Here is an 89,820-nt window from a genome sequence, read left to right on the forward strand (position 1 = left end):
TCAGCCCATCGGAGTGTGGGTTGGCCCACGGCACCCGGCTGGCCAACCCTGCGTCCTGTGGGTCAGCCCACCCGACAGCGGGTCGACCACCGGACTCTGACTGGCCAACCCCGCGTCCGGTGGGTCAGCCCATCGGAGTGTGGGTTGGCCCACGGCACCCGGCTGGCCAACCCTGCGTCCTGTGGGTCAGCCCACCCGACAGCGGGTCGACCACCGGACGCTGACTGGCCAACCCCCGCGTCCGGTGGGTCAGCCCATCGGAGTGTGGGTTGGCCCACGGCACCCGGCTGGCCAACCCTGCGTCCTGTGGGTCAGCCCATCGGACGGGGCTGGGCAGGTGGGGTGGCGGCGGGGCACAGAGCGGTCGGGGTGGAGGGGAGGATGTCGAGTGGGCGGGAATCCAGGCGCCCCCTGCGGAGGGGTCAGGCTTCCGCTGGAGGACGAAAGGCGCCGATCAGCTTCCGGTACGCCGACGGGTTGCTGAGCAGATCGGTGTTGTCGGCGAACTGGTCGATGGCGCCGAACATCCCGAGCGCCCGCACCCGTGGGTCGGTGACGGTGGCCTGGCAGGCGTCGACGAAGCGTTCGGCGCCGAGCACCATCGCCGGGCGGTCGAAGAACTGGCGTGGCGACGGATCGACCTCGGGCGTGATCCCCAACGCGTTGTGGCGCCGCGCGACCAGCCCGTACGCCGTGGTCAGCGCGCGCTCCCGATCGGCGTGGTCGCCGGCCGCGACCACCTCGGCCAGCACTCGGTCCAATCCGTCCGCGTGCCCGAGCCGGCCGAACGCCGTACCCAGCCATTTCGTGTACGGCGCGTAGGCGCGCGACTGGAGCAGCGCAAGGCGCATCAGGTCCCGGACCAACCGGGTCGCGACGACGCGGGAGCCCAGCTCGTCGCCGACCTCGTGCGCACGCTGGACGAACGGCTCCTCCTGCGCGATCCGCGACCACTGACACATGAGCAACCAGCGCCACAGCTCGTCCGGATACCACTGCAGTGCGGCCCGGACCGGCTCGAGCCGACCGTCGTCGGCGTACACCGAACCTGCGACCACTCCCTGCAACTGCTGCTGTGGCGTGACCATCCAATCTTCGAGGCTGACGCCCTTGCTGGCATCGAAGCCGAGGTGATCGACCAGCCAGCCGGACAGCGTCGTGACCGTGATGTGGTGCGTCGGCTCCTGCGCATCCCACCCGAACCGCACCGCGTGACCGTCGTACTCGTCCGGCAGGTTGGCCTCGATCGCCTCCCGCACCGGCTTCACGTCGTCGACGAACACCTGCAACCGCGGACCCCAGCCATGGTCCATCGACCGCTCGGTGTCATACCCGAGTACGTCGGACCCCCACCCGAGCAACCCGGCCGCGTGCGGAACCTCAACCACCGGCCTGATCACCTCGGCATAGAACCCACGACTGACCTCGAGCGCCGACCGAAATCCCGTCACCACCCCATCATCGGGCGGATCGAGGTTCATTCTGAGTTATCGCCCATGTCGGTGTCGAAGTTCCGGCTGGTGCTCCGACGTTGCGGGAAAGGTGTGACCTCGGCTACGGAAGGTGTGCGAGATGGGAACCACGGTTACTGCTGATCTGTTCATCTCTGCGGACGGTTGGGCCCGCGGAGCGGAGTCGCCGGGGTACTTCGGGTATCTCGGGCCGGATCTGCAGCAATGGATCGACGAGGAGTCTGCGGCCCCGCAGCACGTGCTGATGGGGCGCCGGACCTACGAGGCGCTGGCCGGGTTGCCGGAGGAGGTGAAGGACGCCGGATACGAGCGGATGGCGAACCTGCCGAAGACGGTGTTCTCGCGGACGCTGAAGTCGGTCGAGTGGCCGAACAGCACGATCGAGTCCGACGATCTGGTCAAGTCGGTGCTCGCGCTCAAGGAAAGCAGCGACGTACCGCTGCGCACGATGGGCAGCATGTCGGTGGTGAAGCAGCTGGTCAACGCGGGCGTGCTGGACAACCTTCGGCTGATGGTGTTCCCGCTGTTCTGCGGCCCGACCGGACGCGAGTGGGCGTACGACGGGCTGAACGAATCCGAGCTGACCCTCACCAGTCAGCGCGTCCTCGACAACCGCATCCTCCTGGTCGAGTACACGCCGACAGGCAACCCGATTCCCCGCTGAGGTGGCCGCCTCTATTCCCTGCGGCACGCTATAGTCCAAGCAACCAAACGGTTGCAATCGGAGGTTGTCGTGGGTTTTCCCGATCGGATCGAGCGGGTGCTGGAGCTTGCCCACCCGCCGGAGAAGGTGTGGACCGCGCTGACCACAGCCGAGGGCCTGGGCACGTGGTTCGGGAACGAGGCGACGATCGATCTCCGGCCCGGTGGTGTGGCGCGGCTGACCTGGACCAGCGGTGACACCGCCGAGCTGACCTTGGAACGCGTCGAGGAGCCGACGGTCTTCGCCTTCACCTGGCACATCTACGGACTGCCCGCGGACGACCTGCGCCGGACGTACGTCGAGTTCTCCCTCGAGCCGACCGGCACCGGCACCCGGCTCACCGTGGTCGAGTCCGGCTTCGCCCAACTGCCGCAGGAGGCACACGACAAGGCGTTCGGCGGCAACAGCACCGGCTGGACCCACGAACTCGGCGAACTGGTCGACTACCTCGATGCCGCCTGAGTCCGGTACGCCGTCAGCACCCGACGTCGAGGCGGTCGCGGAGCAGGTGTTCGTCGCCCTGGCCGACCCGAGCCGGCGCAACATCCTGGCCGCCCTCGCCGCCGGCGGTCCGGCGACCGCCACCGACCTGGCGAATCGCCTGCCGATCACCCGGCAGGCGATCGCCAAACACCTCACCCTGCTGTCCGAAGCCGGCCTTGTCACCGCCGAACACGGCGAGCGTCGCCGTGTTCGCTACCGGCTCCAGTCCGCGCCGATGCAGGTGGCGCAGCAGTTCCTCGCCGCACTGGCCCGGGACTGGGACACCAACCTCGATGCCCTACGCAACCACCTCGACAGCTGACCTCAAGCGGATGACCTGACTCGCGTAGTCACCGGTCAAGGTCAGCGACAAACCGTGGCTCATCAGCAGGGCACCCGACACCGCCGTCTCACCGACCTGGTACGTCGCTGAAGCATCCAGGCCCTGCAGGCGAAGTGGCCGCGGCGCACTGTCGTACTGCTGTGCCTCCTGATACACGAGTACGACGGCCTCCCCGCGATCAGCCGTCACGTACTGGACCGCCGACGCCGATCGACCAGGCTCACCCAGCCGGTACTGCGATCCGTGCTGCACGACGTCCCGGATGTCCTTGTACTCCGCGATCAGCGACTTCGCCGACGCGAGGTCGTCGGCCGACCATTCGGTCAGATCTCCACCAATTCCGAGTACGCCGGCCATCGCGACGTGGAAGCGGTAGGTCAGCGGGACCTGACGCTTGTTGATGAACGTCGGCAGGTCCGTCACCCAGCACGACATCGTGCGGGCCGGATAGACCTGGCTGAACCCGTGCTGGATGGAGCGGCGGTCCAGCGCGTCGGTGTTGTCCGAGGTCCAGAACTGGTCGGTGCGAGCCATCATCCCGAGGTCGACCCGGCCACCGCCGCCCGAGCACGCCTCGATCGCGACTCCGGGATGTTTCGCCCGGAGCGCGTCGATGATCGCGTACACCGCCGTCACGTGGTCGAACCAGATCCGCGCCTGCCGGCCGGGTTCGGCCGGCCAGCCGGTGTCGGTGAAAGGGCGGTTCATGTCCCACTTCACGAACTGGAGATCGTTCGAGCTCAGCAGGTCGTCCAGCACACCGAGAACCCAGTCGGCGACGTCCGGCCGGGCCAGGTTGAGGACCAACTGGTTGCGCATCAGCGCGGGTTCGCGCCCGTCGAAGTGGTAGACCCAGTCCGGGTGGGCGCGGTAGAGGTCGGAGTCCGGATTCACCATCTCGGGTTCGACCCACAGGCCGAAGCCCATGCCGAGCGCGTGGACCTTGGAGATCAGCGGTTGCAGCCCGTTCGGAAAACGGTCCGGGTTCACCGACCAGTCTCCCAGCCCGGTCCGGTCGTCGACCCGTTGGCCGAACCAGCCGTCGTCCAGCACGAACAGCTCGCAGCCGAGGTCGGCCGCCTGCGTGGCGAGCTCGACCTGGCTCGCCTCGTCCACGTCGAACTCGGTCGCCTCCCACGAGTTGAACAGCACCGGACGGACCTCAGTTGCCCGTGGCAACACGTGCCTCAGTGCGAACGAGTGCCACGCGCGGCTCGTCGTACCAAATCCGCCCGTGCTGAACAGACCCGAGGTCACCGGCGTCTGCAGCTGCTCTCCTGGCTCCAGCCGGCGCGGCCCGAAGTCCTCGTGGCCCCAGCCGAACAGCACCTGCACCGGCTCATCGAGTTCGCGCTGGGCCAGCAGTCGCCACGACCCGCTCCAGTGCAGAGCCGCGCTGTAAACCTCGCCGAGCTCCTCGGTCGCTGATCCGTCGTCGATCGCGAACCACGGGTTGACGTGGTGGCTCGTGATCCCCCGTCGACTCTCCAGCACGAACCGCCCCTCGGCCAGGTCGGTCCGGCCGAGGCGGGTCTCCGCCGCCCACCGCCCGGTCAGATGCGACATCCGGTACTTCGCCTGTTCCGGCATCACCCAAGCGGCCGAGTCGAGGCGATGCACATCGACCGCATCACCCGACTCGTTCCGCAGCGTCACCCACCGGTCGATCACGTCGCAGTCGTCGTACACCCGGTAATGGAGGCTGATCCTGACCTCGCGGGCATCGAACAGCAGCTCGAGCTCACGGCCGCCGTGGACGACATGCCCCGCGAACGACCACTCGGTACTGCGGACGTCCCCGAAGCCGAGCGACAACGCGGCCCGTCCGAACTGCAGGCGTCCGTCGAGCGGGTACTCCTCATGACCGTTGGCCGGCGACCGGAAGCTCGTCCACTCCCCGGCCAACCGGGCCGCCGTACTCGTCGCCAGGTACGCCGCGTCGGCCCGCGTGATCCGGTCACCCCAGTGCGTGTGAATCGGGATGTCGTCGTCGCCGAGGTAGGCCGAGTACGACGTACCGGGCGTGGTGAGCAGCAGGACCCGGTTCTCGAAGAAGACAGTCACTTGACCGCCCCCGCGGTGAGACCGGCGACGAACTGCTTCTGCAGGGCGACGAAGAACAGCAGCACCGGCAACGATGCAAGGAACGAGAAGGCGTACAGGGTGCCGAAATTCGTCGAGTACTCCCCCACCGATCGGTAGACGCCGACGGTGACCGTGGTGCCGGACTCCGGGCCGAGGACGATCAGCGGGGTGAGGAAGTCGTTCCAGACCCAGACGCCGAGGAAGATCATCACGCTCGCCGCGGCCGGGCGCAGGGTCGGGAAGACCACCTGCCAGAACAGGCGGAACCGGCTCGCGCCGTCGATGCTCGCGGCCTCCTCCATCTCGACCGGAACTGTGCCGATGAAGCCGGAGAAGACGAACACGCCGAACGGCAGGTAGTAGGCGACGTTCGCACAGACCACCCCGACGACGGAGTTCATCAGGCCGGCCGCGCCGAGCACCTGCGTCACCGGCTGCAGGATCACGGCGGGCGGGATCATCAGCCCGGCCAGCAGCATCAACAGCGCGGGCCGCGTCCAGCGGGCCGTGGACCGGACCAGGTAGTGCGCCAGCATTGCCGAGAGCAACGTCAACGCCAGGACCGAGAGCACAGTGATCTGGACGCTGTTGAGCAACGCCGACCAGTACAGCCCGTCCTCGCGGCCGAGTACGGCGCCCAGGTTCGCTCCGGTCGGCGGCGTCGGCAGGCCGAGTGGCGAGGACTGGATCTCACTCGGCGGCTTCAGCATGCCCATCACCACGACGTACACCGGGAAGAAGAACAGCGCGGCCAGGGCGACCGCGGCGATCGGGCGTGCGGTCCCGAAGCGGTTCCTCACAGCTGCACCTCCCGCCGTTGCAGCAGGCGCAGGACGACGCCGCTGAGGACGACGATGATGCAGAGCATGATGGTGGCCTCCGCCGCGGCGTAGCCGATCCGGTCGCCGCGGACTCCCTTCTCGATCACGTCGAAGGCGATCGAGGCGGTGGTGTTGCGCCCCGGCCCGCCGTTGGTGAGCACGAGGATGTGCTCGTACACCTTGAAGCCGCTGATCAGCAGCATCACCGTGTTGATCGTCACCGCCGGCGCGATCATCGGCCAGGTGACCGAGCCGAACCGGCGCCACCAGCCCGCGCCGTCCACGATCGCCGCCTCGTACAACTCTTTCGGTACGCCGTTCAGCCCGGCCAGGTAGACGACGACGCAGAAGCCGAGCATCTGCCAGCACAGGATCCCGCTGATCGAGTACAGCGCGATCGACGGGTCGGACAGCCAGCCCGGCGCGGACTCGACGCCCGCGTCGGCCAGCACCTTGTTCAGTACGCCGTCCGGCCGGAGCACGCTCTGCCAGATGACGCTGACCACGATGCCGCTGAGAATCACCGGCGTGAAGAAGACCGACCGCAGCAGCCGGTACAGCAACGACTCGCGATCCAGTAGCAGCGCGATGCCGAGACCGAGCACGTTCGGTACGACGACCACGATCGCGGTCACCACGAATGTGTTCTTCAGCACCAGCCAGAACTGGTCGTCCTCGAGCAGCCGGCGGAACTGGTCCAGCCCGACCCAACTGGTCTGCGGGTCGAACCGGTTCCGGTCGGTGAACCCTTGGGCGACGGTCCATCCGATCGGAACCAGCACGAGCAACCCGTAGAGGAACAACCCGGGGAGAGCGAACCCGGAGAACTCCCGCGCCCGGCGCAGCACGGACGGCAACTCCCGGCGCTTCGGTGGCCTGCTTGGCCGCAGCATCGACTACCTTTCCTCGTCGGCTGCCGCACTACTTGAGTGCGGCGTATTCCTTGTCCAGCTTCCCGACGGCGGCCTGGGCGTCGGACTTCCCGTTCAGCAGTTCGACCGCGATCTGCTGCACCGGCACGGTCAGGTCGGCGGGCAGGCCGTTGTCACCCTGCTCGATCGACAGCGCCGGGGTGACGGTGCCGTCCTTGACGGCTTGGTTGTACAAGGCAAGCGTCGCCTTGAACAGCGGACCCATGTCGGCCGGCGGCTGGTAGCCCGCGACGGTGTTGAAGGTTCCGTCCGCCCGGGTGAAGGCGTCCGAGGTCTCCTTGTCCTTGGTCCACTCGAGCGCGAACTTCTTCGCCAGGTCGACGTTGTCCGCCTTCGCGCTGACGCTCAGCCCACCGCCGGTGAGGTTCGGCACGACCGCCTTGCCGTCGTCGGACGGCCAGGGGAACACGCCCACGTCGAACGTCGGCTTGTCGTTGTCGGCCGAGGTGGCGAACCACGAGCCCATCGGGTACATCGCGGCCGAGCCGGCCCGGAACGCCTTCTCGTGGTCGGCGTACGAACGGCTGGTGCCCTGCTTGTCCAGGTAGCCGAGCTTGGCCAGCTGGGCGACCTTGTCGGTGGCCTTCACGAACAGCGGGTCGGCGAAGGTCTTCGAGCCGTCCCGGATCTGCTTCGAGAAGTCCGGGTCGGACAGGTAGACGTCGGTGCCGACCGTGCCGACCCAGGTGTACATGCTGGCGAACGTGTCCTGGCCGCCACCGCCGACGGCGATCGGCGTGATGCCCGCGGCCTTGAGCTTCGCGCACGCGGCCAGGAAGTCGGTCCAGGTCTTCGGCGGGGCGGTGATGCCGGCCTTCGTGAAGTCGGCCTTGTTGTAGTAGAGCAGGGACTGCGGCTGGGCATTGGTCGGCAGCTGGTAGATCTTGCCGTTGATCGCGCCGGACTCCGGGCTGGCGAAGTCCTTCAGCTCGTCCTTGCCGAACTCAGCCAGCTGACCGCCCTCGGCGAAGCCCTGCGGGTTCACCGCGATCATGATGTCCGGCAGCTGCCCCGAGCTGGCCAGTTGCTTGGCGTACGTCGTCCGGTCGACGTTCGGGGTGACCAGCTTCTTGATCTTCACCCCCGGCACCTTCTGCGACACCCGGGCGATCGCCGAGTCCCACAGCGAGGCCGGCAGGTTCGGTGTCTCGAAGGTCAGCATGGTCAGTTCGACCGTTCCGCTCGCGTCACTCGTCGACGCCTTGCCGCCGCTGGTACAGCCGGCGAGCGCTACCGTCAGAAGCGTCGCCGCCGCGACCGCGCGTGTCCACCGTGCTGAGCCTGTCCCACGTGATGGCATCGGGTTCCTCTCGATCTGGCCCGCGCGGTCGCCCCGGCGACCCACCCGGCAGTAATATGCAACTCAGTTAGCAATATTGGCGCGAGCATAAGGACGATTCATCGGATGAGTCAAGACAGAGCCGCCGGCGGCCGGATGGGCGATTCGTCGCTGTTGCGCAGACTGAACCTCGCGGCAGCCCTCGGCGCCTTCCTCGAGTCGGAATCGCTGACGCTGCGTGAACTGCGCGCTATCGTCGGCGTCTCCCGGCCGACCGCCGAGGACCTGCTCGCCGAACTGCTCACTGAGGGCCGGGTCGAGGAGACGACCCCACCCCGGAAGCCGTCGTCCGCCCGGGGCGCCGGTCGTCCCGCCCGGTACTTCCGCTTCCGCGCCGAATCCGGGTACGTCGCCGGACTCGACATCGGGGCCCACAAGGCGATGGCCGTGGTCAGCGACCTCCGTGGCAACACGCTCGCGACCCATCGGGTCGAGCTCGACCCGGAGCTGCCCGGTCCGGACCGGGTACAGGCTGCCGTCGATGTGGCTCGCACGAGCTGGGCCCAGGCGCGGCTCGGCGCGGACGACATCACCGGCATCGCCTGCGGCGTGACCGGCCTGCTCAGCGCGGCCGAGGGCGTGCACGACGTCCGCGAGGGACCGGTCGGCTCAGGGCTGGCGCCGTACTCGCTGCCGGGATTCACCGAGCTCGACGTGACAGGTGAACTGTCGGAAGGGCTCGGACGGCCCGTGACCGTGGCCAACGACGTGAAGCTGGCCGCGCTCGCCGAGCACTGGAAGGGTGCCGCACGCGAGCACCGGGACATCGTCTACATGTTCGCCGGACACCGTGCGGGCGCCGGCGTACTGATCGACGGGCAGGTGCACCAGGGCCGGCACGGCGCCGCGGGTGAGATCGGCGCCCTGCCGATGCTCGGGTGGGAGGCAGCGGTCGATCGGCTCCACGCGCGGGGTGCCGCGCTGGCCGCCGAGCAGGGTGCCGGGCCGGGGCGTGAGGGCGAGTTGGTGATCGCCTCGGCCGCCCGCCAGGACCCGGAGAGCCTCGCGGTGCTGATCGAGTTCGCCGAAGTGCTGGCGCGCGGCGCGGCCGTGCTCGCGCTGGCCGTCGACCCCGAGGTGGTCGTGCTCGGCGGCGGTATGTCGCGCGGTGGCGCGATCATCGCCGAGCCGTTCCGCCGGGAGTTGGCGAAGCTGACGCTGGTGCCGATCGAGGTGCTCAGCTCGACGATGGGCGCCGACTCGGTCGCGCTCGGAGCGGCCCGGATGGCGCTGGACACCGTGCTCGCCGAGCTGCTCGCGGTGCCCGGCAGCTGAGCCTGGGGGCTTGACCACGGGTGGGAACCGTTGGAAAGATCGGATCTCTCAATAGGCAATCTTGTTGTCATTATTTCTCCCGCCCACCTGGAAGTGAGAGAACCCCGATGGCCCTCCGACTTGCCCGCCGCCGGCGGCGGCTCAGCGCGCTCGCCCTCGCGCTGGCCCTGCTCGCCGCACTGCTCAGCACCGCACCCGCCCGGGCGGAGGTGGAGAACCCGCGCCAGCAGTGGATGCGTGACTCCACCGCCGGGCTCTTCCTGCACTGGGGCATGTTCACCGCACCCCGCCACACCGATTGCGCCGCCTGGGAGCGTGACGTCACCGCCGGTGGCTGGAACGCCGACTACTGGGTCGACGAGGCGCAGAAACTGCACGCGTCGTACATCGTGCTCGCCACCTTCCACAGCCGCCTCGGCTACGCCCGGCCGTGGCCGTCCGCGATCCCTGGTAGTTGCTCCACGCAACGAGACTTCCTGGGCGAACTGGTCGCGGCCGGCAAGGCCAAGGGCGTGCACGTGCTGCTCTACATGACCGACGACCCGCAGTGGCACAACGAGGTGCCCGGGGTCGAGACCCTCGATTCGGCGGCCTACTCGGCGTACAAGGGTCAGCAGGTCGACCTGACCACACGGGACGGGTTCGGCATGTACAGCTACGACCTGTTCCACGAGGTGATGGACAACTATCCGGACCTGTCCGGCTTCTGGATCGACAACGACAACGCCTACTGGGAACAGCACGGCCTGTACGAGCAGATCCGCCAGCAGCGTCCCTCGTGGTTGCTCAGCAACAACAACGAGGACACGCCGATCATGGACACGGTCAGCAACGAGCAGAAGACCGGCATGACACCGGCCTACGACTACCCGCAGGCCACCTTTACGCCGATGCCGCGGCTGACCGAGGCGGACTACAAGCTGCCCACCTCCGGCCAGTGGTGGTACGACGGCAGCGACAGCAAGGTCGACTACGGACTCAGCGTCGGACGGTACGTCGCCAACTCTGGATCCTCGATCAAGTCGCTGATGGCGGAGACCGCGATGGTGAACGGCAAGTTCCCGCCGCAGCAGGTCGCTTTCAACAACTTCATGGCAGAGTGGCTGCCGCCGGTCTGGTCCTCCCTGACCAAGACCAACGGCGGCGGCTACATGTACGGCGGCATGCAGCCCGGGTTCTGGAACGACGGGGCGCACGGCGTCATCACGCTCGCGGACAACGCCCGGACGCAGTACGTGCACGTGCTGACCAAGCCGAAGTCACAGGACCTGGTGAGACTGCGGGACAACGGCTACCGGGTCACCGAGGTGACGGACGTCCGGACCGGGAAGACGTTCCGGTTCAATCAGTCCGCCGGCTACCTCACCATCCTCGGGGTGACCGACTGGGACACCTACGACACGGTGTTCAAGGTGACCACGGCCGGGCAGGCCGGCCTGTATCCGCAGTCGATCCTGACCGCGACGGCCACCGCCGCCACCGCTGACCACCCGGCCTCGAACCTTGTCGACGCCAGCTACCCGGACTACTGGGACGCCAACGGGCAGTTCCCGGTCGCGACGACCCTCGACCTGGGCCGGCCGCGGCCGGCGACGTACCTGGCGGTCAACCAGACGGAGTGGTCGCCGACGCACGCACGGGAGTCGTTCGGGCGACCGGAGGACTCGGCGCGGATCAAGGACTACAAAGTGTCGGTCAGCATCGACGGCGAGCACTGGAAGACGGTGCGGACCAGCGCGATGCCGAGCCGGCGTGGGGTGCAGTTCATTGACATCGGCAACCAGCTCACCCGCTACCTCAAGCTCGAGGTGCTCAACACCTGGTCAGGCCCACAGTCGCCGCCGTTCTACCGGCAGCTGAAGATCGACGAGATCAAGGTCGGCTACGCCTACCCACAGGCTCTGGCGAACCCCCTGCCGCTGGAGGCGGAGTTCCATCGCAGCGGTGCATCCCGGATCGACATCTGCACAGCCTGCTCGGGCTCTGCGCAGGTGGTTGGACTGGACCGCGGCAGCGTCACCTACCGGGACGTCCAGGCTCCTGCGGACGGGACCTACCGCCTGCAGCTCGACGGTACGACGTCGGCCGCCGGCACGTTCGCGATCCGCGTCAACGGTGCGGCTCCGATCACGGCTCACCTGGATGCCGGCAACCGGGAGGTCCCCGGCAGTACGGCGGTCGCCGTACCGCTGAAGGCTGGTCCCAACACGATCCAGGTGTCGGGCACTGCCGGACTCGACCGGATCAGCGTCGGTCCGATGCCACCGTCGTCGTACGTGCCGAAGACGACCATGACGGTGAAGCCTTCCGGCGTCGTGTGGGTTGGTCCGGGTCAGCAGTCGGTCGAGGTGTCGGCCGATCTGCGACTGGACGAGGACTCGGTCGACAACGTGCGAATGGCTCCGGCCGTGCCGTCCGGCTGGACGGTGTCGGGCGATCCGGTCACCTCGGCCGGATTGCGGCTGGGTCAGACGATCAGCGGCTCATGGACGATCACCAGCCCGGCGTCGGGCCAGACCGGTCCCGTGCAGATCCCGGTCGAGGTGTCGTTCGAGACGGTCGGTCTTCCGCACAAGGTGAGCAAGACCGTCCCGATCCAGGTGCGCCCGGCCGACCGGGTGTTCATGCGTGAGGCCGAGAGCTCGCTGAACCAGATCGGCAGTGCCGGTGTGACCAGCTGCTCCGGATGCTCGGGCAGCCAGAAGGTCCGCAACCTCGGCGGCTCGGACGACGCGCACGTGGTCGTTCCGGACGTCACAGTGGCACAGGCCGGCCAGTACCAGCTCTACCTGGACTACACGGTCAACGGGACCAAGTCGTACTTCGTCTCCGTCAACGGCGGCGCCCCGACCGAGGCGTCGGTCACGGGCATCGGCAACTCCACCGTCCAGACGGTCGCCGTACCGGTCGAACTCAAGGAGGGCACGAACACCGTCCGCATCTTCAACGAGGAGGATTCCGCCCCGGACCTCGACCGCATCTCCATCGGCTGAGGCTGAAGCCGACGCTCCGCAAGCCGGCCGGGACCACGCGTCCCGGCCGGCTTCGGCGGTTCAGGCGGTTCAGGCGGTGAGGCTGGACAGGTCGGCGAGGGTGGCTCGCATGATCTCGGTGATGTCGGCGTCCTGAGGGTCCGCGACCCAGCGCTCGAACGCCACCCGGAAGACCGCCACTCCGGTCTCCGCCGCGAGCGAGGCGATCTCCGGGGCGACGCCTCGCTTGCGCAGCGCCTCGGTGAAGGCCGCGGCGAGCGACGCCATCTTGATGAACTCGCGCTCGCGCAACTCCGGCGTCGCCGTGATGACGGCCTGACGGCGGCGCGAGTGCTCGCGACGGTCGACGAAGAACTCGCCCGAGGCGAGCACCCCGGCCGCGACCGCGTCCATCGGGCCGGCCGACTCAGGCGCCGCCAGCACCGCCTCGACCATCCGCCGCTCGAGCTCCTCCGAGCCGGCGAACAGCACCTCGCGCTTGTCGGCGAAGTGCCGGAAGAACGTCCGCGCGGTCACCCCGGCCCGGTCCGCGATCTCGGCGACAGTCGTGCGCTCGTAGCCGCGCTCGGCGTACAGCGCCATCGCCGCTTCTCGCAGCCGTCCCGCCGCATCCGGTTCCCACCGCGCCATGGCTCAGATCCTAGCCGATGTCATCGAGTGACATCACCGGTGTAGGCTGGGTGATGTCACTGACTGACATCACCGAAGGGAACCCCCATGCACGTGTTCATCACCGGAGCCTCCGGTCACCTCGGCTCCGCAGTCGTCCCGGAACTCCTCCAGCACGGCCACTCGGTCGCCGGCCTGGCTCGCTCGGACACCTCCGCCGCCCGGCTCACCGAGTGGGGTGCCGACGTGGTCCGCGGCGACCTCGACGACCTCGACGGTCTGCGCGCCGCGGCCCGAGCCGCCGACGGCGTCATCCACCTCGCGTTCCCGCACGACGCGATGCAAGCAGGCGACCTGGCCGGCGCGGCCGAGACCGATCTGGCCGCCGTCCGAACGATCGGCGATGCGCTCGCCGGCACGGACAAGCCGCTCGTCGGTACGTCGGGAACCGGCCTGCTGGGTCACGCCGGCCTCGGTCGCACCGGGACCGAGGACGACACCCTGCCGGGCGGCTACCGCGTCGACGCGGAGAACTTCGTCATCGACCTGGCCGGCAAGGGCATCCGGTCCTCGGTCGTCCGGCTGCCGATCGTGCACGGCCCGCTCGACCACACCGGCTTCGTGCCCGGGCTGATCACCTTCGCCCGCCGGAACGGATTCGCGGCGTACGTCGGCGACGGGACGAACCGCTGGCCGTCGGTGCACACGCTCGACGCGGCCCGGCTGTACCGGCTCGCGCTCGAGTCGGCGCCTGCTGGCACCCGGCTGCACGCGGTCGCGGAGGAGGGCGTCGAGTTGCGCCGGATCGCCGAGGCGATCGGACGCGGTATCGACGTACCGGCCAGCTCAGTCACGCCGGAGCAGGCGGCCGAGTACATCGGCTACCTGGCGGCGTTCGCTGCCCTCGACCACCCGGCGTCGGCGGTCCGGACGAGTGAGCTGCTCGACTGGCAGCCCACTCACCCGGACCTGTTGGACGACCTGGCCGAAGGCTTCTACTTCAAGGAGGGCTAAACCTTCGGGATGGGGGCGATCGTCTTGGTGCGGGATCCTTCGTAGGCGGCCAGGAGGATTCCCAGGACGGCGATGCCCTCCTCCTCGGTGTGCAGCGGACGAGTCTTGCCGAGCAACGAGTCGGCGAAATGCCCGATCTCGGCGACGAACGTGTCGACCGATTCCAGCTCGAACGTCTCGGTCTCGCCGGACCGGAGCTGGTAGGACAACGACGTACCGTCGCTGTGCAGGGAGCCGAGCTCCCCGACGGCGGAGAACCGTTCGGTGGAGGCTGCCGGCTGGTAGGCCCAGCTGGTCACCATCTGACCGACGACCCCGTTGTCGAACCTGATCAGGACCTGCGCGGAGTCCTCGCCCTCCATGAACTTCAGCCGGTGGGTGGACAGCATCGCCGTCGCCTCGATCGGCAGCCCGCCGGCCAGGTGCAGCATCAGATAGGTGGGGTGGTACCCGGTGTCGATGAGCTCGCCACCCCCACTGGTCTTGCTGCTGGCGCGCCAGCCCATGCTGCTCGGGTCGAAGTTGTTGTAGAAGCTGTCGGTGGTCCGTACCTCGTAGACGGTGCCGATCGTGCCGGCTTCGAGCAGTTCCTTGGCCTTCGCGACCGTGGGCATGAACAGCTGGTTGTGCGCGCACATCAGCGTCACACCGCTCTTCGTGACCGCCTTGCGGACGTCCGCGGCCTCGTCCGCCGACAGGCACAGCGGCTTCTCGCAGAGCACGTGCTTGCCCGCCTCGGCCGCCGCGACGATCGCGTCGCGGTGCAGATGGTGCGGCAGGCAGATGTCGACCGCGTCGAGGTCCTCGTTCGCGAGCATCTCGCGGTAGTCCGTGTATGGCGTGGCGCCCAGCTCCTCGCCCCGCGCGGCGGCGGTGGCCTCCACGGCGTCGGCGACAGCGGTGATGCCGATCTTGGCGGAGTGTTCCTGGTAGCCGCGGATGTGTGCCGACGCGATACCGCCGGCCCCGATGAGCCCAACCTTGATCATCGGCAGTCCCTTCACTTGTAGGCGATCGATCGTCCGGTCTCCGCGGCTTCGTTCGCGGCCACCACCAGCCGGGTCAGCTCGACCGCCCGGCTGATGTTGTCGTCGGCGCGGGTCCCCTCGGTGATGTGGCCGACCCACTGCCCGAACGCGTCCTGGCTGTGCTCGGGCAGCGGCAACTGCTCGTCGCCGACCTTCAGCACGTTCCCGTCGTCGGTGTAGGTCAGCGTGCCCTCGGTCCCGAAGAGCTCGATCGTGAACGGGTTCCGGCTGGCGAACCCGGCCTCGATCACGCCGATCGTCTGATCGGCGTACCCGGCGGTGACGACGGCGTTGTCCTCGAGGCCGCGGCCGGCGACCGACCGGTACGTCGCGCTGATCGTCTCCGGCGTGGAGCCGAGGAACAGCTGGGTCAGGTACACGGGGTGGCAGCCGAGGTCGGTCAGCGCGCCACCGATCGCGGTCTTCGGCTCGAAGAACCGCTGCGGCAGCCAGCCCTCCTGCCCGTCCCGCGGCAGGGCGCCGTCGTGGGACAGGCGGACCCGGCCGTAGTTCAGCTGCCCGAGCCGGCCGCTGTCGATCACCTCGCGGATCGCCTGGGTGTAGCCGTGATACAGCCGCGGCAGCGAGACGATGAGCTTGACGCCGTTCGCGTCGGCGGCGGCGATGATCTCCTCCGCCTCGGCCACGGTCGGCGCGAGCAGCTTCTCGGTGAAGATGTGTTTGCCGGCGTTGGCCGCCTTCACCATCACGTCGCGATGGACGTTGGTTGGCGTCGTGATCGTGACGCCGTCGATGTCCTCCCGTGCCAGTAGAGCATCCAGGTCGTCGGTGTACGCGACGCCGAACTCGTCCGCACCCGCCTGTCCGAGTCCTGGGTCGTCGTCCCAGACCGCGACCAGTTCAGTCCCCGGATGCTGCTGGGTCTGCCGGGCGTAGTCCTTCGCGTGAACGTGCCAGAATCCCAGGACCGCGATGTTGAGCGGTTTCGACACCTTGTCCTCCTCGCGCAAGTCATTGACGGTCTCCCGCAGTACTTTGCCAAGACAAACGGGTGCTCGCGCGGGTTGTCGGCGGTTCGTCTCACGGACCGGTCAGTAGTTCACGACCGGCGCGCCATCGATCTTCATCGCTGTCACATTCCGGTCGGGTGTCCGGTCCTGATGGACAAGGAGCAACACCGAATCAAGGGGAGACTCACCATGCCCGAGCAGAACCCGGTCGTCGTGCTGGTGCACGGCGCCTTCGCCGAGTCCGCCAGCTGGAACGGCGTCGTCGAGCAGTTGCAGGCCCAGTCCATCGACGCCGTCGCCGTCGCCAACCCGCTGCGCAGTGTCGAGGGTGACGCGGCGTACGTCCGCGACGTGATCGCCGGCCTCGGCCGGCCAGTAGTGCTGGTCGCCCACTCGTACGGCGGCTTCGTGATGACCGAGGCGGCGGCGAACAACGACGCGGTGAAGAGCCTGGTCTACGTCTGCGCGTTCGCTCCGGACACCGGCGAGAACGCCTTCGACCTCTCGCTGAAGTTCCCGGGCAGCACGCTCGGTGACGCGCTGAACGCCTACCCGGTCAGCACCGGCGGCAACGAGCTCGCCATCCGCGCGGATGTCTTCCACCAGCAGTTCTGCGCCGACGTACCGGCCGAGACCGCCGCACTCATGGCCGCGACCCAGCGCCCGGTCACCCAGGCGGCGCTCACCACCGGCCTGCCGACCGACGCCCCGGCCTGGAAGACGATCCCGTCGTGGTTCGTCTTCAGCGACCAGGACCGCAACATCCCGGTCGCCCTGCACCGCTTCTTGGCCGACCGCGCCGGCGCCAAGAACGTCCGCGAGATCGCCGGGGCCTCCCACGCCCTCAGCGTCTCCGAACCGGACGCCGTCACGGCCACCATCCTGGAGGCCCTCAACGCTTGAGCACCAGGGTCGCTGGCGGGTTGTTCCACCGATGACGGGGAGTTGTCATGGCAGCGAGCAAACAACCCGCCACCGGCCTAGTGGACTTCGAGGCGGATGCGTTTGTTGGCTTTGCCTCGGGACTCGGTGCCGGTGACTTTGACGGAGCCGACCTCGGCGGTGGTGAGGACGTGGGTGCCGCCGTCGGCCTGCTTGTCCAGGCCGGTGATGTCGATGACGCGGAGAGGGTCGATCTCGCGCGGGATCAGGTGCGCGGCGATCCGGATCAGGGCCGGGTCGGCGTCGGCGACCTCACGGCCGACGAAGTCGACGACGATCTCGCGGGCCGCCGCGATCTCCTCGTTGATCCGGGCCTCGATCCGGCGGCCGAACTCGGCCGACATCGAGTCGAAGGCGAAGTCCAGCCGGCCCTTGCCCGGATCCATGTTGCCGCCGGTTACCGCGACGTGGTGGTCCGCCCAGATCACACCGCAGAGAATGTGCAGCGCGGTGTGCGTCCGCATGGTCAGGTGGCGCCGCTCCCAGTCGAGCTCGCCGTGCACCTCGTCGTCGGGACCGGGCAACTGCTCGCCGTCCAGCCAGTGCCAGAGCAGTGGTCCCTCCCGTTTGACCCGGGTGACCGGCGCCGAGCCGTCGGCCCAGCGCAGCGTGCCCACGTCGTACGGCTGACCGCCGCCTCCCGGGAAGAACGCCGTACGCCGCAAGGCCACCCGGCGCTGCTCCGCGTCGACCTCGACGATCGGAGAGTCGAACTCGGCCAGGTACGCGTCGACGGCGTACAACTCGGTGTCGGCCAGGGCCGGCGGGGCGTTGTCCGGCACCTTCTGTCCGGGAACTGCCATCGGTCAGCCGCCTACGGGTGGTTGGGGATTCGTGCAGAGGAACGGGGGCCGGTTCGGGCCGGAGTGGTAGTGGTACTCCTTGCCGCCAGACTCCAGTACGACGCGGCTGCCGTTCACCAGCGCCTGCGTGTAGTGCATGCCGGGCTCGGGGCAACCGAGACTGCCGTCGCGCCACATCACCTCGGCGGAGCTGACCACAGTGACCTGCGCAGCGTCGACGCCCAGCCGCTTCACCAGATCGGCCTTCGCCTGCTCGGCCGGTCCCGACGGCGGCGGCGAATCGCTCTCGGACACGCCGCTGCTGGACGGGGTCATCGACGGCTCCTCTCCCGCGTCAGATTCGTTGCCGCACGCAACCAGCAGGAAGAGCGCGGCCAGCACAGTGAACACTCGCATCACGATCACCTCCTACCCTAGACGCTCCGCGGGCGGCCGCCGTTGCAGCCTCAGAAGAACTCGTCCAGCAGGATGTAGAAAGCCAGCTTGTCCTGGTCAGGCCCGGTCAGCTCGTAGCCGGCCAGGAACGCGGCGAACGGCTCCTCGGTCAGCTCCCGCTGGAGGATCGCCAGATCGAGCCATCGATCCGCGACGCCCAGCCTGCCGACGTCGATCACCCCGGTCAGCCCGCCGGTCCGCGGATCGACCAGGACGTTGTCCAGGGTCAGATCGCCGTGACACACGACCAGGTCCTCGCTCGCCGGCCGGGTCCGCTCCAGCTCGGCCAGCAGTTGCTCACCGGTCCAGCCGGCGTACGAATCCTCGAGGTTGTCCAGATCCACCAAGCCCCCGGCAACTCGCGAGCGAGCCTCCGCCATGGTCGTGTCCAGGTCGCGACGGAACGGGCAGTCCTCGATCGGCAGGCTGTGTAGGGCGCGGCGAGCTCCACGAACGTCGCCACGACGGCGGGCCACTGCTCGCCAGACCAGTCGGAGGAGGCCGGTACGCCGGGCACCACTGAAGTCGTCAGCACGCCGTCGCGATGATCGACGATCCGCGGCACCTCGATCCCCTGCCGCGCCAGCCACTCCAGCCGCTCTGCCTCCGCGCCGACAGCCGGGTCTCGCTTCACGAAGTGGTTGCCGACGCGCCGGACCTCAGCGCCCGAGAGCCCTGTCATCCACGCAGCCTACCGAGCATCAGTCCTCGACGAACTCCAGCAGATCGCCAGGCTGGCACTCCAGCACGCGGCACATGGATTCGAGGGTGCTGAAGCGGACCGCCTTGGCGCGGCCGTTCTTCAGTACGGCGATGTTCGCCGGTGTCAGACCGACCTTCTCGGCGAACTCCCCCACGCTCATCTTGCGCTTCGCGAGCACGACGTCGATGCGCACCACGATGGGCATCAGATGACCGCTTCCATATCGGACCGCAGGGTCGTGGCGCGCCTGAGCAGGGCCCGCATCACCACCATCAGCAGCACCAGGACGGCTCCGCTCAGCACCATGCCGAACAGAAGGATCGGCAAGGCTGGGTCGTCGGCCAGGAAGCCGAGGTAGACGAACCCGGCGAACAGCAGAACCCAGGCGGCGCTCAGCGCCCACAGGATCGCGTCCACCCAGGCGAACGCCGCCTCGGTGAAGATCCGGTCGGCCTTCACCATCGTCAGCAGGCGCCACGTGCACACGATCACGACCTGCACGCAGAGCAGTCCCAGGATCGCCCAGATCGTCAGCGGCCAGCGCAGGTACGCCAGGTCGGGGTCTTCCTTCGCCATGTACGCGAACTGTCCCGGCATACTCAGCGCCTGCGCGACCACGAGGCCGGCGAACAGCATGACGAGCAGGATCCGGAGGGGTACGACGACCCGGTCGACCAGATTCATGCATCGACTCTCGGTGGCTACCTATCGATTGTCAATAGACCTCATGACGGAAGCCGAAGCTGCTCGGCGATTACCACTGAGTTGTTCAGATGGTGTTTGCCGTCTGGCAGCCGACCGACGGCAGGATCATCCACGCTCGGGCGGACACCGTCGCCCTGCGGGAGAGGTCCCGGCCCGCAGTGCCGCCGAGCGACTCTGTGCGGTTCGAGAACACAGGATCTCCGGCTGTCGCCCGCGTTGGTCCGCCACTAAATGCTTGAGGAGCATTCATGTCAGTCGATCGCCGTTCCGTTCTCCGTGGTGCCGCTGCCGGCGCCGCGGGCGTCGGCTTCGCCACCGTCGGCTCGGTGCCGTCGCTCGCCGAGGCCACCCCGGTCTCGCACTCGCACCACGGTCCCGGCCCGTTCCCGACGCACCGTCCGTTCCCGCCACTGCTGGACGACCCGAACGGCCTGCTGGCCCTGCCGGCCGGCTTCAGGTACAAGGTCGTCACCCACGCCGGCGAGACCAAGCTGAAGAGCGGCCAGCCGACCCCGTCGCTGCACGACGGCACCGCCGTGGTCGACAACGACCACAACGGCTACACGCTGATCCAGAACCACGAGATCGGTGGCAACGACCCGCTGGGTGTGCCGCAGATCCCGGGCACCGTGTACGACTCGGCTGTCGGCTCGGCCGGCGGCTGCACCGTCATCTCCGTCGACAAGGACGGTCGCAACAAGGGCGAGTGGGTCGGCATCTCCGGCACCCTCACCAACTGCGCCGGCGGGCCGACCCCGTGGGGCACGTGGATGACGTGTGAGGAGACCGAGAGCAAGGCCAACGGCACCAGCCGGCTCAAGGACCACGGGTACGTCTTCGAGGTCTGGGCCGACGGCAAGACCGCGCACCCGGTGCCGCTGAAGGCGCTCGGCCGCTACGCCCACGAGGCGCTGGCGATCGACGAGGAGCGGACCCACATCTACCTGTCCGAGGACGCCAGCGGCCCGAACGGCCTGTTCTACCGCTGGTCCGCGCCGCGGGGCTACAAGCTCAGCTCGCGCAGCTACAAGGACCTGGCCGACAAGGACTTCGGCACGCTCGAGGCGATGGCGATCCTCGGTGACGACGGCAAGCCGATCCCGGACGTCGCCTACCTGACCTCGGCGCAGTTGCTCCGGCCGTTCCGGGTCGCGTGGGTGCCGGTGGCCGACCGCGACGGACTGACCGTCTCGGTGCGCAACCAGTTCACCGAGGGCCAGGTCACCCGCGGCAAGAAGTTCGAGGGCGTCTACGGCACCCGTGACGGCGTGTACGTCGTCAACTCGTTCGCCGAGGGCGGCACCGCCGACCTGCCGGCCGACGGGGTCCCGCACGACGGCATGGTCTGGTTCTACAACTACGACGCCAAGACCATCCAGCTGGTCACGTACTTCCCGGAGAGCGCCGCCGCGAACAAGGGCGCCGAGGCGAAGTACGAGGACTACAACTTCGACGGTCCGGACAACGTCACCGTCACCCCGTGGGGCTCGCTGATCCTCGCCGAGGACGGCACCGCGAGCAGCCACGTGCTCAGCGCGACCCCGGGCGGCCCGACGTACGCGATCGCCCGGAACATGCTGAACGACTCCGAGTTCACCGGTCCGACGTTCTCCGCCGACGGCAAGGTGCTCTTCGTCAACATCCAGACCCCGGGCATCACGCTGGCCATCACCGGCCCGTGGCGCGACTACCTGGGCTGACACCGGGCGCCGTAGCCGGCCCCCCAGGGGTCGGCTACGGCGTCACCCAGCCGGTGAGGATCGTCGGCCCGGAGGCCGGCGTACAGATCAGGCGGTAGGGCTCGGCCGGGATCGGCCAGAGCACGAAGAACCCGAGGTCGTCGATCTCGGCCGAGGCCACCTCACCGCTGTGGCCGCGGGCACTGACCGTGCCGGACTCGGGCGGGTCCAACTGGCCGAGTACCCCGGTCGGCGTCAGCTCGATCTCGATCGTCCAGCCCTCGGAGGCGAACGTCAGCGCGCGCAAGGTGGCGCTCTCCGACCGGACCGGCGCTGCGTCCGCGCTCTCCCAGGCCGAGTCGTAGGTCAACGCGGCGAGCTCTGCGTCGATGGTCCGCCAGACGAACGCCGCCTTGCCCGCGTCGACGAACGTCCGTGGCATCTCCCGCTCGGTCTGCAGAGCGTCGCGCAACGCGTCGAGGAGCTCGTCGTCGTTCCAGCCGGTCTCCGTCATGCTTCCCACCTCCTCACTTATCCCTCAGTGTTCGTCCTCAGTGCTCGTTTCAGTGCTCGTTTTAGTGCTCGTCCACCAGTGTCGCCAGTGCCGGTGCCCGCCGCAGCCGGTCCAGGCAGCGAGCCCGGTTCGGGCCGATGCTGCCCATCGGCATGTGCAGCTTGCGGCTGATCTCGTCGTACGGCGCCGGCGGGTCCTGCGTGATCATTGCCAACAGCAACTGACAGCGCTGGGACAGCTGGCCGAAGGCGGCCCGGACGATCCGCCGTCGTTCGTGCCGCAGCACCTCCTCCTCCGCCACCGCGTGATCCACGGCGTGCTCTCCCACATCCCGCGAGTCCACCGGGTCGACAGGATCGACCCGGCTCGACACCCGCAGCAGGCGCAGGCACTCGCGTTGCGCGGTCGTTGCGATCCAGCCCGGCAGTGCGGCCGGTTCGCGAAGCCCGGGCAGATGCTCGATCAGCCGCAGCCACACGCCCTGACCCACGTCGTCGGTGTCTCCCGGCTGAAGCCGGTACCGGCGGCAGATGGACCAGATCAGTGGGGCGTACCGCTCCACCAGCTCGTCCCAGGCTCCCTCGTCCCCCTCCCCGGCTCGCACGACCAGGCTGACGACGGTCGGATCATCCCGCATTCCCCCGCTCCTTCCGCCCGCCGTCATTGATACGGAGTCCGCGGGCCGCGCGTTGATACATGGTGTGAGTCACGCTCCCAGCGCGACGAACGACCGGCCCGCCGCACGGGCGACCGGGTCGTCGCCGACCTTGGCACGGGCGAGCGCGAACGCAGCCGCCAGCGGCCGACCGGCTTGCAGGTGGTCGTGGAGCGCTGTCATCAGTGGCACGGTGGCCGGGTCGTTCACCGGTACGACGCTGGCCAGGATGCCGGCCGCACCGAGCGGCACGAGGCTGCTGCTGAGTCCGAGCAACTCGTCGGCGCCGACCGGTTTCGCGAGGCCCGACTCACAACTCGACAACACCAAGCGGTACGGCGCCCGCCGCAGCCGCTCGAAGTCGTAGACGGTCAGCGGACCGTCGTCCAGGCGCAGCGAAGAGAACAAGGGACTGTCGGACCTGAACGTGCCATGCGCCGCGATGTGGCCGATCCACGCACCGTCGAGTTCCTTCAGCACTCTGTCGGCAGTGGCGTCGCCGTCCGCGAGGACAGTCGCACCCGGGTAGCGCTCGGCAAGGCGCGCGACCTCGGCACGACCGGCCGGCAGTCCCGGGCCCAGCACCAGGACGACTCGTCGATCCGACGGCGGCTGCAACCGCCGCGCCCGCAACCAGGTCGCCGCCGACGGTACGACGTTCACCGCGCGACGATCCAGCGACGGCACCAACCCCCAGGGCAACGCCTGCAAACGCGCGGGCGGCACGATCACCACGGGCCGATCCCCGAGAACGTCCTGCACCGGGCCGAGGATCGCGCTGCCGAGCCGGGCACCCAGCACGTCCAGCGAAGGACCGGACTTGGATCGTCCATGGGCCAGCCAGCGCAGCCGGAACCGCGACCGCTCCACCTCGATCTCGGCCGCTGCCATCGGCCCGACCGTGAGCCGGTTGATCCGGCCGTCGCGAACCACCACGGCATGCAGGACTCCGTCGATCTCGATCAACTCGACCAGCACTGTGTCACCGAGTTCGTCGAGCAACTCGTCGAGCTGAAGCCCCGAGGTCTCTGGGTGCGAGCGATGCCCGTGCGCCCGGAGCGTGTGTTCTCGCACCGCCTTCTCGAGCCGGCGCCGTTCACGATCGAGGGCCGGGTCGGTCCCGTCCCCCTCGCGCTTCGCGTCCAGCCGTCGTACGACGTCGCGCAGCGCGGCGAGATCGTGGACGAGTTGCTGGTCGTCCGGTGGACGCACGGGAGGGATCGTGAGCGCGGTGGCACGCCAGCGTTCGCCCCACTTCAGCAGGCTCCGGGCATTGTCGCGTCGCAACGCATCACGGAGCGCCAGTCCGGCCAGCTCCGCGCCATGACCGGTCGCGCGTGCTCGCAGTTCGGTCGCACCCATCATCAGGCGATGCTCGTCCAGCGCGTCGAGGCCACGGGCGCAGGCGGTCAGCATTCCGCGGACGTCTCCCCTGGCCTCGGACCTCAACGCCTTGCCGAGCCAGGCAGCGCCGCGGGCGAGTGGTGGAGTGTCCCGGGTCCGCCGCCCAGCCAGCTCCAACTGGCGCTCGGCTGTCCGCGTTCGTCCGTCGGCCAAGGCAAGCCGGCCGGCGAGCAGGTGCGCGGCCGACGCTTCTGTCGCGCCGAGAGTGTCGAGACGCCTGGCGGTCTCTGTCACCTGCCGCAGCAGCCGTGGACCACTCTCGCCGGATTGGTAGCGGGCGTCGAGCTGCACCATCGACGCGCGGACCGACCACCACGGACGACGTTGTGCCGAGAACAGCCGGCGCGCGCTCTCTGCGCGAGAACGAGCCGTCTCGAGCTCACCGGCCGCCAGCGCTGCGGTCGCCGCCGCGAACAGCACCTCGGCTCGCTTCGTGGCCTGCCCGCCGACGGTCTCCATCCGGACGATCGCTTGGTCCGCCTCTGCGAGCGCTTCGGTCGGCAGACCCGCGGCGAGCAGGACAGCACACCGGTCGATCGCGAGCTCGGGCCAGACCACGCCGACCTCCGCGAACCCGCGCCCGGCCTCGTCGAGGTACTGCAGCGCCGCCGGCAGATCGCCGCGCGAGAACGCGACCAGGCCACGGTTCTGGCGGGTCTCGGCGTACTCGAACTCCTGGCCGCTCGCGGCGTACAGCCGGCCGGCCTGTTCGAAATCGGTGTCGGCCTGACGGGTGACGCCCATCTCGAGCTGGATGAACCCGCGGTAGTTGCGGCAACGCGCCTCCCAGACGCGGTCGCCGGACCGCCGCAGCCGGCTGATCGCGATCCGCAGATCGTCCAGCGCCTCGCGATGTCTGCCCAGGATCAGCAGTACGTCGGCACGCCGCAGGAGAACGCGGCCCGAGAGCGCGCCGCGGCTGAGGCTCACCGCGCGGTCCAGGTGGGTGAGTCCCTCGCGGCTGCGGCCGGCGCGCCCGAGGGTCGCGCCGAGGGTGGCGAGGACATCGGCTTCGCGCTCGGGCCGGCCCGCGGTCTGGGTGAGTCGCAGCGCGATCCGGAGCTCGCGGATCGCTGTCTCCACATCGCCGAGCTGGCGCAGGCCGATCCCGATCGCCTGGTGCGCGCAGGATGCAGCGTCCGGATCCAGGTCGCCGGTGAGCAACGATCGAGCCGCCGCGATGGCGTCGTGCGGGCGCGAGAGAGCCAGCGGCAGCAGATCATTCGGTGCAACCGCCGTTCCGACACTCCCCCCGGCCGTCTGCACGGTGAAATGATATCGGTCCGTTCGACGATTTCGTCGAATCCCGGGGTTAACGATTCAAGGGGGATCGCCCACCGAATGGCGCAAAAAGCAGGAAATCAAACGACCGACCAACGGGACCCGAAGTACATCGCCCAGATCAAACTCATCCTGGAGGCATTCGGACGCGACGTCGGTGTCCATCCGCCGGAGTGGGAAAAGGAAGGCGCCGAGTATCTGTACCGCGTCGGCACAGTGCTGGTCCGCGACAAGGATCTGCCCCGCGTGGTCGAACTCTTCCAGGGCGGCACGACAGGAGAGGGCGGCATCGGCGGGGTCACCCGGCTGCTGCTGCCGGACAAGGTTCCGCCGAACGCACCGGAAGGACCGAACGCCACGCAACGCTTCCTGGCTCTTGCCGACCAACGGCTCGGCCGCGGGGTCGTCACGCCGGAGCACTTGTTCTACGTGACTCCCAGCGTCAGCCCGTGTCCGGCGACCGAACCCGAGGAGGTCGCGCAGGGCATTCCGCCGGACCCGGTACTGCCGACTCCGTTCCTGCCCGCCGGCGCCGCCGACGGACGCGGAGTGAAGGTGGTCGTGCTCGATGTCGGTTGGTCCGACGCACCCGCGGCGTACTGGCTGAACGGCGTGACCGGCGATCCGGAGGACGCGTTCTTTCCCTCCGGCCGGATCCGGCCGTACGCCGGTCACGGCACCTTCATCGCCGGTGTCCTGCGGGCGGTGGCGCGAAATGTCGAGGTGGTGGTCAAGAGCTATTTCACCAGTGTCGGCGCGATGTGGGAGTTCGATCTCGCCCAGGCCCTTGACGAAGTACTCGATCTGGCCCCGGACATCATCAGTCTGTCGGCCGGAACCAGGACGCGTTTCGACCTTCCGGCGCTCGGACTCGACGTGTTCGTCCAGACCCGGCTGAATCGGGTCAACGGTCTGGTCCTGGTGGCCGCGGCCGGGAACGAGAACAGCCGGGACTATTTCTGGCCGGCCGCGTTCCCGGAGACCGTGTCGGTCGGAGCGCTCGCCGACAACGGGCGCGACCGCGCGTCGTTCAGCAACTTCGGTGGCTGGGTGGATGTCTACGCGCCGGGCGAGAACCTGGTGAACGCGTTCCTGACCGGGAGTTACGAGTGCACCGAACCACCCAACACCGGCCAGATCCGGAACTTCACCGGCATGGCGCGCTGGAGTGGTACGTCGTTCTCGACACCGCTGGTCGCCGCGCTCATCGCCGGTCGCATGTCGCTGACCGGGGAGAGTGCGCGCCAGTCCGCGGATGCGCTGCTCGCCTTCGCACTGACCCAGCCGTCACCGGGGGTCGGGCCTGTTCTCACCACCGGCGACGCTTTGGCGTCACTGGGCCAGTGAGCGTGTGAGTGTGTCGACGCGGCGCGGCCCCCATCCGGTCAAACCACCGGATTCCTCCCGCACCGCGTCGACGCTCCCCCCTCTATGCCCCCCGCTTGCTCTCCCCCCAGAGCATCTCGAAGGGCGCCCCACTACGCGGAGTCGCCGTCGGCGCGGGTTGATACACCGATTTCGAGAGAGATCTCAGACGGCAGTCTCCAACGCGTCGAGCAGAGTCTGCGGCCGCGGGTCAGGCACCGTGCGGACCTGGTTCATCAGGTAGGAGAACGTGATGCGCCGAGACGGCCAGGCGCCGTGGGTGGAGCCGCCGGCACCGACGTGGCCGAAGGCATCGATCGGCCGGCCGAGGCGACTGCCCGGGACGTGGAGTTCGAAGCCGGCGCCGTACACCATCTCGCTCCCCCAGGTCGGCTCGGTGCCGCGGCGGATCTCCCGGCGAGCAAGCTCGACGGTGGCCGGGGTCAGAATGCGCTGACCGTCGACCTCACCGACGAGGGATGCGTAGAAACGTGCCATGCCGCGAGCAGTGGCGAAGCCTCCGACGGCGGCAAGCCCGGCACTGCGGTACTCCGTGCTGTTCCAGATCTTCTCGGCGCCGGGCACCCAGAGCGGATTGCGGTTCAACTGCAGCAGCCGGTCGGTGTGTGGCTCGTCGGTGAGTACGCCGTCGGGCGCGACCATCGTGGTCGTGCGCCAGTGCAGGTCCTCGGGCAGACCGATCCACACCTCCAGCCCCAGCGGTACGGCGTACTCCTCGGCGAAGAACTGCCGAACGGTCCGGCCGTCGACCCGTCGCACCAACTCGTCGACGAGCCAGCCCCAGGTGATCGCGTGGTACATGAACGCGGCCCGTGAATCCGTCGACGGAGCCTGCGCCGCGAGGTGCCCAGCCATCACGTCGTGGTCCAGGAGATCGGCGTACCCGGCCTCGACCCAGGGCAGCCGGGCCTGGTGGGAGAGTACGTCGGACACCGTCGTCCCGGTCTTCCCGGCGGCACCGAACTCGGGCCAGTAGCGGCTGAGTCGATCGTCCAGCGACACCTGTCCCCGCTGCACCATCAGCAGGACGCACGCCGACGCGAGCCCCTTGGTGCCGGAGAACATCAGCTGGATCGCGTCCCGATCCCACCGACGCCCGGTGTCCGGGTCCGCCGTACCGCCCCACAGGTCGACCACCGGTCGACCGTCCTGGTACGCCGCGAAGGCCGCACCCAGCTCGCCTCGCGCGACGAAGTTCCGCGCGAACGCATCCGCCACCTTCTCGAATCCTGTTGCCGTCCAGCCATCAATCATGGATAGATAGTACCGATCGGTCTTATCTCTCGCCACTCCGACATGACACCGATCGGTATCCTGTTCTCCGGAGGTGGTGCTCGATGCCGGTGAAGGCCGGAGAGCGGCTGGACCCCGAGGCGACCAGGGCGCGGATCCTGAAGGCTGCCTCGGAGGTGTTCATGCAGCGCGGTATCCACGCGACCGGGATCAACGAGGTCGCCGAGGCGGCCGGCGCGTCCAAACTGACCATCTACAAGAACTTCGGCTCCAAGGACGGTCTCGTCGAGGCGGTTCTGACCGACCGCACCCAGCGGGTCCGCGCATGGCACGAGCAGGCGGTCGAACAGGCCGCGACCGGCCGGGAGCGGATCCTCGCCATCTTCGATCTGGTCGCGAGCTGGTACGCCGAGGCCGGCTTCCGCGGCTGCGCGATGATGAACGCAGCCACCGAGGATCGCGGCCATGACGGCGCACCCCGGCGACTCGCGCAGGACCACCTCGCCTTCTACCGCGGCCTCTTCCAGCGGCTGCTCACCGAGGCTGGCGTGCGCGACCCGGAAACCACAGCTCGCCAATTGGTCATCGTCCTGGAGGGCGCGACGATCATCAGTGCGGTCGATCGCGATCCGGGCCTGGGCGCCGAGGCGCGCGTCATCGTGGAGACACTGCTCGACGCTGCCTGAGGAACACCAGGCAGACGGCGACGCAGGCCGCGGCGGACACCGCGGCCAGGTAGAACGCGACCGGGAATCCCAGTCGTTCCGCAACCAGTCCACCGAGCGGTCCGGCCACCATCACGCCGAGGTCCCAGAACGATGTCATCACGCCCATCGACACACCCGGCCGCAGCCCGCGCACCCGGTCCAGCGTCATCGACACGCACGCCGGATAGATCAGCGCCATCCCACATCCGGCCAACGCGGTGAACAGGAGCGCACCAACCGCTTCGCCGACCAGCGCGAGCCCCACCAAGGCCACGACCTCGATCGTCACGGTGACGGCCGCCACCGCGCGCCCGCCGTACCGATCGACCGCCGGGCTGCCGGCGAACCGGACCACCAGGAACGCCGCCGCGAACACCGCGAGCGCAACACCGTCACCGCCGATTCCGTCCGCGCGCAGGCGCAGGACCAGCAACGCCGCGACTGTGCCATAGCAGTACGCCGCCAGTCCGACGGTTGCTCCGGGCAACGGGACACCGATCGGGACCAGGTCACGGAACCGCCGGATGTGAACCAGCGGCTCGATCCGGCCGGGATCCGAGCGCGTTGTCAGCACCAGCAGAGCCGACGCGGCCGCGAGACCGACGACGAGCCACCACACACGATCCCCGACCAGCGACGCGATCACAGGTCCGGCGGCCAACCCGCCCCACATCGACAGGCCGAACCACCCGGCCGCGCGCCCGCGTTGCGCCATTCGCATCCCCGACAGGACCCACGGCAGTGCGGCGGAGAACAGAGCCGCTTCCCCGGCGCCCATCACCAGTCGCGCGATCATCAGGACCACGAGACTCGGCGCCAGCAGTTGCCCAAGTCCGCCGAGCGCCGTCAGCACTCCCCCGGCCAGGACGACCGGGCGCGACCACCCGGCATCGGCCAGCCACCCCGCGACCGGGCGGCCGCACGCCGTGGCCAGGAACGCGATCCCGACCGCGGTCCCACTCGCCAGCACACCGCCGCCGAACTTCTCCGGCACGTACGCCGGCAAGGCCTGCAACGTGGCGCCGAACGCGAGATACCCGCTCAGCACCGCCACCCACAACCGCCGCACCGGAACACCCATGCGCCAGATAATACCGCTCGTTCTTATCTCCGCGCCTGGGGCCGTCCCGGCGGACTTGGTGCACCGGATCCGTACGCCGGGCGCCGTCTCGCACGGACCTGGTGCACAAAGTCTCCGGGTAGCCGGGGTCGCCGCGGGCGGCGGCGCTGGCGGGCGGGAGCTGGGGCGCCGCTGGCGGGCGGGAGGCGCGGGCGCGGCTGGCGGGGGTTAGATGGTTAGGACGAGGCGGGCTGTGGTTTGGCCTGTCGACTGGCGGGTCCAGGCGGCGGCGACTTCGTCGAGGGGGACGCTCTCGTAGGCGACGGCGATCTCTCCGACTGCCGCGTGCTGGAGCACGGCGGTGAGCGCGTCCCGGCGCTGCTCCGAGGTCAGGGAATTGTTGGTGTAGCCAAGGACACTTACCGACCGGCTCCGCAGCACTGCGGACGAGAACGTTGCCTCGTCACCCGACGCACCACCGAGATTCACCAACCGCCCACCAGCGGCCAGCACCCGCGACGCCGCGGTCGCCGCAACGCCGAAGATCGGATCGACCACGACATCAACCGAGCCACCAGTTGCATCGGAGAACGCTCGCGTGAGTTCTCCGGCGTCACCGGTCAGCGACACGACCTCGTCCACACCTGCCGCAAGCGCCCGCTGCCTGGCCTCCTCCGACCGGCATTCCGCCACGATCCGACTGGCGCCGAGGACGCGCGCCGTACCGATCGCGGCCTGCCCGACGGCTCCGCCGCCGCCAAGAACGAGAACGCTCTCCCCCGGCTGCAACTGAGCACGCCACGTCAGCACCATCCACGCAGCGACCGCCGACAGACCGAGCGCCGCGACCTGAGCATCCGCCACCGGTGCATCGAGCACGATCAGATCGGCATCCGGTACGGCGCACCGCTCGGCGAAACTGCCGTCACCCGGAGACATCCCAGCCGACGTCGGGAAGAACACTCTGGTCCCGGGAGCCAGGACCTCCGATTGCTCGACCACACCGACCCCCTGCACGCCCGGGACGTACGGCAACGGCTGCTGACCGAAGTACGACGTACCTGAGGCGCACAGCAGATCCAGCGGTACGACGGGGGCCGCGGTCACGCGGACGATGGACTGGCCTGCGGACGGCACGGGGTCCGGGTGTTCGGCATGCGCCGGCGATTCGCCGTGGGCGCGCAGGACGGCTGCTCGCACGCGTGTCTCCTCAGAAGTCAGGTGGCGATGTCCGGGTACGGCAGGGTGAGGTGCTCCATCGCCTTACCGTAGGCCTTCTGGTACTCGAGCGGTCCATGGTCCCGCTCGAACATCGCGATGAACAGGGTGAGCGTGAGGAAAGGATGCGCCCCCAGCTCGAACAGCGCCACATGGTTGTGCTCGCGCAACGCCGTCCGCTCCTCGTCGGTGAACTGCTGCCAGGTCGACTTCTCGCCGGTCGTGCAGTTGAGGATGCGGTTCGCCACCTCCGCTTCCCACCAGCTCACCGTCCCGGCCGCGTCCTCGCGATACCGCTCGACCAACTCAGGATCCCGGTCGACGGTGAACAGGAACTTGTCCAGCAAGTATTTGCTCATGCCGGTACTCCGTTCGGATACCAGGTGAAGTACGCCTCCATCGTGTGGAACAGGTCGAGTGAGTCGACGTGATCCGCCTTCGCGCCGGCCCCGGCCACGCCCATCATCAGCATGAAGTCCATGAATCCGTGCGTCGCGTTGCCCGGCAGGTGCAGGCTGTCCAGCGTCACCTCGGCCAGGCAGCCCTCGATGTCGCCGCTCGCGATCCACTCGACCGCCTTCTGGTCGAACTCCGGATCGGGGCCGTGGGCACCGAACTGCCGCGGCCCGCCGAGCTCGAGGGACAGATGACCGGTGCCGATGATCGCCACCCGCTTGTCGTCCGGCCAGGACTCGACCAGCTGCCGGATCGTCCGGCCCAGCTCGACGAACCGCTGCGGCCGCGGCAGCGGCGGCGCGAAGATGTTGGTGTAGATCGGCACGATCGGGAGGTCGGCCTCCGGGCGGAGCGTGATGATCGGGCAGGTGATGCTGTGGTCGATCCGCAGTTCGTTGCTGAAGGCAAGATCGAAGCCGGCGTCCAGCCCGTTGCGCAGGATGTGCGCGGACAGCCGCTCCTCCCCCGGCAGCGTCATCCGCGGCAGCCCGAACTCGCGTTCCTCGTTGTACCAGTTCGCATCGAAGTACGGCGCCTTGCCGACCAGGAACTGCGGCATGTTGTCCAGCCACAGCTGATGGAAGTGGTCGCTGCCGACCATCACCAGGATGTCCGGCCGGGCCTTGGTCAGGGTCTCCCGGAACGCCTCGATCTTGGCGACCCACTCGTCGGCGAACGGCGGCCGGTCGGCACCGGTCGAGGTGCTGGCCCGGTAGTAGAACGGATGGTGCGTCGAGGCGATGACCGCGGCGACGGTGGCCATGAAGAGCTCCTCTGCTTCCGGGAACTGTCAGTCGTTGGGGTCGACGTAGACGGCGTTGCGGTCCACGGTGAGATAGGCGTCCATGCCGATCGGCCGGCGACGTTCCTCGGCGAGTTGCCCGAGCAGGCCGGCAGCCCTTGCCAGCAAGGCGAAACCGCGCAACAGCTCGACCGGCAGGCCGAGATCAGCGAGGGCGGCACCGCAGACACCGGCGCCGTTCAGCGGCAGCCGACGGCCGAGGACCTGCTCGTGCACCCGACCGATGGCTTCGAAGAGTCGTAGGTGTGGCCCGCGGAGGCCTTCGTCCTCGGCAATGCCGATCAGCACCGGCGTTCGCGGGTCCCGCACCTTGTGCACCGGATGCCCGAGGCCGGGAACGTACTTGCCCGCCGCCCGCGTCGCCGTGACCACCTCCAGCGCCAACGCGTCCCACCCGGCGTCGTCGGTCGGCACCTCACGTCCATCCAGCGCCTCGTGCAGGTATATCCCGCAGTCCTCGGTCACCCCGAGGAAGCGCGAGCCACCGCCGAGCAGCCCGGCTGCGAGCGCGCCTTGGAGCGAGTCCGGCGCGGAGAGGTACGTCAGCCGGGCCGCGATCGCGGTCGGGGTGAAGCCATGGTCGGCGAGAGCCACCAGGACTGCCTCGAACACCCGCGTTTCCGACGGCGTCGGACGGCGCAGCGCGACCAGCCAGAAGGCCAGCTCGCCGAAGCCGACCTTGCCCATCAGGTCGGCCGTGAGGTCCTGCCCGAGCAGGCGGATCTCGTCGGCCGTCGACGTACCCAGGGAAGTTGGGAAGCTCATTCCTTCAGCCACCTCCGCAGCTCGGCTCCGTGTTCGTCCAGCGACGGCGGCGGCAGCCGATACTCCGCCGGGGTCTCCGAGAACGTGATCGGATTGCGCACGGACGGGATCGAGTCGATCGTCACCACCGGGTCCAGCCCGATGTCCTCGGCGAACGCCACACCACCGTCGATCGTGTTGATCGGCCCGCACGGCACGCCGGCGGCGATGATGTCGCCGAACCATTCCATCCGGGTCCGGGTCCGCAGCCGCTCCACCAGCAGCGGCCGCAGTTCCTCCCGGTTCGCGGTCCGCTTCTCGTTGCGGTCGAAGCGCGGATCGTCGGCCAGCTCCGGTACGCCGAGCACCTCGGTCAGGCGGCGGAACTGGTTGTTGTTCCCGGCCGTGATGATCAGCTCGCCGTCGGAACAGGGCAGCGGCTCGTACGGGAACAGGCTCGGGTGGCTGTTCCCCATCCGCAGCGGTACGACGCCGCCCGCGACGTACGCGCTCGACTGGTTGACCAGCCCCGACAGCGCCGAGGACAGCAGGTTGACCTCGACGTGCTGGCCGCGCCCGGTCTCGTGCCGCGCGTTCAGCGCGGACAGGACGCCGATCGTCGCGTGCATCCCCGCCATCACATCGAACACCGAGATCCCGGCCCGGAACGGTTCGCCGTCCGGATCGCCGGTCAGGCTCATCAGCCCGGAGATGGCCTGCACGATCAGGTCGTACCCCGGCAAGGCGGCTCCTCGAGGCCCGCTCCCGAATCCGCTGATCGACGCATAGACCAGCCGCGGATTGACCGCTGCGACCGACTCGTAGTCCAGTCCGAAGCGCGCCAGCCCACCCGGCTTGAAGTTCTCGATCAGTACGTCGGCCCGCCGCGCGAGCTCCTGGGCGACCGCCACATCGCCGGGGTCCTTCAGGTCGAGCGCGATCGACCGCTTGTTCCGGTTGACGGCCAGGTAGTACGTCGAGATCCCGTCGCGGACCGGCGGTTGCCAGGACCGGGTGTCGTCACCGCCCGGCGCCTCGACCTTGACCACCTCGGCACCGAGGTCGGCCAGCAGCATGGTCGCGTACGGGCCGGCCAGGATGCGAGAGAAATCGGCCACCAGGACCCCGGACAACGGACCTTTCCCAGCGGGCACGACGCAACCTCCCCGATCATTGCGGACACTTGTCCGCATTGAGCTCGTCGCCCCAGTCTCAGCGCGCCCGACCGGCACTGTCAAGGACCGGACGGCGAGCCCTTGACACCGCCGACAGGCACTTCGATAGTGACCATATCGCCGTGATGACCGGCATACGGACGTCTGTCCGACCGTTTTCTGGAGGGGATCATGACCACTGCCGAGACGCCGGTCGCGGGCCGGCCGCTGCTGCTGCGCGGCGGGACCGTACTGACCATGGACGACAACCACACGGTGCTGACCACGGGCGACGTGCTGGTCGTCGACGACCGCATCGCCGCCGTCGGAGGGTCGGTCGAGGACGTACCCGAGAGCACGCAGGTGATCGACGCCACCGGTGGCATCGTGATGCCCGGGATGATCGACACGCATCGGCACATGTGGCAGACCGCGATGCGCGCGTACGGCGCCGACTGGACGCTGACGCAGTACTTCGTCTGGTACTACCTCGAGCACGGCAAGACGTTCCGGCCCGAGGACATCCACGCCGGCAACCTCACGTCGGCCTGGGAGTCGCTCGAGGCCGGTGTCACCACGACCGTCGACTGGTCGCACGGGTTGCAGTCCGTCGATCACGCCGAGGCCGCCGCGGACGCTCTGCGGGCGGTCCCCGGCCGCTTCGTGCTTGCCTACGGCAACATCCAGGCGGGGCCGTGGCAGTGGTCCGCGGACCCGGCCGTCCGGGCTTTCCTGGAGCGGATCAGGGATGACGACGAGCTGGGGCTGCAGCTCGCGTTCGACGTCACCGGCGACCCGGCCTTCCCCGAGCGGGCGGCGTTCGAGGTGGCTCGCGACCTCGGCGTCGGCGTCACCACGCACGCGGGTGTCTGGGGCGCGACGAACGACGACGGCATCCGGCTGATGTACGAGAACGGCTTCATGACGCCGCAGAACATCTACGTGCACAGCGCGACCCTGACCGAGGACTCGTACCAGCGGATGGCCGCGACGGGCGGTTCGGTCTCGGTCTCGACCGAGTCCGAGCAGAGCGCCGGCCAGGGGTACCCACCCACCTGGCAGGTCCGCAAGTACGGCATCCCCGTCTCACTGTCGATGGACACCAGCGTCTGGTGGAGCGGCGACCTGTTCAGCGCGATGCGTACGACGCTCGGCGCCGACCGGGCTCGTGAGCACCTCGAAGCCCACATGAAGGGCGACACGGTGACGCACAGCCATCTGCGCGCCGAGCACGTGGTCGACTGGGCCACCCGCGGCGGCGCGAAGGCCCTCGGCCGCGACGACCTCGGCAGTCTCGAGCCCGGCAAGAAGGCGGACGTCGTACTGATCAAGAACGACGCGTCTCCGGTGTCGTTCCCGATGGTGCATCCGTACGGCCAGGTCGCGTTCCAGGCGCAGCGCGGCGACGTCCACACGGTCATCGTCGACGGCAAGGTGGTGAAGTACGCGAACCACTTGGTCGGCGTCGACCTGGCCGCCGTACGACGGGAAGTGGAATCGACCGTGGACTTCCTCCGGTCGGCGCTCGGCGAGGACGCCTGGGCGGCGGGGATGAACCCGGACCTGCCGAAGGACGAGGTGCTGGACAACCCGTACCAGTACACCGAGTACAAGTCGGAGTCCACCCGCGAGGCCCGCGGCACCATCTTCGGCGACCCCGGCTCCGGCGAGTAACAGCAGCCGGGTCGTAGGCTCTCGTCCGCAACGGTACGTCGTACGACCGGGAGGCAGGAACTGATGGCAGGACGCGGCGCGGGTCCGGACTTCGTCGAGTCGCTGGCTCGCGGGCTGGACGTGCTCGCCTGCTTCGACGCGAACCACCGCACCATGTCGCTCAGCGAGGTGGCGACCGCGGCCGGGCTGGCCCGCCCGACCGCGCGCCGGCTGCTGCTCACGCTGGAGGAGCTGGGCTTCGTCCGCTCGGTCGAGGGCTCCTTCCAGCTGACGCCGAAGGTGCTGACGCTCGGCATGGCGTACGTCGGGGCGCTCGGACTGTGGGACATCGCACGACCGCATCTCGAGGAACTGGTGGCGCGGACCGGTGAGTCGTCGTCGATGGCGCAGCTCGACGGCTCCGACATCGTCTACGTCGCCCGGGTGTCAGTGCCGAAGATCATCGCCTTGCGGGTCGACATCGGCACCAGGTTCCCGGCGGCCCAGACCTCACAGGGCAAGGTTCTGCTCGCCGCGCTCTCCCCCGACGAGCTCGCCGAGACCCTCGCGCTGCCGAGCCGCGCCGGGCTTCCGGCGTACATCGGGCGCACTGCGGATCAGCTGCGCGACGAGCTGACCGAGATCCGCGCGCGTGGGTGGGCGCTGGCGGATGAGGAACTGGCGCCCGGGGTCCGTTCGGTGGCGGCGCCGGTCCGCGACGGAACGGGCACCGTCCGCGCCGCGATGAACGTGACCGTGCACGCGGCGGAAACCACAGCGGAGAAGCTTCTTCGAGACCATCTCCCGCTGCTCCTCCGCACCGCCGGCGACGTCAGCGCCGAGTGGGCGCTGTGGCAGTCGCGGCCCCACCACGAAGTACCGCAGTCGACGAGTCAGTCTTCGGCCTAGGCCAGCGTGATCGAGTCACCCGAGACAGTGATCTGCCGGGCGGCGAGCGGCTGCGTGGCCGGGTCGTGGACCACCGAGCCGTCCTTGATCGAGAACTTGCTGCCGTGGCAGTCGCAGTTGATGGTGCCGTCGGCAACACTCGCTACCTGACAGCCCTGGTGAGTGCACACCGACGTGAACGCCTTGAACGTGCCGGCTGTCGGCTGGGTGACGACCACCTTGCTGTCCCCGAAGATGACTCCGCCACCCACCGGGATCTGGCTGGTCTTCGCGAGTGCGGCGCCGGCCTGCGGCGTACTCGCCGGCGGGCTGTCGGACTCGCCGTACGTGCTGCATCCGGTGACGGCGGCGAATGCGGCCGCGGCCAGGACGGTACGGCGACTTGGATCGTCCACGGGCAGGTCCCTTCAGCGAATGATGCCGAACGTGGTGAAGAACCACAGCGACGAGGTCAGCCACAGCCCGACCAGGCCGGCGAAGACGGCCCCGCCCACCGCCGGCAGCAGCCAGCGGGGCGTATCGGTCCGGGTCAGGGTCAGCATCTTGGCGACGAACGCGCCGTAGAAGAAGCAGCCGAGCAGCGAGTGGATCAGCACGCGTGGCTGGTCGTACTGGAATCCCAACGCGTACAGGCAATGTGCGACCACAGGAAGCGTGGCCGCGACGGCCGCGCGGCCCGACCACCGATGCAACGGTCCGATCCAGCTCCGGCCCGCGAGCGGTCCGAGATGCCCGAACAGCGCCAGGGCGGAGACGAGTTGCACCAAGGCGAGGACGAACGCGAGCGATGCCAGCCACGCCTTGACCGACTGCGTGCTGGAGAACCCGGCCAGGTTCACGGCGACGCCGGTCGGCTCGTGCAGCCGCGCGTACAGACCGAGGACGACGGCGACCGCCGCGCCGATCGACAGCGGGATCGCGACCCTGCTCGTCGCGCCGATCGTTGCGGTCGACATGGCCCTCCTCAGAACGTCTCGTCGCCGGTGACCGACGTCGCCGTCACCGCGGTTCCGCCGACGGTCGACGTACCGGTGGACGGATCGAGCGGCGGGGCGGGAGCGGGCGTGCCGTCGTTGTCGATGCCGACCTGGCTGCCGTCGGCGAGCACGATCCAGCCGATGGTGTTGCCGGAGGTCTTCGCCCGGTACAGGCCGGCCGGTGGGTCGGCCTTGGAGATCGTGAAGCGCAGCGTGCGGCCGTGCACCGTGACCGTGCCGGTGACTTGGCCGCTGCCCACGCTTCCGGCCAAACGGTCACCGGCTCGGGAGCGCAGGGCGAGGGCGTCGCCGGTTCGTGTGCCGGTCAGCCATGCCTCTACGCGACGGCCGTCGCAGACGTACGCCGCGGCCCGGCCGCCCTTCACCGCGATGGCGAGGGTCGCTTCGCGGTTCGCCGTATGACCGGCGTACACGACGGCGACCTGTTGGGACGGAGTGGGGGCCGCCTGCTTCGTGGCGGTCGGCTGTGGACTGGCCGGTGGCGAGCTGGCGGCCGGCCGGCCGGTGTTGGGCGGGGTGACCGGCGCGCTCGTCACGGCGGCCTCGGACGACGCTGGGCCGGTGGACGTGGTCTGCGTGCTGTTCACGACAAGCAGCGCGACAAGCCCGACGGCCGCGGCCGCGAGCGTCACCAGTGGACTGCGTTGCCCCATCTCTCCCCCACCCCGGAGGCAGTATGTGTCGAGAATCGCCGCCGGGACGGGCCAGGTCAACGGCTGGGCGCCTCGCTCACACGGAGATCAGGGTCCCTCAGTCGGTGACCCAGTCCATGTGGTCGATCCAGCGATCAAGCAGTGCCCTGTCGCCGTCCAGTTCCAGGCTGGGTGCCGCATCCAGCCGGCGGCGCCTGCTGAGCACGAGAAGCAGGTCCGCGGCCGGGCCACGCAGCGTGACGTCGGCCTCGGCATGGGTGTGCTCCAACACCACCCGGTCCGCCTCCCGGCGGGCCAACCACTCCCCGGGCGCGTCAGTGGCATGGAAATGCAGGCTCTGGCCATCGCCACGCATCCCCGCGGCGAAGTCCGGCCGGTTCTCCCAATAGCCACGCGACGTCATCGTGTCCAACCAATCCTCCAACGCCGCCACCGCAGACTCCGGCGCCAACTCATACCGCCGGCCGAGCGCCGCCGCCGCATCCGCACGATGCACACACGCCTCCCCGAACAACCGCCGCGACCAAAACGCCACCCCCGAGGCGGCACCGGACGGATCCCACACCGCCGCGTCACCGTCCACCGACGCGACCGCCCGCTGCGCCGCGGCCGCACCCTCGACCATCCAGGTGCCCCACCGGCCCGAATCGGCCGGCGCCGGAACATAAGCCGCGAACGCCCTACTCGGCTCGGCCAACTGCTCACCCACCAGCATCGCCACCATCCGATGCGTCGCACCCACATGATCGACCAGATCCGCCAACGTCCACTTCGGACACGTCGGCACCGGAATCGCCGCATCCCGGCCGTCCACCCACTCCGCGAACGTAGCCGTCTGCTCGACAACCGACGTCAAATACGCCGACGCGTCCATCGCTGCCCTCCAAGCGCTCCGTCGTTACCTGCTGCCGTCGCCCAGCCAAGCCGCCCGCCCTTTCAAAGCGCTTTCAGGCCCAGAGCTTTCAGGCTGAAGCATTCAGGCTCAGAAGACGACGCTCCAGCCGGAGCGCTGTGCCTGGGCCGCGGTGTACGCGACGCCGTGGACCTTGAGGCCGGCACTGTTCAGCAAGGTGATCTCACCACCCTTGTTGCCCAGCTGGACAGTGGACGGGAGGTGGACGAGGAGCGAGGCACCGGGTGCCAGCACACCCGCCGGAACCGGGCCGACGTGGAGTGCGCGATCGACGAGATGCCAGCCGGTCAGGTCGACGGCGTCCGGCGATGCGTTCAGCAGGGTGACCGTCTCGGCTTCAGGCGCAGGGCCGACCGGGTTGATCAACGCAGCGACGATCTGGACCGCCTCGGCGCCGAACTCCGCCACCGGCGCGTCGACGAGAGTGTGACCGGTCTTGTCGTCGGTGTGCCACGACTGGCTCTGGAACGCCAGGAAGATGCCGACCCAGCGTTGCTGGTCCGGAAGCCCGATGATGATCGCGCCGTCTTGCCAGACCCCGTCGTCCTTGCGGAAGGCACCGACGTTGCCCTGGTTCATGTGGATGTCATGTACGCCGTTTCCCGGCCGGAAGCCGAAGACCTTGTCCGGTACGCCGTCCTCCGGACCCCAGCGCTCGCCGAACGCGTACACGACCGCGGCCGGCTCGCGGATCGCCCGCTGCACCTGATCGTCCAGCAGGTCGGCCAGATCGTTGCCCGGCCCCTCGACCTCGGCCGGCAGCGGTCGCAGCAGGGTGCGATCGAACAACGTCTGCCGTACGTAGTCCAGGTTCACCCCGGCCGCACCCGTGTCGAGCCGATGCCAGCCCCGGGTCAGTCCGGTCAACTGTGCGGTGACCGGATGCCGGAAGTCCTCGTCGACCCGGTAGAGCAACTCCGACGGGAACTCCTTCGACTTCACATTCACCGCGATCCGGTAGTCCACCCTGGCGTCGTCCACCAGCCGGATCTGGTAGTGCGGCGTGTCCGAATCACCTTCCCGGCGTACGCCGACCGCCCGGCCGACCAGTACGCCGTACGTCTTCAACGGCATGGCTACCCCCTCCATCACAGCCCCCACTACCTAGGAGCCCACGAGTCCGCGGGTAATACAACGGGCCGCGCCCTGTCGGTGGTGGCGGGTAGGAAGGGGGGATGAGATACGGACTGATTCTTCCGGGTGGGTCAGCGGTCGAGCAGCTTGAGCAGGCAGTCGCCGCGGAGGCGGCCGGCTGGGACGGGGTGTTCGTCTGGGAGGCGGCGTACGGAGTCGATGCGTGGGGGCTGCTGACAGCGATGGCGGCCAGGACGAGCCGGATCCGGCTCGGCACGATGCTGACGCCGCTGCCGTGGCGACGGCCGTGGAAGGTCGCGAGCCAGGTCGCCACGCTGGACCAGGTGTCATCGGGCCGCGCGACCCTGGCGGTCGGGGTCGGCGCCGTCGAGACCGACCTGCCACGAACCGGCGAGGAGCTGGACCTGCGGACCCGGGCGGCCATGATGGACGAGGGCATCGACCTGATCCGCGAACTCTGGGCCGGGCGATCCACCTATCACGGTGAGCACTACGACTACGAGTGCGCCCGCGACGACCTCGCGCAGGTCGGACGGCCGGTGCAGGAGCGGATCCCGATTTGGGTCGTCGGCGTCTGGCCGAGACCCAAGTCGATGCGCCGCGTCCTGCGCTGCGACGGCGTACTGCCGCAGTTCCAGTCAGGCCAGGACTCGGCAGACGGACTGCGGCAAGTCCGCTCCTGGCTCACCGCCCAAGGCGGCTCACCAGACCTGGACGTCATCGCCGAAGGCGAAACCCCGGCCGACAACCCGGCCGAGGCGTCCGCCCTGGTCAAGCCCTGGGCCGACGCAGGAGCCACCTGGTGGCTGGAAACCCGCTGGGAGATGCCCCACCACTCCCCCGAGCGCATGCACCAGGTCCACACCCGAATCACCGCCGGCCCGCCGACCGAACGCTGAGCCCGCCGTACGCCGGGGTGCGGAGCAGGTCAGCGGAAGTCGCGGGAGGGGGTTTTGGCGGCCAGGGGGAGGCGTTGGAGGTGGTCGGCGGAGAGGTTGGTGACTTCGCCGGCTCGTTCTACGCGGCCTCGGATGATGAGGGCTCCGGCGGTGCGGGCGACGGTGGCGTGGCGGTGCCAGCAGCCGACGGTGATGACGATGTTGGCCATGCCGGTCTCGTCCTCGAGGTTCATGAAGGTGACACCGGAGGCGGTCGCCGGGCGCTGGCGATGGGTGACCACGCCGGCGACCCGGACCCGGGCGCCGTTCGGGACTTCACGGAGCTGGGCCGCGGACAGGATGCCCTCGGCACGGAGACGCTCCCGGACGCGCTGCATCGGGTGACTGGTGGTGGTGATCGAGGTGGACCACAGATCCGCCATGTCGGCCTCGATGTCGCTCATCCCGGGCAGGGTCGGCGGGGGTCCGGCGGCGGTGATCCCGGCGAGCTGGCCCGGCCGCTCCTCGGCGGCACGACCGGCCTCCCACAACGCCTGCCGGCGATCGAGGCCGAAGCAGTCGAACGCCCCGGCCGTGGCGAGCGCCTCGACCTGCGCGGCGGTGATCCCGGTCCGCCGGACGAGGTCGGCCATCTCCGTGAAAGGCCCACCGCGCTCGCGTTCCTCGACGATCAGCTTCGCGCCCTTGTCGCCGATCGTGCGCACCTCGGACAATCCGAGCCGGACCGAGAACACGCCGTCGCGGCGGTGCCCGGTGGTGTCGGACGGCGCCGTCGGATCGAACGGGCCGACCAGCGGCTGCGGATCCTTCAGACAGGCGTCCGATCCCGTCGGGCCGGTGAGCTCCTGACCGTCGACCAGTTGCTCGAGCCCGGCGTCGACCCCCGACAGGTGCAGGTGCGGACGGCGTACCTCGACGCCGTGGCGGCGGGCGTCGGCGACCAGGGACTGGGGTGAGTAGAAACCCATCGGCTGGGCCCGCAGCAGAGCGGCCAGGAACGCGGCCGGGTAGTGCAGCCGCAGCCACGTGCTGGAGTAGACCAGCAGGGCGAAGCTGATCGAGTGGGACTCGGCGAACCCGAAGTTCGCGAAGGCCTCGATCTTGTCGTAGATCTCGTCGGCCAGGTCACCGGTGATCCCGTTGCGCGCCATCCCGGCGTACAGCTTGTCCTTCAGCGACGAGATCTTCTCGATGCCGCGCTTGGACCCCATCGCCCGGCGCAGCAGGTCGGCCTCGTCGCCGTCGATCTCGCCGACCGCCATCGCCATCTGCATCAACTGCTCCTGGAACAGCGGCACGCCCATGGTCCGCTCCAGCACCGGCCGCAGCTTCGGGTGCAGGTAGGTGATCGGCTCCTCACCGGTCCGGCGGCGGATGTACGGATGGACCGCGCCACCCTGGATCGGGCCGGGCCGGATCAGCGCGATCTCGGTGACCAGGTCGTAGAACCGGCGCGGCTTCAGCCGCGGCAGCGTCGCCATCTGCGCCCGCGACTCGACCTGGAACACGCCCACCGAGTCCGCGCGGCACAGCTGGTCGTAGACGCCCGCCTCCTCCTTGGGGATCGTGTGCAGCAGCCACGACTCACCGATGTGCTCGCGGACCAGCTCCATGCAGTACTGCAACGCGGCCAGCATCCCCAGCCCGAGCAGGTCGAACTTCACCAGCCCCATCCACGCGCAGTCGTCCTTGTCCCACTGCAGGACCGTGCGGTTCTCCATCCGGGCGTGCTCGATCGGCACCACCTCCCCCACCGGCCGCTCGGTCAGCACCATCCCGCCGGAGTGGATGCCCAGGTGCCGCGGGAACTTCAGCAGCTCGGTCGCCATCGCCACCACCTTCGGCGGGATGTCGTGCTCGGTCGAGGTGATCTCCGGGCTCCAGCCGTCCACCTGCTTCGACCAGGCGTCCTGCTGACCGACCGAGTACCCCAGTGCCTTGGCCATGTCCCGGACGGCGGACTTCGGCCGGTACGAGATCACGTTCGCCACCTGGGCGGCGTTGCGGCGCCCGTACTTGCGGTAGACGTGCTGGATCACCTCCTCGCGGCGGTCGGAGTCGAAATCGACGTCGATGTCCGGCTCCTCGGTCCGGGTGGTGGCCAGGAAGCGCTCGAACGGCAGGTCGTAGAGGATGCTGTCCACCGCGGTGATCCCGAGCGCATAGCAGACCGCCGAGTTCGCCGCCGAGCCACGGCCCTGGCAGAGGATGCCGTTGTCGTGCGCGTACCGGACGATGTCCTCGACGATCAGGAAGTACCCCGGGAACTCCTTCTCCTCGATGACCGCCAGCTCACGCTCCAGCCGCTCGTAGGCGTCCGGCCGCTGCCCGCGGGTCCCGTACCGCTTGGCGGCGCCGTCGAAGGTGAGGTGCCGCAACCACGACATCGGCGTCTCCCCCTCCGGTACGTCGCGCAGCGGCAGCTTGGGTTTCGCCCGGGCCAGGTCGAAGGCGAGCTGGTCGGCCAGTGTCACCGATCGCGCCACGGCCCCGTCGTACCGGCGGAACCGGAACGCCATCTCCTCCCCCGAGCGCAGGAACGCCATCCCGCTCGGCGGCAGCCAGCCGTCCATCGTGTCCAGGTCCCGCCGGGCCCGGACCGCGGCCAGCGCGGCGGCCAGCTTGTGCTGCGCCGGGGTGGCGTAGTGAACGTTGTTCGTGGCAACTACCGGGAGGCCGCGGTCGGCCGCAAGCCCGGCCAGGATCCGGTTCCGGGTCGTGTCGGCCGGAAGGTGGTGGTCGATCAACTCGACCACCACCCGGTCCTTGCCGAACAAACCGGTCAGCCGGTCCAGCTCACGCCCCGCGGCGGCCGGGCCGTCGGCGTGCCCGCCGAGCTCCAGCGCCTGCCGGACCAGCCCCTTGCGGCAGCCGGTCAGGATCAGCCAGTGGTCACGCCCCTCCGCGGCCAGCCTCTCCAGGTCGTAGACCGGCTTGCCCTTCTCACCGCCGGCCAGTTGTGCCTCGGTGATCTCGCCGGCCAGCTTGTGATAGCCCTCCTGTCCCTCCGCCAGCACCAGCAGGTGACTGCCCTCGGGATCGGCCACGCCGTTCTGCGGGCCGGTCAGGCCGAGCGACAGCTCCGCTCCGAACACGGTCGGCATGGTGTACGCCGCTGCCGCCTCGGCGAACCGGGCCGCGCCGTAGAACCCGTCGTGATCGGTCAGCGCCAGCGCGTGCAGCCCCTGCCGGACCGCGGCCTCGACCAGGTCCTCCGGCTGGGAAGCACCGTCCAGGAAGGAGAAGTTGGAATGCGCGTGAAGCTCCGCGTAAGGCACCGCGTGCTCCGGGCGACGGACGGTGTCAGGCACATACGGACCGCGGTGCTGCGACCACGCCGGGCTGTCGCCGCCGTCGCCCGTCACCGGCCGCCCGCCGTGGCTGCCCGGCCGGGACCGGTCCGACAGCTTCCGCTCCAGCTCCGACCACTTGATCGGCGGATTGTTGTAGCCCATCACACACACCTCCTGTCAGGATCAAGACTAGAACATATGTTCGAAGAGGCGGTAATCTGAAAACATGCTTGGTCGGTTCACGGTTCGCCCGGCCGACGACGGATCGAACGGATTCGGCGTCTGGGACGGTGCGGTCAACGGGTGGCGTGCGATGGGTATCGACAGCGAGACGGAGGCCCACCGGATAGCCAGCGATCTCGACGTCCAGTACGACGCTCACGGCCCACGTCCGGCGGACGCCGTACGGCGGGTGGACCCGGCCCAACCGGTCCAGCGCGCCGAGTGGCAGGACGGCGAGCTCGACGTCTGGATCCGCGACAACGGCGAGTGGCTCGGCCGGGTCTGCGACAAGGACGGCCACATCACCTGGATCCCCGGCACCGACCTCCGCCCGTTGTAGGCAGTCGGGTTGGATGGTCGGCATGAGCACTCAGACCGACGCGGAGGTGGCGATCCGGGCCGCCGAGGCCGGCGCCGCGGTCGTCCGCGCCAAGTACGGCGTACCGCTGGCCAGGTACGACAAGTCGCCCACCGACTTCGCCACCGAGGCGGATCTCGAGGCGGAGCGGGCGATCCTCGACGTCCTGCGCACCGCGCGGCCCGGCGACGCGGTGATCGGCGAGGAGTACGGCGCCGACGGTCGGGCGGCCCGGACCTGGTTGGTGGATCCGCTCTGTGGCACCCTCAACTTCGCCGCCGAGACACCGCTGTTCTCGGTGAACGTCGCCCTCCAGGGACCGGGTGTCGCCGCCGTCGCGCAGCCGCTCACCGGTGAGGTGTTCTGGACCGACGGGACGACCGCCGCGGTGCGCCGCGACGGTGCCGACTCGCCGGCCACACCGTCGGCGACCTCGCTCCTGGTCGACGTCGATGTCGACGATCCGCCCGGGAGCGACCTCCTCGGCGCCCGGATCCTGACCGACCCGACCCTCCTGGCGACCTTCGGGCTTCGGGTGTCGTCGACCACCCTCGCGCTCGCCTGGGTGGCTGTGGGTCGCCGGGCCGGCTACATCACCAACGGCTCGCTGGTCGACAGCGTGCACTTCACCGCCGGCATCCAGCTGTGCCAGGCGGCCGGCTGCGTCGTCACCGACTTCCGCGGGCAACCGGTGCACACCGGCCCAGGCCTGGTCGTCGCAGCGGACACCGCAACCCACGATCGTTTGCTGGAGGTCGTTTCCCGCTGCTTGAGGTAGCCGATCGGTGTGTCAGCAGGCCGGCTCGCGCGAACCGCTGGCCAGGGCGGCGAAGGCGAGAGCGAGCGGACGCCATGCGGCGTACATCTCGGTCTCGGCCGCGCGGATCTCGGCCAGCCCGCGCTCCATCTCCGGACGAGCGGTGCCGGCCCTGCACTGCGCCTCGTACCACCCCTTGACGATCCCGTACGACGCCTCCGGGTGCCACTGAACGCCCCACGCCGATCGACCGATCCGGAACGCCAGCAAGTCGCCGTCATCGCTTCCGGCCAGTTCGATCGCGCCGGGTGGCGGCACGGCCACGGTGTCCGCGTTCCACGCCACCGCGGGCGGTCGGGCCGGCCCTGGATCGAGCCCTGGATCGAGCCCTGGGTCGAGCCCTGGATCGAGCACTGGACCGAGCACTGGATCCATGGCGGCTTCGGGGGTCCAGACCGGCCGGAGCACGCGGGAGTTCTGGCCGTGCGGCCGGGAGATCACCTTGCCGCCCAAGGCGTCGGCGAGCAACTGGTGCCCGAGGCAGATGCCGAGCGTCGGCACCTCCTGTCGCACCGCGTCGGCGAGGAGCCTCTTGATCGGAGTCAGCCACGGCACCCGATCCGCGTCGTGGACGCCGGGCAGACCACCAAGCACGATCAATCCGGAGATCCCGTCCGCGTTCTTCGGCACGGGATCACCGCCGTACGCGCGGCAGACCCGAAACGGTGACAACCAGTCGGTGAGATGGCCCGGCGGGCAGAGTTCGTCCGGCTGCACGACGAGTAGATTCACGGCCGCCAGACTACGTCGCCGTTCGGTTGACATGTGGTGGCTGGATGCCAGACTCCGAGCATGACCCGCTACGGGCAGCAGTTCGGGCCGGACTTCACGTTTCTCGGGGTGCCGGCTTGTGATCTGGACGACCCGGCGTCGTACGCGGATGCGCAGGTGGTGATTCTCGGTGCACCGTTCGACGGAGGTACGTCGCATCGGCCGGGTGCCCGGTTCGGGCCGATGGCGATCCGGATGCGGGACTACCTGGGCCACGACGGATCGCGGCCGAGTCTCGCGTTGCGCACCGACGGTCTGGTCGAGCTGAACGTCGTCGACGCCGGTGACGTCGAGATGTACTCCGGCGACATCGAGGTCGCGCTGCCCGCGCTCGAGGCGGCGGTCGAGAAGGTGACCCGCTCGGGTGCGATCCCGGTCGTCCTCGGCGGCGACCACTCGATCGCGTTCCCGGACGCCAAGGGTGTCGCGAACGTGCTTGGCCACGGCCGGGTGTCGATGCTGCACTTCGACGCGCACGCCGACACCGGCGACATCGAGTTCGGTTCGCTGTGGGGTCACGGCCAGCCGATGCGCCGGCTGATCGAGTCCGGTGCGTTGCGCGGGGATCGCTTCCTGCAGATCGGGTTGCGCGGGTACTGGCCGCCGCCGGACACGCTGGACTGGATGGCCGAGCAGCGGATGCGCTCCTACGAGATGACCGAGATCGTGCATCGTGGCCTGGACGAGTGCCTGACAGAGGCGTTCGTGATCGCCACCGACGAGTGCGACGGCGTCTTCCTGTCCGTCGACATCGACGTCTGCGACCCCGGCCACGCGCCGGGAACCGGGACCCCCGAGCCCGGCGGCCTGACCGCTCGTCAGTTGCTCGACGCGGTACGCCGGATCTGCCTCGAACTGCCCGTGGCCGGGATGGACGTGGTCGAGGTGAGTCCGCCGTACGATCACGCCGACATCACCGCGGCGCTGGCGAATCGCGTGGTGCTCGAGGCGGTGTCGGCGATCGCTCGCAAGCGCCAGGACGAACGCGACGGCACGCGGTGGGATCCCGCCCACCCGCTGTTGCGTGACCGGCCCGAGCCCGGCTGACCTGTTCCGTCGGCGAATTCCGGGTGCCACACTCCGAATTGGGGGTGGGGAGACCTCCCTCGAGGGGAGGGCATCATGGCGATGACGGTGCGGCAACTGTTCCGCCGCAAGCCGGTGCCGGAGATGGCGCAGGAGAGCGGCACCGACACCGGGAAGAGCGAACTCGCCCGGACGATCGGCTTGTTTCAGCTCTCCATGTTCGGCATCGGTGCCACCATCGGCACCGGCATCTTCTTCGTCCTGGCCCAGGCGGTGCCGGTCGCCGGACCGGCGGTGATCTGGTCGTTCGTGATCGCCGGTGTGGTCGCCGGACTGACCGCGATCTGTTACGCCGAGCTCGCCAGCGCCGTCCCGGTGTCGGGATCGTCGTACTCGTACGCCTACGCGACGCTCGGTGAGCTGCCGGCGATCGGGGTCGCCGCCTGCCTGCTGCTGGAGTACGGCGTGTCCGCGGCCGCCGTGGCCGTCGGCTGGTCGCAGTACCTGAACGAACTGTTCGACAACCTCTTCGGCTTCACCATCCCGGACAGCCTGTCGCAGGCGCCGGAGCAGGGCGGTGTGTTCAACCTGCCCGCGGTGATCCTGGTAGGGCTCTGCACCCTGCTGCTGATCCGCGGCGCGAGCGAGTCGGCCACGACGAACGCCGTCATGGTGTGTATCAAGATCGGTGTCCTGGTGCTGTTCATCGTGCTCGGGCTGCAGGGCTGGGACGCGAACAACCTGTCGGACTTCGCCCCCTTCGGGATCAGTGGGATCACCTCCGCGGCCGGCATCATCTTCTTCTCCTACATCGGTCTGGACGCCGTCTCGACCGCGGGCGAGGAAGTGAAGAACCCACGGCGGACGATGCCCCTGGCGATCCTGATCGCGCTCGTCACGGTCACCACGCTCTACATCCTGGTCACCCTGGTCGCGGTCGCCGCGCAGCCGTCCGGCGAATTCGAGAACCAGGAAGCCGGTCTGTCGGCGATCCTGGAGAACGTGACCGGACAGACCTGGCCCGCCACCGTACTCGCGGCCGGCGCGGTGATCTCGATCTTCAGCGTCACGTTGATCGTGATCTACGGCCAGACCCGGATCCTGTTCGCGATGTCCCGCGACGGGATGATCCCGGAGCTGTTCCACAAGGTGAACCCACGCACCCACACGCCGGTGCCGAACACCATCATCGTGGCGGTGCTGATCGCCTTGCTGGCCGGGCTGATCCCGATCAACTTCCTGGCCGAGATGACCAGCATCGGCACCCTGGTCGCGTTCCTGGTCGTGTCGATCGGGGTGATGGTGCTGCGGCGGACTCATCCCGAGCTGCCGCGCGGATTCAAGGTGCCGGGCTATCCGGTCACACCGATCCTGTCGATCCTCGGCTGTCTGTGGATCATCAAGGACCTGCGTGCGGTCACCATCTGGGTGTTCCTGATCTGGCTCGCGGTAGCACTGGCGTGGTACTTCATCTACGGCTTCAAGCACTCGCATCTCGGCAGGCACGAGCACGTCGGGTTGATCCGCGACGACGACGGGCCGACGCCATGACGATGATCGTCGGCTACGCCTCCGACGAGCGTGGGAAGGCGGCGCTCCACCTCGCGGCGATGCTGGCCCGGTCCACGCACGACGACCTGATCGTCTGCACCGTCGTACCGGCTCCGTGGACGCCGGGGATGGCGCGAGTGGACGCGGAGTACCAGAACTACCTCACGCAGACCGCGGACCAGGCGCTCGAGCGGGCCCGGAACTACCTGCCGGATGACGTGCCGGCGACGTACGTCCGGTACAGCGCTCGGTCAGCGCCGGCGGGTCTGCTCGAGGTGGCCGCGCAGAACGACGCCCGTCTGATCGTGCTCGGGTCGTCGTCGGCCGGCGCGTTCGGCCACATCTCGCTCGGCAGCGTTACGGACCGGCTGCTGCACAGCTCGCATGTCTCGATCGCCCTGGCCACCCGGGGATTCCGCTGCCCGGGGGATGCCAGCGTCCAGCGGGTGACCGCGGCCTTCGGCGGCACTGAGAGCGCGGAGGAGCTGGTCCTCGCTGCGGCAGCGATCAGCGCCGACGCGGGTGCTTCGCTGCGGATCGCCACGTTCGCGGTGTGGTCCCGTCCGGCCTACACCACCCGGCTCGGCACCGATTCCGAGGACCTGGTGATGGACGAGTGGCGGGCAGAGGTGGAGAAGACCGTCACCGCCACGCTGACCAAGGTGAAACATCTGCCGCACGGGCCGCGAGCGGTCGAGACGGTGATCGGCTCCGGTGCGAACTGGGCCGAGGCGATCGACGACGTCGGCTGGGAGCCCGGCGACATCCTCGTGGTCGGGTCGAGCGAGCTCGGGCCGGTCGCGCGGGTGTTCCTCGGCTCGCGGGCGACCAAGATCCTGCGGCACTCCCCCGTCCCGGTCATCGTCGTACCGCGCAGCCGGGCCGAGGAGCTGGCCGGACGCGCCGCTGAGAACTGACCATGCACCAGGCCGACCGGAGCGACCTGCTCTCGCTCTTCCCGGCCGGCAGCGGCCTGGCCGGCGACGGCATGCTGGTCGTCGGTGGCTGCCGTGCGGACGACCTGGCCGCCGCGTTCGGTACGCCGGTCCTGGTCGTCGCCGAGGACGCCCTCCGCTCCCGCGCCCGCGAGTACCGCGAAGAGCTGTCCGCCCGCTGGCCGGACTCCCGCGTGGTCTTCGCCTCCAAAGCCTTCCCCTGTACGGCGGTCCAGCGGGTCATGGTCGAGGAAGGGCTCGGCCTGGACGTCGCCGGCGGTGGCGAGATCCTCACTGCACTGAAAGCCGGTGCCGATCCCGGTCTGATCGTCCTGCACGGCAACGCCAAGAGCGACGAGGAGATCGCGCTGGCGGTCGAACACGGCATCGGTCTGGTCGTGGTCGACAACGCCGACGACGTCGACCGGCTGGAAGCGACCGGCCGCACCCAGGACGTGTTGGTACGCATCATCCCCGGTGTCACCGCCGATACCCACAGCCATGTGCTGACCGGCCACGAGGGCTCGAAGTTCGGCCTCGCCCCACCCGACGCGGCTCGGCTGATCCAGCGCATCGAACACAGCCCACGGCTGCGGATGCGCGGTCTGCACGCCCACGTCGGCTCGCAGATCCTCGATGTCGAGCCGTTCGCGGAGTCGGTGGAGCCGCTCGCGCGACTCGGCGAGTTCGAGGTGTACGACCTGGGCGGCGGCCTCGGCTCCCGCTACACCTGGTCCGACGAGCCGCCCACTGTGGCGGCGTACCTCGATGCTCTGATCGGCGCGGCGAAGCAGCACCTGCCCGCATCCGCGCACCTCATCATCGAACCTGGACGCAGCATGGCCTGTACGGCGGCGACCACGATCTACCGGGTCACCACGGTCAAGCGCGGTGCGATCACCTTCGTCGCGGTGGACGGCGGGATGGGCGACAACCTGGAGGTCGCGTTGTTCGAGCAGCGGTTCGAGGCCGGCATCGTCGGACGGTTCGAGGGTCCCGGGCTGGAGACCGTGACCGTGGTCGGGCGGCACTGCGAGAGCGGCGACGTCCTGGTCGACGGCGTCCCGCTGGCGGAGCCGGCTGTGGGCGACCTGCTCGCCGTCCCGGCGACGGGGGCGTACTGCTACACGATGGCGAACAACTACAACGGCAATCGCCGGATCCCGGTGGTCTTCGCAACCGGCGGCCGAGCCCGGCTCGTCGTACGACGAGAGTCCTGGGACGACCTGATGGCCCGGGACGTGGACTGATGGCGACCCATCCGCTCGAACCGCTGGACGAGGACGAGTTCCGGCAGACCGCTGCGATCCTGCGCAGGGACCGGGAACTCGGCGGGTCCTGGCGGTTCGCGGCGATCGAGCTGCTGGAGCCGGCCAAGTCGGCGGTCCGCGCTTGGCGTCCCGGCGACCCGGTAGCGCGGACCGCGTTCGCCGTCCTGTGGAACCGGGCCGACAACCAGACCTGGGAAGGCGTCGTCGATCTGACCGGCGATCGGGTGGTGTCGTGGATCCACGTCCCCGGCGTCACCCCCAACTTCGCCGGCGACGAGTACCACGAGGTCGACGAGGCGATGCGAGCCCATCCGGACGTGATCGCGGCCCTGGCCGAGCGCGACATCACCGACCTGTCGCTGGTGATGATCGAGGTCTGGACGTACGGCAAGGCGCTGATGCCGGAGAAGTACCGCGACCGGCGGCTCGGCTGGTGCGACATCTGGTACCGCGAGACGCCCGACGGCAACCCGTACGCCCACCCGGTGTCGGGCCTCAAGGTCGTCGTCGACATGAACACGCTGGAGTTGCTCGAACTCGAGAACGACCACGACCACGGGCAGCCCGAGGTCGACGCGGAGTACGCGCCCGGACCGTGGACCGGCGTACTCCGCACCGACCTCAAGCCGCTGCACGTCACCCAGCCCGAGGGCGTCTCGTTCACCGTCGACGGCACCGAGCTGAAGTGGCAGAACTGGACCATGCGGCTGGGCTTCAACCACCGCGAGGGCCTGGTGATCCACCAGCTCACGTACGACGATCACGGCACCACTCGGGACATCGCCTACCGGATGTCGTTCGCCGAGATGGTGGTCCCGTACCGGGACGCGTCCTTCGACCATTACCGGCGTACGGCGTTCGACATCGGCGAGTGGGGTCTCGGTTTCATGACCACCTCGCTCGAACTCGGCTGCGACTGCCTCGGCGAGATCGTCTACCTGGACGCCGTACTGCACGACACCCACGGTGAGCCGGTCACGATCAAGAACGCGATCTGCCTGCACGAGGAGGACAACGCCATCTTGTGGAAGCACGTCGACCACACGACCGGTGCCGAGGTACGGCGGATGCGCCGGATGGTCGTGTCGTGTCACGCGACCGTGGCGAACTACGAGTACCTGATCTACTGGCGCTTCTATCAGGACGGCAGCATCGAGTGCGAGGTCCGGGCGACCGGGCTGATGGTCACCACGCCGTTCGCCGCGGACGGTACGCCGCCGGCCACCGGCACGGTCGTCGACCAGCAGACGTACGCGCCGTTCCACCAGCACTTCCTGGTCGCGCGGCTCGACCTCGACGTGGACGGCGACGCGAACACCGTGCAGGAGGTCGACTCCCACGCCCTACCGATGTCGGAGGACAACCCCTACGGGCTGGCCGTCGTCACCGAGGCGACCCCGATCCGGTCCGAGTCCGAGGCCGCCCGCGACTTCGACTGGGCGGCCCAGCGCACCTGGAAGGTGGTCAACCCGAACCGCGTGAACGCCGTCGGCACCAATCCGGCGTACAAACTGATCCCGAGCGCGTCGATCCCGGCACTGATGGACCCCGGTACGCCGCAGTACCTGAGGGCACCGGTGATCGGGCACACGCTGTGGGTGACCCGGCAGCACGACGAGGAACGCTGGCCGTGCGGCGACTACCCGACTCAGTCGGCGGTCGACGGCGGGATGACCCGCTGGATCGCGGACGACGAAGCGCTGGAGAACACCGACGTCGTGCTCTGGTACGTGTTCGGCATCCACCACGTCACCCGGGTCGAGGACTGGCCGGTGATGCCGGTGGACACGATCGCCTTCTGGCTGAAGCCCTTCGGCTTCTTCGACCGCAACCCGGCGCTCGACGTCGCCCCCAGCAGCAAGCACCACCACGAGGGCTAGCGGCGCCCGCCGTTCCCGTTCCCGTTGCCGTTGCCGTTGCCGTTGCCGTTGCCGTTCCCGTTCCCGTTGCTGTCCGGACCCCCGTTCTGACCCGCCGGCTGGGGGGCGCCTAGCATCTTGCGCGGTGGCGCCGTGAAGTGGCGCAGCGGCATGCCCTTCAAGGCGCCTTCCATCGCGGTCTGCCACAGCGGCCCGGCGGTGCCGGAGCCGGTCGGGTCGGAGATGTCCCGGCCGTCGAGGGTGTGGCCGTACATCAGGTTCGTGTACGGCAGGTTCGCGTCCGCCACAACCGCGGCGCCGGCCAGGTTCGGCGCGTAACCGGCGTACCAGACGGCGAGGTTGTCCTGGATCGTGCCGGTCTTGCCGGCCAGGTCCCAGTTGCCGAAGTTCAGCCGGCCGCCGGTGCCGCCAGGCTCCATCACCGCACTGAGCACCCGGTTGACGCCGTCGGCGACCTGCGGGGAGAGCGCCTGGTTGCAGTCGATCTGCGGCGTGTCGATGTACTTGCCGGCCTTGTCCCGCACGGAGACGACGACCAGCGGCTTGCAGTACTTGCCGCGGGCCGCGAACGTCGCGTAGGCGTTCGACAGCATCAGCGGGGTCACATAGCCGACGCCGAGCGTCATCGAGATGACCTGGTCGAGCGGATGCAGCGTCTGTCCGTTGTACATCCCGAGCTTGGTCGCGACCCGGGCGATCGGGCACAGCCCGACCCGCTGCGACAACTGCAGGAAGTAGGTGTTGGTCGAGAACCGCGCCGCGTCGACCATCGTGAGGTTGCCGCCGCGGGTCGAGTTCTGCGGGGTGTAGTCCGGGTCCCGGGTCCAGCCCGAGCAGGTGCGGAACCGCTTCCCGCTCAGGTTGATCTGCTGCGGGGAGTTGATCCGGTAGTTCAGCGGCACGCCTTTCTGGATCGCCGCCGCGATCGTGAACGCCTTCATCGTCGAGCCGTTCTGGAACCCGCCGAACCCGCCGGCATAGGACTTCTCGACGTTGTAGTTGTAGTTCGTGTGGTTACGGCCGTTGCCGTACGGCTTGCTCTGCACCATCGCCTTCACCAGGCCGCTGCCCGGCTGGACGATCGTGATCGCCGCGATCGCGGTGTCGGTCGACTTGCTGTGCGCGCTGATCGACTTCTGCGCGGCCCGCTGGATCCGCGGGTCGATCGAGGTCCGGATCAGCAGCCCGCCGGTCTTCAGGTAGTGGTCGCGGTCCTTGACCGTCACGCCGAGTGCGGGGTTGTCCAGCAGCTTGGAGACGACGTACTCGCAGTAGAAGGGGTAGCGGGAGCTGGCGCAGCCGTTCGGAACCGGCAGGACCCGCTTCAGGTTGATCACCGGGGTCTTGAGTGCCTCGTTGGTCTGGCGCAGCGAGATCACCTTGAGCTCGAGCATCCGCTTCAGCACGACGTCGCGCCGCGCTCTCGCGCGCGCCAGGTCATTGGTCGGGTCGTAGCCGGTCGGGTTCTTCACCAGGCCGGCCAGCATCGCGGCCTGGGACAGGGTCAGCTTGTCGGCCGTGGTCCGGAAGTAATGCTGTGCCGCGGCCTGGACGCCGTACGCGCCGTCGCCGAAGTTCACCAGGTTCAGGTACCGCTCCAGGATCTCGTCCTTGGACAGCTGGCTCTCGATCGCGATCGCGTACCGAAGCTCGGTCAGCTTGCGCTGGTAGGTGACCGCGGTGGCCCGCTGGCGTTCCTCGGCGGTCTTGGCCTTCTCGACCAGGCTGAGCTTCACGTACTGCTGGGTGATGCTCGACCCGCCCTGCTGGACCTCGCCCTCGGTCTGGTTGCGGACCATCGCCCGGATCGTGCCCTTCGCGTCCAGGGCCCCGTGGTCGTAGAACCGCGAGTCCTCGATCGCGACGATCGCCCGGCGCATGATCGGGCTGATCCGGCTCAGCGGCACCGGGACGCGGTTCTGCTCGTACAGCGTCGCGATCAGGCTGCCGTCCGAGGCGAGGATCCGGCTCCGCACCGCCACCGGATCGACCACGAGCTCCCGCGGCAGATCCTGCACCGACTTGGCCACCTGCTCGCTGCCCTGTCCGGCGAATCCGGCGAAGGGGATCGCCAGTCCGGCCGCCAGTGCACCGGACAGTACGCTCACGCCGATGAAAGTGATCAACGAGTGAGCCTTACTGCGACCGCCCCTCTCGGTCCGCATACCTCCAGGTTAGGTGAGTGGTCCAACTCCCGGTAGACCGGAGATGATTGCCTCGATCAACCGTGGGCGCAGTTCGTTCGCTGTGATCACCGCATCGACCGATCCGACCTCGACCGCGCGCTGGATGTTGTGCACACGATCGAATCCGACCGCGACCTCTCCCAGCTTCTCCGCGCGTACGGCGGTGCGCACCTCAGCCAACTCGGTCGCAAGCGCGGCCCGCTCCGCTCCGGTCGCCTCGCCGACCCGCTCGGCCAGCGACGCGACCCGCTCGTCGGCCGCCGTCCGGGCGTCGACCTCACCGGCGAAAACGACAGCGGCCGCCGGCGCTCCGCCGATCACCGACGCGAACGAGCCGTCCACGGCCAGCACGGTCATCGACGGGTTGAGCGCCTTGGAGAAGACCACGAACGCTCCACCGTGGTAGCGCGACACCACGCAGAACACGATCGGGCCCTGGAAATTCACGATCGCGCGGCCGATCTCGGCGCCGTACTCGAGCTGGAGGTTGCGCATCGAGTCCGGCGAGCCGTCGAAGCCGGACAGGTTCGCCAGCACCACCAGCGGCCGGTTGCCGCTGGCCGCGTTGATCGCCCGGGCCGTCTTCTTCGACGAGAGCGGGAACAGCGTGCCGGCGGTGTAGGTGTCCGGGCCGTCGGTGGGAGGGAACCCGCGCCGCGGCACCGACTTGGACTCGATGCCGACCAGGCAGACCGGGTAGCCGCCCAGGCGCGCGTCCTGCACGACCGCGGTGTCGGCGTCGGCCATCCCGGCCCAGCGCTCCAGCACCGGGTGGTCCTGGTCCGTGACGGATCGCATCAGCGTGCGGATGTCGAAGGCCTTCTTGCGGTCCGGGTTCGTCGCGGCGGAGAAGATCTCGCCCACGGTCCGGAACTCGCTGCCGGGCGCGTTGTGCGGGTACGTCGTGACATCGCGATCCAGCGGATCCGACGTCTCGGCCCGGCGCGGCCCCATCTCCCCCGGGACGACGTACGAGTGGTCGTAGTGCGCCATCAGCACATCGCGGGCGCCCTTGAGGTCAGGAGCCCAGTACTGCGCCTGGCCGTTCGGTCCCATCACCCGGTCGTAACCGCCGATGCCGAAGTTGTCCTCGGCCGAGACGCCACCGGCGAAGTCCAGCGTTTGCTTGCCGGTCAGCACCATCGCGCTGTCCGGCGTCATCACCAGGATGCCCTTGGTGTGCATCAGCATCGTGGCCTCGGCGTTCCAGTACGGCTGCGCGCCGACGTTGATGCCGGCCACGACGACGTTGATCTCGCCGCCGTCCTGGGTGAACTCGACGATCCGCTTCAGCGCCTTGGCGACCCAGTCCATGTTCTCGGTGCCGGAGTCCATCGAGATCCGGGCACCGGCCGACAGCGAATACCACTCGACCGGCACGCGCATCCGCTCGGCCAGGTCGAGGGCTGCGATGATCCGCGAGCACTCCCCCTCGGCGACCGCGCCGAGGGCCTTGGTCGGATCGCCGCTGAGCGCGACCCGGGTGATGCCCTCGGGGTGCCGGGTGGTCGGCGTACTGACGATGCCGAGGATGACGCCGGCCTTGTTCAGGCCGCGCGGGCGGTCCACCGGGACCAGGGCACCGCTGTCGTCGAGGTCGTACTCGACGAAGGAGCCACCTGCACCGGCGACCATGCCGCTGACCTCGTACGGGTAGATCGTGTTGCGCCGGCGCGACCGCTGCACCTTCTGGGCGTAGTCGTCCAGCGGCATCAACCGTCCGGTCGGCGGCTGCTCGACCGAGGTGACGACACCCGCCCCAGGCTGGTAGTAGAACCGCGCCGCCACCAGGTTGACGCTGCCGTCCGGCGCCGCGACCCGACCCTGGACCAGGACCTCCTCGATCCCGGCGCCCGCGGTCATCGGCGCGATGTTGCGCTGCAGTGCGGTGACTTCGTCGACCTGAGCCTCGACCACCGGCCAGATGTGCACCCAGACGTGGTTCATGTCGAGCTTGGCGCCGGCCGCGCCGCGGTCGGTGCGGGCCCGGCGGATCGCCTCCAGGCAGTTCGCGATCGCCCGCTCCGCGTGCGGCAGCGAGGTCACCTGCCCGTCCTCGTCCCGGACCACGACGAACTGGCGAACCTGCGCCAGCGCGACCAGCCGCTGGTCGGCTTCGTTCTCCCGCGACACACAGTGGTACAGCAATACGTCGTCCGGCCCGTCCAACCGGGTGATCCGGAAGTCCCGTAGCCGCCACAGGTTCAGCCGCCGGCCGACCATCGGGTGGACGCCACGGACGTTGTCGTCCTCGGCCACCGAACCTCCGGCCGGGCGGTAGGTGAAGTACGACACCGGCCGCCCCTGGCCCGGCGCGATCGCGACCGAGAACCGGCGTACCCGCTGGGCGACCGGCTGGTCGGCGACCATCCGGCGGTACAGGTCGGACGCCTCCTGCTGGGAGGCCGGCAGGTCCGGGCCGTACAGGTAGAGCTCGACCACGGCCTCGTGCCGGGGCGGGCGCGCGTCGATCTGCGCGGTCAGCACAAGGGACAGGCCGCTGTCCGGGTCGGCCAGCTCGGCCACCGTGCCCACCGAGGTGACCAGATGACTCGGCCGGTCGTCGATCGTGTAGTCGGCGGTCGCGAACGGCCGGCCGTCGACGGCGAACTCGCGCAGGTCGTGCAGCTCGTACTCGCGGTAGTGCCGACGGATCAGCACCTCGAGCATCGGCTCGCGCTCACCCCAGCCGCGCTCCAGCCGCTGCGCCAGGAAACGGACGATCGGCTCGGGGATGGTGGCCAGCGCGTCGACCCGCTCCTTGCGGTCCGCTGCCTCCGGATCCGCCGCCAGCGCGGCGACCTCGTCGCCGACACCCTCCAGCACAGACGCCCGCTCCGCGTCCACCTGCGGCTGGTCGAACCACCGGAACCGCACGCTCCGGGCCAGGTCGCCGATCACCGGGAACCGCAGCTGGGTCGCCAGCACCAGGCGGTCGAGCAGGTCGTGTGCGGACTCGTCGACCGGCGACACCGGCCGCGGCTCGGCGATCCAGCGCTGCAGCAGCGACGACACCAGTAGCACGTCCGGAGTGGAGCGCTGCTGGGCCAGGAAGATCCGGAAGACGGCCTCCTCGAGCTCGGTACTGCGCTCCAGGTCGGTCACGCCGTACTGGCCGAGCACGCGGGTCAGCCGGGCGCGGAACTCGGCCGGCAGACCGCCGCGGTCCGGATCCAGGCTCTGCAGGTAGGTGTGGAAGTGCTCGCGTGGGCTGTGCACCCGGTTCTCGGTGCTGATCTCCTCGCCGGCCGGCCGGTTGCGGCTCAGCTCGACGAAGTCCGCGAACACGCGCAGCAGGTCAATCTCGGCGACGACCGGAGGATCCGCCAGCTCGGACCGCGCGGACAGGTAGTCGGCCAGCATGCCGCCCTCGTCCGACGGGTCGATGTCGAACCCGAGCAGCATGCTGCGCAGGTCGTCCTGACCCCGCTCGACCCGCTCGGCCGCGGACCTCTCCCCGGACCCGTTCGGCAGATCCAGCTGTACGCCGTTGTCCGTGGGAGCAGCCGCCTCGGCACCGGACTCGTCCGCGACCGGCTCCAACCGCAGCAGGGGCGCACCGGTCTCGACCTGGCTGCCGGTGGCGACGAGCAGTTCCTTCACGGTCGCCTTGAACGGCGCATAAAGCACCGTCTCCATCTTCATGCTCTCCAGCACGAGCACCGGCGCACCGGCCTCGATCTCGGCCCCGGTCTGCACCGGCGTCGCGACCACGAGAGCCGGCGCGGGAGAACGCAGTACGCCGCCTTCGTCGCGGCTGACCCGGTGGGTCACACCGTCCACCTCGATCAGGTGGACCGGACCGTGCGTCGCGGTGACGAGGCGGAACCGCTGCCCGCCGACCACCAGCCGACTGGTGTAGTCGTCGAGACGCTCCAGCTCGGCGTCGACCACCTTGAGATGATCGTTGCCGGTCCCGACACCGACCCGGAACCGGTCCGGCCCGATCCGCGCCACCGTCACCCGGTAGCTCGCCCCGCGCAGCTTCAGGTCGATCGCCCGACCCACCTCGTGCTGAATCTGCGGACGGCCGCCGTGCGCGGTCTCCAGCAGCCGCACCCGCTCGACCTGCTCGGAGTCCTCGTACCCCTCGATCGCGGCCGCGACCAGAGCGACGCCCGAGTGCCGGTGCGAGACCAGCCGGCCCTCACCGCGGACCCGGTCGATCCAGCCGGTGTCGGCGCTGCCGTCGATCACCTCGGGCTGGTCCAGCAGTTCGAGGATGAAGCTCTTGTTGGTGGCGCCGCCCTCGATCAGCACCGTGGTCGCCCCGACCGCCCGGCGCAGCCGCGCCAGTGCCTCCTCGCGGGTCCGCCCGTAGCCGATGATCTTCGCGATCATCGAGTCGAAGTCGGCCGGAATGCTGTCACCGGCGCTCACTCCGGTGTCGACGCGGATGCCGGGTCCGGACGGCAGGTCGAGTACGGCGATCCGTCCCGGCGACGGTGCGAAGTCGCGGTCCGGGTCCTCGGCGTTCAGGCGTGCCTCGACCGCGTGCCCGCTCTCGACCGGCTTCGTGCCCTCCAGCAGGCCGCCGTTCGCGACGTGCAACTGGGCCTTCACCAGGTCGAACCCGGTGGTCAGCTCGGTGATCGGGTGCTCCACCTGGAGCCGGGTGTTCACCTCGAGGAACGCGAAGCTCTTCTCGCCGGGGTGATACAGGAACTCGACCGTCGCCGCACCGCGGTAGCCGACCGCGAGCGCGAGCCGCTCGGCGGAGGCCTTCAGGTCCTCGACCTGGCCGGCCGACAGCAGCGGTGAGGCGGACTCCTCGATCACCTTCTGGTTCCGGCGCTGCACCGAGCAGTCCCGGACGCCGAGCGCCCACGCCGTCCCCTGGCCGTCAGCGATGACCTGCACCTCGACGTGGCGGGCGCCGGTGACCAGGCGCTCCAGGAACACCACGCCGCTGCCGAAGGCCCGCGCGGCCTCGTCGCTGGTCCGCGCGTACGCATCGGTGAGTTCCTCCGCCGACCGGACCACCCGGATGCCGCGGCCACCACCGCCGGCCGTTGCCTTGAGCATCAATGGGTACCCGATCGTCTCGGCCGCCTGCAGCGCGGCCTCCAGCGACTCGACCGGGCCGCGGCTCCACGGCGCGACCGGTACGCCGACCTCCTCGGCGATCAGCTTGGACCCGATCTTGTCGCCGAGCTTGCGCATCGCCTCGGCCGACGGCCCGATGAAGGTCACGCCGATCCGCTCGCACAGCTCCGCGAAGGCGGGGTCCTCGGCCACGAATCCCCAGCCGACCCAGGCCGCGTCGGCCTTCGTCTCGCGCAGCGCACGCTCGAGCACGGCGAGGTCCAGGTACGGGCGCGCGGACGCCGGCCCGAGCGGGTAGGTGATGTCGGCCTCGCGGACGAAGGTCGCGGTCCGCTCACCGTCGGTGAACAAGGCGACAGTCTCGATCGGGTCACCGCCCTCGGCGTTGACCTCGCGAACCGCGTTGATCAGCCGCATGGCGGCTTCACCCCGGTTCACCACTGCGATACGCTTGAACATCGACCGCCTCCGTGTCTCACCCTGTTGTCGCAGTTGGGATCGCCAACCGCTGGCACAGGTTTTCAGCCTTGCCTACCTACCGTCGAGTCGGCCCCCCATCCAAGCGTGTTTTCGCCATCTTCGGCGTGACCCCGCGCGTGCGGAAGACTGCGGGCCAAGGGTGGAGTCTCTGGAGGGGAGGCACTGTGTCGGGTGTGGATGAGTGGGTCGCGCGACTGCGGAGCGAGGTTGCCGGACCGGTCCTGGTTCCTGGTGACGAGGGGTTCGCGGAGGAGGTCGCCGGGTTCAACACGGCGGTCACGCACAGTCCGGACGTCGCGGTCGGGATCACGTCGGAGGCGGACGCCGCAGCCGTCGTACGGGCAGCGGCGGACAGCGGTCTACCGGTGCGGGTCCTCGCGACCGGGCACGGATCGCCCGCGGTCACCGATGGCGTCCTGGTCACCACGTCCCGGTTGACGGGCGTGACTGTCGATCCGGACCAGAAGGTCGCCCACATCGCCGCGGGTTCCCGGTGGGCGGAAGTCATCGCCGCGGCCGGACAGCACGGGCTCGCGCCGATCATCGGCGCCTCCGACGCGGTCGGGTGCATCGGCTACACCCTCGGCGGCGGACTCGGTCCGCTGGCCCGGACCTTCGGCGTCTCGTCGGACTGGGCGCGCGGCTTCCGCGTCGTCACCGGCACCGGCGAGGTGGTGACGGCGAACGCGACCGAGAATCCCGACCTGTTCTGGGCGCTGCGCGGCGGCAAGGGCGGCCTCGGCCTGGTCACCGCGATGGACTTCGCGCTGGTCGAGCTGACCACGCTGTACGGCGGTTCGGTGTTCTTCGACGCCCCGGACATCGCCAGGGTGTTCATGACGTGGGCGAGTTGGACCAAGACGCTGCCCGAGACTGCGAACTCCTCGGTCGTGATCCTGCGGCTGCCGCCGCTGGAGTTCATCCCCGAGCCGCTGCGGGGCAAGACCGTCCTCAACGTCCGCTTCGCCTTCGTCGGCGACCAAGCCACAGGCGAGCGCCTCTTCCGACCGATCCGCGACGCCGGTACAGCGATCGTCGACTCCGTCGGCGAGATGCCGGCCACCGACATCGCGCTCATTCACAACGATCCCAAGGGCCCGACGGCCGCGTGGGACCAAGGTGTGTTGCTCCGCGACATCGACGCCGGTTTCGCCTCCGCGTTCCTCGAGGTCGTCGGGCCGGATCAGCAGGTCCCACTCGTCGCGGTGGAGATCCGGCATCTCGGCGGCGCGACGCACCGCGACGTACCGGAAGGCAGTGCGGTGGGTGGACGTGGTGGCCCGTACAGCCTGGTGATGATCGGTGTCCCCGATCCGGGCTTGTTCGAGACGGTGCTGCCCGCCGCGGCGGGTGGCGTGCTGGATCGGCTGTCTGCCTGGGTCTCCCCCGAGACCACCGTCAACTTCGCGGCCGGCTTCTCGCTGCCGGGCTCGTACGAGGCGGCGTGGCCGTCGGACACCTTCGCCCGGCTGGCCGACGTACGCGCGTCGTACGACCCGCAGAAGCTGTTCCCGTACGGGCCTGCCTAGTCGCGCCAGGAGTGCTGAGGTTCGTAGCCGAGCAGGCGGCGGGCCTTGTCGATGGACAGCAGGGTGTCGTTCGGGCCGAACGGGTGCTTGACGGGGACGCCGGGGAACACCTCGGCGAGGAGCTCCTCGTTCGGCCGGGACATCACCGTGTCGGCGTTCGCGACGATGAACACGTCGGTGCCGGTGATGTCGTAGTCGAGCGCGCGGCGGACGGCCTGCGCGCCGTCGCGGGCGTCGATGTAGCCCCAGAGGTTCCACTTGCGCGCCTGCGCGTCGGCGTCGAACGACGGGAAGCGTGCATAGTCCTCGGGGTACATCACGTTCGAGAACCGCAGGCCGATCAGCTTCAGGTCCGGATGCCACCGGCACAGTTGCCGGGCCAGCTCCTCCTCGAGCGTCTTCACCAGCGAGTACGTGCTGTTCGGCCGCGGCGGGTAGTCCTCGTCGACCGGCACGTACGGCGGGAACTCGTCGAACGGCAGGCCGAGCACGGTCTCGCTGGACGCCCAGACGATGTTGCGGACCCCTGCCCGCAAGGCGGCCGAGAACACGTTGTAGGTGGCCGTCATGTTGTTGTGGAAGGTCGCCGCGTTCGGCCGCAGTCCGGGCGCCGGCACGGCGGCCAGGTGAACGACGGCGTCGACACCGTCGTGGCGGTCGTCGATTCCGGCGATCGCCTCGTAGGTCTGGCCGAAATCGGTCAGGTCGACCCGCGACGCCACGACACCGGTCCGTGCCGGCGGTGCCTGGTCCAGAGCAACCACGTCCCAGCCGTTGTCCAGCAGGTGATCGACCACCGCCCGGCCGAGTTTCCCGCTGCTTCCGGTGACCGCTACCCGTGCCATCCGCACTCCTTCGAGTCGCTCGCTGATCGATCAACCGATGATGGCACGCGTCTCACGACACAGGACCGTTGGCCAGGAAGTGGACACTCAGCCTAGGCTCGAAGGCGTGAAGCTTGCTGGGCGGATGAATCGACTGGGTACCGAATCGGCGTTCGAGGTGCTGGCCAAGGCGAAGGCGCTGGAGGCACGCGGACGCGAGATCGTGCACCTCGAGATCGGCGAACCGGACTTCGACACCCCGGAGCACGTCGTCGCCGCCGCGCAGCAGGCGCTGGACAAGGGCCACACGCACTACGTGCCGGCGCCGGGTATCCCCGAACTGCGGACCGCGGTCGCGGACTTCCTCGAGCGCACCGGCCGGCTGACCACGACGCCGGACAAGGTGCTCGTCACGCCGGGCGCCAAGCCCATCATGTTCTTCACGATCATGGCGCTGTGCGAGGAGGGCGACGAGGTCCTCTACCCGGACCCGGGCTTCCCGATGTACGCCTCGATCGCGGCGTTCGCCGGCGCGACGCCTGTGCCGGTGCCGCTGCGCGAGGAGAACGGGTTCGTCATCGACCCCCAGGAGCTCGCGTCGCTGGTCACCGACCGGACCAAGCTGCTGATCCTCAACTCCCCGCACAACCCGTGCGGCAGCGCCTCGACCCCCGAACAGTTGGAGGCGATCGCCGAGATCGCGATCGCCAACGACCTCGTCGTACTCAGCGACGAGGTCTACTGGGCGCTGTGCTACGACGGGGACCACCACAGCGTGCTGGACGTCGACGGCATGGCCGAGCGGACCATCCTGCTCGACGGCTGGTCGAAGACGTTCGCGATGACCGGCTGGCGGCTCGGGTTCGGTGTGTTCCCGGAGCCACTGGTCGAGCCGGTGACGCGGCTGCTGATCAACTCGGTGTCCTGTACGTCGGCCTTCAGCCAGTACGCCGCGATCGCGGCATTGGAAGGACCGTGGGACGACGTCGAACGCATGCTCGAGGCCTTCCGGGAACGCCGCGAGGTGATCGTCTCCGGGCTGAACGCCGTACCGGGTGTGTCGTGCGTCGAACCGGGCGGAGCGTTCTACGCATTCCCGAACATCAGTGAGCTCGGGCTGTCCGCGGCGACGCTGGCCGATCGGCTGCTCGACGAGGCCGGCGTCGCCTGCCTGCCGGGCACATCCTTCGGGGCGTACGGCGAGGACCACCTGCGGTTCTCGTACGCGAACTCGGTCGAGAACATCCGGCGCGCCCTCGACGCGTTCGAGGCACTGGTCACGAGCTGACGAACGCCTGCTGGACCTTCGTCGCGGCGGTGACGATGTCGGACAGCTCCGCCTCGTCGGCCATCAACAGACTCTGACGGATCCACACGACCGTGTCCGCGGCCTCCTCCGCGACCGGGCACGGCTGCAGGTCGGAGTACGCCTGGAGTGCTTTCTCTCGGGACAGCGAGCGGTAGCCGGAATCCAGCGGGACACCTTCGGCCGCCATCGCTGCGAGGAAATCGTCCTTGCCGTGCCCACCGAACGCGGCCGGGGCGTAGCGGACCAAGCCGAGGTGGTGGCTGCTGGCAGTAGTGCCCGGCGGCTCCGGCAGAACCTCCAGACCATCAACGCCGGCCAGCTCCCGGCGGAGGAACTCCACCGCGCGATGCCTCGTCTTGACCTGGTCGTCCAGTACGCCGAGTTGCGGCAGCAGCACGGCGGCCTGGAACTCGGTCATCCGCAGGTTCCACCCGACATCCGGATGCTCGTACCACCCGCCCTCGAGACTCCGGCCGACGTTGTGCAGCGCCCAGACCTTCCGGTGCACGGCCTCGTCGTCGGTCACGATCAGCCCGCCCTCGCCGGCCGTCATCGCCTTGCTGGACTGGAAGCTGAAGCACGCCGCATCACCCAGCGTCCCGACCGGCCGATCGCGCCAGGTCGCACCATGGGCCTGCGCCGCGTCCTCGACGATCGGTACGCCGTACTCCGTCAAGGCATCGACGTCCGCGGGGGCACCGGCGAGATGCACCGGCATGATCGCCTTCGTCCGCGGACTGATCAGCCGCCCGACCGCGGCCGGGTCGAGATGGAGTGTCTCCGGCGTGACGTCGGCCAGTACCGGTCGCGCACCGGCCAGCACCACCGCGGTCGCACTCGCGACGAACGTGTACGCGGGCACGATCACCTCGTCGTCCCGGCCGACCCCGAGGGCGCGCAGCGCGACGAAGAGCGCGACCGTCCCGTTCACGACCGAGACGCCGTACCGCGCTCCGATCGACTGAGCGAAGGCGGTGGTGAACTCGGCCACCTTCTGACCGGAGGTCGCGCCCCAGTCGCCGCTGTCGAGCACCTCGAGCAGGAGTTCGCGCTGCTCCGCGGTCGCGGGCGGCGGCCAACTCGGCCAGCCCGCGGTCCGGACCGGCGTACCGCCGTCAAGCGCCAAAGTCGTTGCCACTGTCATCGACATCCCTCCAGGAGCCGAGTCATCGTGCCGAACAGCAACAGATCGCGATCGGCCTGATCGATCGGCGCGAGTTGCACCCGGCCCACGCCGACCCGCAGATCCAGGAACAGCGCATCGGACCCGAAGACCATTCGGTCCGCGCCCACGGCATCGACCAGCCAGGCCACATGCCGCGCCGTGGTCCGGGATCCGCAGAGCTCCAACGTCACATTCGGGTACGTCGACGCCACCTCTGCCGCCGCAGGGAACCCGGCCGGGAGCAGGCCGGCGTGACCCATCAACAGTTTCACGGCTGGATGTCGTGCGGCAACGGTCGCAAAGTGTGCCGGACCGCACCACGGCGAACCGAACATGCCATGCGCGAGCACCACGCAGCCGCGCTCGGCCGCCAAGTGGAAGGCGGGTTCGTACGCCGGACCGTCGAGCGCGTGCTCATGCGTGTCCGGGTGCAGCTTCAGCCCGATCACTCCTGGCGCGTCGAGCAGATCGGCCGTCCGTCGCGCCGCCTCGGGGTCGTGCGGGTCGTAGACGGCGTACCCCAGAAAGCGGCCTGGAAAGCGTGCGATCTCCTCAAGCAGCAGGGCGTTCCCGGCGCGAGAGTCCGGGCCGATCGCGAGCAGGTGCGAGACACACATCGTCGCGACGCCGCAGGCGTCCATCACCCGCACCAGGCTCTCGGTCGAACTGTCCGGGATCGCGAAGGCGAACCACGCCCCGAGATGACCGTGGGCGTCGATAATGCCCGTCATCCGACCAGCTCCAGGATGTTGCCGCTAGCAATCAGATCGATCTCGTCCGCCGGCAGCTCCAGGTGGTCGAGCTGGAACCGCGGCCCCGCGTCGTCCGTCAGTGGCGCACCAGTCCCGAACAGCACTCGGTGGGCGCCGTACCGGCGTACGACCCATTCGACCGCGAGGTGACCGCACAACGTCGCCGTATCCACCCGCACCTCGGGATGCGCGTCCATCAGATCGGCGAGCTCGCGCAACGCGCGGTAGCCGGTGTTGATCAACACGATCCGTAGCGACGGCACCTCGGTCGCGAGCCGGTGGATCTCCCCCGGACCCACCGACTCCAGCGCCAGCAATACCGAGACAGCGCTCTCGGCCAACTCCCGCGCCACCGCGATCCCGTGCGGCGCGGTCAGCAGGAACCGATGCTCGGCCGGACACATCCGCACCACCCGGGCACCCGCCGGCACGCCGGTTCCCAACGGCCCGGGTACGACGACCGGCACCCGGATCAGCCGTGGATCCGCCGGCAACTCGGCCACCACGGTCGGGTCGTAGTACAAGTCCTGCGAATGCACCACACACGCCGCGTCGATCGCCAACCGGTCGAGCTCGGCCAGCAGACCCGGCGCGTCCGAACTCGGTACGTCGCCCGTCGGCACCGGACCGACGATGCGATTGACGTCGACCACTCTCATCCGGTCAGCGCTGTCTGGAGAGCAGATCGTTGGACTGCTTGGCCGCCGCGTCCAGGGCCTCTTGCGGTGTCTTCTTGCCGGTCAGCACGGCCTGGATCTCGACCGACAGCAACGTCATCACCTGGCGGGCGGCCGGGTTGACCTCACCTGAGTAGGCGTACTGCAGGGCTTCCTCGAACTTCTTCGCCTGCTCGTCGGCGGCCGGCACCGGCGCGTCGGTGCGTGGGGACAGGAAGTTGGACACGGTCGCCAGGCTGATCTCCTGCTTCGGCTGGGTCATGAAGCCGAGGAACTTCTCCGCCGCGTCGACGTCCTTCGATCCCGCGTTCACCGCGAGCCCGCCGGGCAGCCCGAACCCGACCCGCTTCTTGTTCTCCAGCGGTACGCCGACCACGACGTTCGCGGCGCCCCAGCTCGAGGCCACGGTCTTGGCGTCGATCAGGGTGTTGGTGAAGCCCATCGCCACCTGCTGCTTGCCGAGCGCCTGGTCGGCCACCACGTTCGCGTTCGACAGGGCGCTCTTCGGGATCCCGCCGTCGTCGTACAGGCCCTTCAGGAACGTCAGCGCCTCGACGCCGGGTGCCTGGTTGAATGCCACCGATTTGCCGTCGTCGGCGAACACCTTCCCGCCGGCCTGCCACAGCAGCGGGTAGAAGCTGAGGTTCAGCGACGCCTCCGGCGAGGCGGAGTAGTCCAGCGTGGCGACGCCGGCCTGCTTGAACTTCGGCACGGCCGCCTTGATCTCGTCCCACGTCTCCGGCGGCTTGGTGATGCCGGCCTTCGCGAGCAGTTTCTTGTTGTAGACCGTCGTGGTGACCGTGTGGTAGATCGGCACCGCGTACAGCTTGCCGTCGACCTTCAGCGCGTCCAGGGCGCCGGGCAGGAACTTGTCCTTGTCCGCGTCCAGCACCTTGTCGACGGGTTCGAGCGAGCCGGACGTGACGAACTGCGGGATCTGGTCCGGCCCGAGCAGCAGGACGTCGGGTCCCTTGCCGCCGGAGAACGCCGTCGCCAGCTTCTGGTCCCGGTTCGCCCAGGGCTGCTGCTCGATCCGCAGGTCGATGCCGGCGTTCGCCGCCTCGAAGTCCTTCTCGATCTGCGTCCAGTACGTCGTTGCCGCCTTCTCGTCGGCGATCACGGGGTACATCCAGACCGTCACGACCGCTTGGTCCGATGACCCGCCGGAACCGCTGGAACCACCGCACGCACTCAATCCGGCCACCACCGCTACTGCGGCCGCGGACCCCACGACCCGGCTGACTCCGACCTTCATCAGGACCTCCCAGACGTACACACGGCTGTGACCGTCTTTACGGTCATGACCGAAAATAGTGCCTGAGTGACGGGGCACGTCAAGGGGTCGGGCCAACTAGTCCGTCTTGTTCTTGAGCTCGGCGGCCTGGCGGCGGACGTCGGCCTGGGTGGCCCGTTCGTGCTCGAGCCAGTCGGGGTTCTCCGACTTGATGGCCTCGATCTCGTCCGTGGTCAGCGCCTCGGTGACGCCGGCGCGGGCGAGGCCGCTGATCGAGACGCCGAGCTTGGCCGCGACGACGGGCCGGGGGTGCGGACCGGTCCGGCGCAGCTCGCGGAGCCACTCGGGCGGGTCGGTCTGGAGCGCGTTCAGCTCGTCGCGGGAGACCGCGCCCTCCTGGAACTCCGCGGGGGTCGCCTGGAGGTACACCCCGAGCTTCTTGGCCGCTGTGGCCGGCTTCATCGTCTGGGGTGTCTTACGCGCCGTCATGCCGCAAGAGTAGCGACCTTGCCCGTCCTGTCGTGACGCCCGGTAACCTGGCCAGCGTGACCGGCCCTCGACCCACCTTCCGGCTGGGCTACGTGCCCGGCGTGACACCTGCCAAGTGGGTGCGGATGTGGGCGGAGCGCCTTCCCCGGATCCCGTTGGAGCTGATCCAGGTCACCGCCGCCGACGCGCCGGCCCTGGTACGTCGCGGCGAGGCGGACGCCGTACTCCTCCGGCTCCCGATCGACCGTGACGGCCTGCATGCCATCCCCTTGTACGTCGAGCAGACGGTCGTCGTGGTTCCGAAGGACCACCTGGTGACAGCGGCCGACGAGGTGACCACCGGCGACGTGGCCGACGAACTCATGCTCCACCCGCGGGACGACGTCTTCGACTGGGAACGCCCGCCCGGACGGGTGATCGACGAACGTCCCGCGACCACCGCGGATGCGATCGCACTCGTTGCCATGGGCACCGGGCTGCTCGTCGTACCGCAGTCACTGGCCCGGCTGCACCACCGCAAGGACCTCACCTACCGGCCACTCCTGGACGCGCCGGAATCGCAGGTCGCGTTGAGCTGGCCCGAGGACGAGACGTCAGAACTCGTGGAGCAGTTCATCGGGATTGTGCGCGGCCGGACGGTCAACAGCAGCCGCGGCGCCCAGCCCGCCACGAAAGCCCCGGCCAAGAAGGCCGCCGCCAAGAAAGCGCCGGCCACCAGGGGAGCGGGTAAGAAACCGGGCAGACCTCGCCGCCGCTAGCGCGCAGCCGTGGCCCTAGGTTGAGTCTTCAACTATCATCGAGAGGGTCCCGACGAGAGAGGTTGTTCGATGGCGATCTTCCGCTTGAACCATGCGGTGCTGTACGTGCGGAACGTGGCCGAGAGTGTCGCCTTCTACCGCGACGTGCTCGGCTTCGGCTACACCGAGGGCGGCGACGCCTACCAGGGCGCGGCCTTCCTCCGGGCGCCCGGCTCGACCAACGACCACGACCTCGGCCTGTTCGAACTCGGCCCGCAGGCCGGCCCGTCCGGTGCCGGGCAGACGACCGTCGGGCTCTACCACCTCGCCTGGGAGGTGGACACCCTCGGCGACCTCCAGGACCTGTCCGCCACGCTGGCCGAGGCCGGCGCCCTGGTCGGTTCGTCCGACCACGGCACCACCAAGTCCCTGTACGGCAAGGACCCGAACGGGCTGGAGTTCGAGATCGTCTGGATCATCCCGGCCGACCTGCTCACCGACGAGGACCGGGCGAAGGCCGGAGTACGCCGCCTGGACCTCGCCGCCGAGGTGGACAAGTACGGCCGCGACGCCCGCAGCGGCGTCGGCATCTCCCGCATCCTCGCCTGACTATCACCCAGCGAGGTGCTCGGCGATCCGCAGGGAGTTGGCCAGCACGGTGAGCACCGGGTTCACTCCCCCGTTCGTCACATGCACCGAGGCGTCGGCGATCCGGACGTTGTCGTGGCCCCAGACCCGGCCGTACGGATCGGTGACCGACCGTGCCGGGTCGTCGCCCATCCGGCACGTGCCCGCCTGATGCTGCCCGCTGCTCGCCTGCCGCGTCGTACCCACCGCGCCGACAGCCGTCCGGACCGCGCCCGCTTCCTCCAGCCACTCGCGGGCCTTCGCGCTCATGAAGGCCTGCGACCGGACGTCCTCCGGGTGGATGGAGCCGCTGATCGTCACGACCGGATTGCCCAAGCGGTCGCGGACCCGCTGATCGACCCGCACCCGGGATTCCGCCGACGTGACCTCCTGGATCGGCCCGACAACTCGCAGCATGCGTCGCGCCTCCCGCCGCATCGCCTGCTTCCCCTCCGCACCGGCCCGCGGGATCAACCCGGCGCCGGTCAGATAGTCGTACGTCGCGGCCGGCGTCGGAACGAACTCGTTCGCCAGCATCCCGCCACCCACGATCCCGTCGTTCCCGTGCCGGAAGTCGCAGGTCGCGATCGAGACACCTGGGCCGATCAGATCGGCCAGCTCGTCGTCGAACAGCCCGACCGCACCGGCGTACACATGAGCCTGCAGGTGCCGGCCGACCTGGTCCTGGTTGTTGCCGAGGCCATCGGGTTCGCGGTCGTGGGCGCTGTTGAGCAGGAGCCGCGGTGTCTCGGTCGCACCGGCGGCGATCACGACCTCTTCACACTCCACGGTCCGGCGCCAGTGACCGTCCTCGGCGACCAGGGCGACACCGGTCACGCGGCCGGAGGCATCGGTGACCAGCCGCTCCGACGTCGTCTCGGTGACCAACGTGCACCGTCCGGTCGCGAGTGCGGCCGGCAACGCCGTGTTGTGGGTCCCGGACTTTGCTTCGACCGGGCAGGCGAACCCGACGCACTGCCCACACCGCACACAGCCCGCCCGTCCTTGGTAGTCGACCGAGTTGATCAGCAGCGGTACGTCGAGGGTTCCCCAGCCCAGCCGCTCCGCGGCCGCCGCGAGCCGTGTCGCCGGACCGGTGCGTGGCATGGGCGGCATCGGGAGCTCCCGCGGCTCGTGCCACGGGTCCACACCGCCACCGCTCACCCCGAACCTCTGCTCGGCCAACGTGTAGTACGGCGCCAGGTCGTCGTACGTGATCGGCCAGTCCGACAGGGCACTCCCTGACGGAACTCCGTAGGTGCTCGCCATCGCGAAGTCGCGAGGCACGAACCGCCAGGCCTGGGCGCCGTACACCCGGGTGCCGCCACCGACCGTGAAGGCGTTGTTGCCCCATCCACCGTCCGGCGGCAGCACCTGCCGCGGTACGCCGTCGACGACCGCGACCCGAGGGCGTCCGAACGGATCCGGGTCGGTCAGCGCGGGCAGCCCGGCCACCGAGCGCGGGTTCCGCAGGTGGTCGCGGGACAACGACGCGGTCGTCGGGTAGCGACCGGTCTCCACGACCAGCACCGACCGCCCGGACTCGGCCAGCACCTGAGCGGACGCACCACCACCCGCGCCGGAGCCGACCACGATGCAGTCGTAGCGATCCACCAACTCCGACCGCGGCGTGATGCGCAGGTCGGTCTCCACCGGCTCCCACGCCCCGGCCTTGTCCGCCTGCCAGCCGACCATGGTCCACGCCGACGGCCGGACCTGCCCATCTCCCGCGTAGAAGCCCTGCGCGATCATCCGCACCAACCAAGCGCCGTCCGGATCAGCCAGCACCACGTCGAGGTCCGGCTCATCCCCCGCGACGTCCAGCGCTCGCTCGACCCGCTCGAGCCAGTCCGGCCGGTCCTCGGTCACCAATCGCTCGATGAACCCCACCGCTCCGGCCTCGGCCGCCGACGGGAAGTCGTCCGCCGGGATCGCGATCTCCGCCAACCGCCCGAGCACCATCCGCTGCCGTTCCGACAACCCCACAGTCCGATCCCTTCGCCGAAGGACGAGCATCAGCCCCAACTCAATCACGCCGTCGCCGTTTGTACTTGCCGGTCCATTTTTCGCGAGCAACGCTGTGGTCATGGCACTTGACGACTACTACCTGCTCGGCCGGTCCGGACTGCGCGTCAGCCGGCTGGCACTGGGCACCATGAACTTCGGCACCGGCGGACTCCACGCGCCGTACGGGAAGACCGAGGACGACGCGCGATCGATCTTCCGCCGGTACGTCGATGCCGGGGGCAACTTCATCGACACGGCGGACTTCTACACCGCCGGTGAGAGCGAAACGATCCTCGGCAAGCTGATCGACGAAGCCGGACTCCGCGAGCGGATGGTGCTCACCACCAAGTTCACCAACAGCGTCGACCCCGGCGATCCGAATGCCGGCGGCAACGGCCGCAAGCACATGATCCGCGCGGTCGAGGAGTCACTGCGCCGGCTGCGCACCGACTACCTCGACCTGTTCCTGCTGCACACCTGGGACCGCATCACCCCGGTCGAGGAGGTCCTGCGCACCTTCGACGACCTCACCCAAGCCGGCAAGATCCGGTACGCCGGCCTGTCCGACGTACCAGCCTGGTACGCCGCTCGCGCCCAGACACTCGCGGACGCGCAGTCGTCGGTGCCGATGGTCAGCCTGCAACTGCCGTATTCGCTGGTCGAGCGGACGATCGAGACCGAGCACGTTCCGCTCGGCCGGACGCTGGGCCTCGGGATCACGGCGTGGAGTCCGCTCGGCAGCGGATTCCTCACCGGCAAGTACCGCCGCGACGACGCGCAGGGTGTGACCGGCGACGGACGGCTCACCGGCGACGCCGCTCCGGTGCGGACGTGGACCGACCGGCACTGGGACCTGCTCGACACGGTCAGATCTGTGGCGGACAAGCTCGGTGTGACGATGGCCCAGGTCGCCGTCAACTGGGTCGCCACGCAGCCCGGCATCGCCTCGGCGATCGTCGGCGCCAGCACCCCGGAGCAACTCGGCTCCTCGCTGGTGGCCCTCGACTTCGAGATCCCCGCGGAGTTGCGATCCACGCTCGACGAGGCGAGCGCCGTACCGCCGGAGTCGGTGTACCGGATGTTCACGCCGGAGTACCAAGGCTGGCTGGTCAACGCCGGAGCCAAGGTCGCCGACAAGCCGGCCGGCTACCAGCCGCCGGTGCTCAACTGGCGGTGATGTCTCCGCGGAGGTAGTCCAGGCAGAGGTCCAGCGCGTACTCCAGGTGCTTGGCCGAGCCGGACGACATGAGGATGACGACCCCGCCCTGGACCGACGCGATCAGGGCCGCGGAAGCGCGGGCGGGGTCCACCTCGGCCCGGATCTTGCCGTCGGCCTTCATCTCCTCGATCCCGGCCTGGACCCGGCGCTGCCACTGTGCGAGCAGCTTGCCGGTCACCGCCTGCGCGGCCGGGGTGTGCCGTCCGATCTCCGTGATGAGCACGCCGAGCGGACAGTTCACACCCTGGCGCCGGTACTTCTCCACGACGACGTCACGCCACTCCCGCCACGCTTCCCACGTGGTCAGCCGCCCGAGCTGCGGCTCCTGGTCCTCGATCACCCGGTCGGCCTCGCGCTCAGCGACCGCCAGCAGCAACTGCTCCTTGCCTTCGGGGAAGTAGTGGAACAGCTGGCTCTTGCCCGTCCCGCTCCGCCGCCCGATGTCGTCGAGCGTCACCGCCCCGACGCCACGGTCACGGATCTCCGCGGCCGCCGCGTCCACGATCCGATCCCGCGTCGCCGCACCCTTCGCCGTCAGCACACCGTCGACTGTACCCGCCGGTCCAGTCAGGTCGTCACCGGATGCGGACGGTACGGCGCTTCCACCAGCACCCGCTCCTCCGCGGTGAGCGTGAAGTCGACAGCAGCCACCGCGTCGTCGACATGCTGGGTGCGGGTGGCACCGACAACGGGAGCGGTGACGCCGCGGGCGCCGAGGAGCCAGGACAGAGCGACCTGAGCCGGGGGCACACCACGATCCGCGGCGACCGCGTGGACGGCCTTCACCACCGCTTGGTCGCTCTCGCCGTACAAGTCGTCGGCGACCGGGTCGCTCCCGGATCGCGTCGTACCTCCTCCGGTCCGGGCCAGCAGACCGCGGGCGAGCGGGCTGTACGGAATCACGCCGACGCCCTGGTCGACGCAGAGCGGGATCATCTCGCGCTCTTCCTCCCGGTAGACCAGGTTGTAGTGGTTCTGCATCGAGACGAACGGGACCTGTGTCAACTGCTGGGCCACCCGCTGCGCCTTCGCGAACTGCCAGGCGAACATGCTCGACGCCCCGAGATAGCGGGCCTTCCCGGCCCGGACGACATCCGCGAGCGCGTCCATCGTCTCCTCGATCGGCGTCTCGTCGTCCCATCGGTGGATCTGGTACAGGTCGACGTACTCGGTGCCGAGCCTGCGCAGCGACGCGTCGATCGCGTCCAGGATGTGCTTTCGGGACAGGCCGCGGTCGTTCGGTCCGGGGCCAGTCGGGTAGTACACCTTGGTCGCGAGTACGTAGTCCTCGCGACGGCCGAAGAACTTCCGCAGCAAACGGCCGGTCAGCTCCTCGCCGGTGCCCTTCGAGTACGCGTCGGCGGTGTCGAAGAACGTGACCCCGGCATCCACTGCCCGCCGTACGATCGGCTCCGCGGCCTCCTCGCCCAGGTGCCACTCCCGGGCGCCACCGGTGCCGAAACTCATCATCCCGAGGCAGATCCGCGAGACCCGCAGACCGGTCCCGCCCAACCGGACGGACTCCATCAACTGCGGCCGCCATTCAGCTCGGCCAAGGCACCGAAGACGCGCTTCGGCCGCCAGCGACCGTCGTCGTCGGTCGCGACGAGCCCGTACGACGAGAGGTCGAGATCGTGGGCGGGGTCGCCGGGCCGGTGTGGCAGTTCGAACCCGGCGAAGCTGAACCAGAACGCGGCCGCGAGCTCGATCCGGTCGAACTCCTCGACGAGCTCCAGCAGGTACTCCACTTGTTCCTCCTCATCGCGCTCGTAGTGTCCATTGATCACCGGCGGGTCGACGCTCCGGTCGACGATCATCCAGCCCGAGCCGCCCCGCGCGGCCGCGCCGCGGTAGGCGCAGCAGCCGAACTCCGTGACGGCGACCGGCTTGCCCCACTTCTGGCGGGCCAGCAACTCGTCGTGGAACGTCGCCGCGTTCTGCTGGTCGCGGTACGCGTCGATGCTGACGATGTCGAACAGCTCCCAGTTCACGTCCTCCCACATCCCGGCGGCGTAGGTGATCCGGCCGCCGAACTCGGCGCGGGCCGCGGCGACCAGCCGCTGCTGTACGTCGCCCCACCGCGCGAGGCCCTCGTACAGCTGCGCGAGCTTGTCCTGATCGGTCCAGGTCGCCGGATCGGCCATCGTCGACAACCGCTCCCCCGACGTCTCGCCGGGCACGAATCCCTTGCAGAACACGGAAAGCTCGCAGCCCAGCACCAGGACGACGTCGCCCCGGCCGCTCGTCCGCAACGCCTCGGCGCGCGTCGCGCAGCCGGACAGGAAGTCGATGAACTCGTCCGGCTCGAGATCCATCGGGACCGGCGAGAACCACAGGTCCAGGCCGGCGTCGAGGGCCGCCTCCCCCGCGATGGTGAGCCGGTCCGGATCGTTGCCCGAGACCCGGACGGCGGGAGCGTGCAGGTCGTCGGCGATGGTCCGCAGTTCGTCGCGGACCGTGCCGGCGTCGAACCGCCGGCGCGTCGAACGGCCGTCGTACTGCAGGCCGGTGTCGTAGTTCACCCCGAGAGGACGCATGGGCACTACGGTAGCAACCAATCTCATACTCGGTACATCTTTTTATCGAGTACGAGTTCACCTACCCTGACGACGTGGACCAGCACCCAGCGCCCGGGCGCCGCGAGCGCAAGAAGGCCGAGCTCCGGACCCGGATCTCCGACGTCGCGACGGCGCTCTTCCTGGAGCGCGGCTTCGACGCGGTGTCGGTGTCGGAGATCGCCGAGGCCGCCGACGTCGCCCGGCCGACCGTGTTCGCCCACTTCGCCCGGAAGGAGGACCTGCTCTTCGACCGCTACCCGGAGGCCGAGGCCCTGGTGGTTGCCGCCGTCACCGATCGCTCCTCCGGCACCTCCGCGGTCGCTGCGTTGTCCGATCTGATGATCAGGCTGGCCGACGAAGGGCATCCGCTGTCCACGATCCGCGGTCGATTCGCGGCGTTCTGGCGGCTGGTCGACTCCTCACGTGCGCTGCAGTCACGCGCTCGCGAGCTGCTCGACCACCTCGAACAGGCGATCGCCGCTGCGATGGAGGCCACCGGCGTACCCGATGCTCGCCTCACCGCCGCCCTGGCGGTCGCTGCGTATCGGACCGTCCACCTGGAATCGATCCGCCGGATTCTGGCCGGTGACGACGAGGCTGAGGTCGCCGCTGATCACCGGGCGCGGATCGGCTCCGCTCTCGTGCGGGTCGAGGACGCTGTTACTTCAGGTGGCGGGCGATAGTCCGGGCGCAGTCCAGCGCCTCCATGTGACTCGAGTCGACCTCGACGTCGTAGCTGACGCCCTGATGGACGAGGGTGGCCTGCAGAGCCGCCATCCCGACCGCCCGGTCGCCGCGGGCCAGTTCGCGCCCGGCAGCTACCTCGGGGTCGCAGTGGACTCCGACCCAGAGGATCTCGACCTCGCCGGCCGCGTCCCGCCAGCGCTGCTGCGATGCGGCTCCGCCGAGGAACACGTCGTCGATGACGACGTTCGCACCGGCCCGGCACATCGCGACGATCCCAGCCGTCCAGGCCGCTTCCAGCCGCCTGAACTCGAGGCCGACCACGACCTCGCCGTTCGGGCCGATGTGGATCCCGTCGTCCGACGCCTGCATCGCGGCCGGCATCGCCTCGACGAAGCTGTCCGCCCCGAACGTCAGCCAGCGCTCGTCCAGGATCGCCTGCAGGCACCGGATCATCCCGGACTTCCCCGAACTGGACCCACCGTTGACCACCATCAGCCGACCCGTCACGCCGGCAACGATAGCGATTCCAGGGGCTTGCGACTGGTCCGGGCCCAGCTCCGTCCGGCCAGCAGCAGGAAGGGTACGGCGAGGAGCTGGATCACCGCGCTGATCAGGTAGGCCGTGCCATAGCCCCAGACATCGGCGGACCGGCCGAGCGTGGGCTGGATGACCGCCCCGCCGCCGGAGGCGAGCAGGTTGTCCGACGACAACACCGTCGCTCGCTGGGCCGACGGGATCTGGCTGTTGAGCAGCGCCTGCCGGACCGGCCCGATCGCCGCGAACATGACGGCCCACAGGCTCAGTAGCACGAGCGCCATCCAGAAGCCCGAGACCAGGCCGATCAGCACCAGCGTCAGCACGGTGACACCGGTCGCCACGAGCATGAGCGTGGTACGACGGCGGAACAGGCGACCCAGGTACGCCGCGGAGGCGCCGCCCACGATCTGCGCACCGGCGACGAGTCCGGCCGACAGCCCGGCGACCGCATACGAATCGGGGTTGCCGTACAGCTCGAGGAGATACGGCTGCGCGGCGTAGAAGCCGTAGACGCCGACGCCGGCCCCGAACAGACCCGCGAGCATCAGCCAGCGGACCGGCGGATTGAGCAGCCCGTGGGTCAGCGATGCCCGGAGGATGCCGCGCATCTCACCGGCCACCGACACCCGCGGCTTCGGCGTGAAGCCGACGTCGCGCATCGACCGCCACGCCACGACGAACGTGACCGCGAGCAGGACCGCGCGGACGACGTACGGGACACCGAGGTTCGTCCATTGGGCCAGCAACCCGCCGGAGATCGAGCCGACCAGCATGGCGACGCCGTTCGCGATCTGGCCCTTCGCGAACGCGGCGTCCAGCTCACCGTCGTACCCAGTGGCGTGCAGGCCGTCGACCAGCCAAGCCTCAGTCGCACCGCTGAAGAACGTGAACCCCAGCCCCAGCAGCGCTGAGGCGCCCGCCCAGGCGACGAACGGCGCGTGCTGCTGCCAAAGCACCAGGTAGAGCAGCGTGGACCCGAACAGGGTCGCCGCACCGAGCAGGTACGACGCCCGCCGGCCGACCGTGTCGGCGACGACACCGGTGGGGATCTCGAACAGCATCATGCCGACCGTGAAGAACGCGTTCGCGGCGAAGGTCTCGCCGATGCTCAGGCCGGCGTCGAGCAGGAACAACGTGTTGATGCCCCAGATCATCGACGATGCCCCGGTCGCCACCGCGCTGAGCGTGACGTACGTACGCAGGATCCGCTCCGGACTCATCAGGTCCCTCCTTCTCGGTCACCTGGTACGTCGGAGTGGTCCGCCGGTTCTCGACGTCGGTCCGCGGAATGGTCACCCCGGGGCGGTAGGGTTCCGGCCCGTGAATGCTTCTGGTGCGCCCCACGGCTCTGCGCGGGACACTGTGCGGCTGGCGGTGATCGTCGCGGCACTCGGAGTGGTGTTCGGCGACATCGGCACCAGCCCGATCTACACGTTGCAGACCGTGTTCAACCCCGAGGACCCGCATCCCGTCCCGGTCAGCACCGACAACATCTACGGCGTCGTTTCGCTGATCTTCTGGTCGGTGATGATCATCGTCACGCTCACCTACATCGTGCTGGCGATGCGGATCGACAACGACGGCGAGGGCGGCATCATGGCCCTCATCACGCTGCTCCGCCGCTGGGGCAGCAGCCAGCGCGGCGGCCGGGCGGCGTTCGTGCTCGCCGCACTGGGCATTTTCGGTGCTTCGCTGTTCTTCGGCGACAGCATGATCACACCGGCGATCTCGGTGCTGTCCGCGGTCGAGGGACTCAAGACCGTCGAGGCGTCGATGGCCGACTACGTCGTACCGATCACCGCGGTGATCATCGTCGTACTGTTCCTGGTCCAGCGGCGTGGCACCGCGGCGGTCGGCAAGGTGTTCGGTCCGGTGATGATCGTCTGGTTCGTGGTGATCGGTGCCTGCGGCATCAGTGGGATCGTCCAGCATCCCGGCATCCTCCGGGCGTTGTCACCGACGTACGCGGTCGGCTTCCTGACCGGCCACTTCCATTTCGCGTTCTTCGCCCTCGCCGCCGTCGTCCTGTCCGTCACCGGCGCCGAGGCGCTGTACGCCGACATGGGTCACTTCGGGCGCCGGGCGATCACCCGTGGCTGGCTGGGCATGGTCCTGCCGGCCTGCACGCTGAGCTATCTGGGTCAGGGTGCGCTGATCCTCGAGGACCAATCCAACCTCAGCAGTCCGTTCTTCCTGCTCGTCCCGGACTGGGCCCGGCTGCCGCTGGTACTCCTGACCACAGCCGCGACCGTGATCGCCGCGCAGGCGGTCATCACAGGGGCCTACTCGGTCGCGTCCCAGGCGGCGCAGCTCGGCTATCTCCCGCGGCTGCGGATCGCGCACACCTCGGAAACCACGATCGGCCAGATCTACGTGCCGTGGATCAACTGGCTGCTGCTGGTCTCGGTGCTGACCCTGATCTTCGCGTTCCGCAGTTCGGCGGCACTCGCCTACGCCTACGGCATGGCGGTCACGGGCACGATCACGATCACCACGTTGCTGTTCTTCTACGTCGCGCACATCCGGTGGAGCACCCCGCGCTGGATCATAGTCACCGGCGCCGTCCTCCTGCTGTCGGTGGACCTGCTGTTCGTCGCCGCGAACCTGACCAAGATCCTGCACGGTGCCTGGCTGCCGCTGCTGATCGCGCTCACCGCGTTCACGATCATGACCACGTGGCAACGCGGCCGCGCGATCGTCACCGCCGAACGCGAACGGCTCGAGGGCCCGCTGGACCAGTTCATCGAGAAGCTCCGCTCCGGCGGGCTGGTGGCTCAGGAGGTTCCGGGTACGGCGATCTTCCTCAACCGCGGCAGCACGACGGCACCACTGGCCTTGCGGGCGAACGTCGAGCACAACCAGGTCCGGCACGAGCATGTCGTGATCGTCTCGATCGAGACCGAGCCGGTGCCGCGCGTCGCCGACGACCAACGGGTGACCGCCGACGACCTCGGGTACGGCGACGACGGGATCACCCACGTCACCGCGCGGTTCGGGTACATGGAGACGCCGGACGTGCCCGCGGCGCTGGCTCTGCTCGACCCGGAGGCGACCGAGGGCCGGATCGACCTGGAGCGGGCCTCCTACTTCCTGTCCAAGATCGAGCTGCGCAAGGGGCCGGCGGCGACGATGGCGACCTGGCGGAAGCACCTGTTCATCGCCACGTCACACATCACCGCGGATGCCGCCGAGTACTTCAACCTGCCCCGCGACCGGACGGTCATCATCGGGTCGCACGTCGAGGTCTGACGACTACAACCAGGGCGGCGGTGGTGGCGCCGGCTTGCCGTCGGGCGTGAGCACGTCCTCATAGGGACGGCCGGTCAGGTACGCCGCGCGCTGGTGCAGCGGACCGTGCACCTGCGGGTCGGTCTCGCTGTTCGCGAGGTCCTCGGCGCAGAGTTCCTCGAGGAAGTCGGACGGCAGGTCGGCGAACGTGACGCCGGCGTCAAGGTCGACGGCGTGGATCATCACCTCCACGCTGCGCATCCACGGCACCTGGGTTGCCGGGATCGGGCTCCCCTGCGCGCTCAGCACCTGGGCCTGCCATTGCCCCTCGGTCAGCTCGGACATGGCCTCGGCCAGGGTCTGCGCGGTCTGCTGGAACCGCTGCAGCAGCTCACCAGCGGGACGCTGCGACCCGGCTTCGATGTCGGCGTTGCGCTGCTCCCGCGACGTGTACATCCGCCGCTCCTGACCGGTCCGCGCCCAGTGCACCAGGTTGCCGAGCGCCTCGGCGTTATTGGACAAGTGCGCGGCGACATGCTTCCGCGTCCATCCTGGCAGAGACGACGGGGCGTCGAGATCCGCGTCCGCGAGCGCCGTGGCGCAGAGCGCCGTACCTTGGGCAACCCAACCGTGGCTGGTGGCGAGTGTGCGCGTCATGCTCGAAACCTAGCGGACCGCGGTGAACCCTCGGTCGGCTGCGTACGGCGCGCGTTCTTGCAGGGGGTCGGTGATCTGGTGAGACTGAGCGCGCCGGACATATGCGCACAGTGAGGAGGACCGCGGATGGTGACGACGATCGGGGTTGTCGGTCCGTCGGATCTGGTCACGTCCACCGGCCGTGTCCTCGCCTCCCAGCGCGGCATCGAGGTCGTGCCGCTGCGCTACCGCCGCGAGACCGACACCCCGAAGGTGATGGCCGAGGCGCCACCCACGGTCGACGCCTGGCTGTTCACCGGTGTCGTCCCGTACCAGATCGCCGCGGCGAACGATCTCCTCGACCGCCCGGCCGTCCATGTCGAGTACACCGGCGCGACCCTGATGCGCGCGCTGGTCCAGCTCCTCCGCGAGGGCCGCGACATCACCTCGATGAGCATCGACATCCTGGACGAGGCGCAGGTGCACGAGACGCTCGACGAGGTCGGGCTGCCGACCCGCGGCATCCGCGTCCTCCCGTACCGCCCCGGCCTCAGCTCCGACGACGTCCTCGCCTTCCATCGCGAGGCCCGCGCTACCGTCGCCATCACCTGCATCCGGTCGGCGTACGAGAAACTCCGGACCGAGCAGACGACGCTCCGCCTGGCGCCTTCGGTCCACTCGGTCCGCGCGGCGGTCAACGGTCTGCTCCTGGTCCACGACGCTCTGCGCAGTGACGACGCGCAGATCGCGCTCGGCCTGGTCGAGATCGCGGCCGAGGGCGAGAGCGCCCTGCGACGCGAGGCCGGCTCTCTCGGCGGAAGCGTCATCCGGTACGACGACAAGCGGTTCCTGGTCGTGGCCACGCGGGGACCGCTGGAGCAGGCGACCGCGGCGTTCACCGAGCTCGGCATGCTGAACAGGCTCAAGGAGCAGTTCGGACCGGTGCGCATCGGGTTCGGCATCGGCGGCTCGGGCACCGAGACCGAGGCACTGGCCCGCCGCGCCCTCGGCCGTGCGAAGACCGCCGGACGAACCGCCGCCGTGATCTCGCTGCGCAACGACATCGACCTGGTCCTCGTCGGCGGCGGCGCACCCCGCGCGCAGCAACGCTCGAAGCTCCAACTCCTCGCGCAACGCGCCGGCCTGTCCAAGGCCACCCTCGAACGACTCCAGGAGTTGGTCCACGCGACCCCCGACGTCGGTCTCACCACCCGGACCGTCGCCGATCACCTCGGCATCCAGCCGCGCACCGCCCGCCGGGTCCTCAACCGCCTCGAACGGGCCGGCCTGGCCGATGCCACCGGCACCCAGGCGGGCCCCAGCAGCGGCCGCCCGCTGATCATCTACCGCGTCCATCTCTGATCTGTTGACGCCCCGATTCGGGCCCGCGTAGGGTTCCGGGATAATTACAGCCATGACCGTAATAGCGGTCGGCCCATCCCGGGAGGCCTTGTGGACAAGCGGTTCACACGGAGACTGATCGGCACCGTCGTCGTTTGCGCAGCGCTGCTGAGTGTTGGGAGCTCCGCCACGGCCGCAGTTCCGGCCGAGCCCGAAAAGCCGGTCACGATCGACACCCTCGGCCCGGCGTCCGCCGTCACCTCGACCAGCGTGGCCGAGCAGGTCGGTGACCGGATCTGGACCGTGACGTCCGGCGTCTCCCCGGTGCAGGTCGGTGCCTTCGACCCGGTCACGCGCACCGTCGATCGCAAACTCGCGCTCCCCACCGGCGCCGGCGCCTGGGCCATGGCGCACATCGGCACCGATCTGTACGTCGGCCTGTACACCCCCGGCGACGTCTACCGCATCGACACCGCGACCGGCTCCGCCACCAAGGTCGCGCAGTTCGGCTCGTTCATCTGGTCGATCGCCGCCACCCCGGACGGCAAGATCGTCGCCGGTACCTACCCCGACGGCGCCGTCCACGAGTACGACCCGGCCAGCGGCACGACGAAGTCCTACGGCGCGGCGATCGCCGGCGAGCAGTACGTGCGTAGCATCGCCGCCGACGCGACCACCATCTACGCGGGCGTCGGCACCAAGGCCCACCTGATCGCTATCGACCGCGCGACCGGCGATCGGCACGACGTACTCCCGGCCAAGTACGCCGACCGCACGTTCGTCGCCACGCTCACCCTGTCCGGCAGCACGCTCGCCGCCGGCCTCTCGCCGACCGGCACGATGCTGCTGTTCGACACCGCCGACCTCAGCAACCCGGTCGAGGTGCAGACGCCCGGCGGAGACCAGTACGTCACCGCTATCACGATCGACCCGCCGACCGGCGACGTCTACCTCGGCACCCGGCCGTCCGGCACGCTCTACAGGTACCGCGGCACCACGCTCACACCGCTCGGTTCGCCGTACGACGGCGCGTACTTCAACCGGATCTTCGTCGACGGATCCACGATCCGGGCCGAGCTGACGAGCCAGGTCGTCGACTTCGACGAGGCGACGGCCACGTTCAGCGGCTCCGACCTCGGCCAGGCCGGCCTGCCACCGGCGCCCGAGCAGGCGATGGGTATCGCGGCCACGGAGACCTCGGTGCTCGTCAGCGGCAAGGCCGGCATCCAGGTCCACGATCTCGCCACCGGCACCAGCACGCGGACCTTCCTGCCAGGTGAGGCCAAGACCCTGACCCCGGTTGGCGATGACGTCTATCTCGGCGTCTACACGCTCGCGCGGTTGTGGACGATGAAGCCGAACGGCTCCGGCCTGCACGAGCTCGGCCAGATCGGCAACGAGCAGACCCGCCCCACCGACGACGCGTACGACGCCCGCTCGCGGACCTGGCTCATCGCGACCGAGCCCGACTACGGGAAGTACGACGGAACGCTCACCGAGCAGCACCTCGACACGGGTGTGCGCGAGGTCCACCGCGGCGTCGTACCGCACCAGTCGGTCCGCTCCGTCACCACGGACTCCGGTATCGCCTACCTCGGTGGGGCGACGCGCAACAGCCTCGGTACGACGCCAATCTTGCCCGAGGCAACGGTTGTCGCCTTCGACCTTCGCAGCAACCGCACGCTGTGGGAAGTGGCACCGCTGGCCGGCGCCCAGAGCTACAGCGACCTCCTGACCTACCGTGGCAAGCTCTACGCGACCACCGACGACGGGCGTCTTGCGGTGCTGGATCCGCACACCGGCAAGCTGCTCTCGACCGTTGTCCTCGGCACCAGTCAGAGCCGGCTGACGATCGCGCGCTCCGGGCTCTTCGGGACGGACAGTCAGCGCGTGTTCCAACTCGTCCCGAACCGTGAGGGCGCGCCGACGGTGACCACGGTCGTCGACGGGCTGGCCGCGCAGATCTACAGCTACCCGCTGATCACGACGTCGCCCACCGGCGATGCCCTCTACACGATCAAGGGCCGGGATCTGGTCCGCATCGGCAACCTGCCGCGGGAGAAGTGAGCCGATGACCCAGCTCTCACGCCGTACGCTCCTGGCCGGGGCCGCGATCACGACCGTTGCCACTGCCGTCCCCAGCGTCGCCGCGGCCGGCGACGGCCCGATCGACGGGAGCACACTGCCGACCTTCGGTCCCGCCTGCCTGACCGCCGCCGTCGTGGCGATGGCCGTCCACGACGGGCGCGCGTACGTCGTCAGCCGGGGCATCGTGCCACCGCGACTGAGCGAGATCGATCTGACCACGCGAAGGGTCACCAGGACCGTCGAACTCCCCGTCGGCGAAGGCGGCTGGGGCATCACAGTTGCCGCCGGCAAGGTGTACGTCGGGCTGTATCCGGTCGCCGACGTGTACTGCTTCGACCCGGCGACCGGATCGGTCGCCCGCGTCGGCAGCCTGGCCGGAGCCGGCGGATTCGTCTGGGACATGGTGACCGCGCCCGACGGCCAGGTCTTCGCGGTCAGCTATCCGAACGGCACGATCTGGCAGATCGACCCCAGCACCAACGCGCTCACCCGCCTCGGCACGCCGGTCACCGGAGCGCAGTACGGACGGTACGTCGGCGCCGCGGGCAACTTCGTGTACGCCGGGATCTACACGCCCTCGGAGCTGATCGGCTACGACCGGAGCAGCGGCGAGTTCCGCGATCTCACGCCCGAGCCCATCCGCGGGCAGAAGTTCGGCCCGTTCGCGGCGACGACCGATCGGCTCTTCGCGGGAAGCGACGGAGCGCTGTCCAGCATGGCTCTCGATGGCACCGACGTCCGGACCGTCGCGCTGCCCGCAGGCGAGACGAGCATCGACGCGATCACAGTCGGAACGGACGGTACGGCGTACGTCACGACCCGCGGCTCGGGGACGGTCTGGTCCTGCGGTCCGAGCGACACGAGTTTGACCGCGGTCGCCACCCCGGCGCCGGCAGACGAGCACCGCAGGCTCCACCTCCTCAACACGACCACACTCCTCGGCTCGACCGGGTCCGGGGTGCTCTGGTGGCTCGACGTCGCCACCGGCGAGTTCGAACTTCTCGATCTGATCGACGCCGGCTTCACCCCGGCGGCGGACAAGCCCCAGTCGATCCAGCTCGGCGATCCGCACCTCTACGTCGGGGGCCATTGGGTCGTGACCGAACACACCGTCCCGCCGGGTGCAGGCACCGGTCGGCGCATCCGGGTGCCAGGTGAGGCGAAGACCCTGACCTGGCTCCGCGGAGAGCTGTACAGCGCCCTCTACCCGAGCACCGAGGTGGTGCGGATCAACCCGCGCAGCAACGAGGTCCACAGCTTCGGGACGATCGGCCACGACCAGCAGCGCCCGTGGCAGGCGGCGTACGACCCGAAATCGAAGCTGCTCGCGATTGCGTCGGCACCAGGCACCGGCAAGCTCACCGGCGCGCTCACGCTCCTGGACCCGAGGACCGGCAGCCTGGACGTCCACTACGGCATCCTCCCGGACCAGAGTGTGATGACGGTCGCGATCGACGACGGCATCGCCTACATCGGCGGCGACGTCGTCGGTGGTGGCGGGATCACCCCGACCCGGACCTCGGCCGCGATCGCGGCGTTCGACCTCGGCCGTCGGCGACTGCTGTGGACCGCCGAGCCGCTCGCCGGTGAGCGCTCGATCCAGAGCGTCGCGATCAAGGACGGCATCCTGTACGGCGTACTGAAGCGGACCAGCGGCGGCTGGTTCACGTACGACCTCAAGACGATGGCGGTCGTCCGTGGCACCAACAAGTTGTCGGGCTACGGCCAGATCTTCACCGACCGCTCCGGGGTCTATGGTGAAACGAACTTCGGCGGCAATCTGTACCGGCTCGGTCCCGGCCTGGCCGAGGCGGAGCTGCTGGTGAACAACCTCGGCGACGGGTGGTACACCGTGCCTCAGGTGACCCCGGTGTCCGGCCGGCGGCACGTCGTCTGGGGTCTCGCCGACCGCGATCTCGTCCAACTACCGTTGCCGTAAGCAACCTCAACCACGTGAGGACGCGTTTCGATGGACAACACCACGCTCGCCCGTGACGGCGGCACCCCGGTGCGCACCACTCCCCTGCCGTCGGTGTTCGACTCCTCCGGCCGCCGGTTCGGCGACGAGGAGGTCAAGGCCGTGGAGAGGGTGCTGCGCAGCGGCATGCTCTCGGCGACCTGGGGCACCGAGGTCCCAGCTCTGGAGCGGGAGTTCGCGGACCTGCTGGGCGCCGGGCATGCGGTCGCGTGCAGTTCGGGTACGGCGGCGCTGCACCTCGCGGTCGCGGCGGTGAATCCGGAGCCGGGTGACGAGATCATCACCACGCCGATCAGTGACATGGGCACGGTGTTCCCGATCATGATGCAGAACGCCGTACCGGTGTTCGCGGACGTCGACCCGATCACGGGGAACCTCGATCCGGCTGCCGTCGCCGCCGCGATCACGCCGAGGACGAAGGCCGTGCTGGCCGTGCACCTGTTCGGCAAGCCGGCCCCGATCCGGGAACTGCGGGAGCTGTGCGATCAGCACGGGATCGTGCTGATCGAGGACTGTGCGCAGGCCTACCTCGCTCCGGTCGGCGACACGTTCGCCGGGCGCATCGGGCACATCGGCTGCTTCAGCCTGCAGCAGACCAAGCACATCAGCGCCGGCGACGGTGGTCTTGTGGTCACCGATGACGCGGCCGTGGCCCGGCGGATGCGGCTGTTCGCCGACAAAGGTTGGCCGCGCGACACCGACGAGCGGACCTATCTGTTCCTCGCTCTCAACTACCGGATGACCGAGTTGGCCGGGGCGGTGACCCGAGCGCAGTTGTCACGGGTGCGGGAGATCGTCGCGGATCGTCGTACCGGCGCCGCACGCGCGACGGCCGGGATCAGCGACCTGGCCGGCATCGCGACGCCGCCGGACAGTGGCGACCATGTCTACTGGCAGTACCCGCTGATCATCGACCCGGAGGTCGCCGGCGACCTGCACGAGTGGGCGGCGGCCCTGACCGCCGAAGGCGTGCCCGCGGTCGGCGGGTATCTGACCAGCCCGCTGTACGCCGCGCCCGCGGTGCGCGAGCGGATCACCTACGGGCAGTCCCGGTTCCCACTGCAGGACGTCGAGTATCCGCCCGGCCTCTGCCCGAACGCCGAGGAGCTGATCAACAGCCGGCTGCTGGTCCTTCCCTGGAACGAGAACTACACCGACGCGGACGTCGACGACATCGTCGCCGCGATCCGCAAGGTCCACAGCGCACTGGCCCGGGAGGCCTGATGAACGACACTCCGCACCTGCTGGACTGCGACGTACTGGTCGGGCACGACGTCACGACCGGTCGCTGGAGTCGCCCCGACGCGGTGCAGGACGTGTTCAAGGCCACCGGGATCTCCGGTGGTGTCGTGTCCTCGCTGCGGGCAGTGCACTTCGACGTACCGACCGGGAACGACGAGGCGCGGCAGGTTGCCGACAGCAACGGCTGGTCCGCGGGTCCGGTGCTCGACCTGCGCGACGTGCTGGGCGCCGAGCGGGAACTCGAGCGGATCCTGGCCCAGCCGGACCGGTCGCGGACGATCCGGCTCGCGCCGACCGCGCAGGGTGTGGAGCCGGGCTTCCCGTCGTTCGACCACGTGGTGCGGCTGCTGGTGGAGGCGGACCTGACGATCTTCGTGGAGGGCGACGTACGCAAGATCGGTACGCCGTTCCGCGGCCTCGGGGCGCGCGTCGTGTTCCTCGACACGCACTTCTACCACCTCGGCGACTTCATCGTGCTGGCCCGCGCGGAGAGCGGGTTCCACACCTCGACCCGGATGCTCACCGGGCCGGACTCGCTGGAGATCGTCGCCGCTGAGGTCGGCGCCGAGCGGTTGCTGCTCGGCTGCCGGACGCCGTTCCACGAGACCCACTCCGTGGTCCGGCGCCTGCTGACCTCGAAGCTCACGACCGCCGAGATCGCCCAGGCCGGCAGCAAGTCCCTGACCAACCTCCTGGAGCCGGCATGCTGATCGACGTACACGCGCACTGGGGTCCGTGGTTCTTCTCCATGGACGTGCGCAGCATCGACGTCAACATCGACCTGATCGACCGCTTCGGCATCGACGTCCAACTGGTCTCCGCGATCGAGGCGATCGTGTACGACGCGCCCGCGGGGAATCGTTCGCTCGCGGAGCAACTCCCGGCCGACTCGCGGCTGCGCGGCATGCTGGTGGTCGACCCGCGCCGGCTGGACGAGGCCCGGGCCGATCTCGACGAACTGCTCGCCGGCGACGGTCGCTCGCGGTGGGTCGGCGCCAAGATCCACACCGAGTACAGCCGCACCCCGATCGCGTCTCCCGGCATGCAGGCCGCGATCGAGCTCACCACCGAGTTCGGGCTGCCCACCCTGGTCCACACATGGGGCGAGAACGTCCTCGACCTCGCCGACGTAGCGGCCCGCGTCCCGGACGCTCAGGTGATCGCCGGCCACATGGGCGCCTTCGGCTGGCCGCACCTGCCCGAGGCCGCGTCCCGCTCGGACCGCATCTGGTTCGAGCCGTGCTGGTCCGCCCCCGACGCCAACAGGATCCGCTGGGTCCTGGACCAGATCGGCCACTCCCGCCTCATGTTCGGCACCGACGCCACCCTCATCGACCCCTCGGTCGCCCTGGGCGCCTTCGAAGCCGCCAACCTGACCCCGACCGAGCACGACGCCATCATGTGGCAGAACGCCACCGGTCTGTTCAGCCTCTGAGCGGCTGATTCGGGGACACGAAGACGACGATGTCGGTCTCGGGGCCCCGGACGGGTGGTTCTTGCCAGCCGATCCGGCGGTAGAACGCGAGCGTGTCGTGATTCTGGTTCCAGGCCAGTAGCCAGGCGCGCGGTTGCTCCTGGGTCGCAGTCTCCAGCAACCGCCGCCCGAGTCCCGTCCCGCGGGCGTGCGCGAGCACACCCAGCTCGTCGATCTCGAAGGCACCGACCAGCAGTTCCTCGACCTGCTCCGGCCCGAGCCGCTTCTGCACGCTCCCGTAGGACCGATCGGTCCGGAACGGTGCCGGCGTGATCCAACCGGTCACGAACCCGGCGATCCGTCCGTCATCGGACCGCTCCACCCAGGCCTGGAACCCGTCCCGCCGAGCGTCGCCCTGCAGCCGCTGCCGGAACGCGACCCGCGTCTCGTCCGGATCCCGGTGCTGCCACGGCGGCGCCGTGAACACCTCGACGTACGCCTCCGTCAGCTCGTCCGCGATCTCCAGCACGCCGGCCCCATGACTCTCCACGAGCTCACCCTAATCAGCCCGTAGTGGCCTTGGGGCAGCGTGGCGTGGGCCACCCGCCCGCCGCGAGTGGTGTGGCGTGGGCGGGGA

General features: G+C 69.3%; 79 protein-coding genes. 33 read left to right on the forward strand and 46 right to left on the reverse strand.

Annotated features, from left to right (window positions below):
• Positions 1–422 precede the first annotated feature (422 nt).
• Positions 423–1,451: a DUF4037 domain-containing protein gene (locus AB0I34_RS25055; RefSeq protein WP_360449094.1), complete on the reverse strand. Its 1,029-nt coding sequence runs from the start codon at positions 1,449–1,451 to the stop codon at positions 423–425.
• Between the two features lie 121 nt (positions 1,452–1,572).
• On the opposite strand from AB0I34_RS25055, the gene AB0I34_RS25060 reads away from it, so the two are divergent.
• The 3 genes from AB0I34_RS25060 (at position 1,573) to AB0I34_RS25070 (ending at position 2,980) form a co-directional block, all read left to right on the forward strand.
• Positions 1,573–2,136 (forward strand): dihydrofolate reductase family protein, encoded by a 564-nt coding sequence (locus tag AB0I34_RS25060; RefSeq protein WP_360449096.1) that lies wholly within the window; start codon positions 1,573–1,575, stop codon positions 2,134–2,136.
• A gap of 69 nt (positions 2,137–2,205) precedes the next feature.
• Complete coding sequence (locus AB0I34_RS25065; RefSeq protein WP_360449099.1) at positions 2,206–2,637, forward strand: SRPBCC domain-containing protein; 432 nt, start codon at positions 2,206–2,208, stop codon at positions 2,635–2,637.
• The gene (locus tag AB0I34_RS25070) at positions 2,627–2,980 is read left to right on the forward strand and encodes a metalloregulator ArsR/SmtB family transcription factor (protein ID WP_360449101.1); all 354 of its coding nucleotides are present in this window, start codon (positions 2,627–2,629) and stop codon (positions 2,978–2,980) included. The genes AB0I34_RS25065 and AB0I34_RS25070 overlap by 11 nt, the downstream gene beginning before the upstream one ends.
• Here the strand turns inward: AB0I34_RS25070 and AB0I34_RS25075 are convergent.
• Genes AB0I34_RS25075 through AB0I34_RS25090 form a run of 4 tightly spaced genes read right to left on the reverse strand, consistent with a single transcriptional unit; the run spans position 2,957 to position 8,139 of the window.
• A complete protein-coding gene (locus tag AB0I34_RS25075) occupies positions 2,957–5,065 on the reverse strand; it encodes an alpha-galactosidase (RefSeq protein WP_360449104.1) in 2,109 nt (702 codons plus the stop codon). The genes AB0I34_RS25070 and AB0I34_RS25075 overlap by 24 nt on opposite strands.
• A complete protein-coding gene (locus tag AB0I34_RS25080; protein ID WP_360449106.1) occupies positions 5,062–5,886 on the reverse strand; it encodes a carbohydrate ABC transporter permease in 825 nt (274 codons plus the stop codon). The genes AB0I34_RS25075 and AB0I34_RS25080 overlap by 4 nt, the downstream gene beginning before the upstream one ends.
• Positions 5,883–6,800: a sugar ABC transporter permease gene (locus tag AB0I34_RS25085; RefSeq protein ID WP_360449109.1), complete on the reverse strand. Its 918-nt coding sequence runs from the start codon at positions 6,798–6,800 to the stop codon at positions 5,883–5,885. The genes AB0I34_RS25080 and AB0I34_RS25085 overlap by 4 nt, the downstream gene beginning before the upstream one ends.
• 28 nt (positions 6,801–6,828) lie before the next feature.
• Complete coding sequence (locus tag AB0I34_RS25090; RefSeq protein WP_360449112.1) at positions 6,829–8,139, reverse strand: extracellular solute-binding protein; 1,311 nt, start codon at positions 8,137–8,139, stop codon at positions 6,829–6,831.
• Positions 8,140–8,244: 105 nt separating this feature from the next.
• On the opposite strand from AB0I34_RS25090, the gene AB0I34_RS25095 reads away from it, so the two are divergent.
• Both AB0I34_RS25095 and AB0I34_RS25100 read left to right on the forward strand, forming a co-directional pair.
• Positions 8,245–9,453, forward strand: a complete 1,209-nt coding sequence (locus tag AB0I34_RS25095) for an ROK family protein (RefSeq protein WP_360449114.1) — start codon at positions 8,245–8,247, stop codon at positions 9,451–9,453.
• Between the two features lie 107 nt (positions 9,454–9,560).
• Positions 9,561–12,446 carry a CBM35 domain-containing protein gene (locus tag AB0I34_RS25100; RefSeq protein WP_360449117.1) on the forward strand — a complete coding sequence of 962 codons (2,886 nt, stop codon included), beginning with the start codon at positions 9,561–9,563 and terminating at the stop codon, positions 12,444–12,446.
• 69 nt (positions 12,447–12,515) lie between these two features.
• On the opposite strand, the gene AB0I34_RS25105 is transcribed toward AB0I34_RS25100, so the two are convergent.
• Positions 12,516–13,076, reverse strand: a complete 561-nt coding sequence (locus AB0I34_RS25105; protein ID WP_360449119.1) for a TetR family transcriptional regulator — start codon at positions 13,074–13,076, stop codon at positions 12,516–12,518.
• An 87-nt stretch (positions 13,077–13,163) separates the two neighbouring features.
• On the opposite strand from AB0I34_RS25105, the gene AB0I34_RS25110 reads away from it, so the two are divergent.
• Positions 13,164–14,069 (forward strand): SDR family oxidoreductase, encoded by a 906-nt coding sequence (locus tag AB0I34_RS25110; RefSeq protein ID WP_360449121.1) that lies wholly within the window; start codon positions 13,164–13,166, stop codon positions 14,067–14,069.
• On the opposite strand, the gene AB0I34_RS25115 is transcribed toward AB0I34_RS25110, so the two are convergent.
• Together AB0I34_RS25115 and AB0I34_RS25120 are read right to left on the reverse strand one after the other, a co-directional pair.
• Positions 14,066–15,058, reverse strand: a complete 993-nt coding sequence (locus tag AB0I34_RS25115; protein WP_360449124.1) for a Gfo/Idh/MocA family oxidoreductase — start codon at positions 15,056–15,058, stop codon at positions 14,066–14,068. The genes AB0I34_RS25110 and AB0I34_RS25115 overlap by 4 nt on opposite strands.
• A gap of 11 nt (positions 15,059–15,069) precedes the next feature.
• Positions 15,070–16,050, reverse strand: a complete 981-nt coding sequence (locus tag AB0I34_RS25120) for a Gfo/Idh/MocA family oxidoreductase (RefSeq protein WP_360449126.1) — start codon at positions 16,048–16,050, stop codon at positions 15,070–15,072.
• Positions 16,051–16,257: 207 nt separating this feature from the next.
• Between AB0I34_RS25120 and AB0I34_RS25125 the strand changes: the two genes are divergently transcribed.
• On the forward strand, positions 16,258–16,971 hold the full coding sequence (locus tag AB0I34_RS25125; RefSeq protein WP_360449129.1) for an alpha/beta hydrolase: 714 nt from the start codon (positions 16,258–16,260) through the stop codon (positions 16,969–16,971).
• Between the two features lie 77 nt (positions 16,972–17,048).
• Here AB0I34_RS25125 and AB0I34_RS25130 read toward each other — a convergent pair whose 3' ends face one another.
• From AB0I34_RS25130 to AB0I34_RS25150, 5 genes are all read right to left on the reverse strand, one after another.
• Positions 17,049–17,813 (reverse strand): alanyl-tRNA editing protein, encoded by a 765-nt coding sequence (locus AB0I34_RS25130; RefSeq protein WP_360449131.1) that lies wholly within the window; start codon positions 17,811–17,813, stop codon positions 17,049–17,051.
• A gap of 3 nt (positions 17,814–17,816) precedes the next feature.
• Positions 17,817–18,209 (reverse strand): hypothetical protein, encoded by a 393-nt coding sequence (locus tag AB0I34_RS25135; protein ID WP_360449134.1) that lies wholly within the window; start codon positions 18,207–18,209, stop codon positions 17,817–17,819.
• Positions 18,210–18,259: 50 nt separating this feature from the next.
• Positions 18,260–18,838 carry an aminoglycoside 3'-phosphotransferase gene (locus AB0I34_RS25140; protein WP_360449137.1) on the reverse strand — a complete coding sequence of 193 codons (579 nt, stop codon included), beginning with the start codon at positions 18,836–18,838 and terminating at the stop codon, positions 18,260–18,262.
• A gap of 111 nt (positions 18,839–18,949) precedes the next feature.
• Positions 18,950–19,156 carry a helix-turn-helix transcriptional regulator gene (locus AB0I34_RS25145; protein ID WP_360449141.1) on the reverse strand — a complete coding sequence of 69 codons (207 nt, stop codon included), beginning with the start codon at positions 19,154–19,156 and terminating at the stop codon, positions 18,950–18,952.
• A complete protein-coding gene (locus tag AB0I34_RS25150; protein ID WP_360449144.1) occupies positions 19,156–19,635 on the reverse strand; it encodes a DUF2975 domain-containing protein in 480 nt (159 codons plus the stop codon). The genes AB0I34_RS25145 and AB0I34_RS25150 overlap by 1 nt, the downstream gene beginning before the upstream one ends.
• A gap of 269 nt (positions 19,636–19,904) precedes the next feature.
• On the opposite strand from AB0I34_RS25150, the gene AB0I34_RS25155 reads away from it, so the two are divergent.
• Complete coding sequence (locus AB0I34_RS25155; protein WP_360449148.1) at positions 19,905–21,356, forward strand: alkaline phosphatase PhoX; 1,452 nt, start codon at positions 19,905–19,907, stop codon at positions 21,354–21,356.
• Positions 21,357–21,390: 34 nt separating this feature from the next.
• Here the strand turns inward: AB0I34_RS25155 and AB0I34_RS25160 are convergent, their stop codons facing one another.
• The 3 genes from AB0I34_RS25160 to AB0I34_RS25170 form a co-directional block, all read right to left on the reverse strand.
• Positions 21,391–21,849, reverse strand: coding sequence for a hypothetical protein (locus AB0I34_RS25160; protein ID WP_360449151.1), 459 nt, complete (start codon positions 21,847–21,849; stop codon positions 21,391–21,393).
• 61 nt (positions 21,850–21,910) lie between these two features.
• Positions 21,911–22,486, reverse strand: a complete 576-nt coding sequence (locus AB0I34_RS25165) for a sigma-70 family RNA polymerase sigma factor (protein ID WP_360449154.1) — start codon at positions 22,484–22,486, stop codon at positions 21,911–21,913.
• Between the two features lie 69 nt (positions 22,487–22,555).
• Entirely contained in the window at positions 22,556–25,174 is a 2,619-nt protein-coding gene (locus AB0I34_RS25170) for a CHAT domain-containing tetratricopeptide repeat protein (protein ID WP_360449156.1), read from the reverse strand.
• A gap of 75 nt (positions 25,175–25,249) precedes the next feature.
• Between AB0I34_RS25170 and AB0I34_RS25175 the strand changes: the two genes are divergently transcribed.
• Complete coding sequence (locus AB0I34_RS25175; RefSeq protein WP_360449159.1) at positions 25,250–26,536, forward strand: S8 family serine peptidase; 1,287 nt, start codon at positions 25,250–25,252, stop codon at positions 26,534–26,536.
• A gap of 183 nt (positions 26,537–26,719) precedes the next feature.
• Here the strand turns inward: AB0I34_RS25175 and AB0I34_RS25180 are convergent, their stop codons facing one another.
• A complete protein-coding gene (locus AB0I34_RS25180; RefSeq protein ID WP_360449162.1) occupies positions 26,720–27,829 on the reverse strand; it encodes a serine hydrolase domain-containing protein in 1,110 nt (369 codons plus the stop codon).
• Positions 27,830–27,912: 83 nt separating this feature from the next.
• Here AB0I34_RS25180 and AB0I34_RS25185 point away from each other — a divergent pair, with 83 nt between their 5' ends.
• Positions 27,913–28,494: a TetR/AcrR family transcriptional regulator gene (locus AB0I34_RS25185; RefSeq protein WP_360449164.1), complete on the forward strand. Its 582-nt coding sequence runs from the start codon at positions 27,913–27,915 to the stop codon at positions 28,492–28,494.
• Here AB0I34_RS25185 and AB0I34_RS25190 read toward each other — a convergent pair.
• From AB0I34_RS25190 to AB0I34_RS25215, 6 genes are all read right to left on the reverse strand, one after another.
• On the reverse strand, positions 28,463–29,596 hold the full coding sequence (locus AB0I34_RS25190; RefSeq protein WP_360449167.1) for an MFS transporter: 1,134 nt from the start codon (positions 29,594–29,596) through the stop codon (positions 28,463–28,465). The two genes, AB0I34_RS25185 and AB0I34_RS25190, sit on opposite strands and share 32 nt — an antisense overlap.
• Before the next feature lie 207 nt (positions 29,597–29,803).
• A complete protein-coding gene (locus AB0I34_RS25195) occupies positions 29,804–30,775 on the reverse strand; it encodes a zinc-binding dehydrogenase (protein ID WP_360449170.1) in 972 nt (323 codons plus the stop codon).
• 17 nt (positions 30,776–30,792) lie between these two features.
• Complete coding sequence (locus AB0I34_RS25200) at positions 30,793–31,152, reverse strand: hypothetical protein (protein WP_360449173.1); 360 nt, start codon at positions 31,150–31,152, stop codon at positions 30,793–30,795.
• Complete coding sequence (locus AB0I34_RS25205; RefSeq protein WP_360449176.1) at positions 31,149–32,012, reverse strand: hypothetical protein; 864 nt, start codon at positions 32,010–32,012, stop codon at positions 31,149–31,151. Before AB0I34_RS25205 ends, AB0I34_RS25200 begins: the two co-directional genes overlap by 4 nt.
• A gap of 27 nt (positions 32,013–32,039) precedes the next feature.
• The gene (locus AB0I34_RS25210) at positions 32,040–32,816 is read right to left on the reverse strand and encodes a citryl-CoA lyase (RefSeq protein WP_360449178.1); all 777 of its coding nucleotides are present in this window, start codon (positions 32,814–32,816) and stop codon (positions 32,040–32,042) included.
• Positions 32,813–33,949: a CoA transferase gene (locus AB0I34_RS25215; protein WP_238163955.1), complete on the reverse strand. Its 1,137-nt coding sequence runs from the start codon at positions 33,947–33,949 to the stop codon at positions 32,813–32,815. The genes AB0I34_RS25210 and AB0I34_RS25215 overlap by 4 nt, the downstream gene beginning before the upstream one ends.
• A 192-nt stretch (positions 33,950–34,141) precedes the next feature.
• Here AB0I34_RS25215 and AB0I34_RS25220 point away from each other — a divergent pair, with 192 nt between their 5' ends.
• Together AB0I34_RS25220 and AB0I34_RS25225 are read left to right on the forward strand one after the other, a co-directional pair.
• Positions 34,142–35,623, forward strand: coding sequence for an amidohydrolase family protein (locus tag AB0I34_RS25220; protein WP_360449182.1), 1,482 nt, complete (start codon positions 34,142–34,144; stop codon positions 35,621–35,623).
• A 63-nt stretch (positions 35,624–35,686) separates the two neighbouring features.
• Complete coding sequence (locus AB0I34_RS25225; RefSeq protein ID WP_360449184.1) at positions 35,687–36,511, forward strand: IclR family transcriptional regulator C-terminal domain-containing protein; 825 nt, start codon at positions 35,687–35,689, stop codon at positions 36,509–36,511.
• On the opposite strand, the gene AB0I34_RS25230 is transcribed toward AB0I34_RS25225, so the two are convergent.
• From AB0I34_RS25230 to AB0I34_RS25250, 5 genes are all read right to left on the reverse strand, one after another.
• Positions 36,508–36,906, reverse strand: coding sequence for a Rieske (2Fe-2S) protein (locus tag AB0I34_RS25230; RefSeq protein WP_360449187.1), 399 nt, complete (start codon positions 36,904–36,906; stop codon positions 36,508–36,510). The two genes, AB0I34_RS25225 and AB0I34_RS25230, sit on opposite strands and share 4 nt — an antisense overlap.
• Positions 36,907–36,918: 12 nt before the next feature.
• Positions 36,919–37,467: a DUF6529 family protein gene (locus tag AB0I34_RS25235; RefSeq protein ID WP_360449189.1), complete on the reverse strand. Its 549-nt coding sequence runs from the start codon at positions 37,465–37,467 to the stop codon at positions 36,919–36,921.
• An 8-nt stretch (positions 37,468–37,475) separates the two neighbouring features.
• Entirely contained in the window at positions 37,476–38,162 is a 687-nt protein-coding gene (locus AB0I34_RS25240) for a hypothetical protein (protein WP_360449192.1), read from the reverse strand.
• A 97-nt stretch (positions 38,163–38,259) separates the two neighbouring features.
• Positions 38,260–39,036, reverse strand: coding sequence for a maleylpyruvate isomerase family mycothiol-dependent enzyme (locus tag AB0I34_RS25245; RefSeq protein WP_360449194.1), 777 nt, complete (start codon positions 39,034–39,036; stop codon positions 38,260–38,262).
• 108 nt (positions 39,037–39,144) lie between these two features.
• Positions 39,145–40,149 carry a DUF2278 family protein gene (locus AB0I34_RS25250; RefSeq protein WP_360449196.1) on the reverse strand — a complete coding sequence of 335 codons (1,005 nt, stop codon included), beginning with the start codon at positions 40,147–40,149 and terminating at the stop codon, positions 39,145–39,147.
• Between the two features lie 101 nt (positions 40,150–40,250).
• On the opposite strand from AB0I34_RS25250, the gene AB0I34_RS25255 reads away from it, so the two are divergent.
• Complete coding sequence (locus tag AB0I34_RS25255) at positions 40,251–41,069, forward strand: LLM class flavin-dependent oxidoreductase (RefSeq protein WP_360449199.1); 819 nt, start codon at positions 40,251–40,253, stop codon at positions 41,067–41,069.
• A gap of 29 nt (positions 41,070–41,098) precedes the next feature.
• Here AB0I34_RS25255 and AB0I34_RS25260 read toward each other — a convergent pair whose 3' ends face one another.
• Complete coding sequence (locus AB0I34_RS25260; protein WP_360449202.1) at positions 41,099–44,524, reverse strand: error-prone DNA polymerase; 3,426 nt, start codon at positions 44,522–44,524, stop codon at positions 41,099–41,101.
• Positions 44,525–44,588: 64 nt separating this feature from the next.
• Between AB0I34_RS25260 and AB0I34_RS25265 the strand changes: the two genes are divergently transcribed.
• Both AB0I34_RS25265 and AB0I34_RS25270 read left to right on the forward strand, forming a co-directional pair.
• A complete protein-coding gene (locus tag AB0I34_RS25265; RefSeq protein ID WP_131353872.1) occupies positions 44,589–44,924 on the forward strand; it encodes a hypothetical protein in 336 nt (111 codons plus the stop codon).
• Positions 44,925–44,946: 22 nt separating this feature from the next.
• Positions 44,947–45,720, forward strand: a complete 774-nt coding sequence (locus tag AB0I34_RS25270) for an inositol monophosphatase family protein (RefSeq protein WP_360449205.1) — start codon at positions 44,947–44,949, stop codon at positions 45,718–45,720.
• Between the two features lie 12 nt (positions 45,721–45,732).
• Here AB0I34_RS25270 and AB0I34_RS25275 read toward each other — a convergent pair whose 3' ends face one another.
• Positions 45,733–46,491 carry a type 1 glutamine amidotransferase gene (locus AB0I34_RS25275; protein WP_360449208.1) on the reverse strand — a complete coding sequence of 253 codons (759 nt, stop codon included), beginning with the start codon at positions 46,489–46,491 and terminating at the stop codon, positions 45,733–45,735.
• A gap of 60 nt (positions 46,492–46,551) precedes the next feature.
• Here AB0I34_RS25275 and speB point away from each other — a divergent pair, with 60 nt between their 5' ends.
• The 5 genes from speB (at position 46,552) to AB0I34_RS25300 (ending at position 53,193) form a co-directional block, all read left to right on the forward strand.
• Positions 46,552–47,577, forward strand: coding sequence for an agmatinase (gene speB / locus AB0I34_RS25280; RefSeq protein WP_360449210.1), 1,026 nt, complete (start codon positions 46,552–46,554; stop codon positions 47,575–47,577).
• A 75-nt stretch (positions 47,578–47,652) separates the two neighbouring features.
• Positions 47,653–49,107, forward strand: coding sequence for an amino acid permease (locus AB0I34_RS25285; RefSeq protein ID WP_360449212.1), 1,455 nt, complete (start codon positions 47,653–47,655; stop codon positions 49,105–49,107).
• The gene (locus AB0I34_RS25290; RefSeq protein ID WP_360449214.1) at positions 49,104–50,024 is read left to right on the forward strand and encodes a universal stress protein; all 921 of its coding nucleotides are present in this window, start codon (positions 49,104–49,106) and stop codon (positions 50,022–50,024) included. Before AB0I34_RS25285 ends, AB0I34_RS25290 begins: the two co-directional genes overlap by 4 nt.
• Positions 50,025–50,026: 2 nt before the next feature.
• Entirely contained in the window at positions 50,027–51,292 is a 1,266-nt protein-coding gene (gene lysA / locus AB0I34_RS25295) for a diaminopimelate decarboxylase (RefSeq protein ID WP_360449217.1), read from the forward strand.
• Positions 51,292–53,193, forward strand: a complete 1,902-nt coding sequence (locus tag AB0I34_RS25300; protein WP_360449220.1) for a primary-amine oxidase — start codon at positions 51,292–51,294, stop codon at positions 53,191–53,193. The genes lysA and AB0I34_RS25300 overlap by 1 nt, the downstream gene beginning before the upstream one ends.
• Here the strand turns inward: AB0I34_RS25300 and AB0I34_RS25305 are convergent.
• Together AB0I34_RS25305 and AB0I34_RS25310 are read right to left on the reverse strand one after the other, a co-directional pair.
• Positions 53,190–55,358 carry a transglycosylase domain-containing protein gene (locus AB0I34_RS25305; RefSeq protein WP_360449223.1) on the reverse strand — a complete coding sequence of 723 codons (2,169 nt, stop codon included), beginning with the start codon at positions 55,356–55,358 and terminating at the stop codon, positions 53,190–53,192. The two genes, AB0I34_RS25300 and AB0I34_RS25305, sit on opposite strands and share 4 nt — an antisense overlap.
• Before the next feature lie 9 nt (positions 55,359–55,367).
• Positions 55,368–60,884 (reverse strand): carboxyl transferase domain-containing protein, encoded by a 5,517-nt coding sequence (locus AB0I34_RS25310; RefSeq protein ID WP_360449226.1) that lies wholly within the window; start codon positions 60,882–60,884, stop codon positions 55,368–55,370.
• Positions 60,885–61,078: 194 nt separating this feature from the next.
• Between AB0I34_RS25310 and AB0I34_RS25315 the strand changes: the two genes are divergently transcribed.
• The gene (locus AB0I34_RS25315; RefSeq protein ID WP_360449229.1) at positions 61,079–62,434 is read left to right on the forward strand and encodes an FAD-binding protein; all 1,356 of its coding nucleotides are present in this window, start codon (positions 61,079–61,081) and stop codon (positions 62,432–62,434) included.
• On the opposite strand, the gene AB0I34_RS25320 is transcribed toward AB0I34_RS25315, so the two are convergent.
• The gene (locus AB0I34_RS25320) at positions 62,431–63,279 is read right to left on the reverse strand and encodes an NAD(P)-dependent oxidoreductase (protein WP_360449232.1); all 849 of its coding nucleotides are present in this window, start codon (positions 63,277–63,279) and stop codon (positions 62,431–62,433) included. The two genes, AB0I34_RS25315 and AB0I34_RS25320, sit on opposite strands and share 4 nt — an antisense overlap.
• Positions 63,280–63,385: 106 nt before the next feature.
• On the opposite strand from AB0I34_RS25320, the gene AB0I34_RS25325 reads away from it, so the two are divergent.
• Complete coding sequence (locus tag AB0I34_RS25325; protein ID WP_360449235.1) at positions 63,386–64,546, forward strand: pyridoxal phosphate-dependent aminotransferase; 1,161 nt, start codon at positions 63,386–63,388, stop codon at positions 64,544–64,546.
• On the opposite strand, the gene AB0I34_RS25330 is transcribed toward AB0I34_RS25325, so the two are convergent.
• The 5 genes from AB0I34_RS25330 to AB0I34_RS25350 form a co-directional block, all read right to left on the reverse strand.
• Positions 64,536–65,711 (reverse strand): DegT/DnrJ/EryC1/StrS family aminotransferase, encoded by a 1,176-nt coding sequence (locus AB0I34_RS25330; RefSeq protein ID WP_360449238.1) that lies wholly within the window; start codon positions 65,709–65,711, stop codon positions 64,536–64,538. The genes AB0I34_RS25325 and AB0I34_RS25330 overlap by 11 nt on opposite strands.
• On the reverse strand, positions 65,708–66,463 hold the full coding sequence (locus AB0I34_RS25335) for an amidohydrolase family protein (protein ID WP_360449240.1): 756 nt from the start codon (positions 66,461–66,463) through the stop codon (positions 65,708–65,710). Before AB0I34_RS25335 ends, AB0I34_RS25330 begins: the two co-directional genes overlap by 4 nt.
• The gene (locus AB0I34_RS25340; RefSeq protein ID WP_360449243.1) at positions 66,460–67,143 is read right to left on the reverse strand and encodes an amidohydrolase family protein; all 684 of its coding nucleotides are present in this window, start codon (positions 67,141–67,143) and stop codon (positions 66,460–66,462) included. The genes AB0I34_RS25335 and AB0I34_RS25340 overlap by 4 nt, the downstream gene beginning before the upstream one ends.
• Before the next feature lie 4 nt (positions 67,144–67,147).
• A complete protein-coding gene (locus AB0I34_RS25345) occupies positions 67,148–68,416 on the reverse strand; it encodes a sugar ABC transporter substrate-binding protein (RefSeq protein WP_360449246.1) in 1,269 nt (422 codons plus the stop codon).
• Positions 68,417–68,512: 96 nt separating this feature from the next.
• Entirely contained in the window at positions 68,513–68,884 is a 372-nt protein-coding gene (locus AB0I34_RS25350) for a DUF5997 family protein (protein ID WP_360449249.1), read from the reverse strand.
• 56 nt (positions 68,885–68,940) lie between these two features.
• Between AB0I34_RS25350 and AB0I34_RS25355 the strand changes: the two genes are divergently transcribed.
• Together AB0I34_RS25355 and AB0I34_RS25360 are read left to right on the forward strand one after the other, a co-directional pair.
• Positions 68,941–69,642 (forward strand): LysR family substrate-binding domain-containing protein, encoded by a 702-nt coding sequence (locus tag AB0I34_RS25355; RefSeq protein WP_360449252.1) that lies wholly within the window; start codon positions 68,941–68,943, stop codon positions 69,640–69,642.
• Positions 69,643–69,711: 69 nt separating this feature from the next.
• Positions 69,712–70,230, forward strand: coding sequence for a VOC family protein (locus AB0I34_RS25360; protein WP_360449254.1), 519 nt, complete (start codon positions 69,712–69,714; stop codon positions 70,228–70,230).
• A gap of 3 nt (positions 70,231–70,233) precedes the next feature.
• Here the strand turns inward: AB0I34_RS25360 and AB0I34_RS25365 are convergent, their stop codons facing one another.
• The gene (locus AB0I34_RS25365; RefSeq protein WP_360449256.1) at positions 70,234–72,234 is read right to left on the reverse strand and encodes a GMC oxidoreductase; all 2,001 of its coding nucleotides are present in this window, start codon (positions 72,232–72,234) and stop codon (positions 70,234–70,236) included.
• 100 nt (positions 72,235–72,334) lie between these two features.
• Here AB0I34_RS25365 and AB0I34_RS25370 point away from each other — a divergent pair, with 100 nt between their 5' ends.
• Positions 72,335–73,432 carry an aldo/keto reductase gene (locus AB0I34_RS25370; RefSeq protein ID WP_360449259.1) on the forward strand — a complete coding sequence of 366 codons (1,098 nt, stop codon included), beginning with the start codon at positions 72,335–72,337 and terminating at the stop codon, positions 73,430–73,432.
• Here AB0I34_RS25370 and AB0I34_RS25375 read toward each other — a convergent pair.
• Genes AB0I34_RS25375 through AB0I34_RS25385 form a run of 3 tightly spaced genes read right to left on the reverse strand, consistent with a single transcriptional unit; the run spans position 73,419 to position 76,011 of the window.
• Complete coding sequence (locus AB0I34_RS25375; protein WP_360449262.1) at positions 73,419–74,015, reverse strand: TetR/AcrR family transcriptional regulator; 597 nt, start codon at positions 74,013–74,015, stop codon at positions 73,419–73,421. The genes AB0I34_RS25370 and AB0I34_RS25375 overlap by 14 nt on opposite strands.
• A 26-nt stretch (positions 74,016–74,041) precedes the next feature.
• Positions 74,042–75,001 carry an aldo/keto reductase gene (locus AB0I34_RS25380; protein WP_360449265.1) on the reverse strand — a complete coding sequence of 320 codons (960 nt, stop codon included), beginning with the start codon at positions 74,999–75,001 and terminating at the stop codon, positions 74,042–74,044.
• Entirely contained in the window at positions 75,001–76,011 is a 1,011-nt protein-coding gene (locus AB0I34_RS25385) for a hypothetical protein (RefSeq protein WP_360449267.1), read from the reverse strand. Before AB0I34_RS25385 ends, AB0I34_RS25380 begins: the two co-directional genes overlap by 1 nt.
• A gap of 74 nt (positions 76,012–76,085) precedes the next feature.
• Here AB0I34_RS25385 and AB0I34_RS25390 point away from each other — a divergent pair, with 74 nt between their 5' ends.
• Entirely contained in the window at positions 76,086–76,715 is a 630-nt protein-coding gene (locus tag AB0I34_RS25390; RefSeq protein WP_360449270.1) for a helix-turn-helix domain-containing protein, read from the forward strand.
• Here AB0I34_RS25390 and cpt read toward each other — a convergent pair.
• Together cpt and AB0I34_RS25400 are read right to left on the reverse strand one after the other, a co-directional pair.
• Positions 76,693–77,226 carry a chloramphenicol phosphotransferase CPT gene (gene cpt / locus AB0I34_RS25395; protein ID WP_360449273.1) on the reverse strand — a complete coding sequence of 178 codons (534 nt, stop codon included), beginning with the start codon at positions 77,224–77,226 and terminating at the stop codon, positions 76,693–76,695. The two genes, AB0I34_RS25390 and cpt, sit on opposite strands and share 23 nt — an antisense overlap.
• Positions 77,223–78,476 (reverse strand): MFS transporter, encoded by a 1,254-nt coding sequence (locus AB0I34_RS25400; RefSeq protein ID WP_360449275.1) that lies wholly within the window; start codon positions 78,474–78,476, stop codon positions 77,223–77,225. Before AB0I34_RS25400 ends, cpt begins: the two co-directional genes overlap by 4 nt.
• Positions 78,477–78,576: 100 nt before the next feature.
• Between AB0I34_RS25400 and AB0I34_RS25405 the strand changes: the two genes are divergently transcribed.
• Positions 78,577–80,505, forward strand: a complete 1,929-nt coding sequence (locus tag AB0I34_RS25405) for a potassium transporter Kup (RefSeq protein WP_360449277.1) — start codon at positions 78,577–78,579, stop codon at positions 80,503–80,505.
• Between the two features lie 3 nt (positions 80,506–80,508).
• On the opposite strand, the gene AB0I34_RS25410 is transcribed toward AB0I34_RS25405, so the two are convergent.
• Entirely contained in the window at positions 80,509–81,141 is a 633-nt protein-coding gene (locus tag AB0I34_RS25410; RefSeq protein WP_360449280.1) for a maleylpyruvate isomerase family mycothiol-dependent enzyme, read from the reverse strand.
• 126 nt (positions 81,142–81,267) lie between these two features.
• On the opposite strand from AB0I34_RS25410, the gene AB0I34_RS25415 reads away from it, so the two are divergent.
• The 6 genes from AB0I34_RS25415 to AB0I34_RS25440 all read left to right on the forward strand — a co-directional run bounded on the left by AB0I34_RS25415 (position 81,268) and on the right by AB0I34_RS25440 (position 89,204).
• Positions 81,268–82,482, forward strand: coding sequence for a helix-turn-helix domain-containing protein (locus AB0I34_RS25415; protein WP_360449283.1), 1,215 nt, complete (start codon positions 81,268–81,270; stop codon positions 82,480–82,482).
• A gap of 90 nt (positions 82,483–82,572) precedes the next feature.
• Positions 82,573–84,528, forward strand: a complete 1,956-nt coding sequence (locus AB0I34_RS25420; protein ID WP_360449286.1) for a PQQ-binding-like beta-propeller repeat protein — start codon at positions 82,573–82,575, stop codon at positions 84,526–84,528.
• 4 nt (positions 84,529–84,532) lie between these two features.
• Positions 84,533–86,488 carry a hypothetical protein gene (locus AB0I34_RS25425; RefSeq protein ID WP_360449288.1) on the forward strand — a complete coding sequence of 652 codons (1,956 nt, stop codon included), beginning with the start codon at positions 84,533–84,535 and terminating at the stop codon, positions 86,486–86,488.
• Positions 86,489–86,518: 30 nt separating this feature from the next.
• The gene (locus tag AB0I34_RS25430; RefSeq protein WP_360449290.1) at positions 86,519–87,751 is read left to right on the forward strand and encodes a DegT/DnrJ/EryC1/StrS family aminotransferase; all 1,233 of its coding nucleotides are present in this window, start codon (positions 86,519–86,521) and stop codon (positions 87,749–87,751) included.
• Complete coding sequence (locus AB0I34_RS25435; RefSeq protein WP_360449293.1) at positions 87,751–88,479, forward strand: hypothetical protein; 729 nt, start codon at positions 87,751–87,753, stop codon at positions 88,477–88,479. Before AB0I34_RS25430 ends, AB0I34_RS25435 begins: the two co-directional genes overlap by 1 nt.
• Complete coding sequence (locus AB0I34_RS25440; RefSeq protein WP_360449296.1) at positions 88,473–89,204, forward strand: amidohydrolase family protein; 732 nt, start codon at positions 88,473–88,475, stop codon at positions 89,202–89,204. The genes AB0I34_RS25435 and AB0I34_RS25440 overlap by 7 nt, the downstream gene beginning before the upstream one ends.
• On the opposite strand, the gene AB0I34_RS25445 is transcribed toward AB0I34_RS25440, so the two are convergent.
• The gene (locus tag AB0I34_RS25445) at positions 89,194–89,733 is read right to left on the reverse strand and encodes a GNAT family N-acetyltransferase (RefSeq protein ID WP_360449299.1); all 540 of its coding nucleotides are present in this window, start codon (positions 89,731–89,733) and stop codon (positions 89,194–89,196) included. The genes AB0I34_RS25440 and AB0I34_RS25445 overlap by 11 nt on opposite strands.
• Positions 89,734–89,820 lie beyond the last annotated feature (87 nt).

The organism is Kribbella sp. NPDC050281, from assembly GCF_040655855.1.
Classification (GTDB): Bacteria; Actinomycetota; Actinomycetes; order Propionibacteriales; family Kribbellaceae; genus Kribbella.

Excerpts from the sequence above, each read along its gene's own strand:
- lysA (WP_360449217.1), top strand. The coding sequence starts at position 50,027 with ATGCACCAGGCCGACCGGAGCGACCTGCTCTCGCTCTTCCCGGCCGGC.
- AB0I34_RS25270 (WP_360449205.1), top strand. The coding sequence starts at position 44,947 with ATGAGCACTCAGACCGACGCGGAGGTGGCGATCCGGGCCGCCGAGGCC.
- AB0I34_RS25225 (WP_360449184.1), top strand. The coding sequence starts at position 35,687 with ATGGCAGGACGCGGCGCGGGTCCGGACTTCGTCGAGTCGCTGGCTCGC.
- AB0I34_RS25210 (WP_360449178.1), bottom strand. The coding sequence starts at position 32,816 with ATGAGCTTCCCAACTTCCCTGGGTACGTCGACGGCCGACGAGATCCGC.
- AB0I34_RS25415 (WP_360449283.1), top strand. The coding sequence starts at position 81,268 with ATGGTGACGACGATCGGGGTTGTCGGTCCGTCGGATCTGGTCACGTCC.
- AB0I34_RS25085 (WP_360449109.1), bottom strand. The coding sequence starts at position 6,800 with ATGCTGCGGCCAAGCAGGCCACCGAAGCGCCGGGAGTTGCCGTCCGTG.
- AB0I34_RS25100 (WP_360449117.1), top strand. The coding sequence starts at position 9,561 with ATGGCCCTCCGACTTGCCCGCCGCCGGCGGCGGCTCAGCGCGCTCGCC.
- AB0I34_RS25435 (WP_360449293.1), top strand. The coding sequence starts at position 87,751 with ATGAACGACACTCCGCACCTGCTGGACTGCGACGTACTGGTCGGGCAC.
- AB0I34_RS25205 (WP_360449176.1), bottom strand. The coding sequence starts at position 32,012 with ATGGCCACCGTCGCCGCGGTCATCGCCTCGACGCACCATCCGTTCTAC.
- AB0I34_RS25190 (WP_360449167.1), bottom strand. The coding sequence starts at position 29,596 with ATGGGTGTTCCGGTGCGGCGGTTGTGGGTGGCGGTGCTGAGCGGGTAT.
- AB0I34_RS25425 (WP_360449288.1), top strand. The coding sequence starts at position 84,533 with ATGACCCAGCTCTCACGCCGTACGCTCCTGGCCGGGGCCGCGATCACG.
- AB0I34_RS25115 (WP_360449124.1), bottom strand. The coding sequence starts at position 15,058 with ATGATCAAGGTTGGGCTCATCGGGGCCGGCGGTATCGCGTCGGCACAC.
- AB0I34_RS25145 (WP_360449141.1), bottom strand. The coding sequence starts at position 19,156 with ATGCCCATCGTGGTGCGCATCGACGTCGTGCTCGCGAAGCGCAAGATG.
- AB0I34_RS25240 (WP_360449192.1), bottom strand. The coding sequence starts at position 38,162 with ATGGGGCAACGCAGTCCACTGGTGACGCTCGCGGCCGCGGCCGTCGGG.
- AB0I34_RS25340 (WP_360449243.1), bottom strand. The coding sequence starts at position 67,143 with ATGAGAGTGGTCGACGTCAATCGCATCGTCGGTCCGGTGCCGACGGGC.
- AB0I34_RS25130 (WP_360449131.1), bottom strand. The coding sequence starts at position 17,813 with ATGGCAGTTCCCGGACAGAAGGTGCCGGACAACGCCCCGCCGGCCCTG.
- AB0I34_RS25260 (WP_360449202.1), bottom strand. The coding sequence starts at position 44,524 with ATGGGCTACAACAATCCGCCGATCAAGTGGTCGGAGCTGGAGCGGAAG.
- AB0I34_RS25320 (WP_360449232.1), bottom strand. The coding sequence starts at position 63,279 with ATGGCACGGGTAGCGGTCACCGGAAGCAGCGGGAAACTCGGCCGGGCG.
- AB0I34_RS25410 (WP_360449280.1), bottom strand. The coding sequence starts at position 81,141 with ATGACGCGCACACTCGCCACCAGCCACGGTTGGGTTGCCCAAGGTACG.
- AB0I34_RS25385 (WP_360449267.1), bottom strand. The coding sequence starts at position 76,011 with ATGCGTCCTCTCGGGGTGAACTACGACACCGGCCTGCAGTACGACGGC.
- AB0I34_RS25175 (WP_360449159.1), top strand. The coding sequence starts at position 25,250 with ATGGCGCAAAAAGCAGGAAATCAAACGACCGACCAACGGGACCCGAAG.
- AB0I34_RS25235 (WP_360449189.1), bottom strand. The coding sequence starts at position 37,467 with ATGTCGACCGCAACGATCGGCGCGACGAGCAGGGTCGCGATCCCGCTG.
- AB0I34_RS25105 (WP_360449119.1), bottom strand. The coding sequence starts at position 13,076 with ATGGCGCGGTGGGAACCGGATGCGGCGGGACGGCTGCGAGAAGCGGCG.
- AB0I34_RS25200 (WP_360449173.1), bottom strand. The coding sequence starts at position 31,152 with ATGAGCAAATACTTGCTGGACAAGTTCCTGTTCACCGTCGACCGGGAT.
- AB0I34_RS25285 (WP_360449212.1), top strand. The coding sequence starts at position 47,653 with ATGGCGATGACGGTGCGGCAACTGTTCCGCCGCAAGCCGGTGCCGGAG.
- AB0I34_RS25330 (WP_360449238.1), bottom strand. The coding sequence starts at position 65,711 with ATGACAGTGGCAACGACTTTGGCGCTTGACGGCGGTACGCCGGTCCGG.
- AB0I34_RS25150 (WP_360449144.1), bottom strand. The coding sequence starts at position 19,635 with ATGAATCTGGTCGACCGGGTCGTCGTACCCCTCCGGATCCTGCTCGTC.
- AB0I34_RS25165 (WP_360449154.1), bottom strand. The coding sequence starts at position 22,486 with ATGCGGGATGATCCGACCGTCGTCAGCCTGGTCGTGCGAGCCGGGGAG.
- AB0I34_RS25335 (WP_360449240.1), bottom strand. The coding sequence starts at position 66,463 with ATGACGGGCATTATCGACGCCCACGGTCATCTCGGGGCGTGGTTCGCC.
- AB0I34_RS25095 (WP_360449114.1), top strand. The coding sequence starts at position 8,245 with ATGAGTCAAGACAGAGCCGCCGGCGGCCGGATGGGCGATTCGTCGCTG.
- AB0I34_RS25345 (WP_360449246.1), bottom strand. The coding sequence starts at position 68,416 with ATGAAGGTCGGAGTCAGCCGGGTCGTGGGGTCCGCGGCCGCAGTAGCG.
- AB0I34_RS25255 (WP_360449199.1), top strand. The coding sequence starts at position 40,251 with ATGAGATACGGACTGATTCTTCCGGGTGGGTCAGCGGTCGAGCAGCTT.
- AB0I34_RS25300 (WP_360449220.1), top strand. The coding sequence starts at position 51,292 with ATGGCGACCCATCCGCTCGAACCGCTGGACGAGGACGAGTTCCGGCAG.
- AB0I34_RS25180 (WP_360449162.1), bottom strand. The coding sequence starts at position 27,829 with ATGATTGATGGCTGGACGGCAACAGGATTCGAGAAGGTGGCGGATGCG.
- AB0I34_RS25305 (WP_360449223.1), bottom strand. The coding sequence starts at position 55,358 with ATGCGGACCGAGAGGGGCGGTCGCAGTAAGGCTCACTCGTTGATCACT.
- AB0I34_RS25370 (WP_360449259.1), top strand. The coding sequence starts at position 72,335 with ATGGCACTTGACGACTACTACCTGCTCGGCCGGTCCGGACTGCGCGTC.
- AB0I34_RS25160 (WP_360449151.1), bottom strand. The coding sequence starts at position 21,849 with ATGACGGAGACCGGCTGGAACGACGACGAGCTCCTCGACGCGTTGCGC.
- AB0I34_RS25440 (WP_360449296.1), top strand. The coding sequence starts at position 88,473 with ATGCTGATCGACGTACACGCGCACTGGGGTCCGTGGTTCTTCTCCATG.
- AB0I34_RS25380 (WP_360449265.1), bottom strand. The coding sequence starts at position 75,001 with ATGGAGTCCGTCCGGTTGGGCGGGACCGGTCTGCGGGTCTCGCGGATC.
- AB0I34_RS25135 (WP_360449134.1), bottom strand. The coding sequence starts at position 18,209 with ATGCGAGTGTTCACTGTGCTGGCCGCGCTCTTCCTGCTGGTTGCGTGC.
- AB0I34_RS25125 (WP_360449129.1), top strand. The coding sequence starts at position 16,258 with ATGCCCGAGCAGAACCCGGTCGTCGTGCTGGTGCACGGCGCCTTCGCC.
- AB0I34_RS25245 (WP_360449194.1), bottom strand. The coding sequence starts at position 39,036 with ATGGACGCGTCGGCGTATTTGACGTCGGTTGTCGAGCAGACGGCTACG.
- AB0I34_RS25265 (WP_131353872.1), top strand. The coding sequence starts at position 44,589 with ATGCTTGGTCGGTTCACGGTTCGCCCGGCCGACGACGGATCGAACGGA.
- AB0I34_RS25060 (WP_360449096.1), top strand. The coding sequence starts at position 1,573 with ATGGGAACCACGGTTACTGCTGATCTGTTCATCTCTGCGGACGGTTGG.
- AB0I34_RS25185 (WP_360449164.1), top strand. The coding sequence starts at position 27,913 with ATGCCGGTGAAGGCCGGAGAGCGGCTGGACCCCGAGGCGACCAGGGCG.
- AB0I34_RS25155 (WP_360449148.1), top strand. The coding sequence starts at position 19,905 with ATGTCAGTCGATCGCCGTTCCGTTCTCCGTGGTGCCGCTGCCGGCGCC.
- AB0I34_RS25090 (WP_360449112.1), bottom strand. The coding sequence starts at position 8,139 with ATGCCATCACGTGGGACAGGCTCAGCACGGTGGACACGCGCGGTCGCG.
- AB0I34_RS25360 (WP_360449254.1), top strand. The coding sequence starts at position 69,712 with ATGGCGATCTTCCGCTTGAACCATGCGGTGCTGTACGTGCGGAACGTG.
- AB0I34_RS25250 (WP_360449196.1), bottom strand. The coding sequence starts at position 40,149 with ATGCCGTTGAAGACGTACGGCGTACTGGTCGGCCGGGCGGTCGGCGTA.
- AB0I34_RS25310 (WP_360449226.1), bottom strand. The coding sequence starts at position 60,884 with ATGTTCAAGCGTATCGCAGTGGTGAACCGGGGTGAAGCCGCCATGCGG.
- AB0I34_RS25110 (WP_360449121.1), top strand. The coding sequence starts at position 13,164 with ATGCACGTGTTCATCACCGGAGCCTCCGGTCACCTCGGCTCCGCAGTC.
- AB0I34_RS25350 (WP_360449249.1), bottom strand. The coding sequence starts at position 68,884 with ATGACGGCGCGTAAGACACCCCAGACGATGAAGCCGGCCACAGCGGCC.
- AB0I34_RS25400 (WP_360449275.1), bottom strand. The coding sequence starts at position 78,476 with ATGAGTCCGGAGCGGATCCTGCGTACGTACGTCACGCTCAGCGCGGTG.
- AB0I34_RS25220 (WP_360449182.1), top strand. The coding sequence starts at position 34,142 with ATGACCACTGCCGAGACGCCGGTCGCGGGCCGGCCGCTGCTGCTGCGC.
- AB0I34_RS25070 (WP_360449101.1), top strand. The coding sequence starts at position 2,627 with ATGCCGCCTGAGTCCGGTACGCCGTCAGCACCCGACGTCGAGGCGGTC.
- AB0I34_RS25430 (WP_360449290.1), top strand. The coding sequence starts at position 86,519 with ATGGACAACACCACGCTCGCCCGTGACGGCGGCACCCCGGTGCGCACC.
- AB0I34_RS25290 (WP_360449214.1), top strand. The coding sequence starts at position 49,104 with ATGACGATGATCGTCGGCTACGCCTCCGACGAGCGTGGGAAGGCGGCG.
- speB (WP_360449210.1), top strand. The coding sequence starts at position 46,552 with ATGACCCGCTACGGGCAGCAGTTCGGGCCGGACTTCACGTTTCTCGGG.